Source organism: Clostridia bacterium, assembly GCA_012840125.1.
Taxonomy (GTDB): Bacteria; Bacillota; DULZ01; order DULZ01; family DULZ01; genus DULZ01.
In genome coordinates, this window is sequence record DULZ01000092.1 from 1 (window position 1) to 115,343 (window position 115,343).

A 115,343-nucleotide genomic window follows, 5' to 3' on the forward strand; every position below is an offset into this window, starting at 1 on the left:
CTTGTTTGCTAATGACTTCCTGTGCTACAATGTATTCGACATCGAAAGGCGTAGGAGGTTATATTTTGGCGTTTCTTGGTATTAGCATCTTGCTCGTGGTCGTGGATCAGGTGTCCAAGCAGTTAGTTCGTTCCATGATGGTGCCCGGGGAAACCATTCCTTTGGTGCCTAATATATTTCACCTTACTTATGTGCAGAATCCCGGCGCAGCTTTCGGCATCCTGGCTCACCGTACCAATCTTTTCATCATCATCACCCTGGCGGTGATTGTTCTGATCCTGTTGTTCTTGTGGCGAACCAGCCGGGAGCAGAAAATGCTGAAAACGGCGTTGGCGCTGCAGCTGGGCGGTGCCGTGGGTAACTTGATTGACCGGCTCCTATTGGGCCATGTGACTGACTTTTTCGATTTTCGCATTTGGCCTGTCTTCAACATCGCGGATATGGCCGTGGTGCTGGGAGTAATCTTGTTATGCTGGGAAATTCTGAAATCTTCACCAGAGAAGAAGAAGCAGGAGTTCCGTTGATGCGGAAAGTGGATTTTGTGATTCAGCCGGAAGAAGAGGGTATTAGGGTTGACAAGCTGGCGGCGAGCAAGTTCCCGGAACTGTCCCGGGCCAGGGTGCAGAAGCTGATCGAAGCAGGGCAGGTGCGGCTGGACGGCAAGACGTGTAAAGCTAACACCAAAGGGACGGCCGGCGCCGTCATGGAGATCCTGATCCCGGACAGCCGGGAGGCGGAAATTGCTCCGGAAAACATTCCCCTGGATATCCTTTTTGAAGACCAAGATGTACTGGTGTTAAATAAACCCCAGGGGATGGTGGTCCACCCGGCGCCGGGCAATTATGCCGGTACCCTGGTAAATGCTTTGTTATACCACTGTAAGGATTTATCCGGGATTAATGGGACGAAAAGGCCGGGGATTGTGCACCGGTTGGACAAGGATACCTCCGGTGTGCTGGTGGTAGCGAAAAACGACTTTGCCCATCAAAAACTGGCCGCCCAGCTCAAGGAACGCAGCATGCAGCGAACTTACCTGGCGATTGTCCACGGCAGGATCCGGGAGGACCGGGGCCGGATTGAGGCCCCCATCGGCCGTCACCCGGTGCACCGCAAGAAAATGGCGGTGGTGGAACGGAACGCCAAGGAAGCGGTGACGGAGTATGCCGTAATGGAGCGTTTCCGGGATTATACCCTGATCCGGGCCTCCTTGCATACCGGCCGGACCCACCAGATCCGGGTTCACCTGGCGTATATCAAGCACCCGGTACTGGGCGACCCCGTTTACGGCCCGAAGCAAAACCCCTTCGGTTTGACCGCCCAAGTGCTCCATGCTTACCGGTTATGCTTTAAACATCCACGTAGCGGGGCGGAGATGGTCTTCGAGGCCCCCATGCCCCCTCGTTTTGAACAGGTGCTCAAGACCCTGCGCCGCTTGGAGGAGCAAAATCACTGAGGGGATTGGGTCTGGGATCTTCTCAATCCTAACAGAATGCCAAAGACGGTTAAGATGGTAACCAGGGCAAAATCCTGGAGGATGGCGGCTGTATCCGGTACCGGGAGATAAGCGGCATAGCTGATCAAATAGGTGACACCGTTAAAACTCAGCGTGGTGGCCAGCACCGCCGCCCAGAGGGTGAGGAGATCGAAAGCACTGCGCCAGTACCTGGTTAAGAGCCAACCGGCCGTGACAAAAGTCAAGACATTCATGGTCAAATTGGCCCAGGGGCCCTGCCCGCCGCCGGTGACCAGGGCGCTGAACAAGAATAAGAAAAACAAAAGACATTGAGTTTTCACGAACTGCCAAAAACTCACTCCCATCCCTCCTCATCACTATGGTTTTTATTGTATCTTAGACGGGTCATGCCTGTCTAGAAGACAAATGTATTTTTCTCCCGGAGGTGGAACCAGTTGAGGCAAGATTACGTGGTCCGTGCCGTGGCGGAAGATGCCCTCATTAAGGCTTTTGTGGCCAGGACGACCCGGCTTTGCGAAGAGGCAAGGCAATGTCACGATACTTACCCGACAGCCACGGCAGCTTTGGGGCGGCTTTTGACGGCGGCTTGTATACAAGGCATGAACTTGAAAGGCAATGACCGGCTGACGATTCGCATTCAAGGAGACGGTCCTTTAGGGCAGCTGGTCGCCGTGAGCAGGCCCAACGGGAAAGTGAAAGGATATGTCTCCCAGCCCCATGTCCACCTGCCCCTGCGTCCTGACGGCAAGCTCGACGTAGGAGGGGCGATTGGTAAGGGGATGATGTACATTTCCAAAGATCTCGGCTTAAGGGAACCCTACACCGGGAGCGTACCCCTGGTCAGCGGGGAAATCGCCGAGGATTTGACCCATTATTTTGCCGTTTCAGAACAAACCCCATCGGTAGTGGCCCTGGGGGTCCTGGTGGATATAGACAATTCCGTGAAAGGAGCAGGGGGTATCCTGGTGCAGTTAATGCCCGGCGCCACCGAAGACTTAATTGTTAAACTGGAAGAAAACATCGCCGCCCTCCCTGCCGTGAGCCGTTACTTTGGGGAAGGGCATACACCGGAAGAGCTGTTAGGGCTGGTACTGAAAGGGTTTGATTACCGGATACTGGCGGACCAGCCTTTAATGTTTGACTGCGATTGTTCCCGGGCCAAGCTGGAAGAGATCCTGGTCAGTTTGGGGGAAGAGGAGCTCCGGTCCCTGGGTGAAGAGCAGGGCGGGGCGGAAGTGCGCTGCCATTATTGTAATAAAACTTACCGCTTTACCCGGGACGACCTGGTACGCATCATCCGGGAGATGAAAGAGCGGGACTAGAGAGAAGCATAAAGAACCTCCGCCGGAACATATAGATCTGGTGAATGATTTTCAGTTTATTGGCTACACTAACCAGTGACGCAACTGGCGGGGGTGGAGAATGAAAAAGGCCAATTTGCTGAATGACCTGAATGGTTCCCAGTGGCTCTTTTGGACTGATACCTTATATATTACCAGTTTCTCGCCTGATGCTACCCACCCTTTACGCAAGGAACACGGGGCCATGAAGCCGCCTGAATTAATGGCGGAGATCATCAGTTTTTTTACCAAACGGGAAGAACTGGTCTTGGACCCTTTTGCCGGTGTGGGGGGCACTTTGCTGGGAGCGGCCTTAACGAAAAGGCGTGCCGTTGGGTATGAGCTGAATCCCCGCTGGGTGGAAATCTACCGGCAGGTCCAAAGGGATTATGTCGTGCAGCAGGGAAAGCTGGTGCCCAGGTCCATGGTAACCGCCAGGCAGGGTGAGGACATTAAGGCTCCCCTGTACCAGGGAGACTGCTTAGCCCTAATGACGGGACTGGAACCGGCATCCGTCGATGCTGTCATCACGGATCCTCCTTACGGCTGCCATCACCGGGTGACGGGTTTCCCCGGTGAAACCAATTTCAGTATGTTTAACGAAGGGGATCCCCGGGATTTCGCTAATGCCGCCGACTATGACGCCTTTTTTACATTGATGGAACGATTCGGCCGGGAAGCCTGGCGGGTGTTAAAACCCGGCCGCTATCTTGTCATGATTGTAGGGGACCGCTATCTCAAAGGAGAATTCTTTCCCCTGGGTTTCCGGGTGGCGGAAAAAATGCGTCAAGTAGGTTTTAAACTTAAAGGGGTGCGCCTGTGGAGCAACAAGGCCACCCAGCGCCCCCTCAAACCTTATGCAGTTTACACCAGTTTTGTACCTAACATTACCCACCAGAATATTTTGATCCTGCGAAAAGAAGCTTGACAGCATCAAGGACCAGGGAGTACACTTAAAAAGAAATTAATGCCTTTAAGGAGGTCCAGCGAGGCCAGAAGGCAAAAACCGACCGTAGGTCATGCCTTCAAGCCTGCCTCCCTAAGGGTGCGCAGGTTTTTGCTTAAGGAGGTAATACAATGCAGCTGGTAAAAAAAGTTGAGATTATGGACGCCGAGAAAATGCGGCGGGCACTGACCAGGATCGCCCATGAGATTCTGGAGAAAAACCGCAGCACGGAAAACCTGGTATTGGTCGGCATTAGGAAGCGCGGTGTGCCTCTAGCGGAGCGACTTCAGCAGCTCATCATGCAGATTGAAGGACAGACTTTGCCCCTCGGTGTGCTTGACATTACCCTGTATCGTGATGACTTGACCACTTTAGCTTACCAGCCCATCGTCCATCATACCGACATTCCCTTTGACATTAACGGTAAGAGAGTTGTTTTGGTAGATGACGTGCTCTATACGGGCCGTACCGTCCGGGCGGCTTTGGATGCACTGATGGATTTGGGCAGGCCGGCCCAGATCCAACTGGCTGTTTTAGTGGACCGGGGACACCGGGAACTGCCGATTCGCGCTGATTATGTAGGGAAGAATGTACCTACTTCACATAAAGAGATCATTTCCGTGGAAGTAGCGGAAATTGACGGTCATGATGCAGTCCTGATTCTGGAAAAAACAGAATAGCAGCCTATGCACTCCTTTAACTTTGTTCCTGTGAGACAAGAAGGAGGTGGGGACCAGGTACTGGGATGAAAAACCTCTTTGTTGCCAAGCAAGAGGTTTTTTTTGTGGCCATAACCCATTTATCCAAACCATACGAAGGAGGAACCAGCCATGAAATGGCAGCGTAAAGATTTGCTTGGATTGCAGGACTTGTCTGCCGAAGAGATTATGCTCATCCTGAATACAGCCGGGCCCATGAAGGAGATTCTTTCCAGACCGATTAAGAAAGTACCTGTGCTCAGGGGCAAAACCATCGTGACCATGTTTTATGAGCCCAGCACCAGGACCAGGACTTCTTTCGAACTGGCCGGGAAATACCTGAGTGCGGATACAGTTAACCTGGCCATGTCTACCAGCAGCGTGCAAAAGGGAGAATCCCTGAAAGATACCGCCCTCACCATTGAGGCTATGAAAGCTGATGTATTGATTATGCGCCATGAGGCTACCGGAGCTCCCCATTTCATGTCCCGTATCGTCAACAGCCGGGTCATCAATGCGGGAGACGGTATGCATGAACACCCGACCCAGGCTCTTTTAGATTTGTTCACTATTCAGGAGAAGAAAGGAAAGATTGAGGGACTCACCGTGGCGATCTTGGGTGATATCCTGCACAGCCGGGTGGCGCGTTCCAATATCTGGGGTTTAACCAAGCTAGGCGCCAAGGTCAGGGTGGTGGGCCCCAGCACCCTGCTGCCCGATTACTTCAAAAAGATGGGCGTAGAGATTTACCACAGTGTGGAGGAAGCCGTTAAAGACGTAGATGTCATCAACGTGCTGCGCCTGCAAAGAGAAAGGCAGAAAAAAGGTCTCTTGCCCTCCTTGAGGGAGTACAGCCGTCTCTTCTGCCTCACCCCGGAACGGTTACAGCTGGCCAAACCGGACGCGTTAGTGCTGCATCCCGGGCCCATGAATAGGGGTGTGGAAATCGCTTCCGAGGTGGCCGACGGTCTGCAGGCTGCCATCAATGAACAAGTGACCAACGGGGTAGCAGTGCGCATGGCCATTCTATACTTGCTGATGGGAGGTAGTACCGATGATGTTGCTGCTTAAAGGTGGCAGAGTGATTGACCCGGCCAATGACCTGGATGATATCAGGGATGTTTTGATTGCCGACGGGAAAATCAAAGCCGTTGATAGAAATATCCAAGCGGCAGACGCCGTCGTTTACGATGTAACGGGCAAGATCGTGAGCCCGGGCTGGATCGATATGCACGTGCACTTGCGGGAACCCGGGTTTGAGCACAAGGAAACCATCTATACGGGTACGAGAGCCGCGGTGGCCGGGGGTATCACGGCAGTTGCCGCCATGCCTAACACTAACCCGGTGGCGGACAACCAGTCGGTGATTGCCTTCGTGAAGGATAAGGGCCGGCAAGTCGGGTATGCAAAAGTCTTCCCTATCGGGGCCATTACTAAAGGCTCTCAAGGAGAGGAACTGGCGGAAATAGGAGACATGTACGAGGCCGGTGCGGTGGCCATTTCCGATGACGGCAAGCCGGTTATGAACGGCCAGCTCATGCGGCTGGCCATGGAATACGCCAGGATGTTTGACCTGCCCGTCATCAGTCACGCCGAAGACTTGAAACTGGCCAATGACGGTTTCATGCATGAGGGATACGTCTCCACTGTGCTTGGTTTCAGGGGGATTCCTTCCGTGGCCGAAGAAGCTATGGTGGCCAGGGACTTGCTCTTGGCCCAGATGACCGACAGCCGCCTGCATATCGCCCACGTGTCCACTAAAGGTGCAGTGGAGATGATCCGGGAAGCGAAAAAGAGAGGCATCCCAGTAACCGCTGAAGTGACTCCCCACCACCTGACCCTCACCGATGAAGCAGTCCAGAGTTTTGATACTTCCACCAAGGTCAATCCTCCTCTCCGTGCCAGGGAAGACCAGGAAGCCCTGCTCCAAGGTCTTGTGGACGGGACCATTGATGTGATAGCCACTGATCACGCACCCCATGCCGGGGAGGAAAAAGAAGTGGAATTCGCGTATGCTCCCTTTGGCTTGATCGGCTTGGAGACCATGGTGCCCCTGGTGGTGGATCGCCTGGTGCATCAAGGGCGTTTGACCTGGAAAGACGCCATCGCCAAGGTGACCGTGAACCCGGCCCGTATTCTAGGCTTGGAGTTGGGTACCTTGACCGTCGGACAAGCTGCAGATATCACCGTGATCGATCCGGAGAAGGTAGCCAGGGTGGACAAAGAGCGCTTTTATTCCATGGCCAGGAATACTCCTTTTGACGGTTGGGACTTAAAAGGCTGGCCGGTGATGACCATTGTTGACGGCCGCGTCCTGATGGAGGACGGGCGGCTGGTAGACACAGGGAGGTAGTCATGGCAGCAGTCGTGCAGGGCCGGTTAATGGAAAAGGAAAGCTTGGGGCAGAAGTATTTTTGGCTGAAAGTACTGGCCCCCGAAATCGCCGGGCAGGCCCAGCCGGGCCAGTTTGTGCAGGTCAGATGCGGTGACACCCTGGATCCCTTTTTGCGCCGCCCCTTAAGCCTCCACCGATTCCACCGCCGGGAGGGCACGGTGGAATTCCTGGTCCAGCGCAAAGGAAAAGGCACTGCTTGGCTGGCCCACCGGGAACCGGGGCAGGTTTTGGACCTGTTAGGTCCTCTAGGCCGGGGATTTACCCTTCACCGGAAGCAAAGGGCTTTATTAGTGGGTGGGGGGATTGGGGTTGCTCCCCTGCTGGCCCTGGCGGAAGCCCTGGCCCGCTCGGGCAGCCCCCCGGTTACCCTGTTAGGAGCCAACAGCAGCCGGGATCTGCTGAAGGTGGAGGAATTCCGCCGTTACAGCGCGGCGGTAGCCGTATCCACCCTGGACGGGAGCGCCGGCAGAGCCGGTTTAGTCACGGAGTTGCTGGAAGAGGAATTAAGAAATGGTTTTCAAGGATTTATTTACACCTGCGGGCCCATGGGCATGATGCAAAAAGTGGCTGAATTAGCCCGGCATTTCGGAGCAGAAGGCGAAGCCTCCCTGGAAGCCAACATGGCCTGTGGGATTGGCGTCTGCCTGGGATGCACCTGCGAAATCAGAGGAGAACAAGGGCCAACCTACGCCCACGTGTGTACCGACGGCCCGGTGTTCCCTCTGGAGGCGGTGATCGACTATGTCTAAAGTGGATATGACGGTGGATATCGGCGGACTGAAAATGAAAAACCCGGTCTTAACTGCTTCCGGTACTTTCGGCTACGGCCTGGAGTTCCAGCGGTTTTATGACATCCAGCTTTTGGGAGGCATCGTGGTTAAAGGCACCACTCTTAAGCCCAGGGCCGGCAATCCCCCGCCCCGGGTGGTGGAGACGGCGGCCGGCATGTTAAACAGCGTGGGCCTTGAGAATCCGGGGGTGGATCACCTCATTGAACATATTATGCCCAAGCTGGCTCCCCTGGACCTGGCCGTCATTATCAATATCTCAGGCAATACCGTGGAGGAATACGGCCTTTTGGCCGAAAAGCTGGACCGGGTGCCGGGGGTAAAGGGGCTGGAGGTGAACATTTCCTGCCCCAACGTGAAGGCCGGGGGGCTGGCTTTCGGCACCTGTCCTACCCAGGCAGCCGCTGTGATCAGGGCGGTGCGGCAGGCTACCCGCCTGCCTGTGATTGCCAAGCTTTCACCCAATGTGACGGATATTGTGTCCATTGCCCGGAGTGTGGAGGAGGCAGGCGCTGACGCCGTTTCCCTCATCAACACCTTGCTGGGCATGGCTATAGATATCAAGCAAAAGAAGCCGGTGCTGGCCAACACTTTCGGGGGGCTGTCCGGCCCGGCCATTAAACCGGTGGCCTTGCGGATGGTGTGGCAGGTGAGCCGGGCGGTGAAGATTCCCGTCATCGGGATGGGAGGCATTGTAAGTGTCGAAGACGCCCTGGAGTTTCTCATGGCCGGGGCCAGTGCCGTGGCCGTCGGAGCCGGCAGCTTTGTGAATCCTTATCTTGCCCTGGAGATAGTCCGGGGGTTAGAATCGTATTGTCGAACAGAGGGTGTGGCCAGCGTGCGGCAATTAACGGGCTTGGCCTGGCCCGAGAGTAGAGGAGGCACCAGATGAAAGTTAGTACGAAAGACAGGTTGATCCTGGCCCTGGATTACGATACGATGGCGGATGTGGAGAGAATAGTGGACAGCCTGCGAGGGCAAGTCAGCTTTTACAAAGTGGGGCTGCAGCTTTTTAGCCGGAACGGCCCCCAGGCCATCCGGTACCTGGTGGAGCAAGGCGCCAAAGTGTTTGCCGATCTTAAACTGCATGATATTCCCAACACGGTGGCCAAAGCTACCCGAGCCTTGACTGCCCTGGGAGTCAATATCATTGATGTGCATGTCTCCGGCGGTATGGAAATGATGCGGGCGGCGGCCCGGGCGGCGGAGGAAGCGGCCCAGGCATACGGTGTGGCCAAACCGGCGGTCATCGGAGTGACGGTGCTGACGAGCTTGGACCAGCACAGCCTGGCAGAGCTGGGCTTGCCCGGCGAGGACGTAACCCGGCTGGCCGTGAACTGGGCCAGGCTGGCCCAAGCAGCCGGTCTGGACGGGGTGGTAGCTTCCCCGCTAGAGGCAAGAGCCATCAGGGAAGCCTGCGGCCAAGAGTTTATCATCGTGACGCCGGGTATTAGACCCCGGACCGTGGGGGCCCATGACCAGAAGCGGATTACCACCCCCGGTGAAGCCTTAGCTTTGGGGGCCTCCCACCTGGTGGTGGGACGGGCCATTACGGAGGCGGGTGATCCCAAAGCCATGGCCGCGGCTATTATACAAGAGATGGAGGGTGTATCTTGCTGACCAAAGAAGAGATGCTTAAAATCCTCGAAGAAACGGAAGCGCTCTTAACGGGACATTTCCTGCTCACCTCGGGAAAACACAGCGATCGCTATATTCAATGCGCTAAAGTGCTGCAGTACCCCGAACATACGGCGGTGTTGAGTAAAGGCATGGCGGAACCCTTCCAGGGGAAAGGGATCTCCTGTGTGGTGGGGCCGGCCATGGGCGGCATCATCGTGGCTTACGAGGTGGCGCGCCAACTGGGAGCCAGGGCCCTGTTTACGGAGCGGGAAAACGGCAAAATGACCCTGAGAAGAGGTTTTACTCTGGCAAAAGGTGAGAAAGTTCTGGTGGTGGAGGACGTGATCACCACGGGCGGCTCGGTGAAAGAAGTGGTCCAACTGGTTCAGGAACTGGGCGCCGAAGTGGTTGGCGTCACCTGTATCGTGCAAAGAGGGACGGAAGTGGATCTGGGCGTGCCCTTGGTACCCTTGTTGTCCCTGTCTATTGCCGCTTATGAGCCCGGTGACTGCCCCTGGTGCCGGCAAGGAATACCGGCGGTTAAACCGGGGAGCCGGAATTTGCAGGCCGGGCGCTAGCCCGGCCTAAAAAGCAGTTGGCGGGTTTGAAAGCATGAAAGTTGTAACACTCCTTTTGGTAGGGTGCCTGCTGTTTCTAACGGTGGTTGTGCCGGAGGCCGGGGCTGTTACCCCGGCAGAATTAACCGACTACCGGAGAACAGCGGCTGCACTGCACGATTCCCAGCAAATTAGCGATGCTGCCTACCAAATTTTTACTACTGCGGTGGAAATCTACCTGGCTCATGAAGCAGGTCTTTTTGCCGGTGAAGAAATTGCTGCTCTGGTGACGGCCAGCCTGGGGCTGGAAAAGCAGGATTGGCCGCGGCGTGGGGACACGGCCGGCAAAGCCCTGTCCTTGTTTGCTTCTTTGTACCACGACTATGCCTTGGTCAACGATCTCCTGGCTGCATCGGAGCTCTGGGCTCCCAATAAACGAGAGCTGGAGCTGTTATTATTAGCCCGGCAGCTTTTGGACCGAGTAGGGACCAAGGAAGACAGCGATGTTATTAGACTGGGAAACATTTGGGAAGGCATTGCCAACAGCTACCGGGAAGAAAAACTTGGGGCCATGCCGTCTAATCAACCGTTGCCCCAGTGGGAGAGCTTAAGTGAAGAAGAAGCACGGCAAATGTTTGTGGCCTATGCCAGGTGGGTTACGGTCAATTACAAGTGGATGCTCCTGGCCCGGGACCGTTACCGGGACATGAACTGGCCCTTTTTAGAAGGAGAAGGGCTGCTGGTCAACTGGGAGGAGTACTCCCCAGAGCAGGATTGGACGTACGGCTGGGAACTGCTTCTCGTACCCCTGGGACTGGCCCTGTGTGTTCCGCTCGTCTGGCTGGGCCGCCGGTCCAAGCATCCCTCCCGGCAGCAGTGCGGCAAATAGCCAGGGGCCGGCAGTTCCTCCGGCCCTTTGGCGGGGCGGGTCCGTGCTAGGGCTGCCCCTGAGACTTGATTTTTTCCACCAGGGCAGCATCCGGTGTAACATAGATGGTTTGATGGTTTTCATAGATGACCATGCCCGGTTTAGCCCCACTGGGCTTTTTTACATATCTCCGCTGGGTGAAATCAACAGGGATGTTACTGCCCATGCGGCCTTTGCTGAAATAAGCCGCCAGATTTGCCGCTTCCCACAGGGTTGCTTGGGGGATCTCTTTTCCTTCCGGATTCCTGATAATCACATGGGAACCCGGCAGGTCTTTGGTGTGCAGCCACAAGTCCTGATCCTTGGCTAGTTTCAGGGTCAAGTAATCATTTTGCTTGTTGTTCTTGCCCACCAGGATGGCGAAACCGTCGGAGGACCGGAAAGTGGTGATAACCGGTTTCGTTGAGGTGGTTTTGGCCGGCCTGGCGGGGCTGCTCTGAAAATACCCTTGTTTCGCCAGTTCTTCCTCGATTTCCTTCAATTCCGCCATGGTATCAGCGTTTTCCACACTGTGCAGGATGCTTTCCAGGTAGACGGTTTCTTCCCGTGTTTCTTCATAATATTGTCTGGCTTTTTGTGCGGCATGCTTGGCTTTATTGTAAAGGTGGAAATAGCGCTGGGCATTGTCCGCCGGGGAAAGCTCCGGCAGGAGTTCAATCGTGATTGTTTTTCCTTCGGGATCATAAAAGTCTTCCAGCTCCACCACCCGGTCTCCAGGCTTTAGCCGGTACAAATTGGCCGTCAGGATCTCGCCTTTAATCCGGAAAGTATCGGCTTCCCGGGCTAACCGGATCGTATCTTGCTGCAAAGCAGCCTTTTTGTGACAGCGTTCCAGTTCCTTCTGCACTTTTTGCTTCAGCCTGTGCCGCAAATGCTGCCAAGCCTGCAGTTCCCGGTGGGCTTGGTAATAAAGGTCGACGGTTTCATTGACGGAAGGGGGATGGATAAGCCCGTCCCCGCTGAAATGGGTCAACCTGAAAGCCGAAAAAGCTTGAAATCCCCGGGCCCCTTTCACCAAGCTGGGCGCGGGGCAGCCGGCAGCCAATTCTTTTAACAGGCTGCCTAAGGCCTCGTACAGCCTGCCGAATTCGTAGGCTCCCATGGTATCCACCGGCATGTCCGGGTCTAACCCGGCGCGGCAAACCAGTTCCTTGCCCAGCAGGGGGCTGAAACCGTCCAGGTAATTGACGGCGGCTTTGACCGCAGTCTCCCCCAGGTATTGCAGCAAGCCCTGTTCCAGATCCTCGTAACTGACAGTACGAGGGTCTTTTTTGTGCTGGGCGGGGGGAGCAACGTAGGGGATGCCCGGCAGCACTTCGCGGTGGCGGCTTACGGCGTGGCTGTACCTTTTGATGCCGTCGATGATCAGTCCTGTTTCCGGGTTGATGAGGATAATATTGCTGTGTTTTCCCATGATTTCGCAGACTAACTGCCGCCGGCATAATTCATGGAGTTCATTGTAGACCTGGACGGTGATCACCAGCACCCGCTCCAGGCCTTGCTGTGTGACAGCCGTAATCTGGCCACCCTCCAGGTGCTTCCGCAGCAGCATGCAAAACATGGGGGGCTGGGGTGGGTTGTCGTAAGTGCACCAGGTTAGGTGAAGCCTGGCTCCGGTGGCTTCGGCACTTATGAGTAAACGGTGTTTTGTCCCATCCGGTTGTCTTAAGTGAAGCAGGATGATGTATTGTTCCGGCTGGTAAATGCGAAGAATTTTCGCCCCGACCAGCGTCTGCAGCTCGGCCGTCACTCCAGCCATGGTCATACCGTCGTAAGCCATAAATCTTTCTCACCCTTTGCGGACTTGGTACATGACAGTTTTCAGTATATCACTTTCTGCCTGAGGGGAAAAGTTTCTCGTGCTTTGTCCCCCGCCCGGTGGTATTTATTAGCAGCAGGAGGAATATAAATGCCCTAGGAAATGATTACCAGAGCTAGGGGGGTTGATTTTGCCGAAGTATCAGTGGTATCAATTAGAACAGCAGGAAGTCGGGCAGCTCTTAAAAACCGACATCACGAAAGGGTTAAGCCAGGCGGAAGCGCAGCGGCGCCTGGAGACTTACGGGGCCAATCAGCTGCAGGAACAGGAGGGGATTTCGCCCGTCAAAATCCTGGCCTCGCAATTCACCGATGTGATGGTATTAATTCTCATCGGTGCCACCCTGATCTCCGGCTTGCTGGGAGAATATGCCGATGCGATTACCATACTGGTCATTATATTTCTCAATGCGACGTTAGGGTTTGTGCAGGAGTACCGGGCGGAAAAGTCCATGGAGGCCCTGAAAAGCCTGGCGGCGCCGGAAGCCACCGTTTTAAGGGGCGGGAGCGAGATGAGAATCCCTGCCAGAGATGTGGTCCCGGGTGATATCTTAATCTTGCATGCCGGGGACAAAGTGGCCGCCGATGCCCGCATTGTGGAAAGCCATAACTTGGAAATTGAGGAATCCATGTTAACAGGAGAGTCATATCCCATTCCCAAAACCGCGGCGAAAATTGACCGGCAAAATGTGCCTTTGGGGGACCGGCGCAATATGGCCCATTTGGGCACCGCCGTGACGAAAGGCTGGGGCAAGGGAATAGTGGTGGCCACCGGCATGCAGACGGAAATGGGGCAGATTGCCGCTTTGATGGACACGGTCAAATCCGAGGAAACACCTCTGCAAAAAAGGTTGGCCCAGCTGGGTACCTGGTTGGCTTTATCCTGTCTTTTCATTTGTGCCCTGATCATGATTACCGGGGTCCTGCGCGGCGAGCCTGTGTATCAAATGTTCCTGGCCGGTGTCAGCCTGGCGGTGGCCGCCATTCCCGAAGGGTTGCCCGCCATTGTGACGGTGGCTTTGGCGATCGGGGTGCAGAAGATGGTCCGGCGGCAGAGTATCGTGCGGAAACTACCGGCTGTGGAGACCCTGGGTTGTGCGACGGTGATTTGCTCCGATAAGACCGGCACCCTGACCCAAAACCAGATGACGGTGAAACAGGTCTACTGCGACGACCGGCTGTTTACTATCACCGGGGATGGGTATGATCCGAAGGGACAATTCCTGGACGGTGACGGGGCGGTGGTCCCGGTTAAGGGAGTGAAGCCCCTAATGTACCTGCTTAAAGTTGCCGCCTTGTGTAACAACAGCAGTCTGGTGCGGGACGGCATTAGCTTAGGCGGTCTTTTTCGCGGTGCCCGGGGCAAAAGAGAGGTTAAATGGACCGTCACCGGCGACCCTACGGAAGGAGCATTGCTGGTACTGGGGGCCAAGGCCAACTACTGGCGGGAAGTCCTGGAGAGAGAAGAAGCCAGGATTGAGGAAATCCCTTTCGATTCCGACCGTAAGCGGATGACGGTGATTACCAAGGGCGAGCAAGGGTTAAACGCCTACACGAAAGGAGCCCCCGATGTCATCCTGGATCTTTGCGACCGGATCATGCTAGGCGGCAGGGTCATGCCTTTGACAGGCGACAAGAAACAGGCCTTGCTGCAGCAGCATGAAGCCATGGCCAAAAAGGCCCTGCGGGTGATTGCCCTGGCCTATAAGCCTTTGGGACCGGTAATGAAGGACGGGCCGGCAGAGGAACTGGTGGAGCGAGACTTGATTTTTCTTGGTCTGGTAGGTATGATTGATCCCCCGCGGCCCGCTGCCGTCAAAGCCATTCAGGTTTGCCGTCAGGCGGGCATTAAACCGGTGATGATCACCGGCGATCACCAGGTGACGGCGGAAGCCATTGCCAGGGAAATGGGGTTTCCCTTGGAGGGCAAAAGGGTCATGACCGGTGCCGAACTGGACCGGCTGACGGAGGAGGAGTTGGCCGGGGTAGTAGAAGATATCAGCATCTATGCCCGGGTTTCTCCTAAACATAAATTGCGGATTGTGCGCGCCCTGAAACAGCGAGGCCACGTGGTGGCTATGACCGGCGACGGGGTGAACGACGCACCGGCGGTCAAGGAGGCAGACATCGGCATCGCCATGGGCAAAACAGGAACCGATGTGACCAAGGAAGCATCGGCCATGATCCTGGCCGATGATGATTTTGCCACCATTGTGGCCGCGGTGGAAGAAGGGAGAGCTATCTATGATAATATCAGGAAATTCATCCGCTACCTGCTGTCGTCCAATATTGGGGAAATCGTGACGATGTTTCTGGCTGCTTTGCTGGGCATGCCCCTCCCGTTGCTGCCCATCCAAATCCTGTGGGTGAACCTGGTTACCGACGGGCTGCCGGCCCTGGCCCTGGGCATGGATAAGGCCGACCCGGATATCATGCAAAGGCCGCCCCGTCATCCCAGGGAAAGCGTTTTTGCCCACGGCTTAGCCAAAATCATCCTCAGCCGGGGCATACAAATCGGGCTGGGTACGCTGCTGGTTTTCCTGGTGTCCTATTACCTGTCCCTGGGTGATTTAACCCTGTCCAGAACCATCGCTTTTACCACTCTGGTCTTCTTCCAGCTGTTCTACGTATTTGAATGTCGTTCGGAGCGGCATACTCCTTTTGAAATAGGTTTCTTCGGGAACCCGCTTTTGGTGCTGGCGGTAAGCCTTTCCGTAATGATGCAGCTGGCGGTCATCTACCTGCCCGTGCTGCAGCCGGTATTCAAAACCACGGCTCTCAATGAGGTGCACTGGCTGTTGATCCTGCTGGTGTCGGGCGGGCCGACGTACTTGACCGGGTTACGCTATTTGCTCTCCCATTTCCCGAAAAGAAAACCTGTCTACAATCAGTAAAGGAGGCAGGCATGCCGTCTTTGGCCTTGATCAACCAGCGGCCAAAGGGTGTGCCTTCCTTTATTTTTGCCGGGCAAAAAGGGTATTTTACAGCGAAAGCAGAAATAATGGAAATACGAACATATAAGGTTATATTGGGGAGGAAGGTATTTTTTTATGCCAAAAAGCATGACCGGTTACGGCAGGGGCCAAAGTCAAGGCTGTGGGAAAAGAGTGACGGCGGAAATGAAATCCGTCAACCACCGGTATCTGGAAATACAGGTGAAGCTGCCGAAACAGTATTATGCCTTGGAGGAAAGAATCAGGAATTTGGTCAAGCAGCATGTTTCCCGGGGCCGGGTGGATGTGTTTCTCAACGTGGAAGAAACAGAAGAAAGCCCGCGATTCGTCAAGGTTGACAAAGAATTGGCAATAGCTTATTATAATTCCTTGAAGGAATTAGGCGAATTTCTCAAAATTCCGCTGAATATTACGCTATTTGAACTTTGCCAGCTACCTGACATCATCGAGATACAGGAAGCTGAATTGGATATGGAGGCTTTCTGGCCTGTGTTGCAAGAAGCCCTGCTGGCTGCGGCGGAGGGGCTGGTGGCCATGCGGCAGGTGGAGGGAGATGCCTTAGCCAGGGACTTGCTCCGGCGACAGCAGTCCATCTTGGCTTTGGTGGATAGAATAGACAGCCGCTCTCAGGTAATGCCGGCCCTTTACCAGAAGAGGCTCCAAGAAAGGCTCCAGGATTTGCTGGCGGGGGTTCCGGTTGATGAGCAACGGCTGGCCATGGAAGTGGCTATCCTGGCTGAGCGAAGCGCCATTGATGAAGAACTGGTGCGCATGCGTAGCCATTTAACCCAACTGGTCAGCAACCTCAAGGCGGCTGAGCCGGTGGGGAGGAAACTGGACTTTTTGGTGCAGGAGCTGCACCGGGAAATCAATACGATTGGTTCCAAGGCCAATGACTTGGAGATCAGCCAACTGGTGGTAGAAGTAAAAAGTGAGCTGGAAAAGATCCGGGAACAGGTGCAGAATCTAGAGTAACGGAAGAAGCTCACAGTGGCAAAAGGGGGGCGTTTCTTGGAAATCAGGCTCATTAATATTGGATTCGGCAATATAGTCTCGGCAAATCGGATTGTGGCGATTGTCAGCCCGGAGTCAGCACCGATCAAGCGCATCATCCAGGAAGCACGAGACAGGGGTATGCTGATCGATGCCACTTATGGGCGCAGGACCAGAGCGGTGATTATCACGGACAGCGAGCATGTCATCTTGTCCGCTGTGCAACCGGAAACCGTAGCCAATCGATTAATTAATAAGGAACAGCCTGCTCAAGGAGATGTGGCGGAATAAATCCTTCTGAGGATTCTCAGGGAAGGAGGCATGCTGATGAACCAACCCAAACTGGAAGAACTAATGCGCCATGTGGACAGCAAGTACAGCTTGGCGGTGCTGGCGGCCAAGCGGGCCCGCCAGATTACCAACGCCCATACCAATAAAGAGGAATTGATTAAACCTGTGACCCAGGCTCTGTATGAGATTGCTGAAAATAAATTTAATTACCGGTTCTCTACATCTAAGTTCAAATAGTTAACCCAGGGTGACCGGGGTGTCACCGGGAAGGGGTGTACAGGTGGAGAGAAAAAACATACTGGTAGGGGTGACCGGTGGCATTGCGGCTTACAAGGCTGCCGACCTGGTGAGCCAACTGGTTAAGCAGGGGCATGACGTGCAGGTGGTCATGACCGAGAATGCCTGCCGGTTTATTTCTCCCGTGACTTTTGCAGCGTTGACGGGCAAGGCGGTTTGGTTGGATGAATTCACCTCTTCTTCCGGCATGGCTGTGCCCCATGTACAACTGGCCGGTGCAGCGGATCTTTTCGTGGTGGTTCCAGCGACGGCTAACACCATTGCCAAGTTGGCCTGGGGGTTAGCCGATAATCTTTTGACCTCCATTGCTTTGGTGTTCAACAAAACCCTTCTGGTGGCCCCGGCCATGAACACCAATATGTACCGGCACCGGGCGGTGCAGGATAATTTAAACATCCTGAAAAGAAGAGGAGCGCACATCATCGAACCGGAAGAAGGCAGGCTGGCCTGCGGTGCCGTGGGTACCGGCAAGCTGGCGTCGGTGGAACGGATTTTAGCCGCCATCGAATACCATTTATTTGCCTCGAAAACCTTAACCGGCAAGAAAGTCATCGTCACCGCGGGAGGAACCAGGGAAAACATAGATCCGGTACGCTTTATCGGTAACCGTAGCTCCGGAAAAATGGGTTTCGCACTGGCTAAAGCCGCCATGTTAAAAGGAGCTGAGGTTATTTTAGTTTCGGGTCCGGTTGCCCTGCAGCCGCCTGTTAACGTTCGTTTTGTTCAGGTGGAGACGGCAGCAGAAATGCGGCAGGAGGTTTTGGAGCATTATCCCGAAGCTCAGGTAGTGATCATGGCCGCTGCCGTAGCCGATTACCGGGTGGCCAGGCCTTTTGAGACAAAGATTAAAAAGCGAGAAGCCGAGTTAGAGCTCTTGCTGACTAAGAATCCTGATATTCTGAAGGAACTAGGGGAAAAGAAACAAAACCAGGTGTTAGTCGGGTTTGCGGCAGAGACGGAAGACTTGATAGGAAATGCGCGGCATAAGTTGGAGCAAAAGAATTTGGACCTGATTGTCGCCAATGATGTCACACGTCAGGATGCCGGTTTTCATGCCGATACTAACTTGGTTACTCTCCTTTTCCCTGACGGTCAACGGCAAGCACTGCCTTTAATGCCCAAAGAAGAGTTAGCTCACCGGATTTTAGAGACCATAGAGAGCTTACCCCGGTTTCATAAACTAGATCAAATAGACAGAGGATAAGGAGAGTGGCATCATGAGAAAATTGTTTACTTCCGAATCAGTGACTGAGGGACATCCGGACAAGATCGCCGATCAAATTTCCGATGCGGTGTTGGATGCTATTCTGGCGTCAGACCCGGATGCCCGGGTAGCCTGCGAAACGGCAGTGACCACCGGTTTGGTGCTGGTAACCGGTGAGATTACCACCGATATCTATGTGGATATTCCTAAAATCGTGCGGGATACCGTGCGGGAAATCGGCTATACCAGGGCCAAGTACGGTTTCGATGCCGATACTTGCGCCGTTTTAACCGCCATTGACGAGCAGTCCCCCGACATTGCTTTAGGGGTGGACAAGGCTTTAGAAGCCAAGCTGGGAGAGATTCATGACGAATTTGCCACCGGTGCAGGGGACCAGGGGATGATGTTCGGTTTTGCTTGTGATGAGACACCGGAGTTGATGCCCCTACCCATCTCTTTGGCCCATAAACTGTGCCAAAAACTGGCGGAGTTGAGAAAGAACCGCACTTTGTCCTATTTGCGGCCTGACGGCAAGTCCCAGGTGACGGTGGAATACGAAAACGGTAGGCCCATTCGCGTGGATACGGTGGTTTTGTCCACCCAGCACCGCCCTGATATCGAAATGGACATGATCCGTCACGACTTGGTTGAGCAGGTAATCAAGAAGGTCATTCCGGAAAACCTGTTGGATGAAAACACCAAGTTTTATGTCAATCCCACCGGCCGTTTTGTCATCGGCGGGCCCCAAGGAGATACCGGGTTGACCGGCCGGAAAATCATCGTTGATACCTACGGGGGTTACGGCCGCCATGGCGGCGGTGCTTTTTCCGGCAAAGATCCCACCAAGGTGGACCGCTCCGCCTCTTATGCAGCGCGGTATGTGGCTAAGAATATTGTCGCTGCCGGGCTGGCCCGGCGTTGTGAAGTGCAGCTGGCTTACGCCATTGGGGTGGCCAAGCCGTTAGCTATTTATGTGGATACTTTCGGTACCGGCAAGGTCGGCGATGATGTGTTGGCCAAACTCATCGAGAAGCACTTTGACCTGAGACCCGCAGCCATTATCAAAGAACTCGATTTACGGCGTCCCATCTACAAGCAAATAGCCGCCTACGGTCATTTCGGCCGGCCGGAACTCGATTTGCCCTGGGAGAAAACGGATAAAGCGGAGATCTTGCGCCAAGAAGCAGGTTGTTAATCATGGCAGCAGCACTACCTTAAGCAGTGCTGCTTTTTCATAGGGGGTGAATGCGGTGATGCGCTCTGTAAGAGAGAGGGTGGAGATTATCCAAGGCGACATTACCAAGCTGGCTGTAGACGCCATTGTCAATGCGGCCAATAACAGCTTGCTGGGAGGCGGCGGTGTGGACGGGGCCATTCACCGGGCAGGTGGGCCGGCTATTCTGGAGGAATGCATGAAGATCCGGGAGAAACAAGGAGGGTGTCCTACCGGGGAAGCGGTGATTACCACGGGGGGAAACCTGCCCGCCAAATATGTCATCCATACCGTGGGGCCCGTGTGGCGGGGAGGAAACCGGGGAGAAGAGCAGTTGTTAAGAAATGCTTACCGGAACTCCTTGCGCCTGGCCGTGGAACACGGCGTAAAAACGGTGGCCTTTCCCAATATCAGCACCGGGGTATACGGCTATCCGAAAAGAGAAGCGGCTCAGGTAGCCCTGGACGAGGTGGTAAAGTTTCTCCGGGAAGACAGCCGGTTGGAGAAGGTTATCTTTGTGTGCTTTAACCGGGACAACTATGAGATTTACCGGGAAATCTTTGACCAATTGCCGAACTGAGCCTTTAAAACAAAAGTCCTGCGGCAGGAACGACTGCAGGACTTTTGTTTTAGGGTCTGGAGCTGAGGAAGGGATTCGAACCCTCGACCTATTGATTACGAATCAATTGCTCTACCGACTGAGCTACCTCAGCATGAAACTGTCTTTACATAAATCTTAGCTAAGGTACGGTTTTTTGTCAAGATTTAATGCAGAAGAGAATTAAGGAACTTGAGCACCGGATAAGCTTTATGACCAATATGAACGAAATATTGATGCCCTCCACGGGCTAATTTATTATAATACTCGAGAAGTTCAGACAATTCGCAAAACAGAACACGGTGCGAATGGATGAGCTTCCATATTTTAGAGAAATGGGGGTCAGTCATGCGAAACAGGAAACGGGTGTATCTCATCTTGGTACTGCTGTTAGGTTTGTCACTCCTGGTGGCAGGCTGTGGAGGCGGTGGAAACACCAGTTCTACACCGGCTCCGTCGGACAACCAGGGGGGAGAAACGTCAGCGGCAGGAGACAGGAGTAATTGGCCGTCTTCTTTAACCATCGGTTCTGCATCCATTGGCGGTGTGTACCATGTGTATGCCGGTGGTTGGGCACAGGTCATTGAAAAAGCTCTGAGCATCCCCACTGGGGTAGAAGTTACCGGCGGGCCCAATCACAACATGCAGCTGGTGCAAAATGGAGCCGTGGAATTAGGTATGGTCACCATGGGACCCGCTTGGGAAGGCTGGCACGGTGAAGGCGACTGGACTAACGGCGTCCAGCACCGGGATGTCAGGGTGATCTTCCCCATGTATAACACTTATTCCCAGTGGTGGGCTACCAAGGACTCCGGTATTAAGAGCATTTATGATTTAGAAGGTAAGATAGTGGGCGTGGGCCCGGCCGGCGGTACATCCGGTACCTACCATCCAAGGATCTTGGAACTGCTGGGCATCAAAACTACGAACCGCTTGGCCGGATTGAGTGACCTGGTGACCCAACACTTGGACGGCCAGCTTGATGCCAACAGTTTCGCTTCCGGTATCCCCGTGGCCGGTGTGCTGGAAACCGCAGCTCAAAAGGAAATCGTGCTGTTCGGTATTGACGGGGAAGCCAGGGAGAAGGTCATTGCGGAATGGCCGTACTGGAGCCCGGCGACCATCCCTGCTGATGCCTATGACTTCTTGGAGGAAGATGTAGAAACCATCGGCATTTGGAATATGGCTATAGCGCACAAAGACCTGCCTGATGACCTGGTGTATGAAATCGTGAAAGCTGTGTTCGAACATCATGAGGACCTGGTCCTGACCCACAGCTCCGCCGTGGAGACGGTTCCGGAAAACATCGTGCACAATACTTGGATGTGGATGCATCCCGGTGCTATCAAGTATTTTGAAGAATTGGGCATCGAACTGCCTGCCGAAGTGTATCCGCCTGAGTATCAAAAGTAAGGGGACAAGTGCGGCCTTTCCAAGGCCGCATTTCCTCACCGAAGATTCTTGAGAGAAGGGAGTGCCGGTATGACGACTAAAAGCAAGGGTAGCAGCACGGAAGAATTGTCAGCCAAATTGACGCAGGATCCCATCGAACTGGAACCGGATCTGGAAGCGGAAAACAGCATTTTTCGCAACTTGTCAGGGGGCATGGCTAAATTTGTGGCAGTGTTCGGTGCGCTGGTGGCGTTGTTCCATATCATTGTCTTGCGATTTTATCCCTTAGAGACCTGGACTTTTCGTATCCTCCATATTGCCAGCTTGTCCGTACTGGGGTTTCTGTTGGTTCCCGGTTGGGCCAAAGCCAAGCATAAAGTGCACTGGCTTGACTGGATAATGGCCGGCTTAAGTGTGGTTGTTTGCGCTTACGTTCTGTATAACCTGGAGCAGCTGCGGTACCGGGCGGGTGTGCTCCCGGAGACGGCCGATTTTGTGATTGCCTTGATCGGAGTTATTCTTGTGTTAGAATTGACCAGGCGTACGGCCGGGAACTCTTTGCCCATCCTGGCCATCGTCTTCATTCTTTACGCTTTCATGGGACCCTACTTGCCGGGTGTTTTAAAGCATAAAGGATATACCTTGGAACGCTTCTTCACTTACATTTACAGCTTAGACGGTGTATTCAGCGTACCTACTGATATTTCGTCCAGGTACATCATCCTCTTTATCATTTTCAGTGCCTTCCTGCAGTATTCCGGGGTGGGAAGGTACTTCGTGGAATGGGCTTTCTCCATTAGCGGCCACCTGCGGGGCGGCCCGGCCAAAGTGGCGGTGGTATCCAGTGCTTTGATGGGAACCATGAACGGTACTTCGGCCGGTAATGTGGTGGCGACGGGTAGCTTGACCATTCCCTTGATGAAGAAGGTGGGTTATTCACCCCAGTTCGCCGCAGCCACGGAAGCGGTGGCTTCCACCGGTGGGCAGATCATGCCCCCTGTGATGGGTGCCGGTGTGTTCATTATGGCGGAGTTGACCGGCATACGCTATCAGACCATCATGGTTTCCGCCATTATTCCGGCGATCCTGTATTTCCTTTCCGTCTATTTCATGGTTGACCTGGAAGCAATTAAACAAAAGCTCTTCGGCTTGCCGCGGCATATGCTGCCCAGTTTCACTAAAGTCATGAAGCAGAGCTACTTGTTCCTGCCGGTAGTGGTGTTGTTTGCCTTGCTGCTGTCCGGTAAATCAGTTACCTATGCCGGCTTCTATGCCATTGTCAGCAGCCTGGTGATCAGCTGGCTCAGCAAGGATAACCGCATGGGCTTAAGTAAGATATTTACTGCTCTGGAGGCCGGGGCCAAAGGTTCCATTCAGCTGATGGCCGTTTGTGCAGCCGCCGGTATTATCATGGGCGTGATTTCCTTGACGGGTGTCGGTTTGAAAGTCTCGTCCCTGCTGCTGGCCATTGCCGGTACCAGCAAGTTGGCGGCATTGTTATTCACCATGGTCGTGGTCATTCTGTTGGGCATGGGTATGCCCACCACCGCTGCCTATGCCGTGGCGGCGTCCGTCATGGCCCCCGGTTTGATTAGGATGGGGGTCGAGCCCCTGATTGCTCACATGTTCATTTTCTATTTCGCCTGCCTGTCCGCCATTACACCGCCGGTGGCATTGGCCGCCTATGCCGGCGCGGGCATCAGCGGGAGCGATCCTATGAAAACCAGCTTTACCTCCTTTAGATTAGGTATTGCTTCTTATATTGTACCTTTCATGTTCTTCTATGCTCCCGAGCTCTTAGCCATGGGGGACTGGAACATCATCGTGCTCAGGACTGGTACAGCGGCCATCGGTGTCTACGCCCTGGCCTGTTCCATGCAAGGATGGTTTATGGGACCCCTGAACCTGGTCATGCGCGTCCTGTTCTTCGGGGCTGCTTTGAGTTTGATTACGCCTAGTGTATTATTTGATGTCGCCGGGCTGGTGTTCTTAGTGTGCTGTTTCTTCTTCCGGAAGATGGTGCAAAAGGATCGAGGTTCGGCCCAGGTCAGTTCCGTGAGCAATTAGAGATATAGAGGAACTGCTGCCAAGGGGCCTTCTGGTACTTGGAACATGCTCCTCCTATGTAAAGTATACAGCCACCGCCTGTCAAGGATTGGCAGGGCGGTGGCTGTATACTTCATCGCCAGGTGATTTTGGGCGCATTTCTTTTCGGAATGCGGCGATAGGTGCGTAAGGGATAACCGAGGAGCAAAGTGCCTGGCACGCGATGGTCCTCCGGGATGCCCAGGGCTTCCGTCAAGGGAGGATACACATTGGCGGCGGTAGTGAAATAGCCGGCCCAGCAAGCCCCGATACCCATGGCATAGGCAGCGATCTCTAAGTACGTTAAGGCTATGACGCAATCGGTAGCGGATGAAGCGACTTTTTTAGGGGCGTGGGCTACCAACAAGTGGGGCGCATGGTGACATACCCGGTCATGACCCTGGTCCCAATAATGCACAATGTGAGGAAAAGCCAAAGCCTGAGCTGTCTCCGGCTTGTTCTTAATCATGTATTTCATCCAATCCACCACTAAACCTGCCAGTCTTCTTACCTCCGCAGGCTTCTCCACCACAATCCAGTTTACCGGCTGCAAGTTGTGCCCACTGGGTGCATAAGCGGCGGTTTCCAGGAGCTTTTGCAAAACCCGGCGGTCAATGGTGCTGTCTTTGAAAGCACGAATGGAACGCCTGGCCTTGAGCAGGTGTTCTATTTGAGTTGAAGAGGGGAGGGCCTCCTGTTGGACGGGAGGACATTCCTCCGGAGGACAGAATGACCAGCCGATGGCGGCAGCGGGACAGATGGCTATACAATGACCGCACTGCAGGCAGAACTTTTCACCGCCTGCCGGGATGGTGGGAAAACTGCCCTTCCCTTCCCACCGGATAATGCCGGCAGGGCACTCGCCGGCGCAGAGGCCATCCTGTTTACATTTGTCGAAAGAAATGGTAAAATAATTCATTATTACTTCCCCTTTCGCATATTTTGTAAAAAAATGAATTTACAGACAAGTGATTAAACTTGATCCCGGACAGTAGTATCTCATAACTGCCGGCATTTGCCAACGGCAAAGTGATTATTATAACGAGTTAAGGTTCGTCCATGAGGAGGCGCGACAGGATGCGGAGAAAAATTGCCATCGAGCTGCTGGTTATTGCCTTTCTGTTCTTAACTGTGCCCAGTTTACTGGTAGGTATTGCTAGTTACCGGGTAGCGAAAGGCGAACTGGACCAGCTGGGGGCCAGGGCCTTGCAAAACCAGGTCACCATGGCGATGCGGCTCCTGCAGGGGCTCGATTATTGTGTCCAAGAAGGGCACATGTCCCTGGCAGAGGCCCAAGAAAGGGCGAAAGCATTGCTGATCGGTGAGCAAAACCCCGACGGCACCAGGTCCATTAGCCTGAAATCAGGTTTTGGCGAAAGCGATTATTTTTACGTTTTGGATGCCCGGGGTATGATGCTCGCTCATCCCAACAGTGAGGGAGAGGATTTCTGGTTAAAACAAACCGAGGATGGGATATATTTCATCCAGGAGATCATTGCCAAGGCCCAAGGCGGGGGCGGTTTCACTTACTATGACTGGCCCTTACCCCATGACTTGTCCACCTGGGCGCCGAAAGTGGCTTACGGTGAACTAGAGCCCAACTGGGGCTGGATTGTAGTGACCGGATCCTACCTGCGTGACTTGAACAGCGGAGCTGACCGCATTCTCGATTTTATTCTCCTGGTGCTGGCCGGGTGCTTGTTGGTCGGTACCCCCTTCGTCCTGTTATTCTCCCGGCAGTTCGCCAAACCGCTGATGGAAGTCACCGATCGCCTGTCCAAGATCAGTGAAGGGGTGCTCGGTGGAGATCCCGTGGTCGTCAAGCACAAGAATGAAATCGGTGTCATGGCCCGGGCTTTAAATCACATGGAAGGGAACCTGCGCGGTTTGGTGGCGGGTATTGTAGAAGCGGCCCGGCAAGTGGCCTCCATTAGCGAAGAAATGTCCAAGGCCTCCGAGGAAACGGGTAATGCCGCGGAAGAAATTGCCTCCGTCATTGAGGAGATTCACTGCGGGATGGATGAGCAGCTGAGACATGTGCACAACACCCAGACGATCATCCAAGAGGTGACCGGCGGTGTATTCGTGGTGAGCGAAAGCAACAAGGAAATCGCCGCCGCTACCGCTGAGGTATCCCGCATGGCGGCTCAGGGAGAACTCCAGCTGCAGGAGACGATGAAACAGATGGATACTATCGCCCGCGTCACCCAAGAAACCGCTGTCGCGGTAGGGCAGTTGGGAGATCATTCACGGCAGGTGGAATCCTTCCTGGCGATGATCCGGGATATTGCCGGGCAAACGAACTTACTGGCTTTGAACGCTGCCATTGAAGCGGCCAGGGCCGGTGCTGAAGGCCGCGGTTTTGCCGTGGTGGCGGATGAGGTGCGCAAGCTGGCTGACGAAAGCCAGCAGGCGGCCAATGAGATTGCCGCGGTAGTGCAGGAAATCCTGCGGCAGCTGTCGGTGACGGAGGCAGCCATCAGGGAAAGCAACCGGGAAGTCATGCGGGGGCTGGAGACCATCACCAAGACCAGGGAAGCTTTTGACGGTATCCTGGCAGCCATTCAGGCCGTTTCCCAGCGGGTAGAGGGAGCTGTGGCCGCATCCGAGAAGATCGAAGCCGGTGCCGTGCAACAGTCTGAAGCCATGGACAGCATGGTGAATATTATCACCGAGATTTCGCAAGGCATGGAGAAAGCATCCGTTTCTTCGGAAGAACAAGCCGCGGCGGTGGAGGAAATCTCCGCTTCCGCCAATGTCTTAGCCCAGACTTCCCGTAATTTGCTGTCGGCGGTAGCCAACTTTAAAATTAAGTGAAAATTATAGTAGACAAGGCGGTCATGAATAATTATACTATGTAATGAATAAATATTGATTAGAGGGAAGTGCATGCCATGAAACAAAAGGTCAAAGTTATCATTATGGGTGCTGCCGGTAGGGATTTTCACAATTTTAATGCCTATTTCAGGGATAATGAGAATTACGAAGTGGTGGCTTTCACGGCAACCCAGATCCCCGATATTCACGGGCGGAAATATCCGCCTGAGCTGGCCGGCAAATTGTATCCAGACGGTATTCCCATTTATGACGAAGCTGAGTTGGAGCGTCTTATTAAGGCCCATGATGTAGATCAAGTTGTTTTTGCTTACAGCGACGTCTCCAACCAGTATGTCATGGAGAAGGCCGCCCTGGTGATGGCCAGCGGCGCTGATTTCCGCCTCATGGGTCCCAAGACCACCATGCTGGAGAGCAAAGTGCCCGTGGTCGCCGTCTGTGCCGTCCGGACCGGCGTCGGCAAGAGCCAGACCACCAGGCGCGTGGCCGGAATTTTAAGGGCCATGGGCAAGCGCGTGGTGGCGGTGCGCCATCCCATGCCCTACGGGGATTTAGCCAAGCAAGCCTGCCAGCGCTTTGCCTCCTATGAGGACCTGGATAAGCATGAATGCACCATTGAAGAGCGGGAAGAGTACGAACCTCACCTGGATAACGGCTGCGTCGTGTACGCAGGAGTTGACTACGAGCAAATCCTGCGCCAAGCGGAAGCGGAAGCGGATATCATCCTGTGGGACGGGGGGAACAACGATTTTCCTTTTTACAAGCCGGACGTCATGATTACCCTGGTGGACCCCCACCGGCCCGGCCATGAATTGACCTATCATCCCGGGGCCACCAACCTGCGCTTGGCTGACATTGTGATTATCAATAAAATCGAGACCAGCAATCCGGAGCATGTGGACCTGGTCAGGGCCAGTATCCAAAAGGTGAACCCCCAGGCCCTGGTGGTCGATGCCGCTTCGCCGATTTATGTGGAAAACGGTTCATGGCTGCAGGGTAAGAGAGTACTGGTGGTGGAAGACGGTCCCACTTTAACCCACGGCAGCATGGCTTACGGGGCCGGTGCCATCGGAGCGCGGAAGTTTGGAGCTAAAGAGCTAATCGATCCCAGGCCTTATGCGGTGGGCAGCATTAAGGATACTTTCGCCAAGTACAATCACTTGTCTTACATCCTGCCGGCCATGGGTTACAGCAAGATTCAACTGGAAGAACTGGAAGCTACCATTGCCGCCATTGATGCCGATGCGGTAGTGATCGGTACTCCCATTGATTTAACTAGAGTGATCAGGATCCAGCAGCCTACGGTCAGGGTCCGGTATGAGTTACAGGAAATCGGGGAACCGAACTTGGAAGAACTGCTGAAATCCAAATTGCAGCTTTAGTGTCCGGTATCTTTGCCGGACATTTTTCATTGTCCTGATGCAGGTATCGCCTCAAGGACATCGTATTTAATTTGATAGAGATAAATGTCCAATGAATTGCAGCAGCGGGAGAGCCGCATGACAACAATGATGTGAGCCGGGAGGAAAAAATGGACCTGGAGAAGCTGATCAGCCTTGGTGCTGTTAGGAAATTTGATGAAGGAGACACCATCTTCCGGGAAGGAGATATCGTCTCCGAAATGTTCATTATTCTTTCCGGCCGGGTAGGGGTATTTCGCAGTTCCCCCGCCGGCCGGCCGGAGAAATTAATGGTCTTGCAGCAAGGAGATTTTCTGGGCGACGTGGCGGTGACAGATGATATGCCGGAGAACGTGTCCGCGATAGCAGAAAGCCAGGTGATCGCTATCAGTATCGCCAGAGAGGATTTCCCATTTTTCGTGAAGGAGATGCCGGATCTGGCCCTGTCGGTGATTAAGAGCCTGGCGGGAAAGGTGCGGCTGTTGGAGCAAAGAAGCAAGCCCGCCCCGGAGGAGAAAGGTGCTTCCGTACCGGTGGGCGATGCCCAAACGGCAGCGGGGCAAAGCTTGTCCAAGGGGGTTGCCCCAGGTTCTCTCGTGTGGCCGGAAGGGCATAAAACATATCAGATTTATGCTCCCGAGACTGACAAGCAGTATTACTACGAAAAAGAAGTGTCCTGCCCTGTGTGTGAAAGCAGTTTCAGGACTAAAATCCCCAGGATGACTAAACTGCGGTTGGAACGAAGGGATCACGATCTGAGAGAAATATACGCGGATTTTAATCCCTTATGGTATACGATTCGTACTTGTCCTTTCTGTTATTTTAGCGAAAACTACGTCGATTTCGATAAGTATCACCGGCTGAGTAAAAATGCTTTACAACCTTATCAAGAAAAGGCAGCCCAGCTGCGGGGGCGTTTTACCCTGCCCCCTGCGGAACCCCTCGGCATCGACAGGGTCTTTGCCGGTTATTATTTGGCTTTATATTTCAAGGATGAAGATAAAGATAATCCTTTAGCCATAGCCAAACTGTACATGTCCTTGTCCTGGCTTTACCAGGATATCGGTGATGTAGAGTGGTATGAACGTTCCTGGCAAAAGGCTTTTGCATATTACCGGGAGGCTTATTATAATAGTACGGTAAAGCTAAAGCCGGAACATGAACAGCAGTTGTCCATTATTCTAGGCGAGCTGCACCTGCGCCGGGGAGAAAGAAAGGAAGCTTTGCAGCATTTCTACCGGGCTATCCGGCGAGGGGATGGCACACCCTACTACAACAACCTGGCCAGGGAGCGGTACATGGAAGTTAAAGAAATGGCTTAGGGTGAAAAACTTTTGACAGGTTAAGTTTTTTGTTATAATAAAGCTATAATATAATTGTAATTATTATATTGAAATCTCTAAGGAGGGGTGGCGATGGAACACAGGGCCGCCTATGCCCAAGTTGTGGTAGAAATCGCTGACCGGAAAGTTGACCGCCCCTTCCATTATTATATTCCTCCCGAGTTGAAAGAAGCCGTGCAGCCGGGGGTGCGAGTCCTGGTACCCTTTGGACACCGGCAGTTGGAAGGATATGTAATCGGCCTTGCGGATCAAGCGGATGTATCCGAAGTGAAGCCTATTTTGGCAGTGGTAGAAGGGGAACTTTCCATCCAACCGGAACTGCTGCGGCTGGCTCGCTGGATGGCTGTTTATTACATGTGTCCCCTGGTCACGGTCCTGCAAGCTTTTTTCCCGCGGGGAAAGAGAACTAAGCAAAAGGAACTATGGTGTTATTTAGAACCCTCCGCCACCGTGGAACAACTGGGCTTGGCGAAAAAGAGGGCACCGAAGCAAGGGGCTATCATAGACATCTTGCAGCAGTTTGGCTCTTTACCGGTGGGACAGGTCCTGAAGCTGGCGGACGCGGACCGGCGCAGTTTAATGTCCCTGGTGGATAAAGGGGTAGTGGTCATCCGGGAGGCAGAGGCGGCAGCCCCTGCCCAGGAGGAAGTGCCGGAAAAGCCGCCCAGGCTGACCGCGGCACAGGCCCGGGTGATGGAAGAGATCCGGCCGAAGTTGGTCCCCCCCCAGTACGAAGTTTTTCTGTTGCACGGGGTAACCGGCAGCGGTAAAACGGAAATCTACTTGCAGAGTTTGGCTCAAGCGGTGGAGGCAGGTTACCAGGGCATTGTCCTATTTCCGGAGATTTCCCTGACCACGCACCTGGTGGAGCGGTTTTACCGCCGTTTCGGCCGGCAGGTGGCTGTTTTACATAGCGGCTTGTCTGTAGGGGAGAGGCTGGCCACTTTAGACCGGATAAGCTCTGGGCAAGTGCCCGTCGTCGTAGGAACCAGGTCGGCGGTTTTTGCCCCGGCCCCTAAACTGGGATTGATTATCCTGGATGAGGAACATGAAACCAGTTACCGGCAAGAGGCAGTGCCCAAGTATCATGCCCGGGAAGTAGCCATTGCCAGGGCCTTTATTCATAAAATCCCCGTGATCCTGGGCAGTGCCACTCCTTCGTTGGAAAGCTATCATCGAGCCAGGCAGGGAAAATACAAGCTCCTGGTGATGGAAGAACGAGTGGAACAAAAACACCTACCTCAGGTCCTGGTAACGGACATGCGGTCCGAATTAAAAGAAGGTAATGCAAGTGTGTTCGGCAAGCTGCTGCAGGAAAAGCTGCAGGAACGCTTGGAGAGCAAGGAACAGGCCATTCTCTTTTTGAACCGGAGAGGATATGCCAATTTATTTCACTGCCGGGATTGCGGCCAAGTGATTAAATGTGCCAGGTGTGATGTCTCTTTAACCTATTACGCCAAGCAGCATTGCCTGAAGTGCCATTACTGCGGTTATGTGCGTCCCGTGCCGGCGGCATGCCCGGTTTGCGGCAGCTCCAGGGTCAGACCCTTAGGGGCAGGGACGGAGAAGGTGGAACAAGAGCTGCGGCGCTTGTTTCCTGAGGCTAAAGTGGTCAGGCTTGACAGTGATACCGTTGGTCGCAAAGGCGATTATTACCGGTTATGGGAAATGTTTCAAAGACGGGAAGCGGATGTGATGATCGGCACCCAGATGGTAGCCAAGGGCTTGGATTTTCCCGGGGTGACACTGGTAGGAGTGATCCTGGCGGACCAGATGTTGAATTTCCCGGACTTTCGTGCCAGGGAGAGGACTTTTCAGCTCCTGACCCAGGTGGCCGGCCGCGCCGGGCGAGGCAGCCGGCCGGGAGAAGTGGTGATCCAAACCTACGTCCCGGAAGACCCTACGATTCAAGCTGTGGTGCGGCACAATTACCGGGAGTTTTTTGCGCAAGAGGTTCACTTGCGCCAGCTCCTGAACTACCCGCCTTTCAGCCATATCCTGCGCATTCTGGTCCTTGGGCCTGACGAGGAAATGTGTGAAACCGGTAGTAAAGAAATTGCCGACCAAATAAACTATTACCGGGGAGCGGTAGATGTAACCTTATTTGGCCCGGCCCCGGCACCTGTGACGAAGATCAACAATGTCTATCGCTGGCAGTTGCTGTTGAAAGGTTTGGATTTAAAGAAAATGCGGCACCTGGTCGGCGCGTCCTTACGGGAAGTGGCGACCAAAGGGCGGCTGCCCAGGGGATTACGGATTAACCTGGATGTGGATCCTTTGGGCATGTTGTAAAAAGGAGGTAAATGAGTGGCTGTTTATCGTATCTTGGAGCTTGGCGATCCGGCGCTGCGGGAAAAGAGCCAAGCAGTGACGAAATTCAATGCGTCCCTGGCGAAACTGTTGAACAACATGGCTGACACCATGTACGATGCCGACGGGGTGGGGCTGGCGGCGCCCCAAATCGGCGTGCTAAAGCGGGTCGTGGTGATCGATGTGGGGGATGGCCTGCTGGAACTGGTCAATCCGGAAATCATAGAGCAAGAAGGCGAGGAAATTGCCGTGGAAGGCTGCCTGAGCATTCCGGGGAAGCAAGGCAATGTTAAACGGGCCAGCCGGGTGAAGGTCAAGTACCAGGACCGGCACGGCAACGAACAATTGGTGGAAGGTGAGGGCCTGTTGGCCAGGGCATTGCAGCATGAAATCGATCATTTAGACGGCATTTTGTATATCGATAAACTGGTGGAGAACTGAGGTGTGGCAGTCTTGCGCATAGTATTTATGGGAACGGCTGATTTTGCTGTTCCTTGTCTGAAAGCTCTTCATGGAGCAGGCTATGAGATCGCCGGTGTCGTGACCCAGCCGGACCGGCCCAAAGGGAGGGGCAGGAATCTTTCGCCCCCGCCGGTGAAAGAGGCGGCTCAAGCCCTGGGGTTACCTGTGTTCCAGCCGGAAAAGGTCAAGGCCCCGGAGAGCATCAAAAGGATAGAAGGTATGCAGCCCGATTGTATTGTCGTGGTAGCTTACGGGCAGCTGCTGCCGGATGCGCTGCTGGAGTTAGCCCCTTACGGTTGCATTAACGTTCATGCCTCCCTGCTGCCCGAATACCGGGGTGGGGCACCCATGCACCGGGCCATTATGGACGGCAAAGAGAAAACCGGTGTGACTACCATGTTTGTGAGCCGGAAATTGGATGCCGGTGATATCATTCTCCAGTCCCCGCGCCTGATTCCGGAAGAGATGACGGTCGGGGAACTGCATGATCTGCTGGCGGCAGACGGTGCCCAACTGCTTTTGGAAACCTTGGCGCTCCTGCAGAAGGGTGAGGCCCCCAGGCGACCGCAAGAGGAGGAAAAGGCTACCTACGCGCCTCTTTTGACCAGGGCGGATGAGTGGATTGATTGGCGGCGACCGGCCAAGGAGGTTGCCAACCAGGTGAGAGGCATGGATCCCTGGCCCGGTGCTTACACCCGCTGGCAAGGAAAAAACCTAAAAATCTGGAAGGCACAGGTGGTACCGCAGCTGGACGCCACCGGTGCACCGGGTACCGTGGTGGCGTTGGATCGGGCGGGTGTGCTGGTAGCTTGCGGCGATGGACAAGGGATCCTGGTGAAAGAGCTGCAGCTGGCAGGCAAGAAGCGCATGACAACGGAGGAGTTTATCAAAGGGAATCCTCTGGTGCCGGGCACCATCTTGGGATGTGATTGATTGACGGTGAAAAAAAGACTGTTTATCGCCCTTCTGTCGGTGAGTGTGCTTCTTTTGGGGGGCTTGCTCCTGTTCATCTGGTATTTGATGACCCACCAGGGGCTGCTCCTCAATCAAATACTAGTTACAGTACTGTTGGTTGGTACCGCCGGGTTTCTTGCCCTGGTAGGCTTGGGCATCCTTTTCCTGGTGATTACCCTTTGGAGTGCGGGAGGGATTCATACCCCGCAAAACATCATGATTCTCGCGGTGAACAGGCTCTTTCCCCTGGCTTTAAGCGTGGGGACCTTGTTGGGCATTGACCGGGAAAAAATCAGGGCATCCTTCATTGCCGTGAACAACCAGCTGGTGCGGAGCCGGGGTGTCCAGGTTAAGCCGGAAGAGATCTTGATTCTCGTGCCCCATTGCCTGCAGTGGAGTGACTGCCCCCATAAGATCACCGTCGCCGTGAACAACTGCCGCGAGTGCGGTAAATGCCCCATCGCGGACCTGAAAAGCTTAGCCCGGCGCTATGGGGCTAACCTGGCGGTAGCCACGGGAGGGACCCTGGCCCGGAGTTTTGTGGAGTTTTACCGGCCCAAGGCCATTGTGGCGGTGGCTTGCGAAAGGGATTTGACCAGCGGTATCCAGGACGTGCCTCTACCGGTCATGGGGGTACTGAATGCACGGCCTAATGGACCTTGCTTTAATACCAAGGTTGATGTGGCGGAAGTGGAAAAGCACTTGAGAGCCTTTACCGGTGGATTTGCCCTGGAAAGCTCTTTTTCGAAAGGTATTCCTATATAATGATATAAAAACAGGTTGTAAGGAGGTAGATGAAAATGCCGATGCCTTTACTTTTCGACTGGACGATGATCATTTTAATCCCGGCCATCCTGGTATCCATGTACGCTCAGTTTAAGATACAGAGCGCCTACTCCCAGTGGTCTCAGGTAAGAGCTGCCAGCGGGGTCTCGGGCGCCATGGTGGCCAGGGAGCTCCTGCGCCAAGCGGGTATTTATGATGTGGAAGTGGAAATGATCCAGGGGCATTTGACAGATCATTATGATCCGCGCAGCAAGAAGCTCCGGCTCTCCCCGGAAGTGTACAACGGCAGTTCCATTGCTGCCCTGGGGATAGCGGCTCATGAAACCGGCCACGCGGTGCAGCACGATGTGGGTTATTATCCCCTGGCTTTGAGAAACAGCCTGGTGCCGGTGGCTAACCTGGGTTCCAATTTGGCTTTCCCGTTAATCATCATCGGACTGCTGCTGGGCAGCCCGGCGCTGGCCATTTGGGGTGTCTATGCTTTTACGGCGGTGGTCTTGTTCCAGCTGGTTACCCTGCCGGTGGAGTTTAACGCTTCCAGCCGGGCGGTGGCATTGCTGGAGGGAAGCGGCTTCATCACCAGAAATGAAGTCAAACCTACGAAAGCGGTGCTCAATGCCGCAGCCCTGACTTATGTAGCGGCTGCGTTAACGGCGGTCTTGAATCTTGTCAGGTTGCTGATTATCGCCGGAGTGTTAAGAAGAGATGAGTAAGCATTCCAGTCGTGGAGGAACAAACAGGCAGCGCCGCGGGAAAAGGCAGGATGCCAGGGGTCTGGCCGTGGAGACCTTGATCGATATCTTGGAAGATGGTGCCTACGCCAATATTGCCGTGCATGACCGTTTACAACAAACCCAGTTATCAGGCCCCGAACGGGGTCTTTTTACTGAACTGGTTTACGGTGTTGCCCGCACCAGGCAGACCTTGGACTGGGCTTTGAGCCGGTTCCTCAATCGCCGGCTGGACAGCTTGACACCGGCTGTGAGAAATATCCTGCGGTTGGGGGCCTACCAGCTGATGTACCTGGAGCGGGTCCCACCCCGGGCGGCTATTCATGAGGCAGTGGAGCTGGCCAAAGTTTACGGCCATCAAGGAGTGGCCGGCCTGGTAAACGGGGTTTTGCGCAGTTTGCTGCGCAACCTGAACCGGCTGCCCTTCCCATCCCTGGCGGCAGAGCCGGTGAAACATATCGCTTTAAAATACTCTCACCCGGAGTGGTTGGTGGAGCGCTGGCTGGCTGCTTACGGGCAAGAAGGTACTATTAGACTGTGTGAATATAACAATAGACCGGCGCCTTTGACCGTGAGGGTGAACACTTTGAAAACAACCAAAGAGGAGCTGCGCCGGCGGCTGGTGGCAAAAGGAATGGAAGTGGCGAACAGCCGCTATGTGCCGGAAGCACTGCTGGTAGAAAACTGGCCTGGGCTGGAACAGGTGGAAGAGTTCGCCCAGGGTTTGTTCACCATGCAGGATGAAAGCTCCATGCTGGTGGCCCATGCCCTCAAGCCGGCCGGCGACGCTCTGGTGGTGGATGCTTGCGCCGCACCGGGTACCAAGACGACCCACCTGGCGGAGCTCATGCAAGACCGGGGGAAGATCCTGGCCTTTGATATTCATGCCCACAAGCTGCCGCTGATAAAGCAGGCGTGCCGCAGGCTCGGCATCACTTCGGTGGACACGCACCTGGGCGATGCCAGGGAACTCCCCCGTTTGGTCCCACGGCCTCCCTCATATATTTTGGTGGATGCGCCATGTTCCGGGCTGGGTGTGCTGGGAAGGAGGGCCGATGCCAGGTGGCGGAAGCAGCCGGAGCAACTGCGAGAATTGCCTGAACTGCAGCTGGCGATTTTGACAGCCGGGGGAAAGGCCCTGGCACCCGGCGGCGTGATGGTATACAGCACCTGTTCGATCTCTCCCGAAGAAAACCAGGTCGTGGTGCGCCGGTTCCTGGCAGAAAACCCGGGGTTTGTCCTGGAAAACCTGCAGCCCTATGTCCCTTTTACTCCGGAGCGGGAAGAGGACCGGCAGCTCATGGGGGAAGGGATGCTGCAGCTGCTGCCCCATGTGCATGGCGTTGACGGTTTTTTCATGGCCCGCTTGCGAAAACTGACTTAATTTTGCCCGGGAAAAGTCTGGTGAGGGAGTTTTTGGTTCATAATATGGATATAGGGCGAGGAAAGGAAAACAGGATGAACAAGCCACACGTACGTAATCTCCCATGGGATGAGTTGGACAAGATCATGAAGGAGCTGGGGGAGCCGGCTTTTCGCAGCAGGCAGCTTTTCCAGTGGATTCACCAGAAAGGGATTACCTCCTGGGAAGAAATGACGGACCTGCCGAAAAAGTTGCGAATGTGGTTCGCGGAACATTTCAGCATTGAGGGACTTCCCGTGATCCGGCGGCTGGCATCCAGGCAGGACGATACGGTTAAGTACTTGCTGCGCTTGCCGGACGGTGAACTGGTAGAAACGGTCTTAATGTCTTATGATCCCCCGGAAGGCAAACAACGGCGTACCCTATGCGTATCCACTCAGGTGGGCTGCCCGTTAAAATGTGCCTTCTGTGCCACCGGACAATCAGGGTTCACCAGGAACCTGGAAGTACATGAGATACTGGGACAAGTACTGGCGGTCAACCGGGACCTGGTGTCGGCGGGCCAAGCGCCGGTTTCCAACCTGGTATTCATGGGGATGGGGGAACCTTTCCTCAATTATGAAAACCTGGTGCAAGGAATTCGCCTGCTGCACCATCCCCTGGGGCTGAACATCAGTTGGCGGAGGATCTGTGTGTCCACCAGCGGCATCGTGCCGGGGATCTATCGCTTGGCAGATGAGGGAATGCCCCTGGTGCTGGCTGTCTCCCTCCACGCACCGAATGATGAATTGCGCAGCCGGCTTATGCCGGTTAACCGCCGGTATCCCTTGGAGGAACTGGTGGCGGCTTGTCACTACTGGGTCCAAAGAACCAACCGGCGCATTACTTTTGAATATATCTTACTGGGCGGCGTGAATGACAGCTTGGCTCACGCGGGAGAACTGGTAGGGCTGTTGAAAGGCCTGTTGGCCAATGTAAACTTGATTCCTTTTAATCCCGTTAGCGACGGTCCTTTTGTCAAGCCTTCGAGGAATAAGGTTATGGCTTTCCGGCAATACCTGGAGGACCATGGGGTGACCGCCGTGATCAGGGAAGAAAAAGGCGGTGACATCGAAGCTGCTTGCGGTCAATTACGCAGGAGAGAAATGAGGGGATAAACCTTGATTTCCAGATTTGAAGATTTCCTAGGAACACGGTTGGAAGGGATTTTCCGGCGGGCTTTCCCGCGTCCCTTAGAGCCGGGTGACCTGGCCCGGGCCCTGCATAAACAAATGCTCAAGCAACGCTTAAAAAGCATCAAGTATACTTATGTCCCCAATTTCTATTTGATCCGGCTTCATCCTAGAGACTACCAGAGTTTTGCCCCCTACCAGCATTCCCTGCTGGGGGAATTGGGTGAATACTTGGAGAAAAAGGCGAAAGAACGGAATCTGTATCTCATCAAGCCTCTGGATATTAAACTGGATTGTGATGCGGAGATTCCACCGGGAAAAATCAAGGTATTCGGCAGGCTGCAGGAAGGTTTGGACTCTTTGGAGAAGAATTATTCCCGTGAGGACAATGATGGGGATACCCGCATTTTCCAGCGAGGCTGGGTGGAAAAGGAATTGGAGCCGGTTCTTTTGCGCTGGATGGTGGAAGTGACGGAAGGGGTGGACAAAGGCAAGTCTTTCGTGCTGGCCAAGTATCGCAATGTCATTGGTCGCAATCCCAGTGCGGATGTCAGTTTGCTGGACCCGGCAGTGTCCAGGTACCATGCCCAGTTGGAGTTGTTGGGACAGCAGGTACTGTTAACGGACCTCGGCAGCACCAACGGTACCATTTACCGGGGACAGCCGGTGGACAGCATTCTCTTGGAGACGGGAGAAGAATTCAAGGTAGGCAATAGTACGATCCTTTTACGGGAGTATGGCCATGATTAATGTGCTGGTGATCGTGGTGCTGCGGTTTATCCCGCTGCTCCTCCTGTTCATTTTTTGTCTCATGCTGTTCGGCCTGGTGAAGGGAGAATTAGTCCCGGGGAAAGCCAGGCGGCCTGTTTATTACCTGGTCGTCGACCGGGAACAGTCCGGTACTGAGCTGCCCCGGCGGGAAATACAGTTAATTGAAGAGACGGTTACCATTGGGCGATCCGGAGACAATCAAGTGGTACTGCCCGATCCCTATGTGTCCGGTCAGCATGCCAGGATCGAGCAAAAAGAGGGAGAGCTGTGGCTGATCGATTTGGGCAGCACCAACGGTACCTTTGTGAACGGGAAAAAAGTTAAGGGAAAAGTTAAGCTGAAACCGGAGGATTCCGTAATCATTGGCGGAATCCTTTTTAAGGTGGAAAAGGGGGGAGAATATGCAGACAGCGGTTCTGACCCACGTGGGGTTAGTAAGGCAGAGGAACGAAGATAGTTACGCCGTGTTGCCGGAGCACAGCCTGTTTGCCGTAGCGGACGGCATGGGAGGTCATCAAGCCGGGGAACTGGCCAGCAGCCTGGCCTTGAAAATACTAGGTGAACTGGTAGCTAGACCCCGGCAGGGAGAAGACTGCCGCGAGCAACTGGCTCAAGCCGTACAGGAAGCCAACCGGAGGGTGTATGAGCTGAGCCAAAAAGATGCCGACAAGCAAGGGATGGGGACGACGCTCACGGCGGTTTGGATTAAGGACGGGGTGGCACACCTGGCCCATATCGGCGACAGCCGTGCCTATTTGATCCGCAACTCTCAATTGAGCTTGCTCACCAACGACCATTCTCTGGTGGGAGAACTGCTCCGGCAGGGCAGCCTCACCCCCAGCGAAGCTCAATCCCACCCGCGCCGGCATGCTTTGACCCGGGCCCTGGGGATTGAAGCGGAAGTAAAAGTGGATACCAGGAGTATGACCTTAAACCAAAACGATCTCCTGTTCCTGTGTACCGATGGATTGACCAATCTGGTGTCCGATGAAGAAATCAACGCCGTTTTTGCGGAAACAGAAGGCTTGCAGGCGGCCCTGGAGAAACTGGTCCAGCTCTGTTTGAAGCGAGGGGCCCACGACAATATTACGATGCTGGCTATTCGCATGGATTAGGTGATGGTATGAACAGGCCCAGACGGCAAGAGGCTGTGTTGTTGGTGCCAGTAGTGGCGCTGCTCTTAGCGGGCGCCTGGTTGTATTATTTGCTGGATCCGGGGCCGGAGAAGCGAGTCTTGTTGGTGGGCGCTATTCTCCTGGGGTGTCTTTTTTATTTAATTCATTTCCTGTTAGTTTGGCAGGCGCCTGCGGCGGACTTGTTCATTCTACCGGCGGCAGCGATGCTCACCGGTTTGGGTTTGCTCCTTTTATACCACATCGATCCTAATTTGGCCTTGAAACAATGGTGGTGGACGGTACTCGGGTTAGTGGGCATGGCCTGCATAGTGATCGTGCTCAGGGATTATCACTGGCTCAGTGACTATAAATATACCTTCATGCTGTTAGGTTTGGTGTTTCTGGTCTTGACTGTCCTGGTGGGGGATGAAACAGGGGGTGCCCGGAGTTGGCTTAGCCTGGGGCAATTTCGTTTCCAGCCGGCGGAAGTAGTGAAACTCCTGGTCATTATTTTCATGGCCGCCTATTTAAGTGAGTACAAGGAATCCCTGGGGGGAGACCACGACAAGAACCCCTTCCGGCTGGATTGGCAAGGGATAGGACCGCTTTTGGTGACGGGCGGCCTCCTCTTGGTATTGCTCGTTTTCCAGAAGGACCTGGGAGCTGCCCTGATCTTTTTTGCCTTGATCCTGGCCATGCTCTATATTGCCTCCGGCAGGTCCTCTTTAGTGTTCTTGGGTTTGCTGGCATTTGGGGCCGCTTGTCTGGTGGCATATCATCTTTTTCCTCATGTGCAGACCAGGGTGGCTGTTTGGTATAATCCCTGGCCCTTAGCCGACGGTGCAGGATACCAGATCGTGCAATCCTTTTTTGCGCTGGCCCAAGGGGGAGTCTTTGGCATGGGCCTGGGGATGAGCCAGCCCAACTATATCCCGGCGGTGGCAACCGATTTCATTTTTTCCGTGGCCGGGGCGGAACTCGGCTTTCTGGGAGGGGTGTTAATACTATCTCTTTACCTGTTGATCAGTTGGAGAGGCATGAAAATCGCCGCCGGTGCGCCGGACGATTTTGGCTTAATGCTGGCGGCGGGACTGGCAATTCTCTTTGCCGTCCAAACCCTGGTGATCCTGGGTGGGATCCTGAAGCTCCTGCCTCTCACGGGAGTGACCTTGCCTTTGATGAGTTACGGGGGCAGTTCCCTTGTCATCACCTACGCCATGCTGGGGCTGTTAATCAAGCTGAGCTCCCTTTTTGCCGCCTCGGGAGGGAAGATGAAGGATGCGCCGTAATCTGCGGAAAACCTGGACGGTCATCGGGATCGCTTTTCTCGTCCTTTCACTGGCCCTGGCTCGCATCCAACTGCTGCAAAGGGAAACACTGGCGCGTCATCATTTTAATCGTTATACCATGGCCAAGGAAGCCGCGGTGCAGCGCGGTGAAATCTTTGACCGTCATGGACAACCTTTAGCGGTGTGGCAAGGAGAAGGCCAACGCCATTACCCCCTCGGCGCCGCCGGCAGCCATCCCGTCGGGTATTACAGCAGGACTTTAGGTGCCGCCGGGGTGGAACACTGGTTTGCCGGCACCCTTTTAGGGCAGGAAGGGTCACTGCGCTTCAAGAACGCTTGGCAAAGGTTAGCAGGCCGGAAAGGGCAGGGCTATAGTATCCAGCTCACCATCGATGCCGGTTTGCAGGAGTTGGCTTACCGGCTATTGCAAGGCAGGAGAGGTGCCCTGGTGGCCCTAGACCCCGGGACGGGGGAGATTCTGGCCCTGGTCAGTTCGCCCGGCTTTAACCCCGACACCGTTGACACCGATTGGGAGGTATACACTCAGGATCAGAACAACCCTTTGTTCAACCGGGCCGTTGCCGGAACCTATCCACCGGGATCTACTTTCAAACTGGTGGTGGCGGCTGCTGCTTTAGAGACGAATCCCGATGTGAAAGACAGGGAGTTTTATTGCCCCGGCTATATCGACATTGAGGGCCGGCGGTTGACATGTGCCAGAGCCCATGAACAGCTGGATTTGACCGAGGCCATCGCTTATTCCTGTAATGTGGTTTTTGCTCAACTGGGTTTGGAATTGGGTGAAGAAATTCTTAGGGACAAAGCCCGGGTACTTGGTTTTGAACAACCGCTGCTGGAACCTGTACCGGTAAAACCGTCGAGTTTGGGTGCCTCGCCCATGTCAGCCAACGGGCTGGCTGAGGCTGCCATCGGCCAGGGACAGGTACTGGTAACGCCGTTGCAGATGGCCCTGCTCACCGGTGCCATTGCCAATGACGGTGTGCTGGTATCACCTTCCTTGTTAAAAGGTAAGGCTGCCGGCGGCCAGGAGTTCTCGAACATAAGGGCCCTGCCCGGGGAGGTAAGGGTCATGAACAGGGAAGCGGCTGCTTATTTGCAGCAGGCCATGGTGGGTACGGTGTCTTTCGGGACCGGGTGGCAGGCCCAGCTCAGCGGCATCGAAGTAGCCGGCAAGACCGGCAGCGCGGAAAACCCCCATGGGCAAGCCCACGCTTGGTTTGTCGGTTTCGCCCCGGCCGGACAACCACGGATAGCCGTCGCCGTGGTGGTGGAAAACGCCGGCTCGGGAGGAGGAAACGGGGGGCCGATTGTAAAAGAATTAATCAATTATTTCTTAACCAGAGGACAATAAATGGTATATTATACTTAGGTTAAGATGGCAGTTACTTGCGCCTTGGTGCTGGCTTTGCATATAGAGTTGGCAAGTGAGAAATGAGGTGAACACGCTGATCGGGCAAATAGTAGGTAATCGCTATGAGATTGAAGAGCGGCTCGGCGGCGGCGGGATGGCCGTTGTTTACAAAGCGAAAGACCGTTTGCTGTCACGGGCTGTCACCGTTAAGATTTTGCGGGACCAGTTTGCCAATGACCGGGAAGTGGTGCGGCGCTTCTTAAAAGAGGCCCAGTCGGTAGCCAAGTTGTCCCATCCGAATATCGTCAGTATTTACGATGTGGGCCAGGACCAGGGGCTTTATTACCTGGTGATGGAGTACGTGGAAGGATGTACCCTTAAAGATGTCATCCAGACAAAAGGCCGGTTGGATCCTTTGGAGGCCATCGAATATGCCCTGCAGATTTGCGATGCCCTTCAACATGCCCACGACAGCAACATCATCCATAGAGACATCAAGCCGCAGAATATCTTGATTACGAAAAAGGGGCAGGCTAAAGTCACCGATTTCGGTATTGCCAAAGCGGCAACCAACGCTACCATGACTTATTCGGGCAGCAGTATCCTCGGGACGGTCCAGTACATCTCGCCGGAACAAGCCAGGGGTGACCTGGTGACCGTTCATACGGATATCTATTCCGCCGGGATCGTGCTGTATGAAATGCTGACAGGTAGACTGCCTTTTGAAGGGGATACGGCCATCAGCATCGCTATCAAACATATCCAGATGGAATACCCGGCGGCCTCGCAAATTGTACCGGATCTGCCCGGAGAGTTGGAGGCTGTTTTGGCCAAAGCTCTGGCCAAGAAGCCGGAAGAACGTTTTGCCAGCGCCTTAGACATGAAGCGGGCACTGGAAGAGGTGCGAGACAAGCTGGGGCAAGGTTTGTCCCAGACTGTGGTGTTACCGAGGGTCACCCGAAAAACCGGCGATGAAGGGGCAAGGGAGCGGCCCAAGAGCAGGCGGCCAAGGCTGGTCAGCTGGGTGCTCTTCCTGCTGGCCTTGACTTTGTTGGCTGCGGGTTCGGTTTATTTCGGCATCAATCGATACCTGGCCGTCAGCGAAGTGGAGGTGCCTGACGTCACCAACATCCCGTTGAGGGAAGCGGAAAGGATCCTTTTTGAGCACGGGTTAAATTGGGAGATCGGCATGAGCCGTCATGATGATCAGGTGCCGCCGGATTACGTGCTGGCCCAGAGGCCGGCGGCCGGAGAAAAGATCAAAAAGACGAGAGCGGTAGTCTTAGATGTGAGCCTAGGTCCTAATATGGGCAGGATTCCCGATGTGATCGGTTTGAGCCAGCGAGAAGCCAGGGTGGAAATCGCTAATGCGGGTTTTAAGGTGGCGCAGGATGTGGGGGAAAGCTATTCGGACGTAGTTCCGGAGGGGCATGTTTTGGATCAGGAACCCGGGCCCAATGCCGAGGTACCTCTGGGCACCGAAGTAATCCTGACCATCAGCCTCGGTCCCCAACCTCGCTATATTACCATGCCTGATTTAGTAGGGAAAACCCTGGCGGAGGCCACGGAAATCCTGGAGCAGAATTACTTGGAATTTGAAGTGCATCAGGAAACGAGTCATGAGTACTTTTCCGGTTACGTGACCGGCCAGGATATACCGCCCGGGGAGCAGGTACTGCAAAGAACAACCGTTAATTTAACGGTCAGCCTTGGGCCGGGGCCTGCGGCCAAGACAGCCACCATCCAAGTGTGGGTTCAGGATGACGGGGAACAGCACCGGATCAAGGTGGTCATCGAGGATCAAACGGGCCTCCGGGAAGCTTATAACGCTGTGCATGACCCGAACGACTTCATCAGCATTGAAGTACCCTATTACGGCCAAGGAAAGGCACAAGTCTATGAGGATGACGTTTTGATTCAAGAAACGGCATTACAGTAGGGGGGTAGTATGCTAGAGGGAATTATTATCAAAGGCTACAGCGGATTCTATTATGTCCAAGCCGGGAGCGAAGTCTGGGAGTGTACCTTGAGGGGCAAGTACCGGGTGAAAAACCAGGACTTCCTGGTGGGTGACCGGGTTTTGATTAGGCCGGTCAGCGACCGGAAAGGGGTCATTGAAAAAGTATTTGAGCGCAAGAACCAGTTGGTGAGACCCCCGGTGGCCAACGTGGAACAAGTCATCATCGTGATGTCCGTGGACAGTCCACCGCCGGATCTGATGCTCTTGGATCGCCTGCTGGTTGTTGCCGAGTTTCACGGCCTGGCTGTGGTCATCGTTTTCAACAAGGCCGACCTGGTCGCCCCGGCTGCCATGGACAAGTATCGTTCCGTCTATGAGGGCATAGGCTATCCGGTCATATTGAGCAGTGCGAGGACCTTGGCCGGTGTTGATGCCCTGAGGGAACGCCTGAAAGATAGAATATCCGTTTTAGCCGGGCCATCCGGGGTAGGTAAATCCAGCCTGTTAAATGCCGTGCAGCCCGGACTGTCTCTCAAAACCGGTGATGTGAGCCATAAAACCAAGCGCGGCCGTCATACCACCCGCCATGTGGAATTGTTAAGGCTGGCGGATGGCGGGTTTGTAGCCGATACCCCCGGCTTCAGCCGTTTGAACCTGACTGGCATGACCAGGGAAGAGTTAGCCGGTTATTTTCCGGAACTGGCAAGGTTGGAGGGCAGCTGCCGGTTTTCCAGCTGCTTGCACCATACGGAACCCGACTGCGCCGTGCGGGGTGCCTTGGATGCCGGATTGATCGACAGCGGTCGCTATCATCATTACCTGTACCTATTGGAAGAAGTTATTTCAAACGAGAGGAGATATTAAGATGGTGAAGCTGGCTCCATCCATCTTGAGCGCCGACTTCAGCTGTTTGAAGTCGGAGATGGAAAAAGTGGAAAGGTGCGGTGTGGAGATGCTGCACCTGGACGTCATGGATGGACACTTTGTACCGAATATTACCTTTGGGCCCGGTGTGGTCCGGGCGCTGCGCCCGCATTCCAACATGGTCTTTGATGTGCATTTGATGATCGAACGACCGGAACAATATATCAAAGATTTTGCCCAAGCCGGTGCGGATTATCTTACCGTGCATGCGGAAGCTACCTACCACCTGCACCGGGTTTTGGCGCAAATCCGGGAGCAGGGGGTTAAGCCGGCGGTGGCTATTAATCCGGCGACGCCCTTGTCAGCCATTGAATGGGTGTTGCCGATGGTGGACATGGTGCTAATCATGAGCGTCAACCCGGGTTTCGGCGGCCAAAAATTCATTCCGGAGGTAATTCCGAAAATCAGGGCGCTGAAAGCAGTGCTAGAGGAAAAGAAGCTAAAGATCCCAATTCAAGTGGATGGAGGTATCGGTCCGGAAACTGCTCCTTTAGTGGTGCAGGCGGGAGCGGAAATCCTGGTCGCCGGTTCCGCCGTTTTTGGCCAGCCGGATGTGGGCCAGGCCATTGAGAGGATTTTGGCATCCCTGCCTTGACACCGGGTGGTGTAAATGCTATATTAAGAATAAAAATAATACAATATGGTTCCTTCGGGGATAGGTGGAATTCCTTACCGGCGGTAAAGCCCGCGAGCCGCACGGCGGTTGATCTGGTGAAATTCCAGAGCCGACAGTGAAAGTCTGGATGGGAGAAGGAGCGAAAATCACAGTGTCCTGTGCTGTGATTCCGTCTGCTTTTTTCAACCCCGGAGGTATGCGCCGGGGTTTTGGTTTTGTATCCGGGGGCCATATTGGGGAACAGGAGGAGAAAGATGCCGGTCAAAAGAATGGTGCAAGTAGGTTTCCTGTCTGCGGTGGGTTTTTTACTGATGTTTACCTTGGAGTTTCCCCTGCCTTTCCTGCCGCCCTTTTTGAAGTATGATCCCAGTGAGGTCCCTGCTTTGATTGCAGCTTTTGCTTACGGTCCATGGGTCGGTGTGCTGGTGGAACTAATCAAAAACGTGGTGTTCTTTGTTTCCGGGAAAGCCACTTCGGGCATCATCGGGTTTCTGGGCGCTTCCATCGCCGGGTGTACGTATGTGTTGGTGGCGGGAAGTGTTTACGATCACTGGCGCACCAAGACCGGGGCGCTGGTCAGCCTGGTGGCGGGCTCCCTGGCCCTGGTGGCGGTCATGTCCCTGGCCAACTACTTCATCCTGCTGCCTTTATGGGGTATTCCTGCCGAGGAAGTAGGGGGACTGATCATCTCGGCCGTTGTTCCTTTTAATGCCGTGAAAGGATTCTTAAGCGGGTGTATTTCCTTTGTGGTTTATAAGCGAGTACGGGTGTTCTTAGGAGAAACCGTCGACCGGGAAGTGATCAAAAAAACTTCCGAAATCACGGCGGGCAAATAGAACAAGGAGGGTAAGCATACTTGATTCTCATTACCAGCGATACCCACGGCGACCTGGCCGCCTGGGAAGGAGTTATGAACAAATATCAAAAGGACCTGAAACTCATTCTCCATGCCGGTGATGTGCTGTACCACGGTCCCAGGAATCCCCTCACGCCCGGGTATGCACCCCAGGCCCTGGCCGATTCAATGCGGCAGCTGCCCGTGCCCCTTCTGATTGCCCAGGGGAATTGTGATAGCCAGGTGGATGAGATGGTGCTGGAGCTGCCCCTGGCCAGTGAGTACATCGTGACCATCATCGCAGGGAAAAAGGTTTTGCTGCATCACGGGCATCGCCTGGATGAAGGGACCGTGCAGCGGTTATGCCGGCAGTGGGCCATTGACCTTTGCATTCAAGGACATACCCATGTGCCGGTGTTGACCCGGATTGATAACACCGTTTTCCTTAATCCGGGGAGTCCTTCCCTGCCGAAACAAGGGAAGGAAGGCACCATTGGGCTGTGGGAAGGAGAGACGATTTCTCTCGTTGCCTGGCAGGCAGGTCAGGTGGTGGCGCAAATCAAACTGGAATAATAAAATAAAAAAGACCCCTTCATCGCGGGTCTTTTTTCAATGTATGCCGCTTTAGATTGCCCTTTTTACTCTGCCGGAACGAAGGCACCGGGTGCAGACATGGATCCTGCGAGGACTGCCGTTGACGATGGCGCGGACCCTTTTGATATTGGGTGCCCAAGTCCTTTTTGTTTTAATATTTGAGTGGCTGGCTTGATGACCAGATATGACTTGTTTACCACATACAGCGCATTTAGCCATTTTATCCACCTCCTTGGTAGCCTGAACCTCCTAACAAACAAACCTTTGCTTATTTTAGCAGAAAGCATGGGATTGTGCAAGGCTGTCCCTTGTTTAATGAGGTTAAATTGAAAATTTTATCCTTCAGCAGGGTTTGTTCTTGCAGATGTGGAAAAAATATTTTAGAAATGTTGTGGTAATCTCGTCAGACCGGTGATGCGCCAGTTGACTCGGGGGAAGGGTTTCCGGTATTGATAAATAATACGCTGCTTGGGAGGGTTGCCGGTGATTACGAAGGACATGACTTTAATGGAATTGATGCAGCGTTTTCCCCAGACACAGCAATACCTTAAGTCGATCAACATGCATTGCAGCAGCTGTATGGGAGCCGTGAACGAGACCATTGAAATGGCTGCCAGACAACACGGGATGGATGTGGATGAGCTGCTGGCGGAATTGAACCGCTTGGTGCGAGAGGATTAGTGGGTGTCGGCGGTTTGAAAGGGGGTAGTGGATTGTGGCTTCAGTACAACAGAATGAATACGGCAAGATCTTTATTTCCGATCAGGTAATTGCCAGCATCGCAGGGTGGGCAGCCCTGGAGAGTTACGGCTTGGTAGGAATGGCTGCGAAAAACATTCAGGATGGTATTGGCCAGCTTTTGGGGAAGGATTCGTTGGCCAAAGGCATCACCGTCGATACCCGTAGCGGCAACCTGGTGATCGATGTCTATGTGGTGGTCAGCTATGGCATCAAGATTTCCGAAGTAGCGCAAAACGCCATGGAAAAGGTGCGCTACGCGGTGGAAAAGGCCACCGGTCTAACGGTCAGTGCGGTGAATATCATTGTCCAAGGAGTAAAGGTCATGGACTGAGGAGGTAGCCGGGTTTGCAATATGGGATCTTGAGCGTCGAACAGCTGAGGCAGGCCTTTCACGGGGCCAAAGCTGTTTTAGGGGCGAATAAAGCATACGTCGATTCACTGAATGTATTCCCGGTACCCGATGGGGATACCGGTACCAACATGCACTTAACCCTGTCGGCGGCGGTCCGGGAAATGGATAGCCGGGATACAGATAACGTTACGGCCTTGCTGCAGGCCCTTTCCAGCGGTGCTTTAATGGGCGCCAGGGGAAATTCGGGGGTCATTCTTTCTCAATTGTTTCGCGGCTTTTACCAGGGGGCGGAAAAAGGCGAGTTTGACAGCCGCAGTCTCGCCAACGCTTTCCGGAAAGCGGCGGAGGTAGCCTACCGGTCCGTTATCAAGCCGGTGGAAGGGACGATGTTGACCGTTGCCAGGGCTTGTGCCGAAGGGGCCCAGCAAAAGGCCGGTGAAGGAGGAGACTGTTTGGCCGTTTTGGAAACGGCTTTGTCTCATGCTGAAGAGGCATTGAAAAACACACCACGATTACTCCCGGTACTGGCGGAAGCGGGGGTGGTAGATGCCGGCGGGCAAGGGCTGGTGTTTATTATCCGCGGCATGATCGCCGGCCTTAAAGGTGAAGTCGGGCCGGGGGAGGATGCGGGTGTTGCCGGGCAGGTGCCGGCAGCCACGGCTACAACCTCTCCTATTAATCTCACTTATCGCTACTGCACCGAATTAATTATCAAGGGACAGGGGCTGAACGGCGAGGGGTTGAAAAAAGAGCTGCTGGAGTTAGGGGACAGCCTCCTGGTGGTCGGTGACGAGCACATGCTGAAAGTGCACATTCATACTAATCGTCCCGGGCTGGTCCTGGAAAAGGCCGTTGAGCTAGGCACCTTATTTGATATTAAAATTGACAATATGGAGGAACAACACCGGGAGAGCAAGTTTTTTGAAGAGCCGGCGCCGCCAAGGCCCTTGAAGGAAATGGCCGTCGTGGCCGTTACCGTGGGTGAAGGGCTGACTACCATTTTACAAAGCTTGGGGGTCGATGTGGTGATTCCCGGTGGACAAACCATGAATCCCAGTACCGAGGATTTACTGGCCGGCATTAGAGAAGCGGGCGCAAGGCAAGTGATTGTACTGCCCAACAACAAGAATATTTTCCTGGCGGCAGAGCAAGCAAAAACCCTGGCGGAACAGGAAGGGATCCAGGCAGCCGTTATACCGGCACGGAATTTCCCCCAAAGTGTAGCGGCTATGCTGTCTTACCACCAGGAGGAGTCTTTGGAAGATAACCGGCAGCGGATGACGGAAGCGCTGGATACGGTGAGGACGGGGGAAATCACCTTTGCGGTGCGGGATTCCCAGTATAACGGGTTCAACATCAACAGGGGGGAGATTCTGGGGCTGGCTGACGGCGAAATCGTAGCCAAAGGAGAGAAAATTGACGAGGTGGCCCTGCATCTCCTGGAGCAGTTGGGAGCAGGAGAATACGAACTCCTCAGCGTTTATTTCGGGCAGGATGTGACTGAAGAGGATGCTGCCGTACTTCAGGAAACCATTCAAGATAGATTTCCTCAACTAGAGATAGAAATGCACAATGGAGGACAGCCCTTGTATTACTATATCTTCGGTTTAGAATAAGGTGGTCGCAGGTGGCAAGTACAGTGCCAACCAATTTGAGCCTGCCGGTGGAGCGGTTGGCCGGCGTGGGTGCAAGAAGGGCCCAATTACTAAGGCAGCTGGGTATCGCCACAGTGGAGGATTTATTCTATCATTTTCCTATCCGCTATGAAGACCGCAGCCGGATCATCCCCTTGCGGGACGTGGCCGGCGGGCAGCAGGGAACCTACTGGGGTGTGGTCCGTGAGGTGCAGGAACTGAGGCCGAGGCCCAAATTGTCGATCCTTAAAGCCTTGCTGGATGACGGTACCGGGCAGGCCTATGCCGTGTGGTTCAACCAGACTTATCTTAAACGCCTGCTGACTGCCGGCACGAAGTTGACCGTTTACGGCCGCGGTGTGGCGCGGCCCATGGAAAAGACCATCGTCGTAGGGGATTTCGAGATTGTACCGCCGGCGGAGGAAGTGGAGGTAGGACAAGGGATCCTTCCCGTATACCCTTTAACGAAAGGGCTGACCCAGCGGTTTATCCGCCAACTGGTGCAGCAGGCCCTGGATAAGTACGCCGGCGAGATGCCCGACATTTTACCGGACAGGATCAGGGAATTCTATCGCTTGACCGGCAAAGCTGAGGCTCTTAGGCAGATCCATTGTCCTAAGAGCATTTCTGCTGCTGAAAGAGGGAGAAAAACCATCGCCTATGAAGAGCTGCTCCTCTGGCAACTGGGACTGTTGAGAGATAAAGCGGTGGCCGGGCAGGAAGAGGGCATTGCCCATACCCAATCAGGGCCCCTGGTAAGAAAATTCCTGGCTCATTTGCCCTTTTCCCTGACTAGGGCCCAGCAAAGGGTGATGGAAGAAATCTTTCACGATATGGAACAGCCCGTCCCCATGTCCCGCCTGCTGCAGGGAGACGTGGGTTCCGGCAAAACAGTGGTGGCCGTCCTGGCTTTGCTGAAAGCTATTGATAACGGCTATCAAGGGGCCTTGATGGTTCCGACGGAAATACTGGCAGAGCAGCATTATCTTAACTTTAAGCATTATATGGGTTCCTTGGGTATTAAGATAGCCCTGGCCACCAGCAGCCTGGTCAGGGAGGAGAAGGAAAAACTAAAGCACGGCTTGGCCGCCGGAGAAATCCAGCTGGTGGTAGGGACCCATGCCCTCATTCAGGAGGATATTGCTTTTGCCGATTTGGGGCTGGTGGTGATTGATGAGCAGCACCGTTTCGGCGTTGCGCAAAGAGGGAAATTGCTGGCTAAAGGGCAGAAAAAGCCGGATCTCTTGATTATGACGGCCACACCCATCCCGCGGACCCTGGCCTTAACTTTTTACGGTGATTTGGATTTTTCCGTCATTGATGAGCTTCCTCCCGGGCGGCAGCCGGTCGTCACCAGGTATGTGCCGGAAAAGAAACGGGAGCAAGCCTATGCTTTCATCCGGCAGCAGTTGGAGCGGGGCAAACAAGCTTATATCGTCTGTCCTCTCATCGATGAGTCGGAGAAAATCTCCGCAGAGGCTGCCACCACTTTATATGAAGAACTGCGCAGGGGTGCTTTTCACCGGTATCGCCTGGGGCTGGTGCACGGCAGGATGCCCGGTCCCCAGAAAGAGCAGGTGATGGATGGTTTTCGTCGCGGCGAGTTAGATGTATTGGTGGCGACGACGGTGATTGAGGTTGGTGTGGATGTCTCTAATGCCACCGTGATTTTAATTACCGGTTGCGAGCGGTTTGGCCTGGCCCAGCTGCATCAATTGCGCGGCCGAGTGGGCCGCGGTCGGGACCAATCCTACTGCTTGTTGATGGGCAACCTGGCCGGCAAAGAGGCCAAGAGCAGGGTCAAAGCCATGCTGCAATACGCCGACGGTTTTGCCCTGGCGGAGGAAGACTTGAAGCTCAGGGGCCCCGGCGACTTTTTCGGGGTGCGGCAGCACGGCATGCCGCAATTTAAAGCGGCGGACCTCTTACGGGATCACCGGATCATGCAGTTGGCCCAGCGGGATGCCCGGCATATCGTCAGTCATAAACACAAAGCGGAATACCGGCAGCTGCTGGCCTTTGTGCAAGAACACTATCGGGAATTCTTGCCTTAACGTTTCAAAGCTATGCTGCAAAGCATAGTCTTTTTTATTTTGGTAAAGCTAAAGGTGGATTATAGTTTCAAAAGAAGGAGGTAACGGTCTTGCGGGAACCGAAAAACAAGCAAAATTATCCAAACAAGAGAAAAGAAGGTTACTTCCCGGGCACGGATGAAAGGACCGGCCCATTTGATGCGGATTTTGATGATTACAGCGATTATGAGGAAACGCTGGAGTTCTTGAAGACAGGCAAAACTTTGGGTGGGCGCAGGTTCAAGTAGTTTCTTTCCTTGAAGGTACAAGTCAGGCAAATACTACTAGGGGCATGACAGCATAAAAGTAACCTGGAGAGCCATAATAAGACTACAAGAGCAAAGGAGGTGAAACTAGGATGGCATCCGGACAAAGAAGCAACACAATCGTAGTTCCTCAAGCTCGTCAAGCTATGGACCAGTTGAAGTATGAAACTGCGCAAGAGATCGGCCTCCCGAACTACAGGGGCTATCTCGGAGACATTCCTTCCCGCCTGAACGGTGCAGTCGGTGGTAACATGGTTCGTAAGATGATCCAAGCTTACCAGAGCTCTGTTGCTAACCAAACCCCCGGGGGCGGGCAGCAGTAACAAAAGTGAATAACATTTTATCATAGCGAGCCTGCGGGCTCGCTTCGTTTTGCCCCCGGGAAAACAATTCCTTACTGCAGGTATAAAGCATAATCCTGCGGGTTGATTGCCACGTGCAGTGCTTGGTTGAGACCGGAAGCTACGACCTTGGTAGTGCGGGTAATCAACTCATCTATTTCCTTGGGAGTAACGGTAAGGCTGGTACCGAAAGAACCCAGCACTTGCTGAATGGATTTTTCCATGTTGTCCTGAGTGATGGATGGCTCCAGGGCCGGGTTGTTCTCCATTAAGCTGCCGAAGAGCTGAAAGGCCAGTACCAGGGCGTTGACCACGGTGGGGATCCCGACGGCGATGACCGGCACGCCCATGGTTTGCTGGTTGATGCCTTTCCTCTGGTTGCGGATGCCGGAACCGGGCGATATGCCCGTACTGGCCAGCTGGATGGTGCTGGCAATCCGGTCCACATTTCCTGCGGCCAGGGCATCGACGGCGATGACCAGTTTAGGTTGTACCTTTTCGATGACACCTTGAATAATCTCGGCCGTTTCGATGCCGGTGATACCCAGCACCCCCGGGGCCAGGGCGCACACGGGACGAAGCCCGCCGGTCAGCTCTTTTGGAGCCAGTTGAAACATATGCCTGGTCACCAGCATGGTGTTAACCACTTTCGGCCCTAAAGCATCGGGTGTAGCGTTCCAGTTACCCAGTCCTACCACCAGGATAGGGTCGGCGGGAGTGATATTAAAGCCCGCTATCATGTTTTTCAACGCATCGGCAAAAACCCTGGCGATGTTTTTATGGGCGTCCCAGTTATTGTGGCGCAATTCGCCGGATTCAATGGTAACATAGGTGCCTTTGGGACGGCCCATGGATTGTTCTCCTTCCTCATTGAGGATGGTGATGGTCGTGACTGTACCGTGGGAAAACCGTGCCTGTTCGTGCCTTACGCCGTGAATCTCCTGCCCCGTACTACCCCGCAGCAGGTCATGGGCCTCTACGGCTAAGTCCATGTAAGGAGTCAAGTGTTGCGGCAATCGATAGTTGTTCAATGTCTTCACCTCAACTTTTGTCATTTTCATATTTTCCCAAGGCAGCCATTTCTATTCCTATAGAGGAATTGTTTTTGCAGGTATATAATGGTATAATCTTGCTGAGGTGAAGACGCCATGAAAGTACGCTGCTCCATTTGCGGTCGTGAGCAGGAAATCTCGAAAATACATAAAGATTACCAGAGGCTGGCCAGGGATCCCCAAGCTGCTTTTGTATGCAATTTGTGTACCAACCGGGTGCAGTACCAGGCCAGGGAGGCGCAAAAACCGTTACGGCCTGTTTGATTTTAGAGTGACCAGGGCGTCTACGGCTGTTACGCCTTGTCCTTGTTCCCCCACGATTAAGGGATTGATTTCCAGTTCCTCGATGATCCCTTCTAAGTCCAGGGCCAGGCGGCTGAGTTTCACTAGCATGTCGATAAGGGCATCCATATCCGCCGGTCCCAAATTGCGGAAGGACTTTAGTACGGGGAAGCTCTTCAGCCTTGCCAGCAAAGCTTCCGCTTCATACCTGGCCAGGGGAGGAACGGCGGACACAAAATCCCGCAATACTTCGACAAAAATGCCGCCCATGCCGGCAATCAGGACGTTGCCAAAGGTAACGTCGTTTTTTATGCCCAGAATCATTTCTCTTCCCGGCGGGACCATCTCCGCTACCAGTACCCCGTCAATTTGGGCCTGGGGCGCCTTGGTCTTCACCTGCTGCATGATTTGTTCGTAAGCGGCCAAGACCTCCTCCCGGGTGTTCAGGTTGAGGCGGACACCGCCCACTTCCGTCTTGTGCAGGATGTCAGGCGATAGTATTTTCAGGGCCACCGGGAAGCCCGTTTGTTCCGCCAGCCTGGCTGCTTCCTCGGCGGAACGGGCCGCCGCCTCCCGGGTCACGGGGATGTCGTAGAGCTTAAGGAGTTCTTTTGCTTCTAGTTCTGTCAGCTGCCGGCGCCCGATCTTGGCTAGAAACTGTCGCCCTGTACCGGTGCCGGTGGCCTGGACCGGTGTATCCTGCTGCTTGTATCGGATATACTGCCGGTGCCGTTCGGCATAGTTGGCCAGGGCGGCCAGGGCTCTTACCCCGTGTTCCACTTGCAGGGCATTGGGTAAACCGGCCTGCTTCATTAATGCCTGGGTCAGGGCGTGGGCTTGGTCATCATGACTCCAGCCAATGCACATCATGGGCTTGTCGGAAGCCAGGTACGCTGCTTCGAGCTGCTGGATGACGTGCCCGGCGCCTTCCCCTGCCACGTTAAAGTACAACAGCAGCAAGTCGATGTTGGGATCCTGGAGGACGGCATCCAGGGCTTGTTTTAAGAGCCCTTCTTCCACCATGGCCTGGGAAGTCAAGTCCACCGGGTTATTGACTGTGACAAAAGACGGCAGAATGCTTTCCAATGCCCGGCGCGTGGCGGGGGATAACTGGGCCACTTCCAAGCCGGCCTCTACACACAGATCCGCTAGATAAACGCTGCCTCCACCTGAGGTGGATAGGATACCGATGCGCTTGCCCCGGGGAAATTTCCGGTCGGCAAACAAATGCAATAATGGAAAAATCTCCTCAATTCCTGTGATGCGGATAATCCCTTTTTGATCAAAGAAGCCTTGATAGATATCGTCATTACCCACCATGGAACCGGTGTGGGATTGGGCCGCTTGAGCGGCAGCCTGGTGTTTGCCTACCTTCAGGATAATCAATGGTACTCCCTTAGCCAGCGCGGCATCGGCTATTTGGCAGAACTCCTTCCCGTTTCTGACCCCTTCCAGGTATGCCCCGATGGCTTTGACATCGGTGCAGTGAATCATGTAGTTGAGAAAATCGGTAAAGCTTAAATCAGCTTCGTTCCCGGTGCTTACCAGGATCTGGGCGCCCAGGCCCTGTTTTTGCGCTTCCGAATAAGTAATGGTGCCAAACCCGCCGCTTTGGCTGATAAAAGCATATGCGTTTTCTTTCACTACTTTTTCCGGATGATGGCTGACGGCAAAATTCGCCATGACCTTGGCCGGGGCATTGACGATGCCCAGGCAGTTTGGACCGGCAAACCTGATGTTGCCCCTCCGGGCCACGCCGAGCAGCTCTTCCTGCAGCTTCTTGCCTGCAGGTCCTATTTCAGCAAAGCCGGAGGTAAATATGATGGCTGTCTTGACACCGGTATCAACACATTCCTGCATCACCGCCAGGATGTCCCTGGCGGGTACCGAGATGATGGCCAGGTCTATGCTGTCATTGATAGCGGTTAGACTGGGATAGCACTTAAGCCCATGGATCTCTTGATAACGCGGGTTAACCGGGTAAAGACGGCCCCCATACCCGGCAGAGAGCAAGGAGATCAGAGGTTGGCCGCCCGGTTTTAACGGATTGGCTGAAGCTCCGACAATGGCAATGCTCTGGGGATTGAACAAATGGTCGAGTTGCTGTACGTCCATAATGTTCCTCCTTGTAGCACAATTTTGACATGAATAACTATTCAGCATTATCCGGGAATTTCCTGCCGCAAGGAGAAAACTGTCGAAAAAACAAAAAAGCACCGCTTGACGGCGGTGCCGGTTGACGTTGCCCTACAGGCGCTAGGTACCTTTTGACGCCTGTAGGGACTGGGAGAGGAGAAACCGGAGGAAGAGCTCATGGGGGAGGGTTATTAAGTAATAACCACTAAGCTCTTCTGTAAAGCGCTTTACCAGTAATTATTATGGGCTGTTCATGTCAATAATATTCAGGGCAGGGAAAAATTTTTTGTGGATTTGACGATATTTGCGGTAAGGAACTCAATTGCCATGACAGGATATGCTATAATAGCTGTGGGTGGATATGGAAAATGCGGATCATTGCAGGAAAAAGGAAAGGGTTGCTGCTCCAGGCACCAAAAGGATATGATACCAGACCGACTATTGACCGGGTCAAAGAAGCCATGTTTAACGTTATTCAAGGCTATGAGCAGGATGCCCATGTTTTGGATCTTTTCGCCGGGACCGGAGCCCTCGGTCTCGAGGCATTAAGCCGGGGAGCTAGGCTGGCTGTTTTTGTGGAGAAACATCCGCCGGCTTGGCGGGTTTTGTCGGCCAACATTGCTAAAGCCGGTTTTCAAGATCAAGCTGTCGTGATTAAAGGTGATGCTTTAGTTTTCCTCCGGCAATACGAAGGTATGCCTTTCGATTTGATTTTTATCGATCCCCCCTACGGCAGCGATCTGGTGGTCCAGGTGTTAACCTCCATCTGCCGGAGAGGATTGCTGGCCCCTGGCGGGCTGGTGGTTTTGGAAACGGGAGTTAAGTACGGGCCTGTTCCGGCAGTACCCGGTTTACAATTACTAAAAGAGAAGATATACGGCGATACCATGCTTTTATTTTTTGAGCCTGCAAAGGAGGAAGAAGGTCATGGACGTATTTGAAATGCTCGATGAGTTGGAAGACATCATCGAAAGCGGTGCCAGGGTGCCCCTGACCGGCAAAGTGCTGGTGGATGCGGAAGAGGTTTTGGATTGCATCGATCAAATCCGCTCCGTATTGCCGGAAGAGATTCGGCAAGCCCGTTGGATTGCCAAGGAAAGAGAACGGGTGCTGGCCGATGCCAAGCAGGAAGCGGAAGAAACGCTGAAAAGAGCTCAAACCCAGATCGAACAAATGGCCCTCGAGAACGAAGTGGTTAAAATAGCGGAGCAAAAGGCCCAGGAGATTTTAGCCAGGGCCAAAGCCATTGAATTGGAGATGCGTGACGGAGCTACGGCTTATGCGGAGCAGATCTTGGAACAACTGGAGAACAATTTGAATAAGGCGCTGGAGAGCATTAGGGAAAGCAAATCTGAGCTCCAGGGCCTGAAAGCACAAGTAGGATAAATACCGGTTAGGTTCGGATGCTGCGCCGTAAAACCGCCATTAGGCTCATGCAAGACAGGAGCCCCAGGATGGCGGCCATCGTCTTGACACTCTGCAGTACCAGGGTCCAGGCAGAAGGGGGCCGGACCTGGATGACTTCCAAGCTCAGGAAGGGCAGCACCGAAAGCCCGGCGATGAAAGTAATTATCCCCGAGAGGCAGGCTTGCAATCCCCTGGCTAAGAAGTAAGGACCGAAAGGGATCCCGGCTTCGCTGGTAAATGCGGCTACCTGGGCGTGGACCGCCACCCCCGCCCATCCCAAGAGGAGACTGGTACATACCAGCTGCTGCAGGAAGGGAGCATTGCTTTCGGAGACCATTTTGATCCCGATGGTCATTTCCAATAAACCGCTGGCGAGGGGTACGAGGAGGTCCGGGGCAAACCCCAGGGGAATGAGAAAATAACCGATGGCAGCCCCGGCGATTTTGACGAACCCCAGCAGGGTCAAAATTTCAATCAGCACCGAGAAAACAATGATAAAGCCACCAACGACCAGGATATTCTGCATGGCTTTCTTGGTGGCATCGCCTAACAGGTGCCCAAAGGGTTTGTGGTTCGCCTGCCGGGCTTTCTCCATATGGCTGACCGCCAGCCGGAACAAGGTCCGGAGCGGGTACCCGGCCGCGGGTGCAGTTTTTGGTGGGGAAAGATATTTTAAGAAAACCCCGGTGATGATGTTGGCGCTGTAGTGGCTTAGGGCCAGCAGCCAGCCTACTTGGGGTAGGTGCAAAAACCCCACCGCCACGGAACTCAACATGAACAAGGGAGACGCGTTGTTGGTAAAGGCCACCAAGCGGGCGGCTTCTTCCCGGTCGATTAAGTTCTGCCTGTGGAGCTGGGACGTGAGAATGCCCCCGATGGGAGCTCCGGAGGTATAACCGGCGGCTACTACCAGGGCCCCGGCGCCTGGGACGTTAAAAAGGGGCCGCATCACCGGTTCTAAGAAAATGCTGAGGAAATGGACCACGCCCAATTGGATCATCAGTTCGGAAATGACGAAAAAAGGGAACAGTCCCGGAAATACAACTTGCCACCAGGTATCGATCCCTCGCTTGGCCGCCGGGAAAATCTGCTGGGGATGGAGCATCATGATGGCGGCCAGGCACAGGAGCAGGGTGAGGCGGAGTAATGATGTCCAGCCTTGCTTAGGGAGAAGATGCATATCCGGTTGACCTCCAGGCATGTTCTTTTATAATCTATTACTGGTATGATGGTTTCTAGCACCAGTTTCAGGGGAAAACTTTAAGGAGGCAAGGTTATGAACAAGACCCCGACAGTGGGGTTGGTTTTGGGAGCCGGTGCGGCCAAAGGTTTTGCTCATTTAGGGGTACTGAAAGTGTTGGAGGAGGAAAATATTCCTTTTGATCTAATCGTGGGCTGCAGCATGGGGAGTGTCTTCGGCGCTTTGTACGGTGCAGGAGTGGATTTGCACTTGCTGGAAAAGATGCTGGAGCACCTGCCCCAGAAACAACTGTTTGACCTAGCCGTGCCTAAAATGGGTTTGATCCGGGGACATCGCTTGGAAACACTGCTGCGCTTGTTGACGAAAGACAAGGACTTTTCCGAGCTGGACATCCCTGTTTATGTAGTAGCGGTGGACATTGAAAAAGGAGAAAAAGTAGTTATCAATGAAGGCTCGGTGGCCGAAGCGGTCAGGGGCAGCATTGCCATTCCCGGTGTTTTTGCCCCCAAGCGCTGGCGCGATAGGCTGCTGGTGGACGGGGCCGTTTTGGAGCGCGTTCCGGTGGGCGTAGCCCGGAAATGCGGTGCTGACATTGTCATTGCCGTTGATGTTAAATTTGGAGGTGATACCCGGAGGGAATTCAAGATTACCAATATTTTCGAGGTTTTCTTGCATTCCATTGAGCTCATGGAGCGGGAGGTAGCCCGGCCCTATTTGGCGGAGGCGGATATATTGATCCAACCCGATTTAGCTCACATTGCCAGCTCTGAGTTCAGTCGCTTTAAGGAATGTATCGCTATCGGAGAAGCTGCGGCCAGGAGGGCTGTTCCTCAAATCAAACAGCTCCTGACTGAATGTGGTATTGACTGCAGCAATGGGTTGTCCCAAAGAAAGCAAAGGAGGACGTAATAACAATGAAGATTTTAGTATTGAATTGCGGGAGCTCTTCCGTGAAGTATCAATTGTTTGACCTGGAGCAGGAGGCTGTGATTGCCAAGGGCTTGGTGGAAAGGATCGGCTTGGCGCAAGCGGTTCTGAATCACCAGCCTCAGGGCAGGGACAAAATGGTCTTTCAAGAGGAGATTCCCGATCACAGCACCGCCATTAAACTGGTGTTGGATGCCCTGGTCCACCCGGAATATGGTGTCCTGGCAAGTATTGACGAGATAGAAGCCGTCGGGCACCGGACCGTGCACGGCGGCAGTGAGTTTGCCCAGTCGGTATTGATCGACGATGAAATCATGGCCACTTTGAAGCGGTTGTATGATTTGGCACCTTTACATAATCCCCCCGCCGTTAAAGGCATCGAGGCCTGCCAGCGGATTTTGCCCACCGTGCCCCAGGTAGCTGTCTTTGATACCGCTTTCCATCAAACCATGCCCCCGCATGCTTATCTATACAGCTTGCCATATGAGCTTTATGAAAAATACGGCATCCGCCGTTATGGTTTCCATGGGACTTCTCACAAGTATGTGGCCCGGAAAGGTGCCGAGTTCCTCGGACGTTCCGTGGACGAACTCAAGATCGTTACCTGCCATCTGGGTAACGGTGCTTCCGTGACGGCCATCGACCGGGGCAAATCCATTGACACCAGCATGGGCTTTACTCCTTTGGAAGGGTTAACCATGGGTACCCGTTGCGGCGATATGGACCCGGCCATCGTCACCTTTTTGATGGAAAAGGAGAAACTAAGCAGTAGCGGGCTCAATGAACTCATGAACAAGAAAAGCGGCGTGCTGGGAATTTCCGGGGTTTCCAGTGACTTCAGAGATTTGGAACAAGCCGCCGGGCAAGGACATGAAAGAGCTAAACTGGCACTGGACCGGTTTGCCTACGTAGTCAAGAAATACATCGGTGCTTATATGGCCGCTTTGGGTGGATTGGACCTGCTGGTTTTCACCGCCGGTTTAGGAGAAAACTCCGCCACCATGAGAGCAGCGATCTGTCAAGGCCTGGAGTGTTTCGGCATTGTCATCGATGAGGAAAAAAACCAAGTTCGGGGCCAAATAGCGGAGATTTCCCATGAGACGTCCCGGGTGAAGGTGCTGGTGGTGCCTACCAATGAGGAGTTAATGATTGCCCGGGAGACCCAAGAAATTGTCGAGCGGATTGACACTCGGGGATAGGCTTTAGTATAATGAGATTTGGTGTTTTTTGTTTGTGGTGGTGAGGCATTTGCGCGTTGATGTGTCTGAAGTCAAAAGAGTTCCGGGCAAAACGCTGCAATTGGAGCTGTCGACGACATGGGAGCACCCTCTTCACTGGCAAGGGGAAGAGTTGCCGTTCACGGGACCCCTGTCCGTCCATTTGACCCTGGAGGGACAAAAAGGGGGCACTATTCTGGTGCGCGGGCGCCTGGCGTCGGCACTGGGGGTGGAATGCAGCCGTTGTTTGGAACCTTTTGATTATCCCCTGGAGGCGGACTTTGAGGGAGCCTTCTTTCCGGAAGGAAAGCGCACGGACCGGGATGAGGAAGAGTTTGCCGGTCAATTCTATGCAGGTGATACCATTGAGCTTGACGATTTGCTGCAGCAGAGTATTTACTTAATCCTGCCGATGCAGTTCCTGTGCTCCCCCGGTTGCCAGGGTTTGTGTCCTCACTGCGGGAGAAGGAAGGAAGAAGGCTGTCATTGCCAAAGTGAGCAAGTTGATCCCCGGTTGGAAGTACTGAAGCAGTTGTTGCAAGAGAAGAGTTGAAAGGAGGGGTTTGCATGGGTGTACCAAAGCGGAGAGTATCCAAAGCGAGAAAAAACAAGCGCCGTTCCCAGTGGCTGAAGATTGGCATGCCGCATTTAACCGAATGTCCACAATGCCATGAACTGAAGCCCACTCATTCCCTGTGCCCGGCTTGTGGTTATTATAAAGGGAAGGCAGTCAATGCCGGTGAATAGTGTGTATGTTAAAGCAAGGTCCCTGCACCTTGCTTTAATTTTTTTTGAAAAAAATGTTTGCAAATCACGGGTAGTTATAATATACTCTAATAAGCTGATATTAGCACCAGATACTAAAGGTGGTTATCATGGAAGGCACTCCCCTGGATAAAGCTCAACGTCAGGAGCGGCTGCTGGCTTACCTCAAAGATAACCCGTTTGCTACGGATCGAGAGTTGGCCGAGTACTTTTCCGTTAGTGTCCAGACCATCCGCCTGGACCGGCTGGCTTTGGGTATTCCCCAGGTGCGGGAAAGAGTGAGCCAGGTGGCCAAGGAGGCCTATGCTCAGGTGAAATCCCTGGAGGCTAAAGAGGTGGTAGGGGAGCTCATTGATATTAGGCTCAATCAAAGCGGTATCTCTATCTTAGATATCCAGGACGACAAGGTTTTGGAACGGAACCTGGTGGCCAGGGGTCATCACCTTTTCGCCCAGGCCAACTCACTGGCGGTGGCCATCATTGATGCTCCGGTGGTTTTAACAGGCAGTGCCAGGGTGCGTTATAAAAAGCCGGTCAAACTGGGAGACCGGGTGATTGCCAAAGCTACGGTGAAAGTGCAACGTGGTAATACATATTTGGTTTCCGTTTATTCTTACGTGGGGAATGACATCGTATTCAAGGGGCAGTTTATCGTGACGGCCCCAAGATAAGGAGTGAAGGGAAAGTTGCGGATTGCGGTAGATGCCATGGGAGGGGATCATGCCCCACTGGAGATTGTTCAAGGAGCCGTGGCAGCAGCCCAGCGCTATAGTGATTGCACTGTCATATTGGTGGGCCGCGAAGAAGTTGTGGCAGAGGAACTGGCCAAGTACCCTCAACTTCCCAATATCAGGATTGTGCACGCTCCTGATTTGGTAGCCATGGATGAACAGCCGGCCATAGCCCTGCGCCGGAAAAAAGGCACCACTTCCATTGGGGTGGCTACCGAACTGGTGAAACAAGGGGAAGCGGATGCCCTGGTGTCAGCTGGCAGCACCGGTGCCCAGATGGCGGCGGCTTTGCTGATCTTGGGTAGGATTAAAGGCATCCAGCGGCCGGCCATTACCACCCTTTTTCCTTCGTTAAACAAGCCTACCGTCCTGCTGGATGTGGGAGCCAATACTAATGTGGAAGCAGAACACTTGCTCCAGTTTGCCGTGATGGGCAGTATTTATGCGGAAAAGATCTTGGGTCGGCAAAACCCTTCGGTCGGTTTGTTGAATATAGGTACGGAACCGAATAAGGGTAATGACCAGGTGAAAGAAGCCTTCACCCTTTTGTCCCGGTCCTTTTTGAATTTTGCCGGCAATGTTGAGGCCAGGGATTTGCCCCAAGGTGTGGTGGATGTTTTAGTTTGTGACGGTTTTGTGGGCAATGTGGTCTTAAAACTGTCAGAAGGGCTAGGGACTACCATTTTTCAACTGCTGAAAGAAGAATTGACCGCCAACCTGCGCACCAAACTGGGAGCGGCCCTGGTGGCGCCGGGGCTGAAGCGATTAAGAAACATGATGGATTACGCCGAATACGGCGGGGCCCCTCTTTTGGGGGTCAAGGGTGTCAGCATTATCTGTCACGGCAGTTCTAAAGCCCGCGCCATTACCAACGCGATTAGAGTGGCTATGGACTGTGTGCAAATCCGGATGGTAGAACAAATCGAAGCCAGTGTGGCGAGAATCGGTAAAGGAGAAGACCAGGCATGACCCAGCCTTTTCGAGCTGTGATCGCCGGGACGGGCAGCTACGTCCCCGAAAGAATTGTAACCAATGATGATTTATCTCGCTTGGTGGACACCAGCGATGAGTGGATCCGGACGAGGACGGGAATCAGGGAAAGAAGAGTCTTGGCAGACGAACAAGCTACTTCTGATATGTGCCTGGAAGCGGCGCGGCAGGCGCTGGTGGACGCCCGGGTCAGCCCGGAGGAAATTGACCTGATCATCGTGGCGACGGTGACGCCGGACATGCTTTTTCCTTCCACGGCTTGCCTGGTGCAGGAGAAATTGGGTGCCGTCAACGCTGCTGCCTTTGACTTGTCCGCCGGTTGTACGGGATTTATTTACGGCCTGGCTACCGGAAGCCAATTTTTGGAGACAGGGCTCTATCGCACAGCCCTGGTTATCGGAGCGGATGCTTTAAGCCGCATTGTGAACTGGTCTGATCGCAGTACCTGTGTCCTGTTCGGTGACGGGGCCGGTGCCGTCGTGCTGCAGGGGATTCCCGGAACCAACTATGGTATATTGGGCAGTTATTTGAAATCAGACGGTGGAGGCGCAGGTTTACTGTGCCTGCCCGGCGGCGGTTCCCGCCGGCCTCCCTCTCCCGCCAGCCTGGCAGCGGGGCTGCACTACCTGCACATGGAGGGAAAAGAGGTTTTCAAATTTGCCGTGAAAGCCATGGAAGACGCGACAACTCAGACCCTCCAGGTGTGCGGTTTAACGGAAAAGGATGTGGATTTCCTCATCCCGCACCAGGCTAACATGCGGATTGTGGAAGCAGCCTTAAAGAGGCTGGAGCTGCCTAGAGAACGCGTCATCGTCAACTTGGATAAATACGGCAACATGTCCAGCGCTTCCGTCCCGGTAGCCATGGATGAAGCGGCTAGACTGGGGAGATTAAGGAGAGGAGACGTCTTGCTGCTGGTTGCTTTCGGGGCCGGGCTAACCTGGGGGGGAGTGGCCCTCAAATGGGCCAAGTAGAAAGGAGGGTGAGCTTTGGAAAGAATACTGCACACTGAGTTGTGTGACCTGCTGGGGATTGATTATCCCATCTTTCAGGGAGGGATGGCCTGGGTGGCTACCGGCGAACTGGCCGGGGCCGTATCACAAGCCGGAGGTCTCGGCATTATCGGCGCCGGCAATGCACCCCCGGAATGGGTGCGGCAGGAGATCCGCAAAGTCAAAGCCGTCACTGAAAAACCTTTTGGGGTGAATGTCTACTACATGTCACCGTATGTGGAAGAGGTCATCCGAGTGATTATAGAGGAACGGGTGCCCGTCATCACGACGGGTGCCGGTAATCCCGGCAAGCACATGGCTTTGCTAAAGCAGCATTCCGTGAAGGTGTTCCCGGTGGTATCTTCGGTAGCCCTGGCCAAAAGGCTGGTCCGGGCGGGAGCCGACGGGTTGATTGCCGAAGGCATGGAATGCGGTGGGCATGTAGGAGAGTTAACTACCATGGCGCTGGTTCCCCAGATCGTGGATGCCGTGGAGGTGCCGGTCATTGCCGCCGGCGGTATTGCCGACGGCCGGGGCCTGGTGGCCGCCCTGGCTTTAGGTGCCAAAGGTGTGCAGTTGGGAACCCGCTTTGTTTGTGCCACCGAATGTACTGTTCACCCCAATTATAAACAAGCGATTATGGATGCCAAGGACCGGGACACGGTCTTGACCGGCTTGCCGGGCCATGAAGTCCGGGTATTGAAAAACAAATTGACCAGAGAATTCATCAAACTGAGAAATGAGCAGGCGTCCCTGGCCCAGTTCGAGGAGTTGGGTCGAGGTCGCTTGAAACTGGCGGCTGTGGACGGGGATGTGGAAATGGGTTCCGTAATGGCGGGGCAAATCAGCGCCCTGGTGCAACGGGAAGAACCGGCGGAAGCCATCATCCGGGATCTGGTCCAGGGGGCCGTGCAGGTGCTCAAGGAACTGAGAAACTTTCCGATAGGTTAGGTGAGAAGATGCAGGGAAAAATTGCTTTTGTCTTCCCTGGGCAGGGATCCCAGTATCCGGGGATGGGACGGGAGCTTTATGAGAATTATCTTGCGGCCAGGCGGGTGTTTGAGGAAGCCGATGCCGTTGCTCCCCTGTCCCGGCTGTGTTTTGCAGGTTCCGAGGAGGAACTGCGCCAAACCGTCAATACCCAACCCGCGGTTTTAACGGCCAGTGTGGCTGCTTACCGGGTGCTGCAGTCTTTCGGCATCAAAGCGGATTTTGCGGCCGGCCATAGTTTAGGTGAGTATGCGGCTCTGGTGGCTGCCGGTGTATTGCGTTTTAAGGATGCGCTGCAAATCGTCATCACCAGGAGCCGGCTCATGGAACAAGCTGTGCCGCAAGGCACCGGGGGCATGGCTGCCGTGCTGGGACTGGGTGCCGAGGCCGTTACTGAGGTTTGCCGGGAAGCATCACAAAAGTCCCCGGTAGAGCCGGCCAATTTCAACTGCCCCGGGCAAGTGGTGATTGCGGGGTACATAGACGGGGTCAACGCGGCCATGGAATTGGCCAAGGCACGGGGTGCCAAACGGGTTATTCCTCTAAATGTGAGCGGCCCTTTTCATTCCAGTTTGATGGAACCCGCCGGGCGTAAGTTGCAAGAGGAACTGTCGAAATTCAGTTTCCATACCCCGGAGATTCCGGTAGTGGCCAACGTCTCCGCTGCCATTGCAGGTGATCCGGAGACCATTCGCTTCAACTTGGCCCAGCAGGTGTACCGCCCCGTGCGCTGGGAAGAGAGTGTGCGTTTCCTGTACCGGCAAGGTGTCAGGATCTTTATCGAAGTCGGGCCGGGAAAGGTGCTCACCGGTCTCATCAAGAAAACATTAAAAGACGTTTTGCTGCTCAATGTGGAAGATGAAGCGAGCCTACAATTAACCTTACAGGAACTTAAGGAGGTAGGTTGATGCTGTTAAAAGACAAAGTGGCGGTTGTGACGGGAAGCTCCAGGGGTATCGGTCGAGCTATCGCGCTGGCCCTGGCGGAGGAAGGATGCCATGTAGTCATCAATTATGTAGGCTGCGAAGCCCAAGCCAAAAGCCTGGCGGCGGAAATCGAAGCACGAGAGCGCCAAGCCCTGGTGGTAAGGGCCGACGTCAGTGACCGGAACGAAGCCGGCCGCCTGGTGGACAGTGCCTTGCAAGCCTTTGGGCGCATTGACATTTTAGTCAATAATGCCGGCATTACGCGGGATAACCTGCTGTTAAGAATGAGCCCGCAGGATTGGGACGCGGTGATCCAAACCAACTTGACCGGGGTTTTTAATTGTACGAAGCTGGCGCTCAAACCCATGCTCAAGCAGAGGTGGGGAAGGATCATTAACATTGCTTCCGTGTCTGGCATCGCCGGCAATCCCGGACAGGCGAATTATGCCGCGGCGAAAGCCGGGATCATCGCCTTTACCAAATCAGTGGCCAAGGAGGTGGCTTCCCGCAATATCCTGGTCAATGCCATTGCGCCCGGCTTCATTGCTACCGACATGACCGGGAAACTGCTGCAGGAGAACGAGGAAAAGCTGCTGGCTTCGATTCCGGTAGGGCGCTTGGGCCGGCCGGAAGAAATAGCGGGAGTGGCGGTTTTCTTAGCCTCCGAAAAGGCTAATTATATTACGGGCCAAACAATTGTAGTAGACGGTGGTTTAACAATATAGTAAACTTTGGAAGAATAGTAATATCACCGGAAGGGGGTGAATCTTTTGTCCACGGTTTTTGAGAAAATTAGAGCCATCGTGGTTGAGCAGCTGGGTGTGGAAGAAGACGAGGTAACCATGGAGACTACTTTCGAGTCTCTTAATGCCGACTCTTTAGATGTGGTGGAACTGGTGATGGCCTTGGAAGAGGAATTCGGGATCGAAATTCCTGATGAAGATGCCGAAAAACTTGTTACCGTAAAAGCTGCTGTAGACTATGTTACGCAAAAGATTAGCTAACCTTGTGTCCCGTAGTCTATCTACGGGATTTTTACTAAAGTTCAGTTAATAAATGTTTGGGGGAATGACGATGCCGCTTCCAAAGTTGCGAATAGGTCATTTAGAGGCTAAACTGCCCATTATTCAAGGTGGGATGGCCGTCCGCATCTCTACGGCGCCTTTGGCCGCTGCTGTGGCAAATGAAGGTGGAATTGGCCTCATTGCCGGTACGGGTATGACTGTACCGGAATTAATCCAGGAAATCAGGCGGGCCAGGCAGCTCTCCAAAGGCATTATAGGCGTCAATGTGATGTTTGCGGTGCGGGAATTCGCAAGCTTGGTGGGGGCGGCACTCGAGGAAGGCATTGACCTGATTGTCTCGGGAGCAGGTTTTTCCCGGGACATGTTCCAGTGGGGTAAGCATTATCAAACACCGGTGGTACCCATTGTATCGTCCCCACGCTTTGCCAAGCTGGCGGAAAGCCTGGGCGCCGGCGCCGTCATTGTGGAAAGCGGGGATGCGGGGGGACACCTGGCCACTTTGGAGCCATTGCGCAAGATCTTACCAGCGGTGCGAGAGGCCGTCAAGATCCCGGTCATTGCCGCCGGGGGCATCTTCAGCGGGCACGATATTCTGGATGCTTTAGCCATGGGTGCAGACGGGGTTCAGATGGGAACCCGTTTTGCAGCCGCGAAGGAATCCAATGCTTCCGAAGCATTTAAACGTCTTTACCTGGAGGCCACGGAAGAGGACCTGGTGTTGATAGACAGCCCAGTCGGGCTGCCTGGTAGAGGTATCCGCAGCGAATTGGTGCGTCGCTTGGAAAAGGAACAACAACTACCGCCGCGGCAGTGCAGGCAATGTCTAAAACGATGCTCGCGCCGCTTCTGTATTAAGGATGCCCTGGAGAAGGCGCAAAGGGGTATTGTCCAGGAAGGTTTGTTCTTTGCGGGAACCAAGGTCAGCCAGGTCAAGGAGATTCTATCGGTGAAAGAAATATTCCAAAGGATCTTGTCGGAGATAGAGAGTATAGGCGAAAGGAGGTAAACCTGTGAAAAAGCGGGTAGTGATTACCGGCATGGGTGTGATCTCGCCTGTGGGCACAGGGGTTGACGCCTTTTGGGACTCCTTGATTAACGGGCGTTCCGGGTTGGGACCGGTTACTAATTTTGATGCATCGAACCTGCCCACCAGGATTGCGGGAGAAGTGAGGGATTTTGACCCGCTGCAGTATCTGGACAAAAAAGAAGCCAGGCGCATGGATCGCTTTACCCAGTTTGCCCTGTCTGCTGCGCAAATGGCCGTTGCCGACGCCCGGTTGGAAGTTGATAGCGTAGATAAAGAGAGATTGGGTGTCGTCTTAGGAACCGGCATCGGTGGTACCTGGACTTTCGAAGAACAGCACCGGGTGCTGTTGGAACGGGGCCCCAGTCGAGTCAGTCCCTTTTTCGTGCCGATGATGATCGCCAATTTGGCTGCAGGCCAGATTTCCATTTGGCTTAAAGCCCTCGGACCCAATTACACGGTGGTAAGTGCCTGCGCTTCAGCTACCAATGCCATCGGCGAGGCCTTTAAGGTCATTCAAAGAGGTGATGCTGATTGTGTCATTACCGGCGGCACAGAGGCGGCCGTTACACCCATGTCCATGGCCGGGTTCTGTGCTATGAAGGCCATGTCCACCAGAAATGACGATCCCCAAGGCGCGTCCAGACCCTTTGATAAGGAACGAGATGGTTTTGTCTTAAGCGAAGGAGCCGGTATCCTGGTGCTGGAGACTTTAGAGCATGCCCAGAAGCGAGGTGCCAGGATTTATGGAGAGCTGGCCGGCTACGGTTGCACCGCCGATGCATACCACATTACCGCCCCGGCCCCAGACGGTTCCAGGGCGGCGCGGGCCATGGAGTTAGCTTTACAGGATGCGGGAATTCTACCGGCTGAAGTTGACTATATTAATGCCCACGGCACCTCCACGGACTTAAACGATAAACTGGAAACCCTGGCCATTAAGAAAGTATTCGGTGACCACGCTTACCGGGTACCTGTCAGCTCTACCAAATCCATGACCGGTCATTTGCTGGGAGCGGCCGGTGCGGTGGAAGCCATTGCTTGTGTGCTGGCGATTAATCGCGGCATCATCCCGCCGACCATTAATTATGAGAACCCGGATCCCGAGTGTGACTTGGACTACGTCCCCAATCAAGCTCGCCGGGCTCAGGTTGAGGTAGCTCTGTCTAATTCCTTCGGTTTTGGGGGGCATAATGCAACTATTGTCATCAAAAGTTTTCGGCAATAATGTTTGGAGGATTTTAACTCATGCTGGCTGTACGGTTAAAGCATCTGCAGGAATTGGCTGAGAAACTATCGGTCAGAATGAATGCTTGGGAACTATTAAACGAAGCGTTGACCCACCGGACTTATACGGCGGAACATCCCGGCCAGAGGTTGAGGGACAACCAGCGCCTGGAATTCCTGGGCGATGCCGTATTGGGTATGATCGTGGCGGATTATCTTTTTTCCCGTTTTCCCGATAAAGCAGAAGGAGATTTAACTCGCATGCGGGCGGCGGTGGTTTGTGAAGCGGCGCTGGCCCGCTTGGCATTCAAGTTGGATTTGGGGAAGTATCTCCTGTTGGGCAAAGGAGAGGACTTGTCCGGCGGTCGCTACCGTGCCTCCACCTTAAGTGATGCCGTGGAAGCCATCATCGGAGCCGTGTTTCTTGACCAGGGTTTGGAAAAAACAAAGGAAATGGTACTTGCCTTTCTAAAAGATGAGATCGAGGAAGTGGCCCAAAGAGGCAGCAGGGATTTCAAAACCGCCTTGCAGGAACTGGTTCATCGCCTGTACGAGGATGTCGTTACCTATGACGTGATTCAAGAGACGGGGCCTGATCACAATAAACGATATGAAATGGGAGTTATTATCAAGGGAATTCTGGTAGCTACCGGCAAGGGCCGGAGCAAGAAGGAAGCAGAACAACAGGCGGCGGAAAAGGCGCTTAATAAACTCAAAGCTAAATATAAATTGGAAATATAGGGCGCAACGGTGCCTCAACCGGTTCATGAACAACACCGGTAACCGGTGTTAATCGTGGGATTCAGGTGACGATCCGGGGATAAGCCGGGTCGCCCCCGGGTGTCTCCCATCGGCACTTGAGGGTGTTCAGGGATTGGCGTTTTTCCCCGGGCTCCCTCAGTTCAATTCTGCCTTTACGGTTGACACCGCTTGCCCTTTTTTGTTTACGGTCTTAGGCGCGGGTGCGCCTATTTTTTTACAAAGATCCGGCTGTCGTGTTAAAATATTAGAGTGATTGGAAAAAAGCCGCTGGAGGTTAGAGGGTTGTTTCTAAAGTCCATCGAAATTCAAGGTTTTAAATCCTTTGCCGATAAAGTACGTTTGGAATTCGGTCCCGGTATTACCTGTATCGTGGGGCCTAACGGCAGCGGGAAAAGCAACATCTGTGACGCGATTCGCTGGGTGTTAGGGGAGCAGAGTTTGAAAGCTTTGCGGGGCAGCAAATGGGAGGACATCATCTTTAGCGGCAGCGAGGGACGGAAGCCCCTGGGCATGGCCTCGGTCACCCTGGTTTTTGATAACAGCACCGGGCTCCTGCCTTTGGATTTTAGTGAAGTAACGGTCTCCCGCCGGGTTTATCGTTCCGGCGAGAGTGAGTTTTATATTAACAGAGTTCCTTGCCGCCTCAAAGACATTCACGAATTGTTTCACGACACCGGGTTGGGGAAAGAGGCTTTTGCCATCATTGGGCAGGGGCAAGTAGACGCCATTCTCAGTTCCAGGCCGGAAGAGCGCCGGGCTTTGTTCGAGGAAGCGGCCGGTATCGTTCGCTATCGCAACCGGAAGGCAGAAGCAACCAAGAAGCTGGAACACACCAGTGCCAATCTGGACCGGCTGCAGGACCTGCTGTTTGAGTTGGAGCAAAACTTAATCCCTTTAGAGGAGGAGGCCTGCAAGGCCCAGCGGTATCAGGCCTTGAGTGAAGAATTGGCGGCTTTGGAGATCAGCTTGTCTTGCCTGGACATGGAACGAATAGCCGGCGCCCGGCAAAAAGTAGGGGAGGAGAAAGCGGCTCTAGAGCAAGCTCTCTGGCAAAAAGAAACCGATTACAGCCTTTTGGCCGGTCGTTTGGAGGAATTAGCTCTTGCACAGCAAAAACTCAAAGAACAGGAACAAGCCCGGCAAGGGGATTTGTTTCGCCTGGAGCAGGAACTGCAACACACCCAAGGGCAAATGGTATTGACCCAGGACAGGCTCGCGTCCCTAAAGGAGCGACAGGAGTCCATCCGACAAGAAAGACAGCGCAACCTGGCGAAGCTGGAGCAACTGGAGTTGGAGTACCGGGAGTACAAGAAGCAGCTTGACACTTTGGCCGGTAGTTATGAAGTGCAAAAAGGGCAGCTGGCCGGCCGGGAGGAGCAGCTGGATGCTTGCCAGCAGGACCTGGCCCGTTGTCAAACCACTGCCGCTCAATTGAAGAACGATCTCTTTGACATAGAACAACATCTCCTTTCCTGTCAAAACTCCTGTTTGGAAATCCAGTATGAATTGAAAAACCTTAATCACCAGGAACAAAAACTGGCCCACAGCGAGATAGCTTTTGAACGGCAGCAAAAGGAACTGCAGGAGACTATAGCGGTCATCAGCAATAAGATAGCCGCCGGCAAAGAACAATTAGAAGCGCACCGGGAGCGGTACCGGCAAGTTCTCACCGGTCAGGGGGAAACCCAGCGGTATATCGCGGGCATCCAGGAGCAATTGAAGCAGTTGGACCGGAAAATGCATGCCACCCTCTCCCGCTGCAAAGTGCTGGAAGAAATGAAAGAGAACCTGGAAGGGTATCACGGGGGCATTCGCAACCTGCTAAAAGTGGGCATGAAAACCGGGGCTTTCAAGCTGGCCGGCGTGGTGGGGGAACTGCTGGAGGTGCCTCCTGCCTATGAAAAAGCGATTGAGACTGCCCTCGGCGGCGCCATCCAGTATTTAGTGGCGGAGACAGATGAGGAAGCCCGGAAAGCCATTGATTGGTTAAAACGAGAAAGAGCAGGCCGGGCGACTTTTTTGCCGTTGAATACTTTGCAGCCCCGGAAGTTTCCCCGGGGTTTTCTCCCCCTGTTAACCGGGGCGGGAGTGATAGGGCTGGCCTCGGAACTGGTAAAGATCGCACCGGGGCAGGAACCGGTGCTCGAATACTTATTAGGTAACGTGGTGGTGGTCAAGGACCTGAGCGTGGCTTTATCCATTGCCAGGAAAAGCGGTTATGCGGTGAAAGTGGTGACCCTGGACGGGGAAGTGGTGTACCCGGGAGGATCCCTTACGGGAGGCAGTTACAAAACCAGGGAAACCGGTTTGTTGGGCCGCAGCCGGGAAATAGCTGAACAGAAAAAGATATTGGGTGATCTCAAAGCCCAGGAAGAAGAATGGCTGGCAAAACTGCATCAAGCTGAAACACAGCGGGAACGGCTGCAACATGAGGAGGAAGAATTGAGGGCCAGGCAAAGCCAGCTGGAGTTGGAAATCCTCAATCTGGAAAGGGAGCAGGAAAGGCTGCGGCAGGACTTGGCGCAAGAAGAGCAGGCATGGCAGCACAGGGCCTGGGAAAGGGAGCAGCTGCAGGCGGCCCAAAGGAGTTTGCTGGAAAAACTGGCCGGGCTGGAGCAGGACAGGGAGCAAACGGGGCGGCGCAAGGATGAGTTGCTGCGTCTTCTGGAAGAGACTACTAGGAAAGAGGCCTCTTTGCAGGAAACCATAAAACAGTTGAGTCAGACAGTAACGGAAGATAAAATCCGGTTGGCTGCTCTAAAAGAACAGTTAAAATCCCTGGAGAATTCCATCAATCACTATGAAGGGAATTACCGGGAACTACAGCAAAAGGATCAAGCTTTGGCGGACGAGTTAGGCCAGTTAGAACAAAAGGCAGAGGGGCTCATGGCTTCTTTGGCAGCTTTGAAGGAACAAGAAATCAAACTGCAGCATGAGTGGCGTGAGTTGGAAAAAAGCCGGCAAAGCCTGACGGTCCACGGGCAGGAAGTCCATCAAGAGCTCCAAGAACTGCAAAAGGAAACCGGCCGGCTGGCCAGGGAATTAAAAGAATTAAAGGAGCGGCAGCATCAACTGGAGGTGCAGCAAACCAGGCTGGATGTGGAATGGGATAACGCCGTGCTGAGGCTGAAGGAGAAATTCCAGCTTACCTGGGAGCAGGCCCAGGCCCAGCGGGTGCCGCTGCCGTCACGAGGACAAGCGGAAACAAGAATTAAATCCTTGAAAAAAGAGATTGAGGCCCTGGGTTTGGTTAACCCGAACGCTTTGGCGGAGTACCGGCGCATGAAAGACAGGTATGACTTCTTGACGCTGCAGCAAAAGGACCTCCTGAAAGCGCGGGATGGACTGTTTCAAGTAATCCAAGAGATGGAAAGAATCATGAGTCTCCGTTTTAAAGAAACACTCCGGGCGGTGGAACAAGCTTTTCAGGAGACCTTTGCTTACTTTTTTGGCGGCGGCAAGGCAACCCTGGCGCTGACGGTGCCGGACAATCTTCTGGAGAGCGGGATCGAGATTGTGGTGCAACCCCCGGGCAAAAAGATGCAAAACCTGTCCTTGCTGTCCGGCGGGGAGAGGGCCCTCACCGCCACGGCTCTTTTGTTTGCCCTGTTAATGGTCAAGCCCAGTCCCCTGTGCGTGTTGGATGAAATAGATGCCAACCTGGATGAAGCCAATGTGGACCGCTTTGCCGGTTACTTGCGCAAGTTTATCGATAAAACCCAGTTCATCCTGATCTCCCACCGGCAAGGCACCATGGAGTCCGCCGACGCCCTGTACGGGGTGACCATGGAAAAATCAGGTGTTTCCAGGCTTGTATCCGTAAAGCTGGCGCCGGCCGGTGAAGTTGGTTGACGAGCCTCACCCGTTGCATCCCTTTGCTTCTCATGCTAAAATGATACGACTATGGACGAGGGGGTTTTATCATTGGGATTTTTTGATAAATTGAAAGCGGGATTAACCAAAACCAGGGAGGGTTTGGTCAGCAAAGTTAACTCTTTAATTTCGGGACATAAGCAAATCGATGAGGAATTCTTTGAAGAACTGGAGGAGATCCTCATCCAGAGTGACGTGGGCGTGGACACCTCCTTGAGCCTGGTGGAACGAGTTAGGCAAACCGCCAAGGAGAAAAAGGCCACCAGCGGCGAGGAAGTCAAGGAAATCCTCAAGGAAGAGATCAAGCAAATCCTTGCTGCGGCAAGCCATAGTATCAACCTGCAGCCGAACTCCCTCACAGTAATCCTGGTGGTGGGCGTGAACGGTGCCGGGAAGACTACCACCATTGGCAAACTGGCTGCCGGTTTTGTCAAGGACGGGAAAAAGGTGGTGCTGGCGGCGGCGGATACCTTCCGGGCGGCAGCCATTGAACAGCTGGAGGTGTGGGCCCAGCGGAGCGGGGCCCAGCTGATCAAACATCAAGAAGGCTCTGACCCGGCGGCGGTAGCGTTTGACGGTTTGCAGGCAGCCAGATCCCGCGGGGCGGACGTGTTGTTGATTGATACCGCCGGTAGGCTGCAGAATAAGAAGAATCTCATGAATGAATTGAATAAAATCGTGCGGGTACTGAAGCGGGAAATACCGGAAGCTCCCCACGAAGTATTGCTGGTCCTTGATGCTACCACCGGGCAAAACGCTTTATCGCAGGCCTTGATCTTTAAGGAAACCGCCAGTGTAACCGGAATCGTCCTAACCAAGCTTGACGGGACCGCCAAAGGAGGGGTTATCATCCCGGTGGCGGATCAGATGAGCATCCCGGTGAAGTACATCGGCGTCGGGGAAGGCATTGACGATTTAAAGCCTTTCCAAGCGGGAGAGTTTGTGGAGGCCTTGTTTGCTGAGTGAGAATCTTTGCCGAAGGAGGGCTAAACCGATGAGTAAAATTTTGATCAAAAACTGTGTGGTAGTGCCGGTGGATCCGGAACTGCCGGAGGATGGGGCCCTTTCTTATCCCGGCGAAATAGCCGTGGACGGCTCCGAGATCGTATATGTGGGGCCGCCTGGTACGACCCCAGGGGATTTTGCGCCGGACCGGGTCATCGATGCCGCCGGCAAAGTTGCCCTGCCGGGCTTCATCAATGCTCACACCCATGCCGCCATGACCCTTTTCCGGGGATTTGCCGATGACCTGCCTTTGATGGAATGGCTGAATAACCGGATCTGGCCTTTAGAGGCGAAGCTTACGGCGGAAGACATTTATTGGGGTACGAAGCTGGCCATCCTGGAAATGCTCAAAGGAGGCATTACCGCTTTTGCCGACATGTATTTCTCCATGGACCGGGTAGCGGAAGCCGTTTGGGAAAGCGGGATGCGGGCCTCCCTGGCCAGGGGGTTGGTCGGGGGCGAAAGGGGTGGGCAGTCCATGGCCGAGGCGGAGGAATTGCTGGTCCAGTGGCAAAACCGGGGCGCAGGGCGCATTACTTTTATGTTGGGTCCCCATGCTCCCTATACCTGCTCGCCTGATTTCCTGCGGCTGGTGGTGGATAAAGCCAAGGAGCATCACCTGGGGTTACATATTCATTTAGCAGAAACGATGGCGGAAGTAGAGGATATCAAGAAACGTTACGGTAAGCGCCCGGTTGAACTGGTGCACGACATTGGCCTCTTTGAGGTGCCGGTCTTAGCTGCCCATTGTGTACATTTGACAGAGCATGAAATAGAGATTCTCAAAGAAAACCATGTGTCCGTAGCCCATAACCCGGAAAGCAATATGAAGTTAGCCAGCGGCATCGCCAGGGTACCGGAGATGCTGAACCGGGGCGTCAATGTGGCTTTAGGAACGGATGGGGCGGCCAGCAATAATAACCTGGACTTGTTCGGGGAAATGCGGACCGCCGCGCTGCTGCATAAAGTGGACAAACTGGATCCCACCGTAGTTAATGCTTATCAAGTGCTGCAGATGGCTACGGTTAACGGGGCGAAAGCTCTGGGCTTGGACCGGGTCGGCAGCCTGAAGCCCGGTTATAAGGCGGACCTCATCCTGGTGGATTTTGAGAAACCCCATCTCTACCCGCATCATGATGTCGTCGCCCACCTGGTGTATGCCGCCCAGCCCGGCGACGTGGACCTGGTCATGGTTGATGGACGAGTCCTGGTGGAAAAGGGCCGCGTCCTGACCATGGATGAAGAGGAGATTTATCAAAGAGTTAAGGAATGCGTGCAAAGGATTGTCGGATAGTAACGGTGGCTCTTGACATCTGTAGGCCAATCCTGTAAAATCGCTCTGTAAAGGCAAAATACTTTACAGAGGTTGCGACAGATGCTTGCGAAAATGACCAGGATCGCTTGGCTGTACAGTTTTTACGGTTCCCTGTTGACGGAAAGGCAGCGCAGCTTAGTGGAGTTATACTACCACCAGGATTATTCCCTGGCGGAAATAGCTGCTCTGGAAGGGGTAAGCCGGCAGGCGGTGCATGATTTATTGAAGCGAGCGGAAAGCGCTCTGGAGGAATACGAAGCATCCCTGCACCTTTTCAGCAAGCATCTGCAGCAGCAGGAACTAGTGGAGCAGATCCGGGCTCTGTTGTCCGCCGGTGATGTAGACCGGACTTTGGTTGAGGAAGTATCCCGCCTGTTAACGAAGCTCCTGGAAGTGTACCAGGAGGCGTAAAGGAGAGACAAAATGGGTGCCTTTTCTAGTTTGGCGGAAAAACTGCAAAACACTTTTCAACGGCTGAGAGGAAAAGGTAAGCTGTCTGAAAAGGATATCCAAGAAGCCATGCGGGAGGTTCGCCTCGCCCTGTTGGAAGCAGACGTGAACTACAAGGTAGTAAAAGATTTCGTAGCCACCGTGAAGGAAAGAGCCCTGGGGCAAGAGGTGATGGCGAGTCTTACCCCGGCCCAGCAAGTGATTAAGATTGTGCATGAGGAGCTTACCGCTTTGATGGGAGGAAGCCAGAGCAAGATCGTCCTGGCTCCCAAACCCCCGACGGTGGTAATGCTGGTGGGTTTGCAGGGTTCCGGGAAGACCACCAGTGCCGGTAAACTGGCCAATTATTTCAAAAGGCAGGGCCGGCGTCCCTTGCTGGTAGCTTGCGACGTGTACCGCCCTGCGGCTATTAAGCAGTTGGAAGTATTGGGTTCCCAGCATGAGATTCCGGTTTTTTCTTTAGGGGATAAGGTCAGTCCCGTGGAGATTGCCAGGCAGGCCGTAGACCATGCCCAGCCCCACGGCAATGACCTGGTTATCCTGGATACGGCGGGGCGGCTGCATATTAACGAGGAATTGATGCAGGAACTGCAAGATATCAAGGCAGCCGTGCAGCCCCACGAAGTGCTATTAGTGGTCGATGCCATGACAGGCCAGGATGCGGTGACGGTAGCCGAGAGCTTCCACCAGTCCGTGGGCATTGACGGCATTATCATAACCAAGTTGGACGGGGATACCCGGGGAGGGGCCGCCTTGTCCGTCAAAGCCGTTACCGGCAGGCCTATCAAATTTGCCGGCGTGGGAGAAAAGCTGGACGCTTTGGAACCTTTTCACCCTGACCGGATGGCCTCGCGGATTCTGGGCATGGGCGATGTGTTGACCCTGATCGAAAAGGCCCAGGCCAGCATCGATCAGGAAAAGGTCAAGGAAATGGAGCGCAAACTGCGCCAGCAGGAATTCACTTTGGAGGATTTCTTGGAACAACTGAACCAAGTTAAATCCATGGGACCTTTGGAAGATATTCTGGGCATGCTCCCGGGCATGGGGCAGATGAAAAAACTGAAAAACGTCCAAGTAGATGAGAAGGAATTAAAGCATGTGGAAGCCATTATCCAGTCCATGACCCCCGAGGAGAGACGGCATCCCGACATCATAAACGGCAGCCGCAAGCGGCGCATCGCCATGGGCAGCGGTACCACGGTCCAAGATGTGAACCGGGTGCTGAAACAGTTTACGGAAGTCAGGAAAATGATGAAGCAGCTAGGGGAGTTTTCCGGCGCTGCCAAGAAAGGCAAGAAGGGGTTTAAGTTTCCCTTATTCAGATAAGGGTCATTTCCATAGAACCATTACATCATGGGTAAGGAGGTGGAATGATTGGCAACCAGGATTCGCTTGAGAAGAATGGGGAGTAAGAAAGCTCCTTTTTACCGGGTGGTAGTGGCGGATGCCCGTTCCCCCAGGGACGGCCGGTTCATCGAAGAAATCGGCTATTATAACCCTGTTAGCCAGCCTGAGGCTATTCAAATCGATACCGAAAAGGCAATTAAGTGGCTCAACAACGGTGCTCAGCCTTCGGAAACCGTAAGAGCTTTGTTTAAGAAAGCCGGAGTTTGGCAAAAAATCGCTGAAGCTAAGGGAGCAGAGTAGCGGATGAGGAGGTCATATCATGAAGGAACTCGTCGAATGCCTTGCCAAAGCTCTTGTGGATAATCCGGATGCGGTGAATGTGAACATGATTGAAGGCGAAAAATCAGTGATTTTGGAGTTGAAGGTGGCTCCAGAAGACATGGGCAAAGTGATCGGCAAGCAAGGAAGAATTGCCAAGTCCATTCGCACCATTGTCAAAGCCGCCTCGAGCAAGGAAAGAAAGAAAGTTGTTGTAGAAATTATCTAACGGGCTGATTAACGGTGAAAGACGGGGAACAAGGGCTTTTCATCGCTATAGGCAAAATTCTTACGACCCACGGGCATAAAGGCGAACTGAAAGTTCAGCCTTTAACGGATTTTCCCGAGCGGTTTCAAACAGGGGAGGAAGTGTGGCTGGACCGGGATGGGCGGTTGAGTAAACATGAAATCGAGACCGTCAGGTACCACCGGCAATGGATTATTCTCAGGTTGTCCGGCGTTGAGGATATGTCAGCGGCGGAAGAACTGAGAGGAGTCCTCATTAAAGTGCCGGAAGACCGGGTCTACCCGCTGCCTGAAGGACATTATTATATCTTTCAACTGGTTGGATTGCCGGTTCTGACTGAGGAAGGAGATTTCCTGGGAATACTAAAAGAGATTTTGCCCACCGGCAGCAATGACGTCTACCGGGTTTGCCATCCGGAGACCGGCCGGGAGATCCTGCTGCCGGCGATTAAAGATTGTATCAAGAGCATTGATTTGGAGGGTCGCCGGATCCTGGTGAAGCTGCTTCCGGGATTGATTGATTAGGGGAATCGCCATGCGCATTGATGTCTTGACCATTTTTCCGGAAATGTTTCACAGTCCTTTAAACACCAGTATCTTGAAGAGAGCGATTGAGAAAGGGATTTTGGAAGTGGGGCTGGTAAATTTCCGTGATTATGCCACTGATAAACATCGCCGGGTGGATGACTATCCTTTCGGCGGAGGTTCCGGTATGGTGATGAAGCCGGAGCCGATTTTTCGCGCCTGGTCAGAGGTGAAAAAAGGGGTCAAGGCCGGCGTCAATTCCCGTACCATCCTCCTGTCTCCTCAGGGCAAGCTGTTTAATCAAGAACTGGCTTGGGAATTATCTAAAGAAGAACATTTGATCTTAGTATGCGGTCATTATGAAGGTATCGATGAAAGGGTGCGCATCCTGCTTGCTCCCGAAGAGATCTCCATCGGCGATTATATCTTGACTGGTGGGGAGTTGGGTGCCCTGGTGATCATCGATGCCGTGTGCCGTTTGCTGCCCGGGGTGCTCGGTGATGAACAATCAGCCAGGGAAGAGACCTTTGCAGGCGGGTTGCTGGAATACCCACAGTATACCAGACCCCGTGAATTCTTGGGGTTGGAAGTGCCGGAGGTGCTCTTGTCAGGTCATCACGCTCAAATCAACCAGTGGCGGCGGATGCAATCATTAATCCGCACGAAGCAGAGGCGTCCGGACTTATTGGAAAAAGCTTCTTTATCCCAAGAGGAGCGAGAGTTTCTAGCCAGTTTAGATATGGATGGATAAACAGTCTTATTTTTCAACGAAAGGAGGTACCGGCATGGATATCGTCCAGACTATTGGTCAGGAGCAAATGAGAAAGGATATTCCCGATTTCAAACCGGGTGATACGGTTAGTGTGCATGTCAAAGTCGTGGAAGGTAACAGGGAACGGATACAGGTGTTTGAAGGCACGGTGATCCGTAGGAGAGGCAGCGGTATTCAGGAGACTTTTACCGTTCGCAGGATGTCCTATGGGGTAGGTGTGGAAAGGACTTTCCCTGTTCATTCGCCTCGCATTGAAAAGATCGTAGTGAAGAGAAGAGGAAAAGTCAGACGTGCCAAACTCTATTACCTGCGCGAACGCGTTGGAAAATCCGCCAGAATTAAAGAGCATGCATAGCATAAAATTTAAGAGGGACTGCTTGTCAGTCCTCTTTTAGTAACCAGAAAGCGACGAGGCGGAGGTTTTTATGACCAAACAGAAATCCGTATTTTGGGACTGGATCGAAACCATAGCCATCGCAGTGATCCTGGCCCTGGTCATCCGGACTTTTCTTTTCCAGCCTTTTTATATCCCTTCCGGTTCCATGGAGCCGACGTTACAGGTAGGAGATAAAATTATCGTCAATAAACTGACCAGCCGGTTCAAAGATCCGGAAAGAGGACAGATTGTGGTGTTTAAGTTCCCCTATGATCCGTCCCAAGACTTTGTCAAACGCATCATAGGATTGCCCGGTGAAACAGTGGAGATCCGGGACAGCCGGGTGTTCATTAACGGGCAGGCCCTGGCGGAAGACTATCTCCCTGAGGGACTGGTTTACCCGGATTTCCCGCCGGTTACCGTTCCTGCCAATAGCTATTTTGTGCTGGGGGATAACAGGAATAACAGCCAGGACAGCCGTGTCTGGGGGCCCTTACCCAGGGATTTACTGATCGGGAATGTCCTGGCGATTTACTGGCCTTTGGAACGCATTGGTACCGTTAAGTAGGTGAAAAGATGGATATTCAATGGTATCCGGGTCACATGGCCAAAGCCAAAAGGCTGTTGTCGGAGCAGATTAAACTGGTGGATGTAGTGCTGGAAGTGCGCGATGCTCGCATACCCATCAGTTCCGGCAATCCCGATTTGAGACAGCTGCTGGGAAACAAGAAAGCCATGATTGTCTTGAATAAGGCTGATTTGGCCGAGGAGGATGCCACCCGAGCATGGCTTTCCTTTTTCACCGCCCGGGGGGAAAAGGCGGTGGCCCTGGCGGCCCGGCCGGAAGAAGTGAGAGTACTGCCCGTTATGATCAGGGAACTGGCCGAGGAACTGCTCTTGAAGTGGAAAGAAAAAGGCCTGCGTTCCCGGCCCGTCCGGGTGATGGTTGTAGGTGTTCCCAACGTGGGCAAGTCTTCATTGATTAACAGCATTATCAGGCGCAGCAGTACCAGGACCGGTGACCGGCCGGGAGTTACCCGGGGCACCCAGTGGGTGCGGATCCGGCGGGATTTGGAGCTGTTGGATACCCCCGGCCTTTTGTGGCCGAAATTCGATTCCCCTGAAACAGGCCTGTTGCTGGCCATCACCGGTGCCGTCAAGGAAGAGGTCTTTGAGGCGGTGCAGGTGGCGCAGGGCTTCATCAGCTTGGTGCGGCAGAGGCGTCCCGGCTTGTTAGCCGGAGTCTACGGCCTGGCGGAAGACGCCGGGCACACGGATTGGGATATTTTATATGCTTTGGGTAACCGCTGGGGTTTATTGAAGTCAGGGGGTGCCGTGGACGAGGAGAAAACGGCCCGGCGCCTTCTACAGGAGTTTCGCAAGGGAAAGCTCGGCAGGATGACTTTGGAAATGCCGGAACAGTAAAAAGGGGATAGCGGTAAGGCCACCTATCTATCCCCTTTAGTTTCCATAGTTTATTAATTTATTGATAAATGGAAATGGCTTGGCCGGTGTAGTGAACCGTGAACCCTAAGGCCTCGGCCACAAACCGCACAGGTACCATGTTGCTGCCGTCGATGGATTGTGCTTTGACGGGAGCCTTCGCATCACTGCCGTTCACTTTGGCTTCCTGCTTATCCAAGTAGACGGTTACTGATTTCTCTCCGGCGGTAAATGTAATAGCTTTGGCTTCACCATCCCAAGCTACTTCGGCGCCGAGGATGTTGCCCAGTTCACGGGCGCTGAGCAGGCTGTGATTATTGATTATGACCACTTCAATATTACTGTTGTTGACAGCCAGGCTAACCTTTTTATAGGCGGGAGCTTTGGCTGCAGGTGCGGCTGCTTTAGGAGCGGATGACGTTTGCTGTTGAGGAGCTGCTTGTTGTTTCGGAGCTTCCTGTTTGGGAGCTTCTTGTTTAGGGGCTTCCTTCTTGGGAGCCGGAGCAGGCCCACCTTCATAATGGCAGCTGGCGCATTCCGGTTTGCTGTAGTCAGACCCCATGCTGGGCATAGCTGTGACCGTTTGGGCAGCAGCCAAAACAAATAGTAATCCGATCAGTACAGTCAGAGCAACAATACGAAGTTGGCGATTCATGTGCATAACCTCCTTAATATTGTTCTTTTCCTGGTTTGTCGTCGGTTCCCGGTGCCGTTGTCACCCCCCGTTTTCAGGATTTGCGGCGGTATGCTCTTGCCGGAGTATTCTTTCCTTAATATTAAACGTCAAGGATAAATTTCCTGCTGGAGATTCAGAAATAAACACATATCAGGCAATGTTTTTGAAATTTCTCAAAAATAGTTTTGCTAGAAAATGCTTATCAAAAAACAAGGAGGGACGAGATGGGTTTTCCGGGCTCAATCAAGGAACTCCGGCGCCTGCTGGATCAGAACGGTATGCCCGGCATGGAGGATCCCTTGTGGGAAATGCTGGCTGATGACCACCGGATCGCCGTGCAAGAACTCTATCAAAAGCTGCTGAAAGAGCGCCAACGACTGGAAGAACTGTTGACTTGGGAAAAGAAATGGGGCAGCCCGGCGACCCTGGTCGCTGGGGTTGATGAAGCCGGCCGGGGGCCTTTGGCGGGGCCGGTGACTGCTGCCGCCGTCATCCTGGATGTTTCCGTGCCCATTCCGGGATTAAATGATTCCAAGCAGTTGTCTCCTGTGAAAAGAAGGGAGCTGGCCGGGCGGATTAAGGAAAAAGCGAAGGCCTGGGCGGTGGGATGGGCTTCCGTAGAAGAGATCGACCGGTTGAATATTAGACGAGCCAGCTTGTTGGCCATGAAACGTGCGGTGGCCGCCCTGCCGGTACAACCTAGTATCTTGTTGATCGATGGAAATGCCGAGATTCCTGATTTGGACTACAGGCAGCAAACGGTGGTGGGAGGCGACCGGGCATCTGCTTCCATAGCTGCCGCATCAATCCTGGCAAAAGTGACCCGGGATGCTTATATGGAGGACCTGCATTGGCGGTATCCTTGCTATGGCTTTGACAAGCATAAAGGATACCCAACCAGGGAGCATTACGCCGCCATAGAAAAGTACGGCTTGAGCCCGGTCCACCGGAAGTCATTTCGCCGGGAGAAACGCCTGGAGCAGCAGATATTTTAGCTTATTAACAGGTTAACACTCTGCCGGTTTTAATTTGATCTTACAAAAGGTTGACAAGTTTCTTGCAAAAAAGTTTAGGGAGCCAGGAAGGTAAAAGAAAAGCAATGTAGAATAGCTATTATGGTTGTCGGGACCATTCACGTAAAAATATCGACTGGTCACCCCGTAAATTATTCCTAACATCCGCTAATTGTTTGGGCAATACAAAATTTAAAAAATTGCAAAAGAAAGGGGGGAAGAGGGATGGAACAATACCTGTCCATAGGTATTTTTTTCCTGGTAGCTTTGGCTTTTGGTATTGTAGTGCTGTTGGTGGCGGGCTTGGTGCGTCCTAAGAAGCCTTCGCCGGAAAAACTGTCGACCTACGAATGCGGCTTGGAAACGCAAGGACCGACGTGGGTACAGTTTAAGATCAGTTATTTTATGTATGCTTTGGTGTTCTTGATTTTTGACGTTGAGACCATTTTCCTGTATCCGTGGGCTGTTGCTTTTCAAAAACTGGGACTTTTTGCGTTTGTTGAAATGCTGATCTTTATCGGTATTCTGGTTGTTGGCCTATGGTACGCTTGGAAGGAAGGAGCATTGGAATGGCTGTAAATAACAATAATCAAAAACCGTTGAGCCCTGAGGAAGAGATGGTGCGTAAGAATATTATTTTGGCTTCTATTGATCAAGTCCTGGATTACGCGAGAGCTCATTCTTTTTGGCCGGTGACCTTCGGTCTCGCTTGCTGCGCCATTGAGATGATGGCCGCTGGCGGAGCCAGGTATGACGTGGCCAGATTTGGTTATGAAGTGTTCCGTCCTTCACCCAGGCAGGCAGACTTGATGATTGTGGCCGGTACAATTACTGATAAAATGGCTCCTATTGTGAAAAGAGTGTACGATCAGATGCCCGATCCCAAGTATGTAATCGCCATGGGAAGCTGCGCCATCAGCGGGGGCCCTTTTGCGGATTCCTACCATGTAGTGCCGGGCGCTGACCAGTTCCTGCCTGTGGATGTCTATATTCCTGGCTGTCCTCCCCGTCCGGAGGCGCTAATTCATGGTTTGCTGACTTTGAGGGACAAAGTCAAGAACCCGAAAGTGGTGATGAGGAAGCATGGATAGAATGATGGCTGTCGATGAAGTCGTGGCCAAGCTGGCCGGCAAGTATCCTGAACAAGTGGAAGTGTTGGAGGGGTCCCTTCAGCCTGCCGTTCGGGTTAAACCGGAAGTATTGCTGCAAGTAATGCGGGACCTAAAGAACGAGCATAAACTGGATTTCCTGGCAGACTTAACGGCTGTCGATGCCGGCGACGAAGGTTTTAAAGGCGTATATCATGTGATGTCCTGGCAGCCTTACGGCATGTTAAGAGTGGAGGTGCAGGTGGCGAAAAATAACCCGCGATTGCCCTCCCTGGTGGACATCTGGCCCGCGGCCAATGTGCAGGAACGGGAGGCCTATGACATGTTCGGGATTGTCTACGAGGGCCATCCGAAACTGACCAGGATCCTGTTATCCGATGACTTTGCAGGTCACCCCTTGCGCAAAGATTTTGAGGTGGCATCGCGAAGACAGTCGGCCGTACCGAAGGAGGTGTGAAAATGTCCGTAGCAGACAACAAATTCTTGCGTACGGAAGAACTGACACTGAATATGGGACCCCAGCACCCCAGTACTCACGGTGTTTACCGGGCGGTCTTAACCTTGGACGGGGAATATATCACCGGTATGGAGAACGTGATCGGCTACCTGCACCGCGGCATGGAAAAGCTGGCTGAGGCACGCACTTATACCCAGTTTATCCCCTATCCCGACCGCATGGATTACGCATCAGCTTTGCTCAACGAGCTGGGCTATGTGCAGGCGGTGGAAAAGCTCATGGGTATCGAGGTTCCGGAACGAGCCGAGTATATCAGGGTGATCCTGTGTGAATTGCAAAGAATTGCCAGCCACATGTTGATGCTGGGGAGTTATGCCTTGGATTTGGGTGGATATACTCCCTGGATGTACTTTTTCAGGGACCGGGAAAAGATTCTGGATTTATTTGAGATGGTTACCGGTGCCAGGATGACACCCGGTTACATGAGGATTGGGGGAGTGGCGGATGACTTGCCGCCGGAGTTCATGCCCCAACTGAAACAATTCATGGCCAGTATGCCTGCTTCTTTTGAAGAGTATGACAACATTATCGTCGGTAATGAAATATTTATCACCAGAACCAAAGGTGTTGGAGTGCTGACGGCGGAGAAAGCGTTAGCCTATGGAGTTACCGGTCCTAACTTGAGGGCTGCCGGTGTAGCTTACGATCTGCGCAAAGTAGCTCCTTATGGTATTTACGATAGATTTGACTTTGAAGTGCCTGTTTATCAGAATGGGGATTGTTTTGACAGGTTCGTCATCCGCATTGACGAAATGAAGCAGTCCCTGAGGATCATTGAGCAGGCGATAGCGGATATACCGGAAGGGCCTGTGAAAGCAAAAGTGCCTAGGGTCATTAAACCTCCCGCCGGGGAAGTCTATCACCAGATTGAGGGTTCCAAAGGTTGCGTGGGTTATTACGTGGTGAGTGACGGTTCAAATAAACCTTACCGGGTTCACATTCATGGACCATCCTTTGTTAATCTGGGAGCCTTGCCGGAGATGTGCATAGGTTTGAAGATTCAGGATGTGATAGCCACGATTGCTTCCATTGACTTCATCCTGGGTGAAGTCGATCGTTAAGAAAAAATAGCTTAGGGGAGAGGACTATGGAAAACCTTTTCGTCAATATCGCCGGTGCAATACGCGGCTGGCTAACCGGTCTGGGACTGTCCTCCATGATGATTGAGGCCGTAATGGCGGTGGTTTATTTATTAGGTATTCTCGCCTTTGTGTTACTAAATGTTATCTACCTGGTATACCTGGAGCGGAAGCTGTCAGCCTACATGCAGCAGCGGTTAGGTCCTAACCGGGTCGGCCCGCGCGGCTTATTTCAAACGGTTTTGGATGTGCTGAAGCTTTTGGGTAAGGAGGACATCATCCCGAACGCTGCTGACCGGTGGGTCTTTCGTATTGCCGCCATTGTTGTCATGGTACCTGCCATCATGGTCTTCGCCGTGGTGCCCTTTGGGAAGAACATGATCGCGGTAGACCTGAACATTGGTATCTTCTACTTCGTAGCGGTCGCCTCGACGGCAACCATGGCCTTCTTGATGGCTGGATGGGGTTCCAACAACAAGTGGTCCTTGTTGGGCGGCATGCGCTCCGTGGCGCAAATGGTGAGCTATGAGATTCCGATGGTGTTGTCCCTTCTGGGAGTAATCATGCTGGCAGGGTCTCTGCGGGTTTCCGATATTATGGCTGCCCAAAAGACCGTTTGGTTCGTAGTGCTGCAGCCGGTGGCCTTCTTGATCTATCTGATTGCTTCGACGGCCGAGCTGAACCGCCAACCCTTTGACTTGCCAGAAGGGGAACAGGAACTGACCGCAGGGCCTTATACTGAGTACAGCGGTATGCGGTATGCATTATTCTTCCTGGCTGAGTATACCAATATGATTGCCGTTTCGGCCATTGCTGCCACCCTCTTCTTGGGCGGTCCGCAAGGTCCTTGGCTGCCGTCCTGGCTGTGGTTTATGATCAAGGTTTACGCCATGATCGCCGTGTACATGTGGTTCCGCTGGACCCTGCCCAGGATCCGGATCGACCATTTGATGGCTTTCAACTGGAAATTCTTAGTGCCTTTGTCCTTAGCCAACGTGCTGGTTACCGGCATCGGCTTGGAAATCTATAAGTGGTATCAAACATTAGGGTGGTGATAACGTGTTTGGCACAGGACTGTTAAAAGGGTTACGGGTGACGGCAAAACACCTGGTAGGGAAGGCCATCACGGAGCAATACCCGGAAAGGAAGCCGAACTTGCCGCCGCGATCCCATGGCAGTTTTTCTTTGGAACCGGACAAGTGCAATGCTTGCGGTGTTTGCAGCAATTCATGTCCCAACAGCGTAATCACGGTTTTGTCCGACCGGGATGAAAACAAGAAGAGGTTCTTGACGGGTTATTACATGGACCTGGGATTTTGTTTGTTTTGCGGTTTGTGCGTAGAGGCGTGCCCCAATGATGCGCTCCATGTGGAAAACGATTTTGAACTAAGTGCCTACCGGCGTGGGGATGTGGTCCTTACCCTCTATGCCAGGGAGCAACAGAAACAAGTGGCCAATGAATAATGACTTTTACGGTTTGAGAAACGGGGTGATTATGACATGGTGTCACCATTAGTGTTTTGGATCATAGCCGGAGTGACCATCCTGGCCGCCTTAGCCGTAGTCAGCCTGACCAACCTGGTCCACAGTGCCCTCTGGCTCGTGGTGGTTTTCGTTGGGGTGGCTGCTACTTACTTGATTTTGGAAGCGGAGTTTTTAGCGGCGGTGCAGGTGATTGTCTATGCCGGTGCCATTGCGATCCTCATCGTTTTCGGTGTGATGCTGACCAGAAGAGGAGATATCCGGGAGAGCAACCTGTTCAATAATTACCGGATTGGTGGGGGTATAGTGTCTTTGGCCCTCATGGCTGGGATTATCAGTATGATTGCCAAGGCGGATTGGGCCGTTGCCTCCGTCACTGCTCCCATCAAAGAGGTGGGCTTCCTGGCACAGAGTTTACTGGGACAGTACGTACTTCCTTTTGAAATTGCCGGTGTGCTGCTGCTGGTAGCTTTAGTGGGAGCAATCATCATAGCGAAAGAGGTGAGGGAATAAGTGGTAACTCTTAATCATTACCTCATCTTTGCGGCAATCCTCTTTTGCATAGGGTTATACGGTGCGGTGGCGAAAAAGAATGCCATCGCGGTTCTCATGAGCATCGAATTGATGCTGAACTCGGTCAACATTAACTTGATCGCTTTCAACAGGTTTCTCAATCCTAGTGAAGTAACCGGGCAGATATTTGCCATCATGGTCATTGTGGTTGCCGCTGCTGAAGTAGCTGTCGGTTTGGCATTAATCCTTAACATCTACCGTCAACGTCTAACCACTGATATCAATGATCTGGATTGGCTCAAATGGTAGATTGGAATTAAAAGGTAGGTGACAAGAAATCCATGGTTAAACTAGCTTGGTTAATTCCCGTATTACCGGCTATTGCTTTCCTTATTATTGTCTTCCTGACCAGGCGCTTGCAGTTGGTGAGTGCTCTAACGGCTATCCTGGCCATGTTGGGCTCCTTCATCATTTCTTTAGGGATTGGGATTGAAGTCTTAACCAACCCGATTACCATGCACAGCCCCGTTGAATTAAAGGCCAGATGGTTAGAAGTGCCCGGTTCACTGTTCATAGAGGCGGGCGTCCTCATTGATCCCCTGTCGGCTGTTATGCTGTTCGTGGTCACTTTTATCGCTTTGCTGGTGATGATCTATTCCATTGGTTACATGAAAGGGGATCCCGGTTTTTCCGTTTTCTTTGCTTACCTTTCCTTGTTCAGTTGTTCCATGTTGGGCCTGGTGGTTTCCAATAACTATTTCCAGATTTTCATGTTTTGGGAACTGGTGGGTCTCTGCTCCTACTTGCTGATCGGTTTCTATTTTCACAAGGATTCCGCTACCCAAGCTAACAAGAAAGCTTTCATCACCAACCGGTGGGGAGACTTCGGCTTCATGCTGGGTATGTTTTTCCTCTTCCTGATCTTTGGAACTTTCAATTTCATGGAATTAGCCGAACTCATCCCTTCCTATACCAATGAGGCCCTTTTGACGGTGGTGGCCCTGCTGGTGTTTGTGGGACCCATTGCCAAGTCGGCCCAGTTTCCCCTGCACGTGTGGTTGCCTGACGCCATGGAAGGTCCCACGCCGGTCAGTGCTTTGATCCACGCCGCCACCATGGTGGCTGCCGGTGTGTATCTATTGGCGAGGGGATTTGTGCTGTTTGAAAGTGCGAGAACGGCCCTGCTGATAGTGGCTATTATCGGTGGATTTTCCGCCATTTTCGCCGCCAGCATCGGTTTGGTGCAGCGGGACATCAAGAGAATCCTGGCTTTTTCCACCATGAGCCAGTTGGGTTACATGGTGATGGCCATCGGTTTGGGCAGTATCACGGCGGGTATGTTCCACCTGACCACCCACGCCTTTTTCAAAGCCTTGCTGTTCTTGGGAGCCGGTAGCGTGATTCATGCGGTGCATACCCAGGACATCTTTGAAATGGGCGGTTTGAGTAAGAAGATGAAGGTTACTACCTGGACTTTCATCATCGGCGCTCTGGCCCTGGCAGGAATTTTCCCGCTGGCCGGTTTCTGGAGTAAGGATGAAATCCTGCTTACTGCTTCCCATGCCGGGGAGTATTACGGGATACCGATCCTTGGTCCTTTGTTCCTGATCTTGGGTCTCACGGTAGCGTTTATGACTGCTTTTTACATGTTCCGCTTGATTTTTGTGGCGTTTTTCGGTGAGAAACGAACGGATCATCATGCCCATGAGAGCCCACTGGTCATGACGATACCTTTGTTAATCTTAGCCGTGTTCGCCGTCTTTTCCGGGTTTATCGGCACTCCTTTCACGGAACACGGTTTTGCCGAGTGGGTTTATTACGGTGAGCCCCATCACCCGCAGCCCAACTATACGATTATGATCTTGTCCACCGTGATTGCTTTGGCTGGTATCTACTTAGCCTGGTTAATCTACGGCAAACAGTCCATCTCGGCGGAAGCGCTGGCCCAGCGGTTTAGACCGATCCATACCTTGCTCTACAATAAGTTCTATATTGATGAATTGTACCTGTGGTTGTTCGATCATGTGATGCTCAAGCTGGCCGATGCTTGCCGGTGGTGCGACCGCAAGATCGTGGACGGTATTGCCGATGGACTGGCTGATTCCATCAGAGCTTTCGGTGCCAGGATGAGGTTTATCCAAACAGGTAATGTGCAAAACTATGCCCTTGTCATCTTCGCTGCTGTCGTGATCATCGCACTGTGGCTGGCAGTACCTGTGTTAGGAGGGATATAATTAATGAGTGATTTTCCAATCCTTCTCACCATTGTTCTGGCCCCTGTCATAGGAGCATTAGTGATCCTGTGCATTCCCGGTAAGGATGAGCGGGTCATTAAGATTACAGCCGCGGTGGCCACCTTTGTTTCCCTGGTGCTGTCTATCTACGCGTACGTCATGTATGATAAGACAGCGGGGGGATTCCAGTTTACACAGGATTTGGTCTGGATTGAGCGTTTCGGCGTGACCCTTTCCGTAGGTGTTGACGGGATGAGTCTCCCCCTCGTGCTGCTGACTGCGATTGTCATTTTCACCGGTGTTTTTGCCTCCTGGGATATGCATGAGCGGGTGAAGGAATTCTTTATCTTCCTCCTGATACTGGTGGCGGGCGTCTTCGGTGTCTTCGTATCCAGGGATTTGTTCTGGTTCTACCTGTTCTTCGAAGTGGCGGTGCTGCCCATGTATATCCTCATCGGTGTCTGGGGCAGTACCCGGAAAGAATACGCGGCGATGAAGCTGACCCTGTACCTGTTGGTAGGTAGTGCCTTTGCCTTGATCGGTATTATCGCCCTTTACCTCTATGCCAAGGGGCAGCTGGGATATGGTACCTTTGACATCATGACCCTGGGTACCGTAGAATTCGACGAAGCCTTCCAAAAGTTCGCTTTCTTCTTGATGATGATTGGTTTTGGGTTCCTGGTACCTATGTGGCCGCTGCATACCTGGTCTCCGGACGGTCACGTGGCCGCTCCCACGGCCGTGAGTATGCTGCACGCCGGTGTTTTGATGAAGCTGGGCGGATACGGCTTAATCCGTGCCGGTGTGTTCCTGTTCCCCTTGGGAGCTAAATACTGGGCGCCTCTTATCGCTGTTCTTTGTATTGTGAACGTGTGTTATGGTGCGCTGGTAGCCATGGTACAAAAGGACCTGAAATTCGTCATCGGTTACTCCAGTGTCAGTCACATGGGGTATGTGTTGTTAGGGATCGCTTCCCTGAATTTCATGAGCATCGACGGTGCCGTAGCCCAAATGTTTGCTCATGGTATTATGACCGCCCTCTTCTTTGCCCTGGTGGGTAATATCTACCACAAGGCCCATACAAGAGAAATCGCCGCTTTTGGCGGTCTGGCCCACCAGATGCCCAGAGTTGCCGCGGGCTTCTTAATCGGGGGTTTGGCTTCCCTGGGCTTGCCGGGATTGAATAACTTTGTGGCTGAGGCTCTGATCTTTTTGGGTTCTTGGGAAGTGGAAAAGGTTCTTTTCGGCTGGCTGCCCTTCCGCGTACTCTCCATACTGGCTATTTTCGGTGTGGTCATTACGGCTATTTACGTGTTACGTGTGGTGCAAAGAGTCTTTTTCGGCCCCCGCAACCCGCGTTGGGATCATCTGACCGATGCCAAAGGGGTTGAAATGGTACCGATTGTCGTTCTCATTGGCACCCTGATCTTGTTTGGTATCTTCCCATCCCTCTTGATCGATACCATCAATGTCGGTGTTGGACCCTTGGTGGCCAAAATTTCCGCTGCGGCTGAGATAGGGGGTATTTTCTAATGCAGATCCAGTGGACAGATTTCTCCCTGATGATGCCTGAAATTGCCACTGCAGTACTGGCCCTCGGCCTTTTGGTGATGGGACTTTTGGTACCGAGAGACCAAGCCAAAGCCATCGGCTTGATTGCCGTAGTGGGTCTAATCGGCATTTGGCTGTTGAACATGCTGTATTGGCAGGAGGATGCTTCGCTGTTTGGCGGCATTTACTTGGTGGATCCGTATAACGTCTTTTTCCGTTTCCTCTTCCTGACGGCGGCCATTATTGTAGCTTTGGCTTCTCGGGATTATGTGAATCGGTTGGAACGGAATCAGGGAGAGTATTATGCTTTAATGGTAGCTGCTACCTTGGGTATGATGATGCTGTCAGGCGCCGGCGACTTAATCACCTTGTACGTCGGTTTAGAATTGATGACCATCAGTTTCATTATCCTGGTGGGCTACCAGAAGAATGATGCCAAGTCCAGTGAAGCAGGCGTGAAGTACGTCATTTTAGGCGCCATGTCTTCGGCGATCCTCCTTTACGGTTTAAGCTTGGTTTACGGTTTCACCGGTACTACTATCATTCAGGAGATGGTGGGCCAACTTGGCGGTGCAGGGAATAATCCCTTATTGCTGCTGGGAATTGTGATGTTGATTGCCGGTTTCGGTTTTAAAGTTTCGGCGGTACCCTTCCACATGTGGTCACCGGATATTTACGAAGGAGCCCCTACACCGGTTACGGCTTTTCTGGCTGTTGCTTCAAAAGCTGCCGGTTTGGCGGCCTTCGTCAGGATTTTCCTGATTGCCTTACCTGATTTGCAGCCTTACTGGATGAGTGTAGTCGTGGTATTAACCGCGTTAACGGTGATCGTCGGTAACGTGATTGCCATCCCGCAAAGCAATATCAAACGCATGCTGGCCTATTCCAGTATTGCCCAGGCAGGGTACATTCTCTTCGGTTTGGTGGCTGTGTCTTCCTTAGGGGTAGGAGCCCTGTTGTTCCATTCAATTCTCTATGTATTCGCCAACATTGGTGCGTTCGGGGTGGCCGTAGCGGTTAAGAATGCTACCGGTAGTGATGAAATCAAGGATTACAGCGGACTGGCGCAAACATCGCCTTTCTTAGCCGCGGTGATGTTGATCTGCCTGCTCTCCTTGGCCGGTATCCCGCCGGTAGCCGGTTTTGTCAGCAAGTTTTACTTGTTCATGGCTGTCATCGATAAAGGGCTGATCTGGCTTGCCTTTGTCGGTGTTGGCATGAGCATGGTATCCGTTTACTACTATTTGATTGTGGCAAAAGCCATGTACTTGGGCAAACCGGTAGAAACAGCAGAGCCAATTAAAGTCTCGCCCGGCAACCAGCTGGCCCTGGCGGTATGCCTGGTGGTGGTGATCCTGTTTGGCATTTACCCGACGCCGTTACTGGACCTGGCGATGAACGTGGCATATAGTTTCTTTCCGTTTTAGCAGTTGAACAGCAACTAATTAATTTCCCCTCTCTAACATATTCGGCCTGTTTATTCCTGGGTAATAGACAGGCCGAGTATGTCTATTTGTCAGTCGGGAATTAATTTTAGTTGCTGTTTTTTTGAAAGGAGGAAACTGAGGGTGGACCGGCGTAAAGTGACGGGGCAAGAGGGAGAAGATATTGCCGTGCGGTTTCTTCAGGAGCAGGGGTATAAGATTTTAGAGCGTAATTATCGCTGTGCTCAAGGGGAAATTGATATCATCGCATGTGATAATGAAGACTTAGTATTTGTTGAAGTGAAAACCCGTACCAGCCTGGCCTTTGGCTACCCGCAAGAGAGTATCACCAGGTCGAAACAATTCCGGTTGAAGAAGATTGCTCTGCGCTATTTAGCGGAAAAGCGGCCTTTTTATCAAAACTACCGTTTCGATGTAGTGTCAATATTGCTGAAAAATGGTAAAATTGATTCAATAGATGTGATCCGCAACGCCTTCTAATGCAAGAAGATTGACAATTATCTTAACAAGATTTACGCAAGGAGATGGTGGGGTGCTGGCCGTTGTCAATTCACTGGCTTTGGCTGGGTTAGAGGCGCAGGCTGTTCAAGTTGAGGTGGACGTATCCCCGGGACTTCCTTGTTTTGATTTAGTCGGTTTGCCTGATACAGCGGTGCGTGAATCGAAAGAAAGGGTGCGAACGGCTATCAGAAACTCGGGTTTTGAATTTCCAGCCAAACGTATCACCGTTAACTTGGCGCCCGCTGTCATGAAAAAAGAAGGGCCGGGCTTTGATTTGCCCATTGCCGTTGGGATACTGTTGAGTACGGGTCAACTGCAGGGGGATTTATGGCAGAGGTGCTTTTTTGCCGGGGAGTTATCCCTCAACGGCGATATCAGGAGCATTCCCGGTGTGCTGTCCATGGCATGGAGCCTCAAGAACCTGGCTGAAGCAGGAGACCACTTGCTGGTGATACCGGAAGGAAACGGGTTTGAAGCGGGCCTGGTCTCGGGCATTAAAGCCATCCCGGTACAAACCCTGCAGGAGCTGGTGGCTTTTCTGCAAGGAGAAAACCAGATAAATCCCATTCGCATAGACCTAGAGCAGGTTATCAGCAGCCGACCCGTGGAGCAGCACCTGAATTTTAACCAGGTGCGGGGACAGTCTGCAGCGAAAAGAGCCATTGAGATTGCCGCCGCCGGCGGGCATAATGTGCTGTTGATGGGACCGCCCGGCTCCGGGAAGACCATGCTGGCCCGCAGTCTGATCAGCATTCTTCCCCCGTTGGAGCCGGAGGAAATCTTAGAAGTGAGCCGGATTTACAGTGTAGCCGGTTTATTGAGCAGAGAGCAGCCTCTGGTTCTGCAAAGACCCTTCCGGACACCCCATCACACGGCTTCCACCGCCAGTATCATTGGGGGCGGCAAGCATCCAAGGCCGGGTGAAATCAGCCTGGCTACCTATGGTGTTTTGTTTTTAGATGAAATGATGGAATTCCGTAAAGATGTCCTAGAAGCCCTCCGGCAGCCTTTAGAAGACAGGCAGGTAACGGTATCCCGGGTCCAAGCCTCATATGTTTACCCGGCGGACTTCATGCTGGTGGCCACGGCTAATCCCTGCCCTTGCGGTTTTCTGGGGGATCCGGACCACGAATGCTGCTGTACGCCTTATCAGGTACAAAAATACCGGCAAAAGCTGTCGGGGCCTTTGCTGGATCGCATCGACCTGCAAATTGAGGTGCCCAGGTTAACTTTGGCGGAACTGCATCAAGAAAACCACGGGGAAGACTCCTCCCGCATCAGGGAAAGAGTGATCCAAGCCCGGCAAAGGCAGTTGCACCGGTTAAAGAGATTCGGTCTTTATTGTAATGCCCAAATCAAAGGAAGCCTGGTGAGCCGGCTGTGTCCCATCGAGCCAAAAGGACTGAAATTGCTGCAGGCTGCCTTCGCTAAACTGGGTTTCAGCATGCGCGCCTATGACCGTATTATTAAGATTGCGAGGACTATTGCGGATTTAGACGGGAGTTCCTTGATCAGCGATCAGCATGTGGCCGAGGCGCTGCAGTACCGGTTCTTGGACAGGCCCTATGCCGCGGTGTAAGTGGCCGGCAGGAAAAGAAGCAGAAACGGGCTGGTAAGAGGGATGTGAACTTGTTATAATATGGATAATGAAGGGAGGAGTGAGAGCATGTTTTACTTGTATGCCTTTATAGGTATGTTTTTGCAGTTGTTCGTACTGGTCTTGATATTGACTGCCATTGACCATAAAGAAGACCAACAACCACAGCAGGCTTGTTCAGGGCACTAGGGGAGTTCTCCCCTTTTTTGTTTATTAAAAGGGTTGGGAGGGTATTGCCGGTGGAAGACAGGTATTATCTCATTGGCCTGCGCCATATTCCGGGAGTGGGAGCGAAAACCGTCAACTTATTATTAGAACACTTTCGTACCGCCCAAAGCGCCTGGCATGCCACCTACCGGCAGTTAAAGAGCATCAATGAATTGGGAGACAGGTTTGTGGAACGATTTGTCGCAGCCAGGGATGCCGTAAACTTGGAGGCAGTTTTGGACAACCTGGTTCGCAAGAACATACAAACGGTGACGATCCTGGACCGGGAGTACCCGGCCAGCCTGCGGCTAATCTATGATCCGCCGCCGGTCCTTTTCTACCAGGGACGGTGGCATGACCGGGACGACCGGGCCTTAGCCGTGGTAGGGGCTCGCCGGGCGACGGTCTATGGAAAGAAGGTGGCGGAAAAGTTTGGCCGGGAGTTGGCTCAGGCCGGGTTTGTGATCGTGAGCGGGATGGCCCGCGGTATTGACAGTGCGGCCCATCAAGGGTGCTTGGCAGCCAACGGCAGGACTATTGCCGTCTTGGGTTCCGGTTTAGATGTTATTTATCCCCGGGAGAATATAAAGCTAGCGGAACAGATTAAAGAAAAGGGGCTGGTGATGACTGAATATCCCCCGGGCACCCAGCCATTGAAGGGCAATTTTCCCGCCAGGAATCGCATTATTGCCGGGTTGTCCTTGGGTGTTTTGATTGTTGAGGCTGCCGTCCAGTCCGGTGCGTTAATCACGGCGGATTTCGCCCTGGAGTTCGGGCGGGAAGTATTTGCCGTCCCCGGGCCTATCACCAGTCCCAACAGCAGGGGCACGCACAACTTGATCAAGCAAGGAGCAAAGCTGGTGGAAGAAGTGGCGGACATTCTAGAAGAGTTTATGCTCCCGGTACAAGATCCACCTCTGCCAGGAGCACAGTCTCCTCTTAGCCTGGCCCCGGAGGAACAGGCAGTGTATCAATTATTGAGTTTAGAGCCGGTGAGTATCGAAACCCTGGTCGAGAAAACAGGATGGACGGCCAGAAAGGTGCAGGCGGTGCTTACGATGCTGGAACTAAATGGAGTCATAGAACAGGTACCCGGTAGGCAGTTTATAAAAAAGAGCATTTAAATGGTGCGTCTAAAGGGTTTGGTCTTGACTATAATAGTAGGGGTAGGTACCATTGTTACTTGAGGTGAATTTCATTGTCTAAAACACTGGTTATTGTCGAGTCGCCTGCCAAAGCAAAGACTATTACCAATTATTTGGGTTCAAGGAAATACATTGTTAGATCCTCCATGGGGCATATTCGTGACTTGCCTAAAAGCCAATTAGGAGTCGATGTGGAAAACGGCTTTGAACCTAAGTATATCACTATCAGGGGCAAAGGAGACCTGTTAAAAGAGCTCCGGGCGTTGGCCAAGAAGAGCGACCGGGTTCTTTTGGCACCGGACCCGGACCGGGAAGGGGAAGCCATTGCCTGGCATTTGCAGCAGATCTTAGGGATCGAGCAGCATGAAAAGTGCCGCATTGAATTTAATGAAATTACGAAAAAAGCCATCGAAGAGGCGGTGAAGCAGCCCAGGGAAATTGACTTCAATCGAGTAAATGCCCAACAGGCCCGCCGCGTTTTAGACCGGTTGGTGGGTTATAAGATCAGCCCCCTTTTGTGGGTGAAAGTGCGGAAAGGACTGAGTGCCGGACGAGTCCAGTCAGTGGCAGTGCGGCTGATTGTAGAAAGAGAAGAGGAAATCAAGAACTTTCAACCTGAAGAGTACTGGACTCTGACGGCGGAATTAACCAACCGGGAAGAAAAACCGTTTTTGGCCAAACTGGTTAAAGGACCGGACGGCAAAACTATTGAGATAAGCAGCCAAGATGAAATGGAACGGGTGCTGGCGCGGCTGCAAGGGGCCGTTTATTCCGTTACCGACGTTAAGAAAAAAGAAAAGAAAAGGAACCCATACCCGCCTTTTACTACCAGCAGCCTGCAGCAAGAGGCATATCGCAGGTTGGGTTTTGTGGCCAGAAAGACAATGCTGTTGGCCCAGCAGCTGTATGAAGGGATAGAACTGGGCAAAAAGGGCGATGCCCATGGCTTAATTACTTATATTAGAACGGATTCCACCAGGGTTTCGGCAGAAGCTCAAGGTGAGGCAAGACGATATATTGAAACAGAGTTCGGCAGCCCTTTCGTGCCCCCGCAGCCAAAACAATACACCTCCGGCAAGAAGAGCCAGGACGCCCATGAGGCCATTAGACCGACGTCCGTGTTTAGAACGCCGGAGAGTGTGAAAGAGTATTTGACGAGGGATCAGTTTCGACTTTACCGGTTGATCTGGGAACGGTTTGTCGCCAGCCAGATGAGTGCCGCGGTCATGGATGTGACGACGGTGGAAATCGAAGCTAATCAGTACCAGTTTAGGGCATCCGGTTCGGTGGTGAAGTTTCCCGGTTTTCTTAAAGTGTACGGGGACCTGCAGGATGAGCAGGCCGAAGAAGGAGGGCTCTTGCCGGATATGGAAGTAGGCCACCGGTTAGGGCTCAAAAAACTGGATCCAAGGCAGCACTTTACCCAACCGCCGCCCCGTTATTCAGATGCATCGCTGGTTAAGACCTTAGAAGAATTGGGCATCGGCCGGCCAAGCACTTATGCTCCTACCATCGAGAATATTCTTAACCGGGGTTATGTGGTCCGGGAAAACAAGCAATTCGTTCCTACCGAGTTGGGCGTCATTGTCGTAGAACTGTTAAAGGAGTTTTTCCCGGATGTAATCGAAATAGAGTTTACGGCCCATATGGAGCAAAAACTCGACGAGATTGAAGAAGGAAATGTGGACTGGAAAACAGTGGTGGAAGAGTTTTACCAGCCTTTTGCCAAGCTGCTGGAACATGCGGAGCAGGAAATGGCAAAAGTGGAGCTCCCGGAGGAAAAGACGGAGGAAGTATGCGAGAAATGCGGGCGCCAAATGGTGGTTAAAACTGGGCGTTATGGAAAGTTCCTGGCATGTCCCGGTTTTCCGGAATGCCGGAATACCAGGCCTCTCATGCAAACCATCGGGGTACCATGCCCGCAATGTGGAGCGGAGGTAGTGGTGCGCAAATCGAAAAAGGGTAAGACATTTTACGGCTGCAGCCGCTTTCCGGAATGCGATTGGGTTTCCTGGCACAAGCCCACGGACAGGAAGTGCCCCGACTGCGGCGGCCTGCTCCTGGAAAAACCGCAGCGGAAATCCGTTAAATTGGTCTGTTCCCGTGACGGTTGCGGTTATGAAGCTGCGCCTCCTCAGAGCTGAAGGATGCGGTCTGGAGGGATGAAGTTTTGAGGAAGTTGGTGATTGTCGGTGCCGGTTTGGCCGGAGCGGAGGCGGCCTGGCAGGCTGCCAAAAGAGGTGTCCGGGTGGAACTTTGGGAAATGAGACCGGAAAAGATGACTCCCGCCCACCGGACGGGCTGGTTTGCCGAACTGGTGTGCAGCAATTCGTTAAAAGCCAAAGGTTTGGATAATGCCTCCGGACTGTTGAAAGAAGAAATGAGGCTCCTGGACTCCTTAATCATCCGTTGTGCCGATAAGCATCAAGTGCCCGCCGGGGGAGCCCTGGCGGTGGACCGGGAAGATTTCTCCCGGGAAGTCACCGAAGTGATCAAGAGCCATCCTCGGATTAATGTGGTCCAGGCGGAAGTAACGGAAATACCTCATGACCGGCCCGTCATTATCGCTACAGGCCCTTTGACGGGGGGAAAACTGGCCGAGGCGATCAAAACCCTGACCGGCGAAGACTATTTCTATTTTTTTGATGCTGCCTCGCCAATTGTGACACTGGAATCCATTAACCAGAGCAAGGTTTTCAAGTCTTCCAGGTACGGCAAGGGTGAAGCGGACTATATTAACTGCCCCATGACTGAAGAGGAGTACGAAGTCTTTTACCGGGCCTTGCTGGAGGCGGAGGAAGCTCCCAAGAAAGAGTTTGAGAGAGAAATTTATTTTGAGGGGTGCATGCCGGTAGAAGTGCTGGCCCGCCGGGGCAAGCAAACCTTGCTGTATGGGCCGTTGAAACCCGTAGGTTTGGTTGATCCCCGCACCGGGAAAGAGCCCTTTGCCGTGGTACAGCTGCGGCAGGACAACAAAGAAGGCACCTTGTACAATCTAGTCGGTTTCCAGACCAATTTAAAATGGCCGGAACAAAAAAGGGTTTTCAGCCTCATCCCCGGGTTGGAGGAAGCAGAATTTGTACGCTACGGGGTCATGCACAGGAACAGCTTCATCAACGCACCGAAACTGCTGGATGCCGCAAACCAGCTGAAGAGTGAGAAAGGACTCTTTTTTGCCGGTCAACTGACGGGGGTGGAAGGATATGTGGAGTCGGCCGCCAGCGGCTTGGTGGCCGGGATCAATGCTGCCCGTTGGCTGCAAGGGTTGACCCCGTTAGTCTTCCCAGTGGAAACGGCTATTGGCGCCCTGCATCATTACCTGGTGTCTACTCCAGTGACGGATTTCCAACCCATGGGTATTAATTTTGGCTTGCTGCCGCCCTTAGACCGTAGAATTAAGGATAAGAGGGAACGAAACAAGCAGATTTCCCAGCGTGCTTTAATAAATTTACAAACTTTTATTGAGAATAATGGCATTTGATATTGCACTTGTTTGCCAAGTGTGGCAACATATTGATAGCCGGTGTTTTGGGGGTGCCTGTTATTGGAGACAGTTGAATTCTGGCTGGACCGCTACGCTCTTTTTCTGGAGACAGAAAAGAACTATTCCCCTCATACCGTGAAAGCATATCTCTCTGATCTCCGTGAATTCATGCAGTATCTACGTGCCTCCAACCAGATCGACGGTTTTTTATTTCCCCAGCACTGGCAGGTGCGCGGTTATTTGGGAAGTTTAAATCGTCAAGGATTATCTAAAGCGACGGTGGCCCGCAAGCTGGCGTCCCTCCGGAGTTTTTACAAATTTCTCGTGAAACAAGACGCAATTCCGGAGGATCCCTTACTATTGGTTGTGACACCGAAAAAGCCAAAACAGCTGCCCAGGTTTGTGCATTATTATGATTTAGAACAGCTGCTGGATGCGATTCCCGCGGAAACGGATTTGGGTGTGCGCAATCGAGCCATCTGGGAGACTTTATATGCTTCCGGGATACGAGTATCTGAGTTGGTGAATTTAGACCTGGGGGATGTGGATTTTTCCATAGGCAGTCTCAGAGTTAAGGGTAAAGGGCAAAGAGAACGGTTGGCACCACTTGGCAGGCATAGTATTTACTGGCTTAAGCTGTATATCGAGACGAGTCGTATAAAATTGTTGGGCCACCGGGAAACGGAGGCTCTCTTTTTGAATAAGAGCGGCCGGCGTTTGACCGACAGGGGTGTGCGGTTTATCATTGATGAGGGTGTGAAGAAAGTAGCCCTGGCTCTCAAGGTATCCCCCCACTGGTTGCGGCATTCCTTTGCCACCCATATGTTGGAAAGAGGGGCGGATCTAAGAGCAGTACAAGAGCTGTTGGGACACATCAACTTGTCCAGCACCCAGGTTTATACCCATGTGACCGGTACTCGCCTCAGGGAAGTCTACCTGAAAGCACATCCCAGGGCATAAGGGGGGTTGACTGGTGCATGCCACTACCATTATCGGCGTGCTGAAAGACGGGCAAGTAGCCCTGGCCGGTGACGGGCAAGTCACCTTCGGCAATAATATTATCATGAAGCATCATGCCCGCAAAGTGAGAAAGCTTTATCAAGGCAGAGTACTGGCAGGGTTTGCCGGCGCCGTGGCCGATGCTTTTACCTTGTTTGATAAATTCGAGGCTAAACTTGAGGCTTACCATGGCAATTTATATAGAGCCGCCGTTGAATTAGGCAAAGAATGGCGCTCCGACCGGGTGTTGCGGCGGCTGGAAGCTTTGCTTTTGGTGGCTGACCGGGAAAAAATGCTGATTATTTCAGGTAGTGGTGAAATCATCGAGCCCGATGATGCGGTGGCGGCCATTGGGTCAGGCGGTGGATTTGCCCTGGCAGCGGGAAAAGCCTTGCTTCATCACACTGATATGACTGCCGGGGAAATCGCTCAAGAGGCTTTAAAGATAGCGTCCTCGATCTGTGTTTTTACCAATGATCATATTACGGTAGAAACTCTGTGACGATAGAAGGGGGAACATGATGCACGATTTGACTCCCAAGCAAATTGTGGAGGAATTGGACAAATATATAGTGGGGCAAGAAGAAGCCAAGAAAACGGTGGCCGTGGCCCTGAGAAACCGCTATCGTAGAAGTCTCTTGCCTCCATCCATGCAGGAGGAAATTACACCCAAGAATATTATTTTAATTGGGCCCACAGGCGTAGGCAAAACAGAGATTGCGCGGCGGCTGGCCAAATTAGTAAACGCACCGTTCCTTAAAGTGGAAGTGACAAAATTCACAGAGGTGGGTTATGTGGGACGAGATGTGGAGTCCATGGTGCGTGATCTGGTGGAAGTAGCCGTTCGCATGGAAAAAAGCGAAAGAATCAAAGAAGTGGAAGAAAAAGCGCGGCACCTGGCAGATGAACGGTTACTGGACATATTGGTGCCTTATCCTCGAAATAGTAAATCTAATCGAAATCCTCTGGAGTTTATTTTTGGCTCACCTGTCAATAATAGTAATAGCCAGGAGTACCGCGCCAGGATGGAAGAAGAAGTGAGGCAGGTGGAGGAAAAGAGGGAGATCTACCGGCACAAACTTAAGAGGATGGAGTTAGAGGACGAACCGGTGGAAGTGGAATTAGAAGACAACAGCCCGTCCATGCTGGAAGTGTTTACCGGTTCAGGTATGGATGAAATGGGAATTAACTTGCAAGACCTATTAGGAGGGATGCTGCCGAAAAGGAAAAAGAAGCGCAAACTCAAGGTTTCGGAAGCGAGAAAGTATCTTATTCAGGAAGAGGCCGACAAGCTCATCGACATGGATGAAGTGGCCGCTAAGGCGATCAGCAGGGTAGAGCAAAACGGGATTATTTTCCTGGATGAGATTGATAAGATTGCGGAAAAGGAAGGCAACTACGGCCCCGATGTGTCCCGGGGCGGCGTGCAAAGGGATATTTTGCCTATCGTTGAGGGTGCTACCGTAGTCACCAAATACGGTCCGGTCAAGACGGATCACATCTTGTTTATTGCGGCCGGTGCCTTTCATGTGGCAAAACCGTCAGACCTCATCCCTGAACTGCAAGGGCGTTTTCCCATCCGGGTGGAACTGAAAAGTTTGACGCAAGAGGATATGCAGCGGATCCTGACGGAACCTAAAAACTCCTTGATCAAGCAGTACGCCTCATTATTGCAAACAGAAAAAGTCAGGGTAGAGTTCACTCAGGACGCCATTGCAGAGATTGCAAAAATTGCTTATGATATAAACTCCCAGAGTGAAAACATCGGGGCGAGGCGATTGCATACTATTCTGGAAAAGCTCTTACAAGATTTATTCTTTAATGCATCGGAGATAGCGCCGTGCTCCGTCACCATCGATGCGGCTTATGTGCGCCGGCAGCTTGAACCGATCATCGGAAATGAAGACTTGAGCAGGTATATACTATAGATTTGTGGTGAATGAATGTTAGAGAGGGGTAATGAATAATGAACACTCTGTTGGAAAAAACTCGCCTGATCAATAAACAGTTGCAGAAGTCAGCGGGGAATCCCGTCGATTTTGACGAAATCGCTCAGGTGCTGCGTGATGTGATTAATGCCAATTGCTATATTATCGGCCGCCACGGCCAGATCCTGGGTTATGCCTTTGTAGAAGGCTTCACCTGCCAGATTATGGAGGATATTGTATATCGTTCGGAACGTTTTCCGGAAGAATACAATGAAGAGCTGCTGCGGATCAGCGAGACCAAAGCGAACTTTAAACAAGAAGGCAACCAGTGCATCTTCGCCAGGGATACGGAATGCATTTTCCAAAACAAAATTGCCACCGTGGTTCCCGTTATCGGAAGTGGACAAAGGTTGGGAACATTGGTACTTTCTAAATTCAATGTACCTTTTACCGATGAGGATTTGATCCTGGCCGAATACGGCGCGACGGTGGTAGGTATGGAGATCTTGAGAGCCAAGGCCGACCGGATTGAAGAAGAAGCCCGTAAGCGGGCGGCCGTCCATATTGCCCTGGGGACTCTTTCCTATTCGGAACTCGAGGCGGTGGAACACATTTTTGCTGAGCTCGAAGGTGATGAAGGAGTGCTGGTGGCCAGCAAGATTGCGGACCGGGCCGGCATTACCCGTTCCGTCATTGTCAACGCCCTGCGGAAATTTGAAAGTGCCGGGGTGATTGAATCCAAATCCCTGGGCATGAAGGGTACCTATATCAGGGTACTGAATGACAATTTGTTGGAAGAACTGCAAAAACTCAGAAGATAAAAGAACCGCATAGGTTCTTTTTTCTCTGGTGCATAAGGGTCCTGATTTTTGGCAAAGATTTAAAATAATTGTGTGCACCAAATTATTGCGAGACAGGAATCACTATGCTATACTAGGTTTTGGTGCAAAAACACACGCTTCCCAATTTGTGCAAGGGTGCCTGCGGGTCTTGCACAAAGATGAGGGGAGTGGAGGATGAAAACCAGCGAGAGGAGGTGGAGTCAAGTGGCAGTTATCTCGATGAAACAGCTGTTGGAGGCGGGGGTCCATTTCGGTCATCAAACCCGGCGTTGGAATCCCAAAATGGCTCCTTACATTTTTACTGAACGTAACGGCATTTACATCATCGACTTGCAAAAGACCGTGAAAAAAGTAGAAGAAGCTTATGAATTTGTAAGGAGCATCGTCAGCGAGGGCAAGAACATTCTTTTCGTAGGTACGAAAAAACAAGCCCAGGAGTCCATCCGCGAGGAAGCGGAACGCTGCGGAATGTTTTATGTGAATGAAAGATGGCTGGGCGGTATGCTGACGAACTATAAGACCATCCGCCAGCGGATTGAACGTCTCCGTGAACTGGAGGCGATGGAGGAAGAAGGGAAGTTTGCCCTCTTGCCCAAGAAGGAAGTGGCCCGCTTGATTGCGGAAAGAGATAAATTGCAGCGTTTCTTGGGTGGCATTAAGAACATGAATGGGCTTCCGGGAGCTTTGTTCATCGTAGATCCCCGGAAAGAAAGGATTGCATTGGCTGAAGCGAAGAAACTGGGCATTCCGGTAGTGGCTATCGTGGACACCAACTGCGATCCCGATGAAATTGATTATGTCATTCCGGGCAACGACGATGCCATTCGTGCCGTGAAGCTGTTGACCAGCAAGATTGCTGACGCCGTTTTAGAGGCAACTCAAGGTCAAGTAGGCCAGGAAAGAGAACCGGCAGGAGAAAATACCGAAGCCGAACAAGCGGTTGCCCAATAGATGGTTCTATTCAGCTTTACTGCCGCTGCCTTTGAGAAGGAGGTGAACATCCGTGATCACTGCGGATATGGTCAAAGAATTGCGACAGCGTACACAAGCCGGCATGATGGATTGTAAGAGGGCTTTAGAAGCCACCAATGGTGACATGGAGGCCGCCATAGCGTACCTGCGAGAGAAAGGTTTGGCTGCGGCTGCCAAGAAGGCCGGGCGTTTGGCCAGTGAAGGGTTAGTGGAGGCCTACATTCATGGCGTGGGCAGGATTGGCGTACTGGTGGAAGTAAACTGCGAGACAGATTTCGTCGCCAAGACGGACCAGTTTAAGGAGCTCTGCCATGATATCGCCATGCATATCGCCGCCTCACGTCCGGAATATGTTTCCCGGGATGAGGTGCCGGCCGAAGTCATTGAAAAAGAAAAATCCATTTTGCGGGCCCAAGCCTTAAATGAAGGCAAACCGGAGAAAATTGTCGAAAAAATGGTTGAAGGGCGCATCGAAAAGTTTTACCAAGAGGTGTGCCTGCTTGATCAACCGTTCGTGAAAGACCCCAATATCACCGTGCAAGAGCTGGTTACCCAGGCGATTGCTACTATGGGAGAGAATATTACCATTCGCCGCTTTGTGCGCTTCGAGTTGGGGGAAGGGTTAAGCAAACGCTCCTGTGATCTAGCTGCCGAAGTACAGGCTATGACCGGATGTGAATAAAAGAGAGCACTTTATTGTGCTCTTTTTTTCAGGTAAGAAACTTTTTTGAAAGGAATTCCGTATAAGGCGTAGAATAAGTGTACCTTAGGTATAAACGGAGGTTTTCCAGCCCAATGACGAAGCCGAAATATAAGCGTGTAGTGCTTAAACTGAGCGGAGAGGCCTTAGCCGGGGATAAGGGATTCGGCATTGACCAGTCTATGCTTCGCTCAGTAGCGGAACAAGTGAAGGATGTTGTTTCGTTGGGCGTGCAAGTGGCGGTTGTGGTTGGCGGCGGCAATATTTGGCGAGGGGTAGCCGGTTCTAACCAGGGCATGGATCGCGCCACGGCGGACTATATGGGCATGCTGGCTACCGTAATGAATGCCTTGGCTCTGCAGGACGCTTTTGAGCAATGCGGCATCGATACGCGGGTACAAACGGCGATAGAAATGCGGGAAATTGCCGAGCCCTATATCAGGCGGCGGGCGATCCGGCACCTGGAAAAAGGGCGAGTGGTGATTTTCGCTGCCGGCACAGGCAATCCCTTCTTCTCTACAGATACGACGGCAGCATTGCGAGCGGCGGAAATCGAAGCCGATGTCATTTTAATGGCCAAAAAAGTGGATGGCGTATATGATTCCGATCCGGTGAAAAACCCGACTGCAAAGCGTTATGACCAGCTTAGTTATATTGATGTTTTAAACCGTGGACTTGGAGTGATGGATTCCACCGCCACTTCGTTGTGTATGGATAATGATATTCCCTTGATTGTTTTCGACTTAAAACAAAAAGGGAATATCTTGAAAGTGGTGCTGGGTGAAGTGATTGGAACATACGTAGGGAGGGACTGTTATGACGGAACAAGTGTTCCAAGAAGCTGAGGACCGCATGAAGAAAACCATTGAAGCGATGCGCAAAGACATGGCTTCAATTCGTGCCGGCCGGGCCAACCCTGCTTTGCTGGACAAGGTGCAGGTCGAGTATTACGGTACCATGACGCCGGTTAACCAGTTGGCCAGTATTTCAGCTCCCGAACCCAGATTGCTGGTCATCCAACCATGGGATAAATCGGTAATTGCCAGTATTGAAAAGGCCATCCTGAAGTCTGATTTGAACTTAAACCCCTCTAACGATGGTAATGTGATTCGCATCGTCATCCCGCAATTGACTCAGGAACGCCGCATGGAGCTCGTTAAACTAGTAAAGAAAAAAGCGGAAGAGTATCGCGTGCACATTAGAAACATCAGGCGGGAAGCCAACGATAAAATAAAAGCCATGGAAAAGGATAAGAGCATCTCCGAGGATGAAGCCAAGAGGGCCCAGGAAAAGATTCAAAAATTGACGGACAATTATATCGATCAGGTGGATGATGTGCTGGGCACTAAAGAAGCAGAAATTATGGAAGTCTAGGGGTGCAGGGTTAGGTTGAAACCAGAAATCCCGGATGTCATTGGGTGCGAGTTGTCCAAGGGCAAAGCGCGCCTGGCGGAAGCAGGTTTGACGGTAGGCGAGATTCAGCTAACCCGAGCACCAGGTGCACATTCTCACCACAGCCTCCGGATTGTGAAACAACAGATCAGGCCAAATGGTCGGGTGGACTTGATTGTTGTTTCTGTGCAATCGTTTTGCCCGGGAAAGGAGGTGTAAACATTGTTCCGTATCACTGAAGAGTGCATTGCATGTGGTATCTGTGCTGATGAGTGTCCAAGCGGCTCCATTTCTGAAGGAGAAGATACTTTCGTTATTAATCAAGATACCTGCACAGAGTGCGGTGCATGTCAAGATGCATGCCCCAATGATGCAATCGTGGAAGAGTAACCAATAAACCCCCTCGCGCGAGGGGGTTTGTTACTAAAAATACTTTAACGGGAGATTAGGATGGCACGCATACCTTTCTTGAAGAAGCGAGCAAAAGCCGGACAAGAAGGACCGGAGGCGGCCGGTCTCCGGCCGGATTTGCCGAAACACATTGCCATTATTATGGACGGAAACGGGCGCTGGGCCCAAAGGAGAAACATGCCCAGAGCCATGGGACACCGTCAAGGAGTGGAATCCCTCCGGGGAATTGTAGAAGCTTGCTTGGAACTGGGGATTGAGATTTTGACCGTCTATGCCTTTTCCACGGAAAACTGGAAAAGGCCCAAAGAAGAAGTGGATATTTTGATGAACCTTTTGGTAGAGTACTTGCAAAAGGAAATGAATAATCTTGACCGCCAAGGCGTCAGGATTTGTCCCATTGGAGAAATCAGCAAGCTGCCGGCCGCCGCCATTCGTGAACTGGAAAAGGCCCAGGCAAAAACCAAGACTAACGACCGGTTAATTTTGAATATTGCCTTGAATTACGGCGGCAGGGCCGAAATTGTGCAAGCCGTAAAAGGAATTGCCCGGCTCCTGCAAGAAGGGACAATAAAGCCGGAAGAAATCACCGAAGAGCTGATCAGCCGTCATTTGACCACGAGGGGCCTGCCGGACCCGGATCTGCTAATCAGGCCCTCGGGGGAGTATCGCATCAGCAATTTTCTGTTATGGCAAATAGCTTACACGGAATTCTGGTTTACGGATGCTTTATGGCCGGATTTTACCAAAGAACACCTTTTGGAGGCTATTCGCGCCTATCAAAAACGGGAGCGACGTTTCGGGGGATTACGACTTTAGGTTTGAGGTGTAAAATATGCTCTGGCAACGTGTACTTACTGCTGTGATAGCCGTTCCCATTGTGTTTATCCTTTTCTATCGAGCAGGTTTTCCTTTGATGTTGGGCTCATTGGCGGTGGCAGCCCTTGGCCTCTATGAGTTTTATCGCTTAACAAGTTCCATGGGACACAAACCGCTTACCTGGTGGGGTTACTGCATAGGTTTAAATTGCATTTTGTTTGGCATATACTTATGGCATGGACAATATTTTCCACAGACCCTGTGGCTGCTCATGGTATTGGCGGTGGTTCATTTTGCCGCTGCCTTTCCAAAATGGACCTTAAGTGACTTGGCCGTCACCTTTTTTGGGGCCTTCTATGTGGGAGGTTTGTTGAGTTTTCTCATACGCCTACGGGAGTTTGAGGCCCAGGGATGGATGTGGGTGCTCTTGGTGTTCCTATTGACCTGGGCTAACGACACGGCCGCGTATTTTGTGGGGTCCAAAATGGGGAAACATCCCCTTTGCCCGAAGCTGAGCCCCAATAAAACCGTTGAAGGCTTCCTGGGCGGTCTCATCGTTACCATTTTAAGCGCCTTACTGTTTGGTCAATTGGTAAGCGGGAATAATTACTTCTTGTGGGGACTTTTAGGGCTCCTAGCGGCTGTGGTAGGAACCACAGGGGATTTGTTGGAATCTACATATAAACGCTTGGCGCAGGCCAAGGATTCCGGTGTCTTGTTTCCCGGACACGGCGGTGTGCTGGATCGTTTGGACAGTCTACTGCTGGTGGCGCCGCTGGTGTATTATTTCATGCCATTGCTCTAGTGGGCAGAGGTGAAAAATGGATCATCAAGATGATAAGAGCCTGAAAAGCTTAATATTTGTCTTGCGAGTTTTGGGATGGCTGCTGGCGGCTTTCCTGGTGTACTATTATTTATTTCCTGCGGGTCTAGCGGTTTTGCGATTCCTGCTCCCATTAGCGCTACCCTTTATCATAGGCCTGGTTTTGGCTGCCTTGTTTGAACCCATTGTCGAGTTTGTGTCCCGCAAGCTCAAGGTGTCCCGGGCCGTCAGCGTGATCGGTACCATGCTCCTGGTCATCGGTGGTACTGTCACCGGATTGACCTGGATGATCATCCGGGCCATCATGGAAATAGTCAATCTGTCCTATTCCTTTCCCATGTATGCAGAAAGGATTGCCGTTAGCCTTCAATACGCCCTGAGCCAGGCGCGGATTCTTTATTTTTCCCTGGATTTACCGGCTGATTGGCAGGATTTTCTGGTCCGGCGCATGGAGCAAGTTTCTCATACAGTACTCGAAGTCTTAAACTGGTCCTTAGGTCTTTTGACGGCCGTGCCGAACGTGGTGTTGATTTTGTTTTTTGCGATTGTCTCCTCTTATTTTTTTAGCAAGGACAAGGAGAACATTGCTCAAGCATTGTATAGAATCCTGCCGGCGCAAGTGGCCGGTTTCCTGCATAATATGGGTGGCCAGGCGGGCAATGCAATTCTCGGCTATTTGAGAGCCCAGATCATTTTAATGCTTATTACGATGGGGCAGACTCTAGTTGGTTTATATGTCCTGGGCGTAGATTACACTTTATTGATTACCTTGGTGGTGGGCTTCCTGGACCTGCTGCCGGTGCTGGGGCCGGGATTGATCTTTGTTCCATGGATGGCCATGGCATTTCTTATGGGGAATCTGCGGTTAGCGGTATCATTACTGATACTTTATGGTATTATTTCCTTAGTACGCCAGTTAATTCAGCCCAAGGTGGTAGGAGACAGTATTGGCATCCATCCGTTGGAGACTTTAGTTTCCTTGTATGTCGGGCTCAAAGTGATGGGGGTAGCCGGATTGGTGCTCGGGCCGATCCTAGTGGTGATTGTCAAAGGCTGCTGGCGGTATTACAGAGGAGGTTTAGGATGGCCAAGGGAATAGCTATTCTGGGTTCAACGGGCTCCATTGGGCGCCAGACCCTGGAGGTTTGCAGTGCTTTCCCGGAAGAATTCAAAGTGGTGGCCTTAGCGGCCAAGGGAAATATCGATTTACTGGAACAACAGATCAGGGAATTCAGTCCGAAAATAGTGGTGGTCACCAATCACGAGCAGGGCCGGCTTTTACAAGCACGGGTAGCAGGTATGCCGGTCCGGGTATACCTGGGTGACGAAAACCTAGTTGAGGCCGTTGTAGATCCGGAAGTAACTACGGTGGTAACGGCGGTGTCCGGTGCCGTGGGTTTGCTTCCAACCATGGAAGCCATTAAAAACGGCAAAGAGATTGCCCTGGCCAATAAAGAGACCCTTGTGGCTGCCGGCGAAATTGTCATGGAGGCTGTCAAGCATTTTGGCAGCCGTTTGCTGCCGGTGGACAGTGAACACTCAGCTCTATTCCAGTGTTTGGCCGGCAATCGCCCCGGGGATGTAGAGAAGCTGATCTTGACGGCATCAGGGGGCCCTTTCCGGGGTTGGTCCCGGGACCGGCTGGCACGGGTGACACCGGAACAGGCTTTAAAACATCCCAAGTGGAATATGGGAGCTAAAATCACGATTGATTCCGCAACTTTGATGAACAAAGGGTTGGAAGTGATTGAAGCTAAGCATCTGTTTGCGATGGATTATGACCGGATCGAAGTGGTCATTCACCCCCAGAGCATTATCCATTCCATGGTGGAATTTCGCGACGGGGTGATTATGGCCCAGTTGGGAACGCCGGATATGCGGGTACCCATCCAGTTGGCCCTAACCTGGCCCGAGAGGTGGGAAGGGAGAGCCGGGACCAGGTTGGATCTCTTGCAGCTGAAGGAATTGACTTTTGAGGCACCTGATTGGCAGGCTTTTCCCGCCCTCAAGCTGGCTTATGAAGCGGGGAAAACAGGCGGCACGATGCCCACGGTACTCAATGCTGCCAATGAAGAAGCAGTGCATGCCTTTCTCCGGGGTGAGATTGGCTTCCCGGCCATTACTGATATAGTGCAGCGGGTGATGGACCGGCATCAGCCGGTACAAAACCCTGACCTGGAGACGGTGTTGGCGGTGGACAGAGAAGCTCGTAGGCAGGCTTTAGCCGTCATGACCGGGTATGTTATCTGAGGAAGGTGATCCCTATGTCCGTCCTGTCCGTAGTGGTGACGATCATTATCTTGGGACTGTTGATTTTTGTGCATGAACTGGGGCATTTCCTAGCAGCCAAATTGGTCGGGATTAAAGTTCATGAATTCGCTCTGGGTATGGGCCCCCTGGTTTACTCCAAAAGAGTGGGGGAGACCCAGTATTCTTTGCGTGCCCTGCCCATCGGCGGCTATAACCGGATGGCCGGGATGGACCCGGAGGAAGAGTATGATCCCCGCGGCTTTAACACCAGAACCGTGGGGCAGCGCATGGGTGTGATTGCCGCCGGAAGCATCATGAATTTCCTCCTGGCCATCGTCTTATTTGCTGTTTTCTTCATGGGTATAGGCGTAGCATCCAACCGCAATGAAATCGGTGAAGTGTTGGCCGGAAGCCCCGCCGCTCAGGCCGGGTTGCAAGAAGGGGACCGGATCGTGGCCGTCAACGGTACGGATACCCCTACTTGGGAGGATTTAGTACGCGTGATCAGAGCGCACCCGGATGAAGAAATCCAACTGACCGTGCAAAGGGGCAAGGCGGAATTCTCGGTAACCGTTATGACCGTGCGAGATGAACAAGAAAACGTAGGTTTAATTGGGATCAAGGGAGTAGTAGAAAAAAAAGGATTCTTTGAATCAATCTGGCTGGGTATCTCGTCATCGGTGGCCCTGATTGTTATTATTGTCCAGCAATTGTTCTTGATGATTGGGGGACAGGTTCCGGCGGATGTGGCGGGACCGGTGGGAATGGTATCCATTGTCGGGCAGGCAGTGCATTTCGGGATTGGCACTCTCATCCGTTTTGCGGCCCTCCTCAGTCTCAATTTAGGTATTATTAACTTGCTCCCGATTCCCGCCCTGGACGGCAGCCGGCTGGTATTCCTTGCCATCGAAGGTATTAGAGGGAGGCCGGTTAACCCGGCTAAGGAAAACTTCATTCATTTCATCGGTTTTGTGGTGCTGCTGGGCCTGATGGTTTTAATTACTTACCAGGATCTATGGCGGCTCTTTACCGATTGATGACGCAGAGGTGGCATTATGATTCCCGCGAAGCGAAGAAAAAGCCGGGTTATATGGGTAGGACCGGTGCCGGTAGGCGGCGACTACCCAATCACCGTGCAATCTATGACCAACACCGATACCCGCGATGTGGCCGCCACCGTGGCCCAAATCAAGGCCTTGGAACAAGCCGGCTGCGAACTGGTCCGGGTGGCGGTGGTGGATGAGGAAGCAGCCCAAGCCTTGGAGAAGATTAAGAAGGAAATCGCTATTCCCTTGATTGCCGACATTCATTTTGACTATCGCCTGGCCTTGCAAGCCATGGCCGGCGGGGTAGACGGCTTGCGGATCAACCCCGGCAATATAGGTGGTCCGGCCAAGGTGCGGGAGGTGACTGCCATGGCCAAAGACAGGGGGATCCCGATTCGCATCGGTGTCAATGCCGGTTCTTTGGAAAAGGAACTGCTGCAAAAATACCAAGGGGTCACCCCGGAGGCCATGGTAGAGAGCGCGTTGGGACATGCTCACCTGCTGGAAGAGGCGGGTTTTTACGATATCAAGATTTCATTAAAAGCGTCTCATGTACCGTTGATGGTGGAGGCATACCGCTTGTTGGCGGCCAAGACTGATTATCCTTTACATTTAGGGGTTACGGAAGCTGGAACGCTCCTTACCTCTGCGGTAAAATCATCCATGGGCATTGGGATCCTGCTGAGCGAAGGTATCGGTGATACCATCCGGGTTTCCGTGACCGGGGATCCTGCTTTAGAAGTGAAGTTGGGCTTTGAGATCTTAAAGAGCTTGGGAATCCGGCACAGGGGGATTGAGCTCATTTCTTGCCCCACCTGCGGTCGCTGCCAAATCGACCTGGTGGAACTGGCAGAAAAAGTAGAACATGAGTTAGAGTTTGTCCGGCAACCCCTCAAAGTGGCGGTCATGGGCTGTCCTGTTAACGGTCCCGGGGAAGCCAGGCAAGCGGACGTAGGTATTGCCGGCGGGAAAGGAGTGGGGCTGCTTTTTCGCCGGGGCAAGATTGTGGCTAAGGTGCCGCAGGAGCGGTTGGTAGAAGCTTTAGTGCATGAGGTCAAGAAAATGGTGGAAGGATGAGGAGGTTAGAAACGTGCTGGCAAGTAGATTATTGGCTCCTACTTTAAGGGAAGTACCTGCCGAGGCGGAAATAGTCAGTCACCAGCTGTTACTGAGGGCAGGATTTATCCGTAAATCAACTTCGGGTGTTTATACCCTGTTACCTTTGGGCTACCGGGTGGTAACCAAAATCATGCAGATCGTACGAGAAGAAATGGATGCCGCCGGGGGGCAAGAAATTGGTCTGCCTATCATCCAGCCTGCTGAATTGTGGCTGGAAAGCGGCCGGTGGCATGTTTACGGCGATGAACTCTTCCGGTTAAAGGACCGCCATAACAGGGATTTCTGTTTGGGACCGACCCATGAGGAGATTATCACGGATCTGGTGAGAAAGGAAGTGAGCTCCTACAAGCAGCTGCCCCTTTTGCTGTACCAGATCCAGAATAAATACAGGGATGAGCGCAGGCCCCGTTTCGGTCTCATGCGCAGCCGGGAATTCATCATGAAAGACCTCTATTCTTTTGACCGGGACGAAGCAGGTCTGGAAGTGAGCTATCAAAAGATGTTCGACGCTTATACCAATGTCTTTACCAGATGCGGCTTGCGTTTCCGCCCCGTTGAGGCGGACAGCGGCGCCATCGGCGGCAGCAGCACCCATGAATTTGTCGTCCTGGCCGGGTCCGGGGAAGCGGAAATCGTTTATTGTACCAGCTGTGATTACGCCGCCAATGTGGAAAGAGGGGAGGCAGTAGTAGAAGAAGTGATGCCGGGGGCCCTGCATGAAGTGGAAAAAGTGGCCACCCCGGGGATCAAGACCATCGAACAGGTCAGCAGCTTTTTGCAGGTATCTCCGCGGGAATGCTTGAAAACACTGATTTACTTGGCTGACGGAAAGCCCGTGGCCGTGGTGGTGCGGGGAGACCGGGAAGTTAATGAAATCAAACTGAAAAACAAACTCGGCTGCCTGGCACTGGAATTGGCTCCGGATACCCAGGTAAAAGAATTGACGGGGGTCTCCGCCGGTTCTTTAGGCCCTGTCGGGCTCAAAGGGATACCGGTTTACCTGGACGAAGAAGCCGCCGGGATCGTGAACGGGGTGGCGGGTGCCAACGAAGAAGATTATCACCTGAAACATGTGAATTACCCGCGGGATTATGCCGTGGAACTGGTGGGAGATTTTCGCACCGTGAGGGCGGGCGATAAGTGTCCCAAGTGTCATGGCGAGTTGGCCAGTGCCCGGGGTATCGAAGTGGGCCAGATTTTCAAATTGGGCACCAAGTACAGCAAGGCGATGGAGGCCACCTTCCTGGATGAGCAGGGACAGAAAAGGTACATGGTGATGGGCTGCTATGGTATCGGTATCACGAGAACCATGGCTGCCGCGGTGGAACAAAACTATGATGAACACGGCATTATTTGGCCCCTGTCCATTGCTCCTTTCCATGTAGTGATTGTGCCTGCTTCCAACAAAGAAGAAAGGCAGGTGGAGATAGCAGGGGAGATTTACCGTCGCTTAACGGCTCATGGTATTGAAGTTGTCTTGGACGACCGGAACGAAAGGGCCGGAGTGAAATTTGCCGATGCGGACTTAATCGGTTACCCGCTGCGGGTTACCGTAGGCAAAAAGACGGTGAGTGAAGGAACCGTTGACATTAAAATGCGCCGGGATGGACAAGAAGTAACCGTGAAGGTAGATGAGGTGACGGACTGGATTCAATCCTTTATGGCAGAGGAAGTCTAGTCTTTAGGTCGCTTAGAGCCAGATGGGAGGCTTATACGATGCAAGTCTCAGCAATCATACCGGCATTTAATGAAGAAAAAACAGTGGCCGGTGTTATTCGCCCGTTGATGCAGGTACCGGCCATCGGCGAAATTATCGTAGTCAATGACGGTTCAACGGACAATACGGAAGCGGTGGCCCGGGAAGCGGGTGCAACGGTTATTTCCTCCCCATGCAATAGGGGAAAGGGAGGAGCCATGATGCTGGGGGTAGAGCATGCCACCCATGAAGTGCTGCTTTTTCTCGATGCTGATTTAATCGGCCTGACCCCGGCCCATGTGGAGCAATTGATCGAACCTGTCCTGAGCGGCAGGGTCGAAATGGCCGTGGGTGTTTTTGAGCATGGGCGCCTAGCTACGGATTTAGCCCAAATGGTCGCACCTTTTTTGTCCGGCCAAAGAGCGGTGACCAAGAGTCTGCTCCGGCGCATCGATAACCTGGAATGGACACGCTTCGGTGTGGAAATGGCTTTGACCAAGTACGCGGCTGAACATGATGTCAAGCTGGAAGAGGTTGTCTTAGAAGACCTATCCCATGTGATGAAAGAAGAGAAGCTTGGCTTGTGGAAGGGCTTGCGTGCCCGCGTGAAGATGTACTGGGAAATCGCGAAAAGCCTTTCCGA

Annotated in this window: 118 protein-coding genes, 1 tRNA gene and 1 riboswitch (1 of these 120 running past the window's edge); of the genes, 110 read left to right on the forward strand and 9 right to left on the reverse strand. The window is 53.0% G+C overall.

Going from position 1 to position 115,343, the window contains the following annotated elements:
* Positions 1-29: 29 nt before the first annotated feature.
* Positions 30-524 carry a signal peptidase II gene (gene lspA / locus GXX34_10450; GenBank protein HHW07923.1) on the forward strand — a complete coding sequence of 165 codons (495 nt, stop codon included), beginning with the start codon at positions 30-32 and terminating at the stop codon, positions 522-524.
* Positions 470-1,453 (forward strand): RluA family pseudouridine synthase, encoded by a 984-nt coding sequence (locus GXX34_10455; protein ID HHW07924.1) that lies wholly within the window; start codon positions 470-472, stop codon positions 1,451-1,453. Before lspA ends, GXX34_10455 begins: the two co-directional genes overlap by 55 nt.
* Here GXX34_10455 and GXX34_10460 read toward each other — a convergent pair.
* On the reverse strand, positions 1,447-1,812 hold the full coding sequence (locus GXX34_10460; GenBank protein HHW07925.1) for a hypothetical protein: 366 nt from the start codon (positions 1,810-1,812) through the stop codon (positions 1,447-1,449). The genes GXX34_10455 and GXX34_10460 overlap by 7 nt on opposite strands.
* A gap of 96 nt (positions 1,813-1,908) precedes the next feature.
* On the opposite strand from GXX34_10460, the gene hslO reads away from it, so the two are divergent.
* The 10 genes from hslO to GXX34_10510 all read left to right on the forward strand — a co-directional run bounded on the left by hslO (position 1,909) and on the right by GXX34_10510 (position 10,707).
* Positions 1,909-2,796 (forward strand): Hsp33 family molecular chaperone HslO, encoded by an 888-nt coding sequence (hslO, locus tag GXX34_10465; protein ID HHW07926.1) that lies wholly within the window; start codon positions 1,909-1,911, stop codon positions 2,794-2,796.
* 100 nt (positions 2,797-2,896) lie between these two features.
* The gene (locus GXX34_10470; protein HHW07927.1) at positions 2,897-3,742 is read left to right on the forward strand and encodes a hypothetical protein; all 846 of its coding nucleotides are present in this window, start codon (positions 2,897-2,899) and stop codon (positions 3,740-3,742) included.
* Between the two features lie 155 nt (positions 3,743-3,897).
* The gene (pyrR, locus tag GXX34_10475; GenBank protein HHW07928.1) at positions 3,898-4,440 is read left to right on the forward strand and encodes a bifunctional pyr operon transcriptional regulator/uracil phosphoribosyltransferase PyrR; all 543 of its coding nucleotides are present in this window, start codon (positions 3,898-3,900) and stop codon (positions 4,438-4,440) included.
* 150 nt (positions 4,441-4,590) lie between these two features.
* Positions 4,591-5,529, forward strand: coding sequence for an aspartate carbamoyltransferase catalytic subunit (locus GXX34_10480; GenBank protein HHW07929.1), 939 nt, complete (start codon positions 4,591-4,593; stop codon positions 5,527-5,529).
* Complete coding sequence (locus GXX34_10485) at positions 5,513-6,811, forward strand: dihydroorotase (protein HHW07930.1); 1,299 nt, start codon at positions 5,513-5,515, stop codon at positions 6,809-6,811. Before GXX34_10480 ends, GXX34_10485 begins: the two co-directional genes overlap by 17 nt.
* A gap of 2 nt (positions 6,812-6,813) precedes the next feature.
* Positions 6,814-7,602, forward strand: a complete 789-nt coding sequence (locus GXX34_10490) for a dihydroorotate dehydrogenase electron transfer subunit (protein HHW07931.1) — start codon at positions 6,814-6,816, stop codon at positions 7,600-7,602.
* A complete protein-coding gene (locus tag GXX34_10495) occupies positions 7,595-8,533 on the forward strand; it encodes a dihydroorotate dehydrogenase (protein ID HHW07932.1) in 939 nt (312 codons plus the stop codon). The genes GXX34_10490 and GXX34_10495 overlap by 8 nt, the downstream gene beginning before the upstream one ends.
* Entirely contained in the window at positions 8,530-9,261 is a 732-nt protein-coding gene (gene pyrF / locus GXX34_10500; protein ID HHW07933.1) for an orotidine-5'-phosphate decarboxylase, read from the forward strand. Before GXX34_10495 ends, pyrF begins: the two co-directional genes overlap by 4 nt.
* Positions 9,262-9,272: 11 nt before the next feature.
* On the forward strand, positions 9,273-9,839 hold the full coding sequence (locus GXX34_10505; GenBank protein ID HHW07934.1) for an orotate phosphoribosyltransferase: 567 nt from the start codon (positions 9,273-9,275) through the stop codon (positions 9,837-9,839).
* 34 nt (positions 9,840-9,873) lie between these two features.
* Complete coding sequence (locus GXX34_10510) at positions 9,874-10,707, forward strand: hypothetical protein (protein ID HHW07935.1); 834 nt, start codon at positions 9,874-9,876, stop codon at positions 10,705-10,707.
* A gap of 46 nt (positions 10,708-10,753) precedes the next feature.
* Here GXX34_10510 and GXX34_10515 read toward each other — a convergent pair whose 3' ends face one another.
* Positions 10,754-12,526: a fibronectin/fibrinogen-binding protein gene (locus GXX34_10515; protein HHW07936.1), complete on the reverse strand. Its 1,773-nt coding sequence runs from the start codon at positions 12,524-12,526 to the stop codon at positions 10,754-10,756.
* Positions 12,527-12,695: 169 nt separating this feature from the next.
* Here GXX34_10515 and GXX34_10520 point away from each other — a divergent pair, with 169 nt between their 5' ends.
* The 7 genes from GXX34_10520 to GXX34_10550 all read left to right on the forward strand — a co-directional run bounded on the left by GXX34_10520 (position 12,696) and on the right by GXX34_10550 (position 20,096).
* Complete coding sequence (locus tag GXX34_10520) at positions 12,696-15,458, forward strand: calcium-translocating P-type ATPase, SERCA-type (protein ID HHW07937.1); 2,763 nt, start codon at positions 12,696-12,698, stop codon at positions 15,456-15,458.
* Between the two features lie 156 nt (positions 15,459-15,614).
* On the forward strand, positions 15,615-16,493 hold the full coding sequence (locus GXX34_10525; protein ID HHW07938.1) for a YicC family protein: 879 nt from the start codon (positions 15,615-15,617) through the stop codon (positions 16,491-16,493).
* A 36-nt stretch (positions 16,494-16,529) separates the two neighbouring features.
* The gene (locus GXX34_10530) at positions 16,530-16,802 is read left to right on the forward strand and encodes a DUF370 domain-containing protein (GenBank protein HHW07939.1); all 273 of its coding nucleotides are present in this window, start codon (positions 16,530-16,532) and stop codon (positions 16,800-16,802) included.
* A gap of 33 nt (positions 16,803-16,835) precedes the next feature.
* Positions 16,836-17,039: a DNA-directed RNA polymerase subunit omega gene (rpoZ, locus tag GXX34_10535; protein HHW07940.1), complete on the forward strand. Its 204-nt coding sequence runs from the start codon at positions 16,836-16,838 to the stop codon at positions 17,037-17,039.
* A gap of 43 nt (positions 17,040-17,082) precedes the next feature.
* Entirely contained in the window at positions 17,083-18,303 is a 1,221-nt protein-coding gene (gene coaBC / locus GXX34_10540; GenBank protein HHW07941.1) for a bifunctional phosphopantothenoylcysteine decarboxylase/phosphopantothenate--cysteine ligase CoaBC, read from the forward strand.
* Positions 18,304-18,316: 13 nt separating this feature from the next.
* The gene (locus tag GXX34_10545) at positions 18,317-19,498 is read left to right on the forward strand and encodes a methionine adenosyltransferase (protein HHW07942.1); all 1,182 of its coding nucleotides are present in this window, start codon (positions 18,317-18,319) and stop codon (positions 19,496-19,498) included.
* 58 nt (positions 19,499-19,556) lie between these two features.
* Positions 19,557-20,096, forward strand: coding sequence for an O-acetyl-ADP-ribose deacetylase (locus tag GXX34_10550; GenBank protein HHW07943.1), 540 nt, complete (start codon positions 19,557-19,559; stop codon positions 20,094-20,096).
* A 57-nt stretch (positions 20,097-20,153) separates the two neighbouring features.
* Here GXX34_10550 and GXX34_10555 read toward each other — a convergent pair.
* Positions 20,154-20,229 (reverse strand) — tRNA-Thr (locus tag GXX34_10555).
* Between the two features lie 233 nt (positions 20,230-20,462).
* On the opposite strand from GXX34_10555, the gene GXX34_10560 reads away from it, so the two are divergent.
* Both GXX34_10560 and GXX34_10565 read left to right on the forward strand, forming a co-directional pair.
* Positions 20,463-21,527 (forward strand): TAXI family TRAP transporter solute-binding subunit, encoded by a 1,065-nt coding sequence (locus tag GXX34_10560; GenBank protein HHW07944.1) that lies wholly within the window; start codon positions 20,463-20,465, stop codon positions 21,525-21,527.
* Between the two features lie 69 nt (positions 21,528-21,596).
* Positions 21,597-23,573, forward strand: coding sequence for a TRAP transporter permease (locus GXX34_10565; protein HHW07945.1), 1,977 nt, complete (start codon positions 21,597-21,599; stop codon positions 23,571-23,573).
* 112 nt (positions 23,574-23,685) lie between these two features.
* Here GXX34_10565 and GXX34_10570 read toward each other — a convergent pair whose 3' ends face one another.
* Positions 23,686-24,510 (reverse strand): ferridoxin, encoded by an 825-nt coding sequence (locus tag GXX34_10570; GenBank protein HHW07946.1) that lies wholly within the window; start codon positions 24,508-24,510, stop codon positions 23,686-23,688.
* A gap of 158 nt (positions 24,511-24,668) precedes the next feature.
* Between GXX34_10570 and GXX34_10575 the strand changes: the two genes are divergently transcribed.
* The 20 genes from GXX34_10575 (at position 24,669) to yfcE (ending at position 46,402) form a co-directional block, all read left to right on the forward strand.
* A complete protein-coding gene (locus tag GXX34_10575) occupies positions 24,669-26,408 on the forward strand; it encodes a methyl-accepting chemotaxis protein (protein ID HHW07947.1) in 1,740 nt (579 codons plus the stop codon).
* A 77-nt stretch (positions 26,409-26,485) separates the two neighbouring features.
* Positions 26,486-27,808 (forward strand): GTPase, encoded by a 1,323-nt coding sequence (locus GXX34_10580; GenBank protein ID HHW07948.1) that lies wholly within the window; start codon positions 26,486-26,488, stop codon positions 27,806-27,808.
* Positions 27,809-27,957: 149 nt separating this feature from the next.
* Complete coding sequence (locus GXX34_10585) at positions 27,958-29,148, forward strand: DUF2225 domain-containing protein (protein ID HHW07949.1); 1,191 nt, start codon at positions 27,958-27,960, stop codon at positions 29,146-29,148.
* A 93-nt stretch (positions 29,149-29,241) separates the two neighbouring features.
* On the forward strand, positions 29,242-31,461 hold the full coding sequence (gene priA / locus GXX34_10590; GenBank protein ID HHW07950.1) for a primosomal protein N': 2,220 nt from the start codon (positions 29,242-29,244) through the stop codon (positions 31,459-31,461).
* A gap of 15 nt (positions 31,462-31,476) precedes the next feature.
* Complete coding sequence (def, locus tag GXX34_10595; protein HHW07951.1) at positions 31,477-31,920, forward strand: peptide deformylase; 444 nt, start codon at positions 31,477-31,479, stop codon at positions 31,918-31,920.
* 12 nt (positions 31,921-31,932) lie between these two features.
* Positions 31,933-32,874, forward strand: coding sequence for a methionyl-tRNA formyltransferase (locus GXX34_10600; protein ID HHW07952.1), 942 nt, complete (start codon positions 31,933-31,935; stop codon positions 32,872-32,874).
* Positions 32,875-33,660: a DUF116 domain-containing protein gene (locus GXX34_10605; protein HHW07953.1), complete on the forward strand. Its 786-nt coding sequence runs from the start codon at positions 32,875-32,877 to the stop codon at positions 33,658-33,660.
* A 41-nt stretch (positions 33,661-33,701) separates the two neighbouring features.
* Entirely contained in the window at positions 33,702-34,394 is a 693-nt protein-coding gene (locus tag GXX34_10610) for a zinc metallopeptidase (protein HHW07954.1), read from the forward strand.
* The gene (rsmB, locus tag GXX34_10615; GenBank protein HHW07955.1) at positions 34,387-35,796 is read left to right on the forward strand and encodes a 16S rRNA (cytosine(967)-C(5))-methyltransferase RsmB; all 1,410 of its coding nucleotides are present in this window, start codon (positions 34,387-34,389) and stop codon (positions 35,794-35,796) included. Before GXX34_10610 ends, rsmB begins: the two co-directional genes overlap by 8 nt.
* A gap of 74 nt (positions 35,797-35,870) precedes the next feature.
* Positions 35,871-36,932, forward strand: coding sequence for a 23S rRNA (adenine(2503)-C(2))-methyltransferase RlmN (rlmN, locus tag GXX34_10620; protein HHW07956.1), 1,062 nt, complete (start codon positions 35,871-35,873; stop codon positions 36,930-36,932).
* A gap of 3 nt (positions 36,933-36,935) precedes the next feature.
* A complete protein-coding gene (locus tag GXX34_10625) occupies positions 36,936-37,697 on the forward strand; it encodes a DUF3662 domain-containing protein (GenBank protein ID HHW07957.1) in 762 nt (253 codons plus the stop codon).
* Positions 37,690-38,175 carry an FHA domain-containing protein gene (locus GXX34_10630; GenBank protein HHW07958.1) on the forward strand — a complete coding sequence of 162 codons (486 nt, stop codon included), beginning with the start codon at positions 37,690-37,692 and terminating at the stop codon, positions 38,173-38,175. The genes GXX34_10625 and GXX34_10630 overlap by 8 nt, the downstream gene beginning before the upstream one ends.
* Entirely contained in the window at positions 38,120-38,833 is a 714-nt protein-coding gene (locus GXX34_10635) for a Stp1/IreP family PP2C-type Ser/Thr phosphatase (protein ID HHW07959.1), read from the forward strand. The genes GXX34_10630 and GXX34_10635 overlap by 56 nt, the downstream gene beginning before the upstream one ends.
* A gap of 41 nt (positions 38,834-38,874) precedes the next feature.
* Positions 38,875-40,122: an FtsW/RodA/SpoVE family cell cycle protein gene (locus GXX34_10640; protein ID HHW07960.1), complete on the forward strand. Its 1,248-nt coding sequence runs from the start codon at positions 38,875-38,877 to the stop codon at positions 40,120-40,122.
* Positions 40,112-41,494 carry a hypothetical protein gene (locus GXX34_10645; protein ID HHW07961.1) on the forward strand — a complete coding sequence of 461 codons (1,383 nt, stop codon included), beginning with the start codon at positions 40,112-40,114 and terminating at the stop codon, positions 41,492-41,494. Before GXX34_10640 ends, GXX34_10645 begins: the two co-directional genes overlap by 11 nt.
* Before the next feature lie 85 nt (positions 41,495-41,579).
* Positions 41,580-43,433, forward strand: a complete 1,854-nt coding sequence (gene pknB / locus GXX34_10650) for a Stk1 family PASTA domain-containing Ser/Thr kinase (GenBank protein ID HHW07962.1) — start codon at positions 41,580-41,582, stop codon at positions 43,431-43,433.
* Positions 43,434-43,442: 9 nt separating this feature from the next.
* Positions 43,443-44,318, forward strand: a complete 876-nt coding sequence (rsgA, locus tag GXX34_10655) for a ribosome small subunit-dependent GTPase A (protein ID HHW07963.1) — start codon at positions 43,443-43,445, stop codon at positions 44,316-44,318.
* 1 nt (position 44,319) lies between these two features.
* Complete coding sequence (locus GXX34_10660; GenBank protein ID HHW07964.1) at positions 44,320-44,973, forward strand: ribulose-phosphate 3-epimerase; 654 nt, start codon at positions 44,320-44,322, stop codon at positions 44,971-44,973.
* 46 nt (positions 44,974-45,019) lie between these two features.
* Positions 45,020-45,137: riboswitch (FMN riboswitch) on the forward strand.
* A 111-nt stretch (positions 45,138-45,248) separates the two neighbouring features.
* Positions 45,249-45,830, forward strand: coding sequence for an ECF transporter S component (locus GXX34_10665; protein HHW07965.1), 582 nt, complete (start codon positions 45,249-45,251; stop codon positions 45,828-45,830).
* Positions 45,831-45,850: 20 nt separating this feature from the next.
* Positions 45,851-46,402: a phosphodiesterase gene (yfcE, locus tag GXX34_10670; protein HHW07966.1), complete on the forward strand. Its 552-nt coding sequence runs from the start codon at positions 45,851-45,853 to the stop codon at positions 46,400-46,402.
* Positions 46,403-46,453: 51 nt separating this feature from the next.
* Here yfcE and GXX34_10675 read toward each other — a convergent pair whose 3' ends face one another.
* Positions 46,454-46,642 carry a 50S ribosomal protein L28 gene (locus GXX34_10675; GenBank protein HHW07967.1) on the reverse strand — a complete coding sequence of 63 codons (189 nt, stop codon included), beginning with the start codon at positions 46,640-46,642 and terminating at the stop codon, positions 46,454-46,456.
* A 264-nt stretch (positions 46,643-46,906) separates the two neighbouring features.
* Between GXX34_10675 and GXX34_10680 the strand changes: the two genes are divergently transcribed.
* From GXX34_10680 to GXX34_10705, 6 genes are all read left to right on the forward strand, one after another.
* Positions 46,907-47,104, forward strand: coding sequence for a DUF1858 domain-containing protein (locus GXX34_10680; GenBank protein HHW07968.1), 198 nt, complete (start codon positions 46,907-46,909; stop codon positions 47,102-47,104).
* A gap of 31 nt (positions 47,105-47,135) precedes the next feature.
* Entirely contained in the window at positions 47,136-47,495 is a 360-nt protein-coding gene (locus GXX34_10685) for an Asp23/Gls24 family envelope stress response protein (GenBank protein HHW07969.1), read from the forward strand.
* A 14-nt stretch (positions 47,496-47,509) separates the two neighbouring features.
* A complete protein-coding gene (locus GXX34_10690; protein HHW07970.1) occupies positions 47,510-49,132 on the forward strand; it encodes a DAK2 domain-containing protein in 1,623 nt (540 codons plus the stop codon).
* Positions 49,133-49,155: 23 nt separating this feature from the next.
* Positions 49,156-51,204: an ATP-dependent DNA helicase RecG gene (recG, locus tag GXX34_10695; protein HHW07971.1), complete on the forward strand. Its 2,049-nt coding sequence runs from the start codon at positions 49,156-49,158 to the stop codon at positions 51,202-51,204.
* An 89-nt stretch (positions 51,205-51,293) separates the two neighbouring features.
* Positions 51,294-51,470 (forward strand): hypothetical protein, encoded by a 177-nt coding sequence (locus tag GXX34_10700; protein HHW07972.1) that lies wholly within the window; start codon positions 51,294-51,296, stop codon positions 51,468-51,470.
* 110 nt (positions 51,471-51,580) lie between these two features.
* The gene (locus GXX34_10705; GenBank protein HHW07973.1) at positions 51,581-51,811 is read left to right on the forward strand and encodes an alpha/beta-type small acid-soluble spore protein; all 231 of its coding nucleotides are present in this window, start codon (positions 51,581-51,583) and stop codon (positions 51,809-51,811) included.
* A gap of 71 nt (positions 51,812-51,882) precedes the next feature.
* Here the strand turns inward: GXX34_10705 and GXX34_10710 are convergent, their stop codons facing one another.
* Entirely contained in the window at positions 51,883-52,884 is a 1,002-nt protein-coding gene (locus GXX34_10710; GenBank protein HHW07974.1) for a GPR endopeptidase, read from the reverse strand.
* A 93-nt stretch (positions 52,885-52,977) separates the two neighbouring features.
* On the opposite strand from GXX34_10710, the gene GXX34_10715 reads away from it, so the two are divergent.
* Positions 52,978-53,145, forward strand: a complete 168-nt coding sequence (locus GXX34_10715) for a DUF2197 domain-containing protein (GenBank protein HHW07975.1) — start codon at positions 52,978-52,980, stop codon at positions 53,143-53,145.
* On the opposite strand, the gene GXX34_10720 is transcribed toward GXX34_10715, so the two are convergent.
* Complete coding sequence (locus GXX34_10720; protein HHW07976.1) at positions 53,131-55,278, reverse strand: acetate--CoA ligase family protein; 2,148 nt, start codon at positions 55,276-55,278, stop codon at positions 53,131-53,133. The two genes, GXX34_10715 and GXX34_10720, sit on opposite strands and share 15 nt — an antisense overlap.
* A gap of 389 nt (positions 55,279-55,667) precedes the next feature.
* Between GXX34_10720 and rsmD the strand changes: the two genes are divergently transcribed.
* Entirely contained in the window at positions 55,668-56,240 is a 573-nt protein-coding gene (gene rsmD, locus GXX34_10725; protein HHW07977.1) for a 16S rRNA (guanine(966)-N(2))-methyltransferase RsmD, read from the forward strand.
* Positions 56,227-56,685, forward strand: coding sequence for an ATPase (locus GXX34_10730; protein ID HHW07978.1), 459 nt, complete (start codon positions 56,227-56,229; stop codon positions 56,683-56,685). The genes rsmD and GXX34_10730 overlap by 14 nt, the downstream gene beginning before the upstream one ends.
* Before the next feature lie 7 nt (positions 56,686-56,692).
* Here GXX34_10730 and ylbJ read toward each other — a convergent pair whose 3' ends face one another.
* Positions 56,693-57,886, reverse strand: a complete 1,194-nt coding sequence (gene ylbJ / locus GXX34_10735) for a sporulation integral membrane protein YlbJ (GenBank protein ID HHW07979.1) — start codon at positions 57,884-57,886, stop codon at positions 56,693-56,695.
* A gap of 96 nt (positions 57,887-57,982) precedes the next feature.
* On the opposite strand from ylbJ, the gene GXX34_10740 reads away from it, so the two are divergent.
* From GXX34_10740 to ylqF, 26 genes are all read left to right on the forward strand, one after another.
* Positions 57,983-58,816, forward strand: coding sequence for a patatin family protein (locus tag GXX34_10740; GenBank protein ID HHW07980.1), 834 nt, complete (start codon positions 57,983-57,985; stop codon positions 58,814-58,816).
* A gap of 5 nt (positions 58,817-58,821) precedes the next feature.
* Positions 58,822-60,033 (forward strand): acetate kinase, encoded by a 1,212-nt coding sequence (locus GXX34_10745; protein ID HHW07981.1) that lies wholly within the window; start codon positions 58,822-58,824, stop codon positions 60,031-60,033.
* A 28-nt stretch (positions 60,034-60,061) separates the two neighbouring features.
* Positions 60,062-60,604, forward strand: coding sequence for a DUF177 domain-containing protein (locus tag GXX34_10750; protein HHW07982.1), 543 nt, complete (start codon positions 60,062-60,064; stop codon positions 60,602-60,604).
* A 14-nt stretch (positions 60,605-60,618) separates the two neighbouring features.
* Positions 60,619-60,798 carry a 50S ribosomal protein L32 gene (gene rpmF, locus GXX34_10755; protein ID HHW07983.1) on the forward strand — a complete coding sequence of 60 codons (180 nt, stop codon included), beginning with the start codon at positions 60,619-60,621 and terminating at the stop codon, positions 60,796-60,798.
* Positions 60,799-60,926: 128 nt separating this feature from the next.
* Positions 60,927-61,487 carry a transcription factor FapR gene (gene fapR, locus GXX34_10760; protein ID HHW07984.1) on the forward strand — a complete coding sequence of 187 codons (561 nt, stop codon included), beginning with the start codon at positions 60,927-60,929 and terminating at the stop codon, positions 61,485-61,487.
* Between the two features lie 15 nt (positions 61,488-61,502).
* Positions 61,503-62,516, forward strand: coding sequence for a phosphate acyltransferase PlsX (plsX, locus tag GXX34_10765; GenBank protein HHW07985.1), 1,014 nt, complete (start codon positions 61,503-61,505; stop codon positions 62,514-62,516).
* The gene (locus GXX34_10770) at positions 62,513-63,511 is read left to right on the forward strand and encodes a ketoacyl-ACP synthase III (protein HHW07986.1); all 999 of its coding nucleotides are present in this window, start codon (positions 62,513-62,515) and stop codon (positions 63,509-63,511) included. The genes plsX and GXX34_10770 overlap by 4 nt, the downstream gene beginning before the upstream one ends.
* Positions 63,512-63,535: 24 nt before the next feature.
* Positions 63,536-64,480, forward strand: a complete 945-nt coding sequence (fabK, locus tag GXX34_10775; GenBank protein HHW07987.1) for an enoyl-[acyl-carrier-protein] reductase FabK — start codon at positions 63,536-63,538, stop codon at positions 64,478-64,480.
* Between the two features lie 8 nt (positions 64,481-64,488).
* Positions 64,489-65,427, forward strand: coding sequence for an ACP S-malonyltransferase (gene fabD, locus GXX34_10780; GenBank protein HHW07988.1), 939 nt, complete (start codon positions 64,489-64,491; stop codon positions 65,425-65,427).
* A gap of 2 nt (positions 65,428-65,429) precedes the next feature.
* Complete coding sequence (fabG, locus tag GXX34_10785; GenBank protein HHW07989.1) at positions 65,430-66,170, forward strand: 3-oxoacyl-[acyl-carrier-protein] reductase; 741 nt, start codon at positions 65,430-65,432, stop codon at positions 66,168-66,170.
* Positions 66,171-66,215: 45 nt separating this feature from the next.
* Positions 66,216-66,449: an acyl carrier protein gene (gene acpP / locus GXX34_10790; GenBank protein HHW07990.1), complete on the forward strand. Its 234-nt coding sequence runs from the start codon at positions 66,216-66,218 to the stop codon at positions 66,447-66,449.
* Positions 66,450-66,519: 70 nt separating this feature from the next.
* Positions 66,520-67,476, forward strand: a complete 957-nt coding sequence (locus GXX34_10795; GenBank protein ID HHW07991.1) for a nitronate monooxygenase — start codon at positions 66,520-66,522, stop codon at positions 67,474-67,476.
* 4 nt (positions 67,477-67,480) lie between these two features.
* Entirely contained in the window at positions 67,481-68,722 is a 1,242-nt protein-coding gene (gene fabF, locus GXX34_10800) for a beta-ketoacyl-ACP synthase II (GenBank protein ID HHW07992.1), read from the forward strand.
* 20 nt (positions 68,723-68,742) lie between these two features.
* Positions 68,743-69,462, forward strand: a complete 720-nt coding sequence (gene rnc, locus GXX34_10805; GenBank protein HHW07993.1) for a ribonuclease III — start codon at positions 68,743-68,745, stop codon at positions 69,460-69,462.
* Positions 69,463-69,765: 303 nt separating this feature from the next.
* Positions 69,766-73,335: a chromosome segregation protein SMC gene (gene smc, locus GXX34_10810; protein HHW07994.1), complete on the forward strand. Its 3,570-nt coding sequence runs from the start codon at positions 69,766-69,768 to the stop codon at positions 73,333-73,335.
* A gap of 51 nt (positions 73,336-73,386) precedes the next feature.
* The gene (gene ftsY, locus GXX34_10815; GenBank protein ID HHW07995.1) at positions 73,387-74,322 is read left to right on the forward strand and encodes a signal recognition particle-docking protein FtsY; all 936 of its coding nucleotides are present in this window, start codon (positions 73,387-73,389) and stop codon (positions 74,320-74,322) included.
* A gap of 28 nt (positions 74,323-74,350) precedes the next feature.
* Entirely contained in the window at positions 74,351-75,655 is a 1,305-nt protein-coding gene (locus tag GXX34_10820) for an amidohydrolase (GenBank protein HHW07996.1), read from the forward strand.
* Positions 75,656-75,736: 81 nt separating this feature from the next.
* Positions 75,737-76,087 carry a YlxM family DNA-binding protein gene (locus tag GXX34_10825; GenBank protein ID HHW07997.1) on the forward strand — a complete coding sequence of 117 codons (351 nt, stop codon included), beginning with the start codon at positions 75,737-75,739 and terminating at the stop codon, positions 76,085-76,087.
* A gap of 12 nt (positions 76,088-76,099) precedes the next feature.
* Positions 76,100-77,452, forward strand: a complete 1,353-nt coding sequence (ffh, locus tag GXX34_10830) for a signal recognition particle protein (GenBank protein ID HHW07998.1) — start codon at positions 76,100-76,102, stop codon at positions 77,450-77,452.
* 48 nt (positions 77,453-77,500) lie between these two features.
* A complete protein-coding gene (rpsP, locus tag GXX34_10835; protein HHW07999.1) occupies positions 77,501-77,773 on the forward strand; it encodes a 30S ribosomal protein S16 in 273 nt (90 codons plus the stop codon).
* Between the two features lie 19 nt (positions 77,774-77,792).
* Complete coding sequence (locus GXX34_10840) at positions 77,793-78,020, forward strand: KH domain-containing protein (GenBank protein ID HHW08000.1); 228 nt, start codon at positions 77,793-77,795, stop codon at positions 78,018-78,020.
* Between the two features lie 14 nt (positions 78,021-78,034).
* Positions 78,035-78,562, forward strand: coding sequence for a 16S rRNA processing protein RimM (gene rimM / locus GXX34_10845; GenBank protein ID HHW08001.1), 528 nt, complete (start codon positions 78,035-78,037; stop codon positions 78,560-78,562).
* Between the two features lie 10 nt (positions 78,563-78,572).
* On the forward strand, positions 78,573-79,313 hold the full coding sequence (gene trmD, locus GXX34_10850; protein ID HHW08002.1) for a tRNA (guanosine(37)-N1)-methyltransferase TrmD: 741 nt from the start codon (positions 78,573-78,575) through the stop codon (positions 79,311-79,313).
* Positions 79,314-79,347: 34 nt separating this feature from the next.
* Positions 79,348-79,689, forward strand: coding sequence for a 50S ribosomal protein L19 (gene rplS / locus GXX34_10855; GenBank protein HHW08003.1), 342 nt, complete (start codon positions 79,348-79,350; stop codon positions 79,687-79,689).
* 70 nt (positions 79,690-79,759) lie between these two features.
* Entirely contained in the window at positions 79,760-80,278 is a 519-nt protein-coding gene (lepB, locus tag GXX34_10860; protein ID HHW08004.1) for a signal peptidase I, read from the forward strand.
* An 8-nt stretch (positions 80,279-80,286) separates the two neighbouring features.
* Positions 80,287-81,135, forward strand: coding sequence for a ribosome biogenesis GTPase YlqF (ylqF, locus tag GXX34_10865; GenBank protein ID HHW08005.1), 849 nt, complete (start codon positions 80,287-80,289; stop codon positions 81,133-81,135).
* 58 nt (positions 81,136-81,193) lie between these two features.
* Here ylqF and GXX34_10870 read toward each other — a convergent pair whose 3' ends face one another.
* On the reverse strand, positions 81,194-81,808 hold the full coding sequence (locus GXX34_10870) for a copper amine oxidase N-terminal domain-containing protein (protein HHW08006.1): 615 nt from the start codon (positions 81,806-81,808) through the stop codon (positions 81,194-81,196).
* A 245-nt stretch (positions 81,809-82,053) separates the two neighbouring features.
* On the opposite strand from GXX34_10870, the gene GXX34_10875 reads away from it, so the two are divergent.
* From GXX34_10875 to GXX34_11040, 34 genes are all read left to right on the forward strand, one after another.
* Positions 82,054-82,824 carry a ribonuclease HII gene (locus tag GXX34_10875; GenBank protein HHW08007.1) on the forward strand — a complete coding sequence of 257 codons (771 nt, stop codon included), beginning with the start codon at positions 82,054-82,056 and terminating at the stop codon, positions 82,822-82,824.
* A gap of 243 nt (positions 82,825-83,067) precedes the next feature.
* Positions 83,068-83,421 carry an NAD(P)H-quinone oxidoreductase subunit 3 gene (ndhC, locus tag GXX34_10880; protein ID HHW08008.1) on the forward strand — a complete coding sequence of 118 codons (354 nt, stop codon included), beginning with the start codon at positions 83,068-83,070 and terminating at the stop codon, positions 83,419-83,421.
* Positions 83,412-83,933, forward strand: coding sequence for an NADH-quinone oxidoreductase subunit B (locus tag GXX34_10885; GenBank protein ID HHW08009.1), 522 nt, complete (start codon positions 83,412-83,414; stop codon positions 83,931-83,933). Before ndhC ends, GXX34_10885 begins: the two co-directional genes overlap by 10 nt.
* Complete coding sequence (locus GXX34_10890; protein HHW08010.1) at positions 83,926-84,408, forward strand: NADH-quinone oxidoreductase subunit C; 483 nt, start codon at positions 83,926-83,928, stop codon at positions 84,406-84,408. The genes GXX34_10885 and GXX34_10890 overlap by 8 nt, the downstream gene beginning before the upstream one ends.
* Positions 84,409-84,410: 2 nt before the next feature.
* Positions 84,411-85,529 carry an NADH-quinone oxidoreductase subunit D gene (locus GXX34_10895; GenBank protein HHW08011.1) on the forward strand — a complete coding sequence of 373 codons (1,119 nt, stop codon included), beginning with the start codon at positions 84,411-84,413 and terminating at the stop codon, positions 85,527-85,529.
* 26 nt (positions 85,530-85,555) lie between these two features.
* On the forward strand, positions 85,556-86,602 hold the full coding sequence (nuoH, locus tag GXX34_10900) for an NADH-quinone oxidoreductase subunit NuoH (protein HHW08012.1): 1,047 nt from the start codon (positions 85,556-85,558) through the stop codon (positions 86,600-86,602).
* Positions 86,603-86,606: 4 nt separating this feature from the next.
* Positions 86,607-87,011, forward strand: a complete 405-nt coding sequence (locus GXX34_10905; GenBank protein HHW08013.1) for an NADH-quinone oxidoreductase subunit I — start codon at positions 86,607-86,609, stop codon at positions 87,009-87,011.
* A 36-nt stretch (positions 87,012-87,047) separates the two neighbouring features.
* Positions 87,048-87,542 (forward strand): NADH-quinone oxidoreductase subunit J, encoded by a 495-nt coding sequence (locus GXX34_10910; protein HHW08014.1) that lies wholly within the window; start codon positions 87,048-87,050, stop codon positions 87,540-87,542.
* Positions 87,543-87,851: an NADH-quinone oxidoreductase subunit NuoK gene (nuoK, locus tag GXX34_10915; protein HHW08015.1), complete on the forward strand. Its 309-nt coding sequence runs from the start codon at positions 87,543-87,545 to the stop codon at positions 87,849-87,851.
* Between the two features lie 32 nt (positions 87,852-87,883).
* Entirely contained in the window at positions 87,884-89,776 is a 1,893-nt protein-coding gene (nuoL, locus tag GXX34_10920) for an NADH-quinone oxidoreductase subunit L (GenBank protein HHW08016.1), read from the forward strand.
* A 3-nt stretch (positions 89,777-89,779) separates the two neighbouring features.
* Positions 89,780-91,309 carry an NADH-quinone oxidoreductase subunit M gene (locus tag GXX34_10925; GenBank protein HHW08017.1) on the forward strand — a complete coding sequence of 510 codons (1,530 nt, stop codon included), beginning with the start codon at positions 89,780-89,782 and terminating at the stop codon, positions 91,307-91,309.
* Positions 91,309-92,754 carry an NADH-quinone oxidoreductase subunit N gene (locus GXX34_10930; GenBank protein ID HHW08018.1) on the forward strand — a complete coding sequence of 482 codons (1,446 nt, stop codon included), beginning with the start codon at positions 91,309-91,311 and terminating at the stop codon, positions 92,752-92,754. The genes GXX34_10925 and GXX34_10930 overlap by 1 nt, the downstream gene beginning before the upstream one ends.
* 78 nt (positions 92,755-92,832) lie before the next feature.
* Positions 92,833-93,252 (forward strand): YraN family protein, encoded by a 420-nt coding sequence (locus tag GXX34_10935; GenBank protein HHW08019.1) that lies wholly within the window; start codon positions 92,833-92,835, stop codon positions 93,250-93,252.
* Between the two features lie 52 nt (positions 93,253-93,304).
* Entirely contained in the window at positions 93,305-94,852 is a 1,548-nt protein-coding gene (locus GXX34_10940) for a YifB family Mg chelatase-like AAA ATPase (GenBank protein ID HHW08020.1), read from the forward strand.
* Positions 94,853-95,109: 257 nt separating this feature from the next.
* The gene (gene dprA / locus GXX34_10945; GenBank protein HHW08021.1) at positions 95,110-96,201 is read left to right on the forward strand and encodes a DNA-protecting protein DprA; all 1,092 of its coding nucleotides are present in this window, start codon (positions 95,110-95,112) and stop codon (positions 96,199-96,201) included.
* A gap of 74 nt (positions 96,202-96,275) precedes the next feature.
* The gene (gene topA, locus GXX34_10950; protein HHW08022.1) at positions 96,276-98,366 is read left to right on the forward strand and encodes a type I DNA topoisomerase; all 2,091 of its coding nucleotides are present in this window, start codon (positions 96,276-96,278) and stop codon (positions 98,364-98,366) included.
* 26 nt (positions 98,367-98,392) lie between these two features.
* On the forward strand, positions 98,393-99,703 hold the full coding sequence (gene trmFO, locus GXX34_10955; GenBank protein ID HHW08023.1) for an FADH(2)-oxidizing methylenetetrahydrofolate--tRNA-(uracil(54)-C(5))-methyltransferase TrmFO: 1,311 nt from the start codon (positions 98,393-98,395) through the stop codon (positions 99,701-99,703).
* Positions 99,704-99,766: 63 nt separating this feature from the next.
* Positions 99,767-100,666: a tyrosine recombinase XerC gene (locus tag GXX34_10960; GenBank protein ID HHW08024.1), complete on the forward strand. Its 900-nt coding sequence runs from the start codon at positions 99,767-99,769 to the stop codon at positions 100,664-100,666.
* A 10-nt stretch (positions 100,667-100,676) separates the two neighbouring features.
* The gene (gene hslV / locus GXX34_10965; GenBank protein ID HHW08025.1) at positions 100,677-101,207 is read left to right on the forward strand and encodes an ATP-dependent protease subunit HslV; all 531 of its coding nucleotides are present in this window, start codon (positions 100,677-100,679) and stop codon (positions 101,205-101,207) included.
* A 19-nt stretch (positions 101,208-101,226) separates the two neighbouring features.
* Entirely contained in the window at positions 101,227-102,633 is a 1,407-nt protein-coding gene (hslU, locus tag GXX34_10970) for an ATP-dependent protease ATPase subunit HslU (protein ID HHW08026.1), read from the forward strand.
* Positions 102,634-102,671: 38 nt separating this feature from the next.
* Positions 102,672-103,454 carry a GTP-sensing pleiotropic transcriptional regulator CodY gene (codY, locus tag GXX34_10975; GenBank protein ID HHW08027.1) on the forward strand — a complete coding sequence of 261 codons (783 nt, stop codon included), beginning with the start codon at positions 102,672-102,674 and terminating at the stop codon, positions 103,452-103,454.
* 225 nt (positions 103,455-103,679) lie between these two features.
* On the forward strand, positions 103,680-104,426 hold the full coding sequence (gene rpsB / locus GXX34_10980; protein ID HHW08028.1) for a 30S ribosomal protein S2: 747 nt from the start codon (positions 103,680-103,682) through the stop codon (positions 104,424-104,426).
* Between the two features lie 67 nt (positions 104,427-104,493).
* The gene (gene tsf / locus GXX34_10985; protein ID HHW08029.1) at positions 104,494-105,129 is read left to right on the forward strand and encodes a translation elongation factor Ts; all 636 of its coding nucleotides are present in this window, start codon (positions 104,494-104,496) and stop codon (positions 105,127-105,129) included.
* Between the two features lie 113 nt (positions 105,130-105,242).
* Positions 105,243-105,992, forward strand: a complete 750-nt coding sequence (locus GXX34_10990) for a UMP kinase (GenBank protein ID HHW08030.1) — start codon at positions 105,243-105,245, stop codon at positions 105,990-105,992.
* Positions 105,964-106,521, forward strand: coding sequence for a ribosome recycling factor (frr, locus tag GXX34_10995; GenBank protein ID HHW08031.1), 558 nt, complete (start codon positions 105,964-105,966; stop codon positions 106,519-106,521). Before GXX34_10990 ends, frr begins: the two co-directional genes overlap by 29 nt.
* A gap of 240 nt (positions 106,522-106,761) precedes the next feature.
* Positions 106,762-106,929 (forward strand): 4Fe-4S binding protein, encoded by a 168-nt coding sequence (locus GXX34_11000; GenBank protein HHW08032.1) that lies wholly within the window; start codon positions 106,762-106,764, stop codon positions 106,927-106,929.
* A gap of 60 nt (positions 106,930-106,989) precedes the next feature.
* The gene (locus tag GXX34_11005) at positions 106,990-107,766 is read left to right on the forward strand and encodes an isoprenyl transferase (protein ID HHW08033.1); all 777 of its coding nucleotides are present in this window, start codon (positions 106,990-106,992) and stop codon (positions 107,764-107,766) included.
* A 16-nt stretch (positions 107,767-107,782) separates the two neighbouring features.
* The gene (locus tag GXX34_11010) at positions 107,783-108,571 is read left to right on the forward strand and encodes a phosphatidate cytidylyltransferase (GenBank protein ID HHW08034.1); all 789 of its coding nucleotides are present in this window, start codon (positions 107,783-107,785) and stop codon (positions 108,569-108,571) included.
* Positions 108,572-108,587: 16 nt separating this feature from the next.
* The gene (ytvI, locus tag GXX34_11015) at positions 108,588-109,688 is read left to right on the forward strand and encodes a sporulation integral membrane protein YtvI (GenBank protein HHW08035.1); all 1,101 of its coding nucleotides are present in this window, start codon (positions 108,588-108,590) and stop codon (positions 109,686-109,688) included.
* Positions 109,673-110,839 (forward strand): 1-deoxy-D-xylulose-5-phosphate reductoisomerase, encoded by a 1,167-nt coding sequence (locus GXX34_11020; protein HHW08036.1) that lies wholly within the window; start codon positions 109,673-109,675, stop codon positions 110,837-110,839. The genes ytvI and GXX34_11020 overlap by 16 nt, the downstream gene beginning before the upstream one ends.
* A gap of 14 nt (positions 110,840-110,853) precedes the next feature.
* Entirely contained in the window at positions 110,854-111,876 is a 1,023-nt protein-coding gene (gene rseP / locus GXX34_11025) for an RIP metalloprotease RseP (protein ID HHW08037.1), read from the forward strand.
* 18 nt (positions 111,877-111,894) lie between these two features.
* Positions 111,895-112,962 (forward strand): flavodoxin-dependent (E)-4-hydroxy-3-methylbut-2-enyl-diphosphate synthase, encoded by a 1,068-nt coding sequence (gene ispG / locus GXX34_11030; protein HHW08038.1) that lies wholly within the window; start codon positions 111,895-111,897, stop codon positions 112,960-112,962.
* A 13-nt stretch (positions 112,963-112,975) separates the two neighbouring features.
* On the forward strand, positions 112,976-114,682 hold the full coding sequence (locus GXX34_11035; GenBank protein HHW08039.1) for a proline--tRNA ligase: 1,707 nt from the start codon (positions 112,976-112,978) through the stop codon (positions 114,680-114,682).
* A gap of 38 nt (positions 114,683-114,720) precedes the next feature.
* Positions 114,721-115,343, forward strand: the 5' portion of a protein-coding gene (locus GXX34_11040) for a glycosyltransferase family 2 protein (GenBank protein ID HHW08040.1). It continues 7 nt past the right edge of the window; the window shows 623 of its 630 coding nt (coding positions 1-623); its start codon is at positions 114,721-114,723; its stop codon lies beyond the right edge, outside the window.

Bases quoted from the DNA above. Each gene is read 5' to 3' on its own strand.
- lspA (HHW07923.1), top strand. From the start codon at position 30: ATGTATTCGACATCGAAAGGCGTAGGAGGTTATATTTTGGCGTTTCTT.
- GXX34_10455 (HHW07924.1), top strand. From the start codon at position 470: ATGCTGGGAAATTCTGAAATCTTCACCAGAGAAGAAGAAGCAGGAGTT.
- GXX34_10470 (HHW07927.1), top strand. From the start codon at position 2,897: ATGAAAAAGGCCAATTTGCTGAATGACCTGAATGGTTCCCAGTGGCTC.
- GXX34_10480 (HHW07929.1), top strand. From the start codon at position 4,591: ATGAAATGGCAGCGTAAAGATTTGCTTGGATTGCAGGACTTGTCTGCC.
- GXX34_10485 (HHW07930.1), top strand. From the start codon at position 5,513: ATGATGTTGCTGCTTAAAGGTGGCAGAGTGATTGACCCGGCCAATGAC.
- GXX34_10490 (HHW07931.1), top strand. From the start codon at position 6,814: ATGGCAGCAGTCGTGCAGGGCCGGTTAATGGAAAAGGAAAGCTTGGGG.
- GXX34_10495 (HHW07932.1), top strand. From the start codon at position 7,595: ATGTCTAAAGTGGATATGACGGTGGATATCGGCGGACTGAAAATGAAA.
- pyrF (HHW07933.1), top strand. From the start codon at position 8,530: ATGAAAGTTAGTACGAAAGACAGGTTGATCCTGGCCCTGGATTACGAT.
- GXX34_10505 (HHW07934.1), top strand. From the start codon at position 9,273: ATGCTTAAAATCCTCGAAGAAACGGAAGCGCTCTTAACGGGACATTTC.
- GXX34_10510 (HHW07935.1), top strand. From the start codon at position 9,874: ATGAAAGTTGTAACACTCCTTTTGGTAGGGTGCCTGCTGTTTCTAACG.
- GXX34_10515 (HHW07936.1), bottom strand. From the start codon at position 12,526: ATGGCTTACGACGGTATGACCATGGCTGGAGTGACGGCCGAGCTGCAG.
- GXX34_10525 (HHW07938.1), top strand. From the start codon at position 15,615: ATGCCAAAAAGCATGACCGGTTACGGCAGGGGCCAAAGTCAAGGCTGT.
- GXX34_10545 (HHW07942.1), top strand. From the start codon at position 18,317: ATGAGAAAATTGTTTACTTCCGAATCAGTGACTGAGGGACATCCGGAC.
- GXX34_10550 (HHW07943.1), top strand. From the start codon at position 19,557: ATGCGCTCTGTAAGAGAGAGGGTGGAGATTATCCAAGGCGACATTACC.
- GXX34_10560 (HHW07944.1), top strand. From the start codon at position 20,463: ATGCGAAACAGGAAACGGGTGTATCTCATCTTGGTACTGCTGTTAGGT.
- GXX34_10565 (HHW07945.1), top strand. From the start codon at position 21,597: ATGACGACTAAAAGCAAGGGTAGCAGCACGGAAGAATTGTCAGCCAAA.
- GXX34_10570 (HHW07946.1), bottom strand. From the start codon at position 24,510: ATGAATTATTTTACCATTTCTTTCGACAAATGTAAACAGGATGGCCTC.
- GXX34_10575 (HHW07947.1), top strand. From the start codon at position 24,669: ATGCGGAGAAAAATTGCCATCGAGCTGCTGGTTATTGCCTTTCTGTTC.
- GXX34_10580 (HHW07948.1), top strand. From the start codon at position 26,486: ATGAAACAAAAGGTCAAAGTTATCATTATGGGTGCTGCCGGTAGGGAT.
- GXX34_10585 (HHW07949.1), top strand. From the start codon at position 27,958: ATGGACCTGGAGAAGCTGATCAGCCTTGGTGCTGTTAGGAAATTTGAT.
- priA (HHW07950.1), top strand. From the start codon at position 29,242: ATGGAACACAGGGCCGCCTATGCCCAAGTTGTGGTAGAAATCGCTGAC.
- GXX34_10610 (HHW07954.1), top strand. From the start codon at position 33,702: ATGCCTTTACTTTTCGACTGGACGATGATCATTTTAATCCCGGCCATC.
- rsmB (HHW07955.1), top strand. From the start codon at position 34,387: ATGAGTAAGCATTCCAGTCGTGGAGGAACAAACAGGCAGCGCCGCGGG.
- rlmN (HHW07956.1), top strand. From the start codon at position 35,871: ATGAACAAGCCACACGTACGTAATCTCCCATGGGATGAGTTGGACAAG.
- GXX34_10630 (HHW07958.1), top strand. From the start codon at position 37,690: ATGATTAATGTGCTGGTGATCGTGGTGCTGCGGTTTATCCCGCTGCTC.
- GXX34_10635 (HHW07959.1), top strand. From the start codon at position 38,120: ATGCAGACAGCGGTTCTGACCCACGTGGGGTTAGTAAGGCAGAGGAAC.
- GXX34_10645 (HHW07961.1), top strand. From the start codon at position 40,112: ATGCGCCGTAATCTGCGGAAAACCTGGACGGTCATCGGGATCGCTTTT.
- rsgA (HHW07963.1), top strand. From the start codon at position 43,443: ATGCTAGAGGGAATTATTATCAAAGGCTACAGCGGATTCTATTATGTC.
- GXX34_10660 (HHW07964.1), top strand. From the start codon at position 44,320: ATGGTGAAGCTGGCTCCATCCATCTTGAGCGCCGACTTCAGCTGTTTG.
- GXX34_10665 (HHW07965.1), top strand. From the start codon at position 45,249: ATGCCGGTCAAAAGAATGGTGCAAGTAGGTTTCCTGTCTGCGGTGGGT.
- GXX34_10675 (HHW07967.1), bottom strand. From the start codon at position 46,642: ATGGCTAAATGCGCTGTATGTGGTAAACAAGTCATATCTGGTCATCAA.
- GXX34_10705 (HHW07973.1), top strand. From the start codon at position 51,581: ATGGCATCCGGACAAAGAAGCAACACAATCGTAGTTCCTCAAGCTCGT.
- GXX34_10710 (HHW07974.1), bottom strand. From the start codon at position 52,884: ATGACAAAAGTTGAGGTGAAGACATTGAACAACTATCGATTGCCGCAA.
- GXX34_10715 (HHW07975.1), top strand. From the start codon at position 52,978: ATGAAAGTACGCTGCTCCATTTGCGGTCGTGAGCAGGAAATCTCGAAA.
- GXX34_10720 (HHW07976.1), bottom strand. From the start codon at position 55,278: ATGGACGTACAGCAACTCGACCATTTGTTCAATCCCCAGAGCATTGCC.
- rsmD (HHW07977.1), top strand. From the start codon at position 55,668: ATGCGGATCATTGCAGGAAAAAGGAAAGGGTTGCTGCTCCAGGCACCA.
- GXX34_10730 (HHW07978.1), top strand. From the start codon at position 56,227: ATGGACGTATTTGAAATGCTCGATGAGTTGGAAGACATCATCGAAAGC.
- ylbJ (HHW07979.1), bottom strand. From the start codon at position 57,886: ATGCATCTTCTCCCTAAGCAAGGCTGGACATCATTACTCCGCCTCACC.
- GXX34_10740 (HHW07980.1), top strand. From the start codon at position 57,983: ATGAACAAGACCCCGACAGTGGGGTTGGTTTTGGGAGCCGGTGCGGCC.
- GXX34_10745 (HHW07981.1), top strand. From the start codon at position 58,822: ATGAAGATTTTAGTATTGAATTGCGGGAGCTCTTCCGTGAAGTATCAA.
- rpmF (HHW07983.1), top strand. From the start codon at position 60,619: ATGGGTGTACCAAAGCGGAGAGTATCCAAAGCGAGAAAAAACAAGCGC.
- fapR (HHW07984.1), top strand. From the start codon at position 60,927: ATGGAAGGCACTCCCCTGGATAAAGCTCAACGTCAGGAGCGGCTGCTG.
- GXX34_10770 (HHW07986.1), top strand. From the start codon at position 62,513: ATGACCCAGCCTTTTCGAGCTGTGATCGCCGGGACGGGCAGCTACGTC.
- fabD (HHW07988.1), top strand. From the start codon at position 64,489: ATGCAGGGAAAAATTGCTTTTGTCTTCCCTGGGCAGGGATCCCAGTAT.
- GXX34_10795 (HHW07991.1), top strand. From the start codon at position 66,520: ATGCCGCTTCCAAAGTTGCGAATAGGTCATTTAGAGGCTAAACTGCCC.
- rnc (HHW07993.1), top strand. From the start codon at position 68,743: ATGCTGGCTGTACGGTTAAAGCATCTGCAGGAATTGGCTGAGAAACTA.
- ftsY (HHW07995.1), top strand. From the start codon at position 73,387: ATGGACGAGGGGGTTTTATCATTGGGATTTTTTGATAAATTGAAAGCG.
- GXX34_10820 (HHW07996.1), top strand. From the start codon at position 74,351: ATGAGTAAAATTTTGATCAAAAACTGTGTGGTAGTGCCGGTGGATCCG.
- GXX34_10825 (HHW07997.1), top strand. From the start codon at position 75,737: ATGCTTGCGAAAATGACCAGGATCGCTTGGCTGTACAGTTTTTACGGT.
- ffh (HHW07998.1), top strand. From the start codon at position 76,100: ATGGGTGCCTTTTCTAGTTTGGCGGAAAAACTGCAAAACACTTTTCAA.
- GXX34_10840 (HHW08000.1), top strand. From the start codon at position 77,793: ATGAAGGAACTCGTCGAATGCCTTGCCAAAGCTCTTGTGGATAATCCG.
- trmD (HHW08002.1), top strand. From the start codon at position 78,573: ATGCGCATTGATGTCTTGACCATTTTTCCGGAAATGTTTCACAGTCCT.
- rplS (HHW08003.1), top strand. From the start codon at position 79,348: ATGGATATCGTCCAGACTATTGGTCAGGAGCAAATGAGAAAGGATATT.
- lepB (HHW08004.1), top strand. From the start codon at position 79,760: ATGACCAAACAGAAATCCGTATTTTGGGACTGGATCGAAACCATAGCC.
- ylqF (HHW08005.1), top strand. From the start codon at position 80,287: ATGGATATTCAATGGTATCCGGGTCACATGGCCAAAGCCAAAAGGCTG.
- GXX34_10870 (HHW08006.1), bottom strand. From the start codon at position 81,808: ATGAATCGCCAACTTCGTATTGTTGCTCTGACTGTACTGATCGGATTA.
- GXX34_10875 (HHW08007.1), top strand. From the start codon at position 82,054: ATGGGTTTTCCGGGCTCAATCAAGGAACTCCGGCGCCTGCTGGATCAG.
- ndhC (HHW08008.1), top strand. From the start codon at position 83,068: ATGGAACAATACCTGTCCATAGGTATTTTTTTCCTGGTAGCTTTGGCT.
- GXX34_10885 (HHW08009.1), top strand. From the start codon at position 83,412: ATGGCTGTAAATAACAATAATCAAAAACCGTTGAGCCCTGAGGAAGAG.
- GXX34_10890 (HHW08010.1), top strand. From the start codon at position 83,926: ATGGATAGAATGATGGCTGTCGATGAAGTCGTGGCCAAGCTGGCCGGC.
- GXX34_10895 (HHW08011.1), top strand. From the start codon at position 84,411: ATGTCCGTAGCAGACAACAAATTCTTGCGTACGGAAGAACTGACACTG.
- nuoH (HHW08012.1), top strand. From the start codon at position 85,556: ATGGAAAACCTTTTCGTCAATATCGCCGGTGCAATACGCGGCTGGCTA.
- GXX34_10910 (HHW08014.1), top strand. From the start codon at position 87,048: ATGGTGTCACCATTAGTGTTTTGGATCATAGCCGGAGTGACCATCCTG.
- nuoL (HHW08016.1), top strand. From the start codon at position 87,884: ATGGTTAAACTAGCTTGGTTAATTCCCGTATTACCGGCTATTGCTTTC.
- GXX34_10925 (HHW08017.1), top strand. From the start codon at position 89,780: ATGAGTGATTTTCCAATCCTTCTCACCATTGTTCTGGCCCCTGTCATA.
- GXX34_10930 (HHW08018.1), top strand. From the start codon at position 91,309: ATGCAGATCCAGTGGACAGATTTCTCCCTGATGATGCCTGAAATTGCC.
- GXX34_10935 (HHW08019.1), top strand. From the start codon at position 92,833: ATGTCTATTTGTCAGTCGGGAATTAATTTTAGTTGCTGTTTTTTTGAA.
- hslU (HHW08026.1), top strand. From the start codon at position 101,227: ATGCACGATTTGACTCCCAAGCAAATTGTGGAGGAATTGGACAAATAT.
- codY (HHW08027.1), top strand. From the start codon at position 102,672: ATGAACACTCTGTTGGAAAAAACTCGCCTGATCAATAAACAGTTGCAG.
- tsf (HHW08029.1), top strand. From the start codon at position 104,494: ATGGTCAAAGAATTGCGACAGCGTACACAAGCCGGCATGATGGATTGT.
- GXX34_10990 (HHW08030.1), top strand. From the start codon at position 105,243: ATGACGAAGCCGAAATATAAGCGTGTAGTGCTTAAACTGAGCGGAGAG.
- frr (HHW08031.1), top strand. From the start codon at position 105,964: ATGACGGAACAAGTGTTCCAAGAAGCTGAGGACCGCATGAAGAAAACC.
- GXX34_11005 (HHW08033.1), top strand. From the start codon at position 106,990: ATGGCACGCATACCTTTCTTGAAGAAGCGAGCAAAAGCCGGACAAGAA.
- GXX34_11010 (HHW08034.1), top strand. From the start codon at position 107,783: ATGCTCTGGCAACGTGTACTTACTGCTGTGATAGCCGTTCCCATTGTG.
- ytvI (HHW08035.1), top strand. From the start codon at position 108,588: ATGGATCATCAAGATGATAAGAGCCTGAAAAGCTTAATATTTGTCTTG.
- GXX34_11020 (HHW08036.1), top strand. From the start codon at position 109,673: ATGGCCAAGGGAATAGCTATTCTGGGTTCAACGGGCTCCATTGGGCGC.
- rseP (HHW08037.1), top strand. From the start codon at position 110,854: ATGTCCGTCCTGTCCGTAGTGGTGACGATCATTATCTTGGGACTGTTG.
- ispG (HHW08038.1), top strand. From the start codon at position 111,895: ATGATTCCCGCGAAGCGAAGAAAAAGCCGGGTTATATGGGTAGGACCG.